This window comes from uncultured Microscilla sp., assembly GCF_947493425.1.
In the GTDB taxonomy this organism is placed as follows: domain Bacteria; phylum Bacteroidota; class Bacteroidia; order Cytophagales; family Microscillaceae; genus Microscilla.
Genome location: NZ_CANLRP010000004.1, coordinates 1 through 115,343 on the forward strand (window position 1 = coordinate 1; position 115,343 = coordinate 115,343).

A 115,343-nucleotide genomic window follows, 5' to 3' on the forward strand; every position below is an offset into this window, starting at 1 on the left:
GTGTAAAATAGCTATATTTACCTGTAGGTAGGGTTGTAAACCCTCCAAAAATGTTAGTTCTAACATAAGGGATTGTGCTTATTTTGTTTCTCCAAATTCAAAATAACAATCCCTTTTTTTTTACCAATAATTGTTGCCATTAATTATGGCGAACATGTTGAGGTAAAGAGGTTCTTAGAAATTCCTTTTGTTCATTAGATAGATTGGCTTTCTTTAAACTTAGGTACTTAAGTTGTTTAAGCAACCCAATGTTCATTGGAATGTTGGTGATAGGATTGTAGGCAAGGTTTAATTCTTTTAGCTTGGTTAGATTAACGATAGATGATGGGATGGATGTTATGTTATTTCTGATTAATCCAAGCTTTTCTAAATTAGAAGTCTGAGTAATCTCAATAGAGATTTCATCAATATTAGTATGATTGAGTTGTAATATTTTTAGTTGTTTTAATTCAGTTATTTTTGGATGAGGATTCTTAATAGTGCTGTGGGTAAATACCAGCTCTTCTAAACTTTTTAGCTTAACAATTACCTCAGGAAAATCACCGTCATAGACAATAGATAGAGTATGCAGTTTGTTTAGCTTTTGAAGTTCTTCGCTAATACTGTGTACCCTTCCATATATTACTAATGTGTTTAGGTTTATAAATTGACCTATTTCTGGTGGTATGTACCCTATTTCAGGCAAGTTAATTGCCATTTCTTGAGTGTTTTTAATGGTGTCTTTCATGTCAACAAGGTCATATTGCCAACAATGTAATGGATACCGATAGGCTAGGAATTCTTTTAACTCATCAGGGGTCCCATTTTTTTTCATGCCTTTAAATACCTTGTCAAAATCTTTCGTTATTTTTTTTATTTTCTTTTGGTCATACTCACGATGAATGTCTTCATGTTGTTTAATGGCTTCATGTATATACTCTACCCTGCTTTTTCTATTAAATAGTCTCATGAGGTGTGTTTTTTTAAGGATAAGTGTAGGCAAAAAAAAGGGGAAATCAAAAAAATGCTACCCAGCTCACTCTCAGGATGAAAAACACAGCAGGGCGCAGAACCATACAGTTCTTATATGGTGTAAGTGGAGTGCTGGCTACCTTACACTATTCGGCTCGTTTCAAACCGGGTAAACCCTTACCTTGGTGGGCAAACTACCTTAAGGAAAAAACAGAGTGGTTGATTAGTAATTGGGATATAGGATTGTACGAAGTTTTTAAAATCCTTGATATACAGGTATTTACATATAAATCAAGGTGTTAATTGTAGGGGCTACCCTTGTGGTCGCCCTAGCAAAGAGCAAAAATGAGCGTATAAAACACCTTTTAAAAGTGAAAACAACCTTGTTTTTGTTCGCTTTAACCTTGCCACTTATTATCAGATGATTACAAGACTTCGTACACTCCTAATTGGGATATCCTGCCTTGGTGATACTCAAGGGTAATCATAGCATTGTATTTATGATTTTAATTTAGGGACGAGAAAGTGGTAGCTTTTTGATATTATTTTCATTTTAGGACAAGGTAGTTTTGATTGGTTAGCTATAGGTGTTATAGAGTTTTTATAATGGATTTAGTCTGTGATTACATGGAGTTTGATTAAATTATGATTTCTGTGTTGGGTAGCCACTCTGAAAGCTGTGCTTTAAGAGTCTCTGGTAAATTAGTACCTCGTAAATATAATGATTTTAGGTTTTCTAACTGATTTATTTTGGGAGATATGCTTTGTATGGGATTTCCTGTTAGATTAAGTTTCGTTAATGCTTTTAAGTTGCTTATTGAGGGGGGGACTGTTTGTATTCCATTTCTCATAAGCCCTAATTCAGAGAGCTGAGGTAGTTGACAGACTTCCAAAGGAAAGGTGCCATAATGTAGATCGTTTAGTTCTAACTTTTTTAACTTTTTTAGTTTATCGATGTACTTTGGTATTTTGTCAATATTGCTTTGGGTAAGTATTAATTCTTGTAGGTTTGTCAAGCGAGAAATTACTTCTGGAAATTCGTTGTCAACAACAACACTTAAGGTTTTTAAGCTTTTAAGGTTTTCAAATTCTGGAGGAATTGTTTGTAACCTTCCTTGAATAAGATAGAAAACTTCTAAATTTTGACATTGGCCTATTTGTGTTGGAATAGAATGATTTTTGGGTGATTCTACGCTCATTTCTTTTGTGTTCAAAATGGTTTTCTCCATATCTTCCAACCCATACTCCCAACAGTGAAAAGGATACCTATGTGCTAGGAATTCTTTTAACTCATCGGGGGTCCCGTTTTTTTTCAGACCCTTAAATACCTTGTCCAAATCCTTTTGCCATTTCTTATTGGTTTTTTCTTCATAGTCATCGTATATGCTCGAATCTCGGTCAAGTACCAGGCTTATTTTTTCTACCCTGCTTTTTCTATTAAATAGTCTCATGAGGTGTGTTTTTTTAAGGATAAGTGTAGGCAAAAAAAAGGGGAAATCAAAAAAAAGGCTGCCTATGCATGAAGTATCTTGGTGGAACACCCAGCTCACCCTCAGGATAAAAAACATGGTAGGGCATAGCACCATACAGTTCTTATATGGTGCAAGTGGAGTATTGGCTACTTTACACTATTCGGCTCGTTTCAAACCAGGTAAACCTTTGCCTTGGTGGGCAAACTACCTTAAGGAAAAAACAGAGTGGTTGATTAGTAATTGGGATTTGTTGCCTTGGTAACATTTGATTGTATTTTTTACAATATTTTGCTTATTAGGGAGCGTTCATTGGGCTGTGCTTTTTGAAAAAAACAATGCTGATAATCAATTAGTTAAAAGTTATAAACATGATTTTGTGAAGGCTCCCACTTATTATTTCAATCTGAGACTCTTGTATAAAAGAATGATATGTTTAAATTATTCAATTGAAAGGCTTATGTTTATTTTTTTGGTATCAAAAGGTTATTATTGTATTGGGCAATAGTTTTTTAATATCACTTTTTGTTGTGTCGGATATTTTAGTGTCTTGCATAGAAAGCTTATTCAGTAATTTAAGGTTCGCTATTTCCACTGGAATTTTCTCAATGGGATTTCCAACTAGACTAAGTTTGACTAAATTAGTTAGTTTTTTAATTGTAGGAGGAATTTCTGTAATTTTATTCCCCATCAGGTTTAATTCTCGTAAGCCTACTAAGTTTATAACAGCATTCGGAAATGATTCGTATCTAACGTTGATTAAGTGTAGTGTTTTTAGGTTTTTGAGGTTTTTAATAGTTTCTGGTATCTCTTCCAAATGAAACCCTCCCATTAGCAACTTTTCTAGATTAGTTAACTTTGTAATACTGTCTGGGAAGTAATTAATAGGATTTCCCCCTAGAATTAGTGTTTTTAAGTTTTGTAGTTTACTTATTTCTTCTGGGACTGTATCAATGGATCTATATGCTAAATCTAATGCCTCTAAATTGATTAATTCACCTATTCTGGTGGGAATCTGACCACTTTTTGGTAAATATGGACTTATTCTTATCGTATTCTGAACAGTCTCCTCCATGTCTTCCAATCCATACTCCCAACAGTGAAAAGGATACCTATGTGCTAGGAATTCTTTTAACTCATCAGGGGTCCCATTTTTTTTCATGCCTTTAAATACCTTATCTAAATCCTTTTGCCATTTCTTATTGCTCTTTTCTTCATAGTCATTATATATGCTCGAATCTCGGTCAAGCACCAGGCTTATTTTTTCTATCCTGCTTTTTCTATTAAATAGTCCCATAATGTTTGACTTTTTAAAGGTAAGTGTAGGCAAAAAAAAGGGGAAATCAAAAAAAAGGCTGCCTATGCATGAAGTATCTTGGTGGAACACCCAGCTCACCCTCAAGATAAAAAACATGGTAGGGCATAGTACCATACGGTTCTTATATGGTGCAAGTGGAGTGCTGGCTACCTTACACTATTCGGCTCGTTTCAAACCGGGTAAACCCTTACCTTGGTGGGCAAACTACCTTAAGGAAAAAACAGAGTGGTTGATTAGTAATTGGGGTATATTGCCTTGGTGATGTTCGAAAGTGTTTGTGGTATGGTACAGTACATATCAAACCCCTTAATTTTTTTTGTTTTATGGCTTGTACCTCTAGTCTTAAAAGGTGGTGATTGCGTTGGGTAATAATTTTTTGATGTGACTTTTTACTGTGTCAGATAGATTAGTACCTTTCAAGTAAAGATGGTTTAATTCTTTAAGATGCTTTATTTCTGTTGGAACTCTTTTAATAGGGTTTCTAATTAAACTAAGTTCCCTTAATTTAATTAGTTTTTCAATTGTAGAAGGAATTTCTGTAATTTTATTTCCCATGAGGTCTAGTTCTCGTAAGTTTTCTAAACAGGTGATCGCATTTGGAAATGATTCATATCCAACATTAATTAAATGTAATGTTTTTAGGTTTTTGAGGTTTTTAATAGTTTCTGGTACCTCTTCCAAATGAAACCCTCCCATTAGCAACTCTTCTAGATTAGTTAACTTTGTAATACTGTCTGGGAAGTAATTAATAGGATTTCCCCCTAGAATTAATGTTTTTAAGTTTTGTAGTTTGCTTATTTCTTCTGGGACTGTATCAATGGATCGATATGCTAAATCTAATGCCTCTAAATTGATTAATTCACCTATTCTGGTGGGAATATGACCACTTTTCGTTAAGTATGGGGTTATCTCTTTTACATTCCAAATAATCTCCTTCATGTCTTCCAACCCATACTCCCAACAGTGAAAAGGATACCTATAGGCTAGGAATTCTTTTAACTCATCGGGGGTCCCGTTTTTTTTCATGCCTTTAAATACCTTGTCCAAATCCTTTTGCCATTTCTTATTGGTTTTTTCTTCATAGTCATCGTATATGCTCGAATCTCGGTCAAGTACCAGGCTTATTTTTTCTACCCTGCTTTTTCTATTAAATAGTCTCATGAGGTGTGTTTTTTTAAGGATAAGTGTAGGCAAAAAAAGGGAAACTAAAAAAATGCTTGCTAAAAAATGCGTGAGATAACACCCCGTCTGGGAAATAATTAATATGATCTGGCTCTTGTCAGAAGGTAATGTTTTTAGACTCTTTAGTTGAGCATTTTAGTATCTACATTTATATCTGTTATTAAAAAGTATCCCTACGTCCAAGCCTATGTTTTGCTATGTACCAAGTTAGCCTAGCTTTGTGTCCAAAAGATATGACAAAACAAGAGAAGATGTATGCGATTGTATCTGGTTATGATGAGCATACGATGGATCATAAAACTTATAGTGTTGAACAGGGTATTACTTTGAACATGTTTTGCTACTGGCGTGGTAAATGGTTGAAGGAGCAACCGAATATTCTCTACTGTTTTTCGGCGAACACCATAAGCCTCCGAAATCTGTTGATCTTTCCAGACCTTGCTCCCTTGGCGATCGGCTGCTAAAAGAATATAGGCGCGTTTTACTAGGCTGCTTGTACTCTTTCGGTTTTGAATTAAACGTGTCAGTATAGAGCGTTCTTCCGAGGTTAAATCTACGTGATATTTCTTTTGTGACATATCCTTTTGGATGCTAATATAAAAACTATACCCTAATAACCAAAGTTGAAGTAACACTAGGATTAAAGTGATTACCTGCGGTGAACTCGTCACAACAAGCTGTAGACTCGGTTTTAGGATTTACAGGATTAGCTTCGGTTGATTAATGTTGATATTCAGACAATTAGTCAAAATCCATCCTCAAAACCATTTTTGTTTAAGTATAAAAACCTGAAATAACACCATAGAAACTCTTCCCTGACCTCTACAATATTTGGTTTTACAAAGTAGTGTATATTAAATCCTTCTGATATGCCAATGTACACCGAATATTGTACACAGGCAATGATATTGAACTACCCCACCCAGCTTTTTTTCAAAAGTACCATCATCGCCTCAGCTCGTGTCTTCACGAGCTGATTGAAACCTTGAAAAACACTGTTCCCAAACGCTATGATGAGGCGATTTGTGAAGACACAAACCGAGGCGAAGATTATTTAGAAAACCCAATACCATAGAAGTCATGAGACACCTTTTATAGTATTATATCTTGTTTTAATATTAAAATGACGTAAAAATATTGAGCAATTTTGTGAAAAACGAGAGTAAATTAACATATTACAGCAAAACATTTGTTTTGTACAATAAATAAACGTTTTTGATGCCAAATTTTAAAAAAAACGTATGGGTGGTTTTTACGAAATTTTACCCAAAATGTACTGTTTTTACCTACTTCTTGGAAAAGTACAATAAAGAAGAGTTGATTATCAGCAAGTTACAAGACAAGGGTAGGAGTCTTATGCATTTATAGTAAGCATTGCGACTCATCAAAGAAATTCAGATTATTAAAGCCAGTCACTGTAGGAGTCTTATGCATTTATAGTAAGCATTGCGACTGTTCATAGTGTACGAGTTTTAAGTTTTTGTTTAACGTAGGAGTCTTATGCATTTATAGTAAGCATTGCGACTTTCAGATGATCTTCTTGACCAAATCTGCTGAATGTAGGAGTCTTATGCATTTATAGTAAGCATTGCGACAAGACAAGGAAAATTGAAGAAGAAGTAGCGTCAGTAGTAGGAGTCTTATGCATTTATAGTAAGCATTGCGACCTTTCTGTAAATTCTTAGACCAATACTCTTTATATGTAGGAGTCTTATGCATTTATAGTAAGCATTGCGACAATTCAGTTATGCTTTATAATGGCTTATGTATAAGGAGTAGGAGTCTTATGCATTTATAGTAAGCATTGCGACAGATCCTCACTCTCTATGTAGTCTGGGAGTGTAACCAGTAGAAGCCTTATGCATTTATAGTAAGCATTGCGACTAGAAGTTCCATCAGATGAATTCAATGTAATTGAAGTAGGAGTCTTATGCAGTTGTAGTAAGCATTGCGACAGTACTTGCTGACTAGAATTCCAATTTATTTGTACATGTAGGAGTCTTATGCAGTTGTAGTAAGCATTGTTGAGGGCTTGTCCCGAAATCCCGGTTTTTTACACCAGGGCGACTAAAACTTCCAGAACAATAGAAGCCTGATGCATTTATAGCGTGCATTACGACGGACGATTGCTTTTCCAATAATCTTCCCATTGATTAGCCAGTAGAAGTCTGATGCATTTATAGTAAGCAGTGCGACCAGCAAAGCTGTCCACCGAAAGGTTACAAAGAGGTAACTTGTCTCTGGCACGAGACACCCTCATAGAGACCGTGCGTACTGGGTAACTGGTGGGTGCGAAGCGTCTCTAAAAGCTCTACGATAGCGAACCAAACGCGACAATCGGGCAAGAGGAAATATGATATGGTTAAACAAATTAGTTGAATATCTGTTTGAAGCTTCGTTAATAATAAAATGTGAAAGTTGGTTGGTACACATTGACCAAAAGGTAAGGTATCAGGCTATGGTATTTGCTTATTACCATACGTTGCCCATAGCATACTCGGAGTAAAAGATAAACCTAAGTCATATACAAAGTAAGTGGACGGAACTGGGTAAGCCCGACGGGGTCTTGTATCTCACAAGTAAGTCAATCGTAAGAACGACCGAACTCCTCAGCGGGTAAAGGATACTATAGGAAGCGAATGCTGTTTTGTAATGAAACAGATAGGGGTTCAAACTTTGCCCTACTCCGACAGGAGGCAGACTTATAGTGCCTATTGGTAGGTGAATCGCTGGCGTTAAACCCTTTAATGATGGTAAGTACAGAAAAGAAGAATTCTTATTCACTTGATGAAAAAGAAAAGATTGCGACCATCACCGATTGGCACTCTATCAATTGGAAAAGAGCCGAAAGGCAGGTAGGGATACTACAAAAGAAGATCACCAATGCTTATGAACAAAAAGCTTATCGTAGAGTAAAGCGGTTACAATACGTATTAAGCCATTCTTTCTATGCTAAAGCACTCGCTGTTAGGCAAGTGACCAGCAATAAAGGAAAACGAACCGCTGGAGTTGATGGACGAACTTGGTCAACGGCAAAACAAAAGTTACGAGCAATATCAGGCTTAAATCAAGGCAGGTATCGAGCTCAACCTTTGCGTCGTATTTATATCCCTAAAGGAGATAAAAAAGACCAGAAAAGACCATTAAGTATACCCACTTTTTACGACCGATCGATGCAAAAGCTTTATGCTTACGGCTTCGAACCCATCTCTGAACTGCACGCAGATGATTATTCTTACGGATTCCGCAAATACCGATCAACACAAGACGCGATAGAGCGAATACACGGCTATTTGAGTAAAAGCAATAGCCCTCAGTATATTCTTGATGCTGATATTGCTGGATGTTTCGACAATATCAACCACCAATGGATAATGGCGAATATACCATTACCCAAGAATATCTTAAAGGAATGGTTGAAAAGTGGATACATTGAACAAGATGTATTCTACGAAACAAATCGAGGAGTGCCTCAAGGTGGGCTTATTTCTCCAATGATTACCAATTATGTTTTGGATGGTCTATTAGATCATATCCACAAGCGACTGAAATTAGGCTATAATGGAAGATATACCAAAGCAAGCCTTTACGATGCACAGGGAAATCATATCAGACCTTATGCAAAAAGTAAAGAAATTGCCAAGGTAAAACTAATTCGTTATGCTGATGATTTTATCTGTACGGCTAAATACCGTGAAGAAATCCCTTTTATTAAAGAAGCCATTCAGGAATTCCTACAAGATAGAGGTTTAGACCTTCATCCTATCAAAACTCAGGTTGTATCGATAGACGAAGGGTTTAATTTTCTAGGATGGAACATTCGGAAATATAACGGGAAGCTTCTTATTAAGCCTCAAGATAAAAGCATTCAAAAGCTCAAAAGAAACATAAAGGCAGTATTTAGGAAATATTGGTCACATAGACAAGAATTCTTAATCTATGAACTTAACCCTATTTTAAGAGGTTGGGCAAACTACTACAGAACTCACGTATCCAGTAAAACCTTTGTTTCCATAGATTCTTATATATGGAAATGTACCCAAGGATGGATCAGAAGAAGACACCCCAATAAATCACTCACGTGGGGAAACAACAAATACTTCTGTACAATAGGGAAAGACCGCTGGGTATTTGGTTCAAAACAAATATACCTGATGAAAATGAGGAAAACAAAAATCATCAGGCATCATTTGATAGCAGGAAGTCTCAACTACTTTAAGGAACCAGAAAAGTTTAAAAAGTATTCAATATCGTTTACCTTGCAGAATCAGCTAAACCACCCTAAAATACATTACCTTTATTATCGAGAGAAAGGCGTCTGTCCTTATTGCAAAACAAGAATAGAAGACCATCTCTTTGATATACACCACATTCGACCAAAGAATGAAAATGGGGGTAATCAATGGTCTAACCTGATTTTGATGCATCGGAATTGTCATAAGACAATCCACGCAAAACAAGAAAGAATTATTCAGCTGCCTAACGAACAATGGCTTGTTCAAGGGGCACAATAGGTGAGCGCAATGCCGTGAAAGCGGCTTGTTGCGTTCTTGGAGGGGAAAGGGTGAGCAATCACCCCGACCTACTCGACTTGCGACACTTTTGCAAAGACTTTTCTCAAGATACTTTCAGATGTAGAAGCCTTATGCATTTATAGTAAGCATTGCGACGCTCTTCCTTTTTTGTGACTGCCTCTAAGGGATGAACGTGGGAGTCTTATGCATTTATAGTAAGCATTGCGACGAATTTGAATTGAAGAGCCAAAGTTTTTTTGAAGGTAGAAGCCTGATGCATTTATAGTAAGCATTGCGACTTCTGTCTTCACCTCTTGAATAGACATTCTTTTAGGGTAGAAGCCTGATGCATTTAATAGTAAGCATTGCGACGCTGGTAAGCAACTACTTTAGAGAAGAAACTCTGAAGTAGAAGCCTTATGCATTCATTGTTGAGGGCTTGTCCCGAAATCCCGGTTTTTTACACCGGGGCGACTAAAACTTCCAGAACAATAGAAGCCTTATGCATTTATAGCGTGCATTGTTGAGGGCTTGTCCCGAAATCCCGGTTTTTTACGCCGGGGCGACTAAAACTTCCAGAACAGGTAGAAGCCTGATGCATTTATAGTAAGCATGTGGCTGCCCCTTTGTATTATGAGACATCCTCTCTGCTTTTGATGACTTAACTTTTGCAAGGTTGTTTCTTTATTATTTCTTGTGTTTTGTATAAAAAACGCATTAATTAATAGCCAAATACACTAACATCCACCTGACTTAATCCATGACCAAAATAAAATTCCTGAAAGTCCAGTTTACTGATACTATTCAGCCTTGGGAGATTCCTGCTTTTCGAGGGGCAATAATAGACAAGGTAGGACGGGCACACCATTGGTTTCATAACCACCTCGACGACAAGCAATACCTTTATCGTTACCCCAAAATTCAGTACAAATGCGCCGGACAGCACCCCATGCTACTTTGTTTGCATGAAGGAGTAGAAGAAGTTCACAAGCTTTTTGAGAATACTAACCGGAGCCTGTCGTTGCACAAACGCAACCTGCAGATGGGCATTCACCGCCTCGACTTGCATGAGTTTGAGATGAAGCTGCTCGATGCCCCCCAATGCTATCATTTGTACCGTTGGATAGCCCTCAATGAAAAAAACTACGACGAATACCAGCAAATTACCCGGCTTGCCGACAGAATTACCTTTTTGGAAAGCAAACTGGTGGCGAATATCATCAGTTTTGCCAAAAGCATTGCCTGGCACATTCCGCAACGTTTCGAGGTATATATCAACGAATTATCGTCTCCCCGTTGGGTGAAGGTAAAAGATACTCACATGATGAGCTTTGATGTAAGCTTCGAAACTAAAGTGTTTCTGCCCGACTATTTGGGGTTGGGGCGTAAAGTGAGTTTGGGGTATGGGGTGGTGAAGCGAATAAAAAGCAGTAATTATAACAAAACAGAGCAATGAGAAAAGAAGACTTAAGAAAAGAGTTTGACGAGTTTTATCAGGAAAAACATAAAACAGAACGCTCTGTTTTATGGAAAAGTCTGGGCAAAGGGTTAGAGATAGGTTTATTTGTGTTAAACCTGCTGGCTTTTATTTACCTTATCTTTTTTTTGGGTCCTCCTTCTGCCGATGTGAAACGGTTAAACCAAGACATAAAAGATTTAACAAAAACAATTCAGATCATTAATTCCAGAGTAACATCCCCGTTATCAGATAGCCTCAAAAATGAGAAAAATAAGGCTCTCATTCACAAAAATGCCGAGCTTGACAAACGAGTTGCTTCGCTAGAGCAAAGGGAAGTATTGCTAAAATACATAGACCAAAAAGCAAAGAAAATAGACGATAAGCTTAACATTTTTAAAAACTATGGTATTCCTTTGGGTGCCTTAAGCCTAATGATACTGGTATTTAGCTTTTATAAACAAATTAAGCCACTAGTAGCACAATCAGTAAAAGAACAATCTGCTGAAATTGTATCCAATCATACAAAATACATTGAAAATCAATTAAAGGATAACCAAAAAGCATTTAATAAAATTTTAGCGAACCAAAAGTTTCAAGACAAAATCGTAGAATTATCCAGAATACTTATTTTATATGACGATCCTGTTGCCTATAGCCAAACCAAAAAAATGCTATTTGGCATGGGGTTTCAGGAGACTCATGTACAAGGCTATGATGTAAAAGAAGCTGCTGAAGCTGAATCAAAGTTTAGAGATATCATCAACAGCGAAGTGGAAGAACGTAAAATTGGGCAAAAAACAAAGCCTGAGATATTAGATGAACTAAAAACACTTTTCCCTGGCTTAAGTAATTTGACAGAAAAAGATAAATCAGACCTTATCAAATTATTTAAAGAAAAGCTTCAAAAACAACTCACAGAACAAAAAGCTGAAAACGAACTCCTTCCTGAACTCAAGGAAAAGCTTTTAGAAGTGCGGGACTCATTACACAATTATAACCTGATTATATTTGATGAACACACTGAAAATTTAAGATACTTTGACATAAGCAAAAAAGATAAAGTATGGGAAACCTGCATTAAGCAAGAAATTGAAACAGTAAATTATTTATATTATGGAAAAGGTAAAAGCCAGACTAAAAATAAATATGCTGAAATAGTACATGCTGCCAACGCACCTATCACACTTCCTGCAAGAATCCAGGAGGTATTAATATATCAAAATGCTAAATAACTTAAAAATGTCACCTGAACACAACTACAAAAAATCACTACTTCAGTTATTTGGAAACTCAAGACAACCGATAAAAACACCGCACTACCTCCTCAAAGGAGACGTAGCAAGCGTGCAAAGTTTTATATTTAGTGTGCAAACCAAAAGTGCGGCAAAAACCCTCAAAGCCAAGTCGTTTTATATTCAGGCATTGACCGAGCTGTGTGTGCATTTTATTTTGAACAAATACCTGTTGCCTGTAAGCCAGGTAATATACAACGGCGGAGCGGTGTTTTATATCTTGATTCCCCAAAGCAAGGTAGATGATGGATGGTTCGAAAACCTGCAAAAAGACATAGCCCAGGCTTTGCTCCAGGTGCCCCACGACCCCAACATTCATCTGGGGCAGGTAGAACTCACCCCAAACGATGACATTGGCGAGAAATGGGAGGAGTTGAACCAGGCATTGCTTCTCAACGAGCTTAAACCTTATTTGGGTATGCATCAGGAGATATTCAAACCTTTTGGTTTTGAGGCAGACTATAATAAAGCTTGGAAGGCCTTTACGGAACATTTTGTAAAAAGTAAACCAGTTATTGATGGTTTTAATATAGTACAACAGGTTCAGCAGGGTAAGCTATTTGCAAAATTTGGTTATGAACTGGATCATAAAAGTGTAACAAATTCAGAAACGTTAGACATTGACGTAAAAAACACTGTATTGAACAAACTCCCCTTATGGAACACCCAAGTATTGGCAGAGTATGCCGATGTGGTAGGTAAAATCAAAACAAAACATACAGATGACCCTGAATATCATTTACCCAAAAACAACAACATCATAGATTTTGAGGCCATGAGCTTGTTTGCCGAAAGGCGTACGGGTACGGCAAAACTTGCTGTGTTAAAAATGGATATAGACAACCTGGGAACTTATTTCAGAAAACAAACCCAGCTGGAAAATGCCCAAAAACTTTCGTCTGCCTTTGGCTGGTTTTTTCAAACCCGGATATACGACTTTCTGGATGTAAATATTCCGGGCTCTGAGGACAGGTACCGCGAAAATATTTACATTATATTTTCCGGAGGAGACGATTGTTTTTTGGTGGGTGCCTGGGATGCTGTATTTGAGTTTGCCCCAATGGTACAGCAAGAATTTCAGAAGTTTCAGAAAGGCTTGAGAGATTTAATGAAAGGTTTGTCTGACAAATGTATTACGCTTTCGGCTGGCTTGTTAATGATTGATGAGCACTTTCCGGTAAGCCGTTTTGCTGAACTGGCAGAAGAAGCCATAGATGCCGCCAAAACCTACCAGACAACCAAAGAAACCAAGCCCTCTAAAAACAAGGTATGTGTATTTGGTGAAGTAATTTCGTGGAAAGACCTGACCACAGTAAAAGAGCTTACTGGTATACTCAAAAACCTGGTAGCAGAAGAAAAGTCGCGCAGCATACTCGAAAGGGTCAAAAGAAGTGCAACAGGCTACGAAAGCCTGCAAAAAAAGATAGAAAAAGGGCATTTGAGTTTCGATGCTGTATGGAGATTTAGCTATTACTTGCGTAATGTAAAAACCAAAAAGGGCAAGGAGATTATCAACGATGAGGTAGAATTGGGGGCAGGCAGAGAAACCCTGGTGCAGGCTTACCAAAGGTTGCTGATAAGCGCCATATCTAATCAACAATATACCAATGCGGCCATTTTTCCGGTGGCTGCACGCTGGACCGAATTTTTGACAAGAAAAAAACAATAAATACTATGGCAAAACAATATGACCGCCACAATAAACACAGGGGTGGCAAAGACAATAATAAGCCGGAAGACAACCCTTCTGTAAAGTTTTTGAGAGCCAACCTGGAAGACTTGCTGAACATGAAAGAAAGTAATCAACTGAATGTATTGATTAACCACATCAGCGATTATGTAAAGGTAATGGGTAAAGACATTACAGCTTCGCAATTAAGAAACATATTTGCAAAAGTGAAAAAACTAAAAAAACTTAATGAGTTGCACATGCTGCGCCCTCAACTGGCGTATATTTCAGGACGGCTTGGCAATCGGCAAGACAACGCTAAAGAGTTTTTGAAACTGCTGGATGAGGTAATCCAAAAAGCCGATGATGACCAACACGTCAGAGGGTTTAGCCAGTTTTTTGAGGCAATAGTGGCTTACCACAAATCTCACCATTCGTCTAACTAAAAAAATCTCTAATTATGACAACACAAACTTCTGCCCTTACGGGTAAGGTGATGATTAAAGGACAAATTGTTACCGAAACAGGTTTACATATAGGAGGCTCTAAATCAGCCCTCGATATCGGAGGTATTGACCTGAATGTGGTAAAAACTGCCAGAAAAGTTCCTTTTATTCCGGGCAGCTCACTCAAGGGTAAACTACGCTCGTTGCTTGCCAAAATTGAAGGCTCGCTGGATGTAGCAAAAGACTCTGATACCATTAAAACCATTTTTGGTGATAATGCTATAGACGGGCACACCCGGTTGTTGGTAAGAGATGCCTTTTTGAATGAAACCCGGTTTAAAGATGAGATTTATGATGAGTTTGGCGAAACCAACATGGAGCAGGAATACAGCGATGTAAAGTGGGAAAACACCATAGACCGCAAAACGGGTACTGCCCAACACCCCCGGCAACTGGAGCGGGTACCTATTGGGACTATTTTCAATTTTGAGATGATTTATGACGCGTATGACGACGGGCAAAAAGATGCACACCTGACCAAAATTATTACGGCCATGCGCTTGCTGCAAAACGATTACATAGGGGGCAATGGTTCGCGTGGTTACGGGCAAATCAGGTTTGAAGAAGTAACGTTTACCGAAAAAACCATCGAAAACTACGAAAAAGACCAACCTGGTACTCTCATAGCAAACCTGACTTTGTAAGCCTATGCAAGCTGTTATTTTAAAATGTACGCCCAATGCGCAGTTCCACTTTGGGCAACTAGCCATCGACGAAAACACTTCGCTGGATGACACCAGCGAATACCTGCATTCTGACACGCTTTTTTCGGCCATTATCAATATTGCTGCCAGGGTATATCCTCAGCAAACCGATGACCTGGTACAGCACTTTGAAACAGGAAACCTGGGTGTGTCTTCCGGGTTTTATTGCCTGGAAACTGCGCCGGGGCAATATGTTTATTTTTTACCCAAGCCCTTAAGCTGCCAGGCATTTAGGCTGGGTAACGAAAACCAGGATAAGTTTAAAAAGCTTAAAAAAGTAAAGTACGTGTCGAAAAAAGTATGGGAAGAAGGCATTACTCCTGACCGCTGGCAGACCGAATGTGTCTTTTTACAAAAAAAGTTTGTGCTGCACCCCAGCGAGCTGCCCGAAGATTTGAGAGCCGAAGCCCCGGAAATTCGCATATTTGATAAAGAATCGTTGCCCAAGGTAAAAGTGCATACTGCGGTGCAGGAAGACAACCTGTATATGCAAACCAATATACAAATACAAGACAACGAGCAGCTGAACCTGACACCTAAAGTACATTTTTACTTTTTACTAAAAACAGACAGCCCCGACGCTGATTACCACAAACAACTAAAAACCATTCTGCGTTTTTTGGCAGATGCAGGCATTGGTGGCGAAAGGTCTGCCGGACTGGGGCAATTGGAAAGCATCGAGTTTCAGGATTTTGCCTTGCAGGTAACCACACCCAATGCCTGGAGCAACCTGTCGCTTACCATTCCTCAATCTGAAAACGAGGCAGCCCGGCTAAAATATTATGAACTGGTAAGCAGAGGGGGCAGAGCCACTGGCAGAAAACTGAAAGACGGCACCCTGGAAAAACTACTGGGCGTAAGAATGGTAAAAGAAGGGGCAGTGTTGCAAGAGCCTATTGCCGGGCATACGGTATCTATAGCCCCCAAAAATACTCCTTACCCCTATTTGCGTTACGGGCAGTGTTTTGCCCTACAGCTTCACTCAAACTTTAGCCTGTAAACCCCATGAGCACAAAAACCCACAGCTTTCGGCTTCGGCTTACCACCCTTACTCCAGTGGCAATTGGCGACGGGCGCACTATTTCGCCCTTGTCAGACTATATTCTGGACAAAGCCAGCCAGCAGATATACCCCATTCACCACCAGAAATTTGAACGGGCTTTGCAAAAACGCACTGCCCAGGATGGCAGTATGAGGGTGATGAATGAGTACATAAGCAAGGTAAACCAAACCCAGGGAGTCAATAAAAATAATTTTCTGAAGGAGTTTATTGGCTCCAGTCTCGGCATAAGCGATTTTGCCGCCCTGTGCCACCCCCAACGCTTTGCCACGCACGGCATAGACAATGCCACCGAAGCCACTACTTGTCTCAAAAATGCCCGCCAGCCTTATATTTCGGGCAGCACCCTAAAGGGAGCCATCAAAGGAGCTTTGTTGTACGACTGGCTCATGAACGATTTTATGGGCAAAAAACAACTAAAAGAAATTGCAAAGCTGGCAAAAAGGTTTGCTGATAAAATGATACCACTGAATGATGAGTTGGAGGATTTGGCTGAGCAAATGGAGGTGTATCTGCCTCAAAATGAATACCGTAGAGTTAACCAACAAAAACGCACTATTGAGCAAAAATGTAAACGATTCAAACAAGAATTTGGGCGCGAAACAGACAAAGTACTTAATATTTTTTTGGAAAAAATAACCACCAGAAAGAGGATGGATTTTTCGCTGCTACAGATAGGTGATACTCAGTTATTTTCTGAAAGCGACCTTGCCTATTATGCCCTGGAGCGACTTTTTTTGAACGATGGCAAGCTGGTAAGCATAGGAGACATCAAAGAAGCAATTCCGGCAGGTAAAACCACTGCCTTTCGTTTGAACTTGATTCCTGAGCTGCAAAACTCCAGCCTACAATTTTTGAACCGGGCAGACATAGGGTTGATTTTCAAAAAGCTGAATAGTTTTAGTATAGCCAATGCCCGCTACGACAAAGAATGCCTGCTGGTAGCCAACGACCATATAAAAAACGAAACCCTGTACAATGCTTTGCTGGATTTTTATGAGCAAATTATCAACGATTATGCGCAAAGCCAGCAAGCAGCTGCGTTGCGCATTGGGGCAGGCAAAAGCTATTTTCACAACTCTATTGGGCTGGCGCTGTGGCAAGCCGACGACAAGCACAAGGTATTTGAAGATTTTCGCTATATATTTTACAACGAACTCAACTACGATAATGAGTTGTTTCCCAAAACCCGTACTTTGGTTTCTCAGCCTTATTGTCCGCTGGGGTGGGTAAGGTTGGCAAAAGATGAATAATTGATAAAGGGAATGGCTTTAGGTTAGTAAAACGGAAAAAATAAAGTAGTCCAAGAGGACAAAGTATTTTGTGGGTGGGCGATGATTTGAAACCGTACACTTTTTTATAGCATATAAGTCTTGATTTTTTTAATAGTTTTACAGCATAAAAATAGCTGCTAATCTGCTAAGTTGTAGAATAAAACCTGGTTTCGTTTCCCTCAGGCATCCGTTCATTTTTTTCTTTAGCTAAAAAAACGAACCAAAAAAAGCCACCGCTGTAGTTTGTCTGGCTAAAATTTGTTCCATTACGCCGAAACAGCTCAAACATTCCCTCGTTCCTCGGTCAGTGATCTGTTTTTACGGCTTCATTGCTCAAATTTCTTAACGCCCACAAACTAAGGCGGAAAGTAAAGACGCTGTTTTTCAAGCACTTTTGATGCTGATAAAATTAAACTCTACAAAAGTATTAGTAGTGAAAAATTAGTGTACGGTTTTGAAGGCGATGAAAAAAATCTTTGCATAGCCAAAGCTATGGAACTATTTTTTGAAGAAGCCCATCCGCCAAAGACACTGTTTTGTGGAGTAGGTTATTTTTGTAGTTTTACTTATTCCCTTTTATTGCGCAATATCATCCCGAAACCAATGCTTACGCTTCGGCCAAGCCCTATAAAACTGGGGGTTGGGACGGTGATGCCTGTGAAAACCTAGCCAACAAGGTACTTATAAATACAAAAGCCTGAAGAAACGGTGTGTTTCTTTAGGCTTTTTTTGTGCACACTATTATTGCACTTTTTTCGTCATTCAGAGCGCAGCGATGAACCGAACTTGCGAGCTCTGCAAAGCTGCTAATCTGTTGTAAATATCAAATCCTTGTAAGGCGCCTACCTATTCTGGAAACCTAGTCGCCCCGGTGTAAAAAACCAAGACTTCAGGACAAGCCCTCAACAATCCTTACTACAAATGAATAGCTCTCCTACGATTATAATGCTTCTAACTGTTCTGGAAACCTCGTCGACCCGGTGTAAAAAACCGGGATTTCGGGACAAGCCCTCAACAATCCTTACTACAAATGAATAGCTCTCCTACACGGCTGAGAATAGAAAAAGGGAAACAAGGCGGTCTCAATCCTTACTACAAATGAATAACTCTCCTATGGAGGCGTAATAGCCTCTATGACGAACACTATACAGTCGCAATCCTTACTACAAATGAATAGCTCTCCTACGGCGTAATCGCCTCCATGACCAACACGGTGCAAATCAGTCGCAATCCTTACTACAAATGAATAGCTCTCCTACGATGGCAAAATAGTTCAGGCTACGGTTGTAAAACACGTCGCAATCCTTACTACAAATGAATAACTCTCCTACTGAGTATCGAATTCAAGTTATCACTTTAAGTTCGTCGCAATCCTTACTACAAATGAATAACTCTCCTACATTTCAGACAGAAATCAATGGGTTGCAACAGCTTTGTCGTAATCCTTACTACAAATGAATAGCTCTCCTACACTCTATTGTCGCATTTTGCGACGTAACAGACTTCGTCGCAATCCTTACTACAAATGAATAGCTCTCCTACACGACTTTTTATAAAACAAACTTGGTTAAATGCGTTAGTCGCAATCCTTACTACAAATGAATAGCTCTCCTGCTGAAAGATCTGGAAATTATACATTGTCAATCAGTTAGTCGCAATCCTTACTACAAATGAATAGCTCTCCTGCTACAATCCTGCAGCTTTTGGAACAGCAGCAATAGTGTCGCAATCCTTACTACAAATGAATAGCTCTCCTACGCGTTTTTGGTAAACGAGTATATATATAGGAAGTCGCAATCCTTACTACAAATGAATAGCTCTTCTACCTCGCCGGAAAGCTTATTCGAGGATGAACAACATAGGTCGCAATCCTTACTACAAATGAATAGCTCTACTACAATAATAAAAAAATAGCTTTATAGGGCTAATCTTGTCGCAATCCTTACTACAAATGAATAGCTCTCCTACTCATATTGGTCAAAGTCTCTAAGTAAACGTTATTGTCGCAATCCTTACTACAAATGAATAGCTCTCCTACCGTATTGGCTTTACATTATCTTTTGTAAAGAACGGTCGCAATCCTTACTACAAATGAATAGCTCTCCTACTCGCCTGACCAGAAGAAAAAACTCTTCAAGAGGTGTCGCAATCCTTACTACAAATGAATAGCTCTCCTACTAGAAAAGTGCTAGGTATAATCACTAACGTCATTTCGTCGCAATCTTTACTACAAATGAATAGCTCTCCTACCCGTGTTTTGTAACTTACTGATAACCAAACACTCCAAATTGTACTTTTCCAAGAAGCAGGTAAAAACAGTACATTTTGGGTAAAATTTCGTAAAAATCATCTCTATGTTTTTTAGAAAATTTGGTTACAAAACCAGTGTTTTTGTGTACAAATCACATATTCCATGTCACTTTTTGAATATTTGTTTGTTTTTCACAAAATTGCTCAAAAACACTCCTGCATACTAATATCAAAACCTGAAATAACACCATAGAAACTCCTCCCTCACCTCTACAATATTTGGTTTTACAAAGTAGTGTATACTAAATCCTTCTGATATACCAATGTACATCGAATATTGTAAGTAGACAATAATATTGAACAATATAACCTTGCAAAGCCAGGCACAAGTGCCTGCCTGATTATTTACCTGCAAAAGTATTGCAAAGGCATTTTCTAAACTCACTTTTTGTAAAAACCACGGGCTTCAAACGGGCGGTAAAAACTAGAGGGAGGGCACAGGAGGTAGCCACAAGTAAACTTATTGCACAGTGTAGTTAGCTATATTTAATTATGGATGAAAGTATCAACGCTTTTATTAATTCTATTCAGCGGATTGTAACGGTCTTGCCTACGGATAACAAAAACCTCTGTTGAGCCCATCACAGCAAGCTGCTGTAGATTCAGTTCACAAGTAACTATAATTTTGTATTATACTGATTTTCAAAAACTTACAAAAGTTGTACTTAAAAGTGTAAAACCACTTAAATATAAAACCAGCAAACAATAGGGGCACAATGAAAATTTATGAAGGGAATTTTTAATTCTATGATTTATAGCAATACTCCGCAGTGATTTTAGCCAAAGTTGACTACTGATTAACTTCGTTGAGCTCGCCGTAGCAGAGCTACAGGTTCGGTTTACAAGGCTTAATAAGGTAAACATTTACCCGAATCAGCTATGGACTACGGACTAAATACTATGGACTATTGGTTATAGGTTATCACAAAAAAAACAGTTTTCACAGATTTTGTAAAATAAAAAACCCTGTAAACGCTTGGTTTACAGGGTTTTTGGGCTAATTAGTGGAGAATATCAGATTCGAACTGATGACCTCTACACTGCCAGTGTAGCGCTCTAGCCAACTGAGCTAATCCCCCATTGATTAAGGTTTGCAAATGTATGTACTACATGGGTAACTACCAAATTTACACCTGACATTTTTTTAAAAAACATAAATTTCTATTTACAACACAAAATACCTTTCCGAAATTACCATAAATCCTTAAATTCACCTCTTTGTATACCCTAAACTACTCTAAAACATGACAACGCTCAAAACCAAACCCAACGACCAAAGTGTAGAGGCTTATATAGAAAGTATAGCCGACGAAAAAAAACGTGCTGACTGCAAAACAATTGCTGAATTGATGGAGACCATTAGCGGGCAACCACCTGTAATGTGGAACGGGGGCATTGTAGGCTTTGGCAGCTATCATTACAAGTATGCCAGCGGACGAGAAGGCGATTGGTTCCTCACCGGATTTGCCTCTCGCAAACAAAGCCTCACCTTGTATATTATGGCAGGTTTTGACCAATACGATGAGCTCATGGAGCAATTGGGCAAATACAAAACAGGTAAGTCATGTTTATATATCAAAAAACTGGAAGATATAGACCAGGAAGTGCTTAAGAAGCTTATAAAGGCCTCTATTCTCTACCTGAAAAAACAATACGGAGAAAATTAAACCTGCATGAGTTTATCATCTATAATTATCCTTCTATCTTTGGTTTTTTAAGCAGTAAGCAATTAGCTTCAAGCAATCAATAGACTATTATTTGTTAGCCACTCATAACACAGGGGGCGCTTTAAACTTGTCGCTTGTACCTTGAAGCTACTACTAAGCGAAACCTACAAACTAAATAAGTACACATTTATGGATTTATTCAATGCCTTTACTATTCTCATAGTATTATCGGCAGCCTTTGGCTATATCAATCACCGCTACCTCAAACTGCCTACCACTATTGGTTTAATGATTATTTCGCTGGTGATGTCTTTGGGTATTGTAATACTGGGTACATTTTCTAAAAGCCTTTATACCCAATTGGTGGGGATGATCAAAAGCGTAGACTTTAACAAGGTATTGATGGAAATCATGCTTAGTTTCCTGCTTTTTGCCGGTGCACTGCATGTAGACGTAAAAACACTTGCCAAAGAGCGAAACCCAATTATGGTATTTGCTACGCTAGGAGTGCTTACTTCTACCTTTATAGTAGGCTCGCTTATGTATTATGTGTTTCAATTGCTGGGAACCCCCATCGACTACATCTATTGCCTGTTGTTTGGTTCTCTGATTTCGCCTACCGACCCAATAGCCGTATTAGCTATTCTCAAAAAAGCTACCGTACCCAAAAAACTAGAAGTAAAAATATCGGGCGAATCACTCTTTAACGATGGAGTAGCTGTGGTTATCTTTTTGAGTATCTTTGAAATGGCCGACAAAGGCATAGACAAGATAGGGGCAACAGATATTTTATTCCTTTTTGTAACCGAGGCGGCTGGGGGTGCCTTGTTTGGGCTGTTATTGGGCTATACAGGCTATGTTCTGCTCAAATCTATAGACTCTTACATCGAGGAAGTACTCATTACCCTTGCTTTGGTAATGGGAGGTTATGCTTTTTCTTCGTTTATCCACATATCGGGTCCTTTGGCAGTGGTAGTAGCCGGGCTTGTGATGAGCGATCGCGCCCGTATGTTTGCCATGTCAGACATTACCCGCCAATATGTAGACATGTTTTGGGAGATCTTAGACGAGGTGTTCAATGCAGTACTCTTTATCCTGATTGGCTTAGAGGTGTTGGTTATTTCGTTCAACCAAAGTTATATCATTGCCGGAGTCATTGCTATAGTGGTGGTACTGGTATCTCGGTTTATATCAGTGGGCATTCCTATTTCGTTAATGAAGCTCAAGCGCAGTTTTATTCCTCGTTCTATTCAAATACTTACCTGGGGAGGACTCAGAGGAGGTATTTCGGTAGCTTTGGCGCTCTCGCTTACCGACAAAATGCACCGCGAAGAGTTTGTAACCATTACTTATATAGTAGTGGTGTTTTCTATCATTGTACAAGGGCTTACCATTGGCAAGCTGGTGCAAGGGGTAAAAGAAGAAGATACTGAAGAAGTTCCTTCTGGTCATTAAACGCCCTGAAACATACATCATTGAATATGAAGGCATCAAGTCAGACTCAGCAAGTTCTCACAACTTGCCGGGTCTAAACAGGTCATCAAATATTTGCTATCACAACCTCCCAAAGTCAAGGAAGCCCTCACTAAAACGGCTTCCTTGACTTTTTTAAGGTGCGCTGTATATTTATACTTTAGTTGCTGGCACCTGGCGTTGGGCTATTTGCACTATATGCTCCAGCAGGTCTTCCAGGTCTTGCGCTGTAGTAGCTGGGTTCGCCAGTGTTACCCGCAAATAAGTTTCGCCGTTGAGCAAGGCTTGTACTATATAAAATTTACCCTCAGCCAATACTTGTTGCCTAATCAAACTATTTATTTTACTAAGGTCTTCTTGGGTAGCAGTGTACCTAAAACACACAATATTACAGGCGGGTGGCGTGGCAAGTTCAAACGATGGGTGTTGTTGCAGCAATTGAGCAAAGGTATCGCCCAAGTCATAAATAGTATCAATCATTTCTTCCAACAAAGCATCTCCATAATAACTCCAAACAGTAAAAATCTTAAAACCCATTGGAAACTTGGTAGTTTCGAAGGTACGCTTGGCAAAGTTGAACCACTCTTGCTCTTCGTCGTCGTTCCACAGGTAATGGGCGTTTTGGGCAAAAGTATTGTATGAATCGTTCACATCTTTGAACACCAACCCTGTAGCAAGGGCAGGTACCAACAGGGTTTTATGAAAATCCATCACCACCGAATCAGCCCGGTTGATTCCTTGTACTTTGTGGCGGTGTTTGTCAGAAAAAACTGCCGAAGCCCCATGAGCACCATCTACATGAAACCATACATTATGCTGCCCACAAAAATCGGCTATCGCCTCAAGGTTGTCATACGAACCAGTAGCCGTAGAGCAGGCACTCCCCACTACTGCTACTACTTCTTTGCCTTGGGCTATGGCTTGTTCATAATAGCTTTGCAGCAAATCGGTACGCAGGCAAAACTGCTCATCTACGGGTATTTTAATAATGCCTGCATCTCCCCACCCCATAATCTTCACGGCGCGTTCTACACAGTAATGCGCTTGCTCAGACACCATCAATGCCAATGGCTGTTGGTTGCCCTCTTGCCACACATTGGCTGTTGCTTGTTTGCGCCTGGCAGCAAGTAACGCTGTCAGGTTGGCAAGGGTACCTCCCGAAGTCAAAAAACCACCCGCTTTGTCATCAAAACCCATTTTTTGAGTCAAACGTTGCACCACCAGGTGCTCCATAGCTACCGATGATTGCCCCATTTCATAAATACCCATTCCATTGTTCAGGAAATCGCTCATCATAGCCGCCAAAGCTGCTATAGGGGCAGTAGTGCTTATTTGGTGCCCCATATACCGTGGATGGTGTATGTGTATCGAGTCACGCAAAAATTCTTTAAAGTACTCCGATAAACCATTGGCAAAATCATAGTTTTCCCATTTTTCCCGTTGCTTTTCGGGGGTTTGGTAGTCGTTCACCAATAATTTGTCAGGGTTTTGTTGGGTAGTAGCCAAATACTCCGACAAGGTGTCGATGAGCTCGTAACCAGTGGCTTTAAAATCTTCGGGATTGAATGCTTTTTCTATCATGGTTTATCATATTAATTCACTGCAAAATTACACATCCCAGTCTTTTTAACTAAGTAAATTTTAAAATGAAGAAAATATTCCTGTATAGTGTATATATCTCAGGATTTAGTTTGATATATTCCTACTTCATCATCATTTAAAGGAAAAATTACTATGCTCAATATAGACACCATAGACAAAGAGATACTTGGCTACCTGCAACAAGACGCCAAAATGAATATCAAAGAGTTAGCCGACAAGCTCAAAATGACCAAAACACCCGTATATGAACGCATCAAACGTTTGGAAAAAGAAGGGTACATTTCGGGTTATGTAGCACTGCTCAACAAGAAAAAACTCGATTTGCCACTCATTGTTTTTTGCGAAGTAACCCTCACCAGTCAGCAAATAGAATTTATTGAAGCTTTTAGCAATGCTATCAAAGAAATTCCCGAAATAGTAGAATGTTATTTATTAGGTGGGGTGTTTGACTATCTGATCAAGATTGTAGTACCAGACTTAGATAACTACTACAGCTTTGCGTCACGTCATTTGGCAAGTCTACCCAATGTAAGTAAAATACAAAGCTTGTTTGTTTTGAATGAAATAAAGTACTCTACTGCCCTTCCACTTAGCAACAATAAGTCTTAATTAGGCATAAAAGGTACTCAATCATAAAAAAGAATTAGGGTAAGGCAATGCTTGGCGAAACAGGAGGCACTACAGGATACAAATTAACTTTTCCTTCACTTTAGGGCAAAGAAAAATCCTATACCCTAAAATAGAGTAAGGATTCCAAAGGTTAATTGAAAAACTGATTAATTGTATTTTTGAGATTGTTATTACCCCATATAAGTACATTTGTATAGATAGGTATGGGGTAATGTATAAATATTTTTGATTGATTAGTAAAGTTTTTCTTACTTACGTAAGATGTTCAGAAAAAGTTTGACAATATTTCTTTTTTTTTCAACGTTTATTAAAAATTTTTGTCGCTATTGTACACCTTCACTACAAACACAAATTTTCGCAATTTATTTACTTGCTGAGGGCGTTGCAAATACTGTAAATAGTTTGCCGCAGGCTTGATCAGTGGCTTTCGTAGAGAATCGGTTACCTCAAGGTTGGTTGCCACCGAATCCATCATACTTGCCAGGTACCTTGCCTTGATAGCAAAGGTAGCCCCTTCCATCTTTTTGTCCTTTCCGGTAATAAGCCCCACCAGGTTACCACGGGCATCCATTACAGGAGCTCCACTGTTGCCAGGGTTTACAGGAATAGAAATTTGATAAGACGCCGGATTGCCCTGATACCCTGTTTGAGCACTTATAGTGCCCTCACCATAGACAATATCTTCGCGCGGATACGCCAATGTATATACTCTCTCGGCCAATTTGGCTTGTTCAGTACGTAAACTAAACGGCAACTGTCCAAACGTAGTAAAGTTAGTATCAATCACCCGCAAAATGGCCAAGTCCTTTGCTTCATCTCCATACACTGCCTTCACCTTCAGACGCATCAGGCTAGAATCTTTCCTGGTTTCTATGTAAATAGAATCTGCATCTTTTACTACATGGTAATTGGTCACCAAAAATCCAGTAGGTGATATCACCAATGCAGTAGCTCCGGTACTTTTTACCTTGCCAATAATGGCTTTTTTGCTGGCTATTTCCAACTTATTGGTTTTTGCCTCTATGTTTTTTTGCTTGCGTTTGACTACCTTTAGTTCACGATTGAGTTGCAAATAATTGGTAGACTGTTTTTCTTCTACAGAACGAACTTGCTTAAGGTTAAAAAAAGTGTTGCCCAGAAAAATAATGGTGACCGAAGCAGCTACCGCCACTATGCTTTGGTATTTATGCCACAAGCTCTTTATTCTGGCTTTGGTTTTGATTGCACGGCTTTTTTCTTCTACATCAAACAGTTCGCTATGAATGGCACTCATCTTTGCCTTCATTTCTTCTCGATATCGTACCTTTTCCAGGTTCTCTATCAAAATCCGGTGTTCTTCTACTTCCTGAGCCAAATTACTATCAGCTGCAATTTGTTGCTCAAAATCAATCAATTCATTTCCCTCGAGTTGTCCTTCAAGGTAACGTTCTATGGTGGTATACTTTTGCACTATATCCATGGCAGTTCTCTTTCTTTGTTAAAGCCAGCATTTATTTGGGTTTATGTTATTATACTATCATCAAGCTCACAATGCCAGGTGTTTATTCCTGTACATTGTATTCTTTAAAAAATATTTTCTTCAATCGCATCATGCACTTATACTTCTGGTTTTTGGCGTTGGCCGTATTGGTATACCCCATTTTAGAAGTAATTTGCTGCATTGACATTTTTTTGATATAAAAATCCTCCAGTATGGTTTTACAGGGCTCGCCCAACTGAATCATAGACTCGGTCATCATTTGGTATTGTTCCTCCTGTTCGTTCATTGCTTCTGCTTCGTCTTCAAACGGCAAAAACTCTTCATAATCATTGATTTTACCCCCATACTTATTTTTTTCAGCCAGCCTTTTTAGCCATAACCTTCGACAAACAGAATAGAGGAAAGTTTTGATCTTACAAGTGAGTTCAAAGTCAGCTTCTTTCAATCTTTCATACAATACAATCACGCCTTCCTGATAAATATCTTTTGCTTCTTGTTCGGTGCCGCTGTTGCTGGTCACAAAGTGAAGAATCATAGAATAATAAGCTTTGTAAATATATTTAAGCGCTTGGTGACTGTCTTGCTTGATTCCTGCAATTAAGCTTTCTTCGGAGTACTCTTTTTTCAACTTCATTGAGTGCTCTTTTTAAGTGTATATTGGGTAAGTTTATTAAATGAGGTTTTAAAACAAATGTACGTATTATAGTGTGGAAAAGTGCATTTTTTTTACAAAGTAGCATAATTAGCTATACGCATCCTATACAATTACTCCTCCTTATATACGCTCATGCTTTGTTGTATTGCCCTGGCTATATATACTGCCCACCCAAACACTTGTTGCTTTTACCGACAAGATTTGCTTTGTAGCATTAATAAAAAAAGCCTAGGTAAGTAACCCTGTTTTATTTTTTTTTTGCGCTTGGGTTACCTCTTTTATTTTGCGGTATAAAGGGACAAATCTAAAAACACTTTTAACATTAAATACAATGAAAAAAATCATCTTAATGAGCGCATTTTGCCTGGCAATCGGCTTGACTGCATGTGGCGGCGACAAAGGGGGTAAAACTAATGAAACAGATACTACCTCAGTAGAAACAAAAGATACAAGCAATACCAATACTGACACGTCGGTAGATACTGGTCAAAATACTACCTCTGGTGACACTACCAACACCACTGACAGTACTGCCACTGATACTACTAAAAAAGAAACTAAAAGTGGTGAATAACTTTTTTCACCAAATCTAAAACTACACATTGGAGCATGGTGTGTCGCTGACACACCATACTTTTTACTTATCTAAAACAAACAATATCTGCCCTACAACCACTACCAGCAAACATACTACTTAACTATATCAAATACTTCATCTAAGTTGGGGAGCTAATCGTTGCCCACATCACTTTACTCAATAAATACTATGAAAACCAACTACTTAACTCCCTTGCAATGGGGAAAACGGACACTTATGGCCTTTAGTTTGCTGCTCGCGCTTTATGCCTGTAACAGCAACCACGAAAAGACCAGCGAAACAAGTGACACTCCACCTCCTAACAACGTGGCAGCTACAAAAACAAATAAAAAACGAAATATAAGGGATTATAAAGACCAAAGAGGAGCAGCACCCCCTACTAGTAGTTTAGCCGAAGATGCCCCGCCGCCAAAAAATTTGGAGAAAAAACCTGTTAACGACAATACATTTCTATCAGTCAAAACGGCTCCTCTTTCTACCTTTTCTATAGATGTAGACAACGCTAGCTACAGTCGAGCGCGTAAATCTATCAACAATGGGCAATTGCCCAATGTTGGTAGTGTAAGGGTAGAAGAGTTTATTAACTACTTCAAGTATCAGTACAAACAACCCAAAGGAAAGCACCCATTTTCGGTCAATACAGAAGTAGCAAAATGCCCCTGGAATCCTAAAAACCACTTGGTACATATTGGTTTACAAGGCAAACGATTAGACAACAGAAAGTTGAAACCAAGCAACCTGGTATTTTTGATTGATGTGTCTGGTTCTATGAATGCTCCTGACAAACTACCACTCTTGCGTAAGGCTTTTAAAATGCTGGTAAATAACCTGGGCGAAGAAGATCGAGTAGCCATAGTAGCATACGCCGGCAACGCTGGCTTAGTGTTGCCTGCTACTCAAGGGACTGACAAACAAAAAATAATGGAGGCCTTAGACAGGCTTCAGCTTGGAGGTTCTACGGCTGGCGGAGCGGGCATCAAACTAGCGTATAAAATAGCTAAACAAAACTTCATCAAAGAAGGTAACAACCGGATTATTTTGGCAACTGACGGTGACTTTAACGTGGGGGCATCGTCAGACCAGGCAATGCAAAGCTTGATTGAGGAGAAAAGAAAAGAGGGGGTGTTTATTACTGTTTTGGGGCTGGGTATGGGCAATTACCGCGACTCTAAAATGGAAATTATTGCCGATAAAGGCAATGGCAACTACTATTACCTTGACAACCTCAATGAGGCTTACAAAGTATTTGGCAAAGACCTGAAAGGCACTTTGTTTACTATAGCTAAAGATGTAAAAATTCAAGTAGAGTTTAATCCCTCTATAGTCAAGTCATACCGTTTGATTGGTTATGAAAACCGCTTGCTTGCCAACCGAGACTTTAGAGATGACACCAAAGATGCCGGAGAAATAGGCGCAGGGCATACTGTCACTGCCTTGTATGAGGTGACACTGCACAGCAACCCACAAACTGTAGCGGTAGATCAAGATCAAATTCCGGCTAACTTTCAAGCTACCCAATTCAACAATCAACAATTAATGAATGTGCGACTAAGGTACAAAAAACCTGAAGGCAATACAGGCATAGAAACCAACCAAATCATCACTACTAATCATCAGTCGGTAGATGAAACCTCAAATAATTTTCGTTTTTCGGCTGCGGTGGCCTCATTTGGTATGCTGCTCAAAAACTCACAGCACAAGGGTTCAAGCACGTTTCAAACCGTGTTGACATTGGCAAAAGGGGCAAAAGGCAAAGATAAGAATCAGTATCGAGTTGAATTTATAGATTTGGTGCAAAAAGCTTCGCAAATAACTACTCAATAATACAACTACTAATATCTGACTAACTTGAAAGGCAGGGTGTATTTTTCATGCTGCCTTTTTTATTCAAAAAGACTTGAGACAGTTACATGTTCCTAATGAAATCTACCAGGCTATCGTTACGGCTCAGCTCTAGTTTTTTACGCAAACGATAACGGGCTACTTTTACACTGTCGGGAGAGATGCCCATAATGGCGGCTATTTCTTTAGAAGCAAAATTTAAGCGCAACAAAGAACATAAGCGTATTTCGCTGGGGCTAATATTGGGATAACGCTTTTGTAGTTTATCAAAAAAACCTTCGTGCACTTGTTCAAAAGCTATCTTAAAGTCTTGCCAGTCACGGTCAAGGTTAAAGCTATAATTAATCAAATGAATAAGTTTAGAAAGGCCTTTGCTTTCTTTGTCTGATATGTCGTCTACTGCCTCTTCGATAGAGTCTTTGAGCTCAGTCAAGATATTGTTCTTTTGAATAATGTGCAACGCATACGTAGTTAGCTCTCTATTTTTAAACTTAAGGTCTTGTTCAGCATTTTTCAACTCTGCCTGAATGAGTTCTTCTTTGGTTTTAAATATTTCTTTGTTTTTGCGGTTACGCAAACGCTGACGACTCACTATAAAAAAGGCCATAGTAAGTATCAACAATAAACCTATAAGTATAGAGCGTTGGCTACTTATTTCTTTGTCTTTTTGTACAATTTCGCTTTTTCTTAAAGCCAGTTCTTTTTCCTTCTTTTCAGTTTCGTATTTGGTTTCTATTTCGGCTATTTGACGACTTTTCTCAATGTTAAAAAGGCTGTCTTTAAGGGCATAATGTTTTTTATAATATTTCAGTGCTTTATCTGCCACCCCCTTGGCCTCATACAGTTGGGCGTATACCTCATACACTTCTTTTTCCTCTTCTTTGGCTGTTACCTTTTCTGCCATTGTCAAGGCTTCCTGAAGCACTTCTTCGGCTTTGTCATAGTTTTTCAGTTTTACATGTACCGACCCCACATTAGACAAAGTAGTGGCCATTCCTCTGGGGCTACCTTTGATCTCACGCTCTATAGCAAGCGACTTGTTATAAAACTCAAGGGCTTTTTTATAGTCTCCTTCCGACTCATAAGTATCGCCTATATTATTCAAGGCTTTTGATTCGCCAGAACGCTTCTTGAGCTCTTTGTAACCTTTCAAAGCTTTTTCGAACATACTACGAGCTTCGCCGTGTTTATTTTGCCAGGAGTAAGTCAGGCCTATGTTGTTTTGCAAGCGGTTGGCCAATGCTTTGTTGTTTAGCTTTTTCGATAATTGAAGTGCTTTGTTATAATAAGTTCTTGCTTTGTCGAAGTTTTTGATATTGAGCAAAAACACTGTGGCCAGTAGGTTAAATGATGATGCCAGTTGTACTTCATTGCCTAATTTCTCGTTTATTTTTACTGACTCAACCAGCGGTTTAATGGCTTCTTGCCCATTGCCATTTCTATAATAAGCCAACCCCATCACATGGTATGCTCTACCCACGCCTGCCGGGTATTTTACTTTCTTGGCAAGGTCAATAGATTGATTACAATAATTTCTTGCTTTTTGAGGGTCTACTCTTGTAAGCAGGTAGGCGATTCTATTCAATAAATCTACCTGGGCAGAATCTACAGAACCTTTATTTTTTTTAAGAACAATTAGCAAACTATCGACCTCCTTGTTTTGGGCTGATAAACTGTGGGAAGTGATAGCAAATAAAAAACATATTAAAGATATAGTATACTTCATAATTGGCTTTAATGAGGATCTCAAACTCATCAATTTATTATAAATCAATTGAAAATCACCTAGTATAGTTAGGCATAAATCGCACTGCCATTGTTTGAGAGTTACCTCTTAACGTATCGAATATTTTGTTTGGCAAATATAAAAATTTACCCAAGATAAAATTGGTTTTTATAAAAAAGCATCGTTCTAAGGCGTAATTATTTATGGTATTTGATTCATACACACCCATCAAATCCACAAAAATGAAGCGTTGTTTTTTATCAGGTTTTATTATTTCCAAACAAGCAGTCACAAGTTATGTAAAATCGCTATTTATCACAATAAAAAAGGCTAAAAATCCCAGTGGATTTTTAGCCTTAAATATTTAATTATGCATTAAAACCTGACAAGTTATTGCTTCATAATTTTCAAAGTTTTATTGCCATTTACTGTCCATACTTTGATGATATAAAGCCCTTTACTGAACTTAGAAATATCAAACTCTTCTTCTACAACACCAGTCTCAGAAGTACGATTTCGGCTGATTAGGCCTACCCCATTCACATCTGTCATCAACATTTTCACATTGGTTCCGATGGCAGCTTGTACTTTTACTGTAGTAAAGCGCGTGGCTGGGTTAGGGAATGAAGTAGCATACACTTGTTTTACCCCTTCAGGATTATAAGTAGTGTTTACTACTGTAGTAGCTGCTTTGCTATTGATGCCCGCCGCACTGCTTCCAGGTACAATGTTTACAATGTAGTCTTCAACCTCTCCGTCGCCTATGGTAGCACAAGGGTCGTTAGGCACATTGTTGTACTCCATAGACACCCTCATACGGGTAAGCCCAGCCTGAGCAGACGATGGAACAGTAATACTTCCAGAAATAAGAGAAGTAGTAGAAGCACTACTGGTAGTAAATACTCTTTCACCCGCATCAGCAAAGTCTCCATCACGGTTATAGTCAATCCATACCGTGAAACCTTCATTGTATTGAGTAGCCGCCCAGCCAGGAGTTAATGTAATATTTACACTGTTTCCGGTAACCAGATCAGTTGATTGAGCAGTATAGTCGCCGTATCCACCAGCATTGGCACCCGATTGGTTGTCAATTGTACCTATTTGTACCCTATCAATCCATTCATAGTTAACTCTTGTGCCAGAAGAAGCACAGTAACCAGTAGGAGCCCCACCACCACCAGTAGAAGTTGATCCCTGAAGGATGATGTTATCTATTGAAATATCACTGGTGTAGTTAGTACCAGTAGCACCCACAAATCTCACTTTTACATCACCACTACTATAAGCACTAAAGTCTACTGTAGCTGTAAGCCAAGTTGATCCTTGGTTTCCAGACTTGGTAAAGATGGTATTCCAGGTAGTACCTCCATCGGTACTTGCCTGGAGTTCCAGGCTACCCATTGCAGCACCATTCATATTGTAATCAAACCTAAACTCAGGGTTGGTCAAGGCAGCCACATTGAAACAAGGACCATTTAAGATGGCTATTTTTCCAGGGAAACCTGTACCGTTGCCAGTTGCCTCAGTAAACAAATAGAAAGTACCATCACTTGCACCAGAAGGACCAGTACTGCTTGAAGGTGTAGTGCCAGACTGACGTGTCCAGTTAATGTTGTCGCCAGTTGATTGTGACCAGTCACCCAAACCAGCTTCAAAGCTTTCAATATAAGGGAAGGTAGTAATAGATGACACACAGTTGCCACCACCAGTCGAGCCAGTTTCTACCTTGATATTATCAATGGCTATATCACTTTGCCATCCGTTGCTGGCATTGGCACCAGTAGTTACGGTAAACCTAAACGATACATTGGCACCCTTATAAGCATTTACATCAATTGACTCGTTGAACCAGTTATTGCCTTGATTGCCTGACTTAGTAAATATTTGAGTCCAACTTGCACCTCCATTAGTGCTTACCTCGGCTTTTAGGTTATTTATCTGAGTACCATACATGTGGTAGTCAAATGTAAACGTTGGATTATTGGTTGCCGAAAGGTCAAAGCAAGGGCTAATTAAGGTAGCTGTTTTGCTTGGAAAATTAGGGTTAGAGGCCTCTACATATACATAAAAAGAACCATCATTTGCACTGGTAGGTCCAGTATTGTTTGATCCGGTAGCCCCTGATAAACGAGTAAAGTCTGCGTCATCAGAAGAAGACTGGATCCAACCACCCAAACCAGTTTCAAAGCTTTCGCTGTAAGGGAAAGTAGTGATGCAAGTAGCAGGCGTAGCAGAGGTAGTAAAAGTAGTCGATCCTGAATAGTTGCTTGCTCCAGCGCTACAATTGGCTCTTACTTGTGCTTCATAGTTGGTGCTTCCGGTCAAGCCTGAAAGGTTGGTAGAAGTACCACTTACTCCATTTACATTTGTCCAGGTAGAAGTACCTTGTACACGGTAGCGAACATCATAATTATTGGCACCACTCACTGCGCTCCAGTTCAAGGCTGCTGTAGTTTGCGCTACATTAGAAGAAGCCAAGCTACCAGGAGTACCACAAGCAGGCGCAGCGGCAGTTACGGTAGCACTAAAAGCACCCACTCCGTGAGTTCCTACTGCTACCAGATTGTCTACACTACGACCTTCAATCATTACTACAGGTACATTACCAATGGTGTTAGGCCCTTCCTGAGTCCAGGTAGTAGCAGTACCATTTAGAGTTTCTGTAGAGTAAAGTCCAGTACTGGTACCTACCAAATATACAGTTCCTCCGTTAGAATCGCGGTGAATCTCTGCCCAGCGAACTGAAGGACCATTTCCTGAACCATCAGCGTTTTGTTCAAGATTACCACTAATGTCTGTCCAGCTAGAACCAGCATTGGTAGAGTAAAAAATACTTTTTACCTGATAGTTAGAGAAAACTACCACTACATTGTTAGAATTATTAGGGTCTACTGCAATACCGCTTACGTAAGCACCAGCTGGAAAGCCTTTACCAGTATAAATATCTACTTTAGAAGGGTTGCCAGTATGGGCATTGTCTAAACGAAATAGTTTACCTGTACTTGTTCCGTAATACAACACATGGGCAGCATTGTTCTTAGACACATCCAGTGCAGAAATAGCCTGCCTATTTTGAAGCTCAGTAGCCGTAAGCCCAGCATCAGAGCCAGCAAGGTTAGTCCATCCAGTATTGGTTCCACCAAAAGTATACCCACTATTGATAGCACTTAAATTAGTATTTCTCCAGATACGATTGCCCGCTGGGTAATACATAATGTTCTGATCGGCTTTGTCTAAAATAAATGGGTTTACAAACATTTGACCAGTAGCCGAAGAAGGCTGAATACCATCTGCATCACTTGGGTTTTCAATATTAGGTCCTTCAAAACGTAAAATGTTACCGTTTTGAGTACTGGTATAGCGAATGTCTTGACCCGCTACAATAGCCACATAACAACCATCGCCTCCAGCACGCTCTTCGCCCCAGTTAGACGTTCCCGAAAAAGAAGTGGCAGTCCACTTACCATTGTCTTGCAAACCAACCATTAGACGAGAATCGTTGGCAGTTTCAGGGTCAATGGCTATCCCATATATTTGAGTAGTATAATACCCATTGCTTAATAAAGTCCAGGCAACAGGGAATGTACCAGCACTGTTGGCAAGGTTGTTTTCTGTACGGCTAATTCCACCATCGTGTCCAGTAAGCATTCTTGCGGGGTTAGATGGATAAAAAACCAATGAGTGGTTGTCGGGGTGGTGGTTGTCGTAAGTAGACACATTGTTGGCCGGAGAATAGCCTCCAATCCAGGTGTTGCCTCCTGTACTGGTAAAACCATTGGTAGTACGGTAAAGGTTAGTGCTACCTATAAATACTACATTAGGATTGTCAGGCTTAATTTTGAGGTATTGGTTATAAGAACCTTGTGATAGGTTACCTACTTGCCCACCGTACGCAGGTAAGTTGCTTGAACGGTTTGTCCAGCTTGACCCGGCATTAGAAGAGTAAAATACCTGGTGGTCGTTGGTACCAGCTCCAGGAGTGTTGGCAAAAACATATACAATGTTTTCGTTGGAAGGCGCCACATCTAATACAATTCGTTGGTAGCCTGCTGCCAATGAAGGAGTAATGTTGCTCCAAGAAGTTCCATTGGTAGATTTGAATACCCCTTTGTTGGTACTGGTACTGTTGCTACCTATAGTGGCATAAATCACTCCGGTAGCACTAATTTCAAGGTCTGTATAACGTGCATCTGGAGCGCTCAATACATTGCTAAAACTAGTTCCTCCGTTGGTAGAACGGTAAATACCGTCAAAAGCAGCTACATATACATCACTGTTGGTAGGGTCTACCCTTACACGCAAGTTATACTGCAAACCACCTGTAAAAACAGTAGGATCAGCTGAGGTAGCCGCCAAACTTACCCAGGTAAGTCCACCATCGGTAGATTTAAACACACCGTTTCCACGGAAAGCAGCACCTCCACCCGAAGCAGAGTTGCCTACAATCTCGCCCGTTACATAATACCAGATGTTGGTGTTGTTGGGGTCTTGATAAACATCGGTTACGCTTTTCAACTGCGAAGCACCAGTAGTTTGTGTCCAACTAGCTCCACCATTGGTAGAACGCCACATACCACCTGAAACACCACCTGCTAAAATCACATTCTCGTTAGTACGATCAATAGCAAGTGCACGCGTACGCCCCCCTACATTATAAGGTCCGCGGCGGTTCCAATTGGCAGCGGTTGCTCTTTGATTTTTATCAGATTTTTTGAGTGATGGGGTAGACAGTACGTAGGTAAGCTCTTTTGTCCTGATGTTTTCCGGTATTTTTCCGGTTTTTGGGTCTTTCAAAAGGTTGAGTTCGTAGGCTGCTTTTGCAGCAGGGTTGCCTTCTCTTTTCACCTTTTTTTGTTGGGCATTTACGCCAGGTACAAGCACAAACATGCCAAGTACCAAAAGGGCATATACCCAATTAGAAGTAATAATACGATTCATGCAAAATGATTTAAATTGTGTAATAAAAATTGGAATTAAAAGGATAATTGCTGGGAATGAAAGTAGGGAAAAAGAATGAGTTTACGAAATTTGGATGGGTATACAAAAGGTATACAAGAGGAATTATCTAACAAAAAACAGGTATACAATTATGTAACACCAGATATAAATCATTTGCTTGTCGGTAAATACTAATTTTCATAAAAACCATTATACCAACTACTTACATAAAAAACACATTGACAAACAAACAGAACATAGTTCAAAAAAAAGGTAAACATTACAGAGCTATGAAAAAAAGAAAAAAAATACACCAAAAACCAAACAAATTATATAAAAGCACCGTAGCTACCAAATTTTAATAAAGTAATTGATTGCTAAAAACACGTTTTAAATCACATATTACACTGGCACAAAACAACCTTCTTTAGCACTGATTATACCAACTGTTTGAAGCAAATGAGATGTGGTTTTACTACTTTTATTTACCCAACACTCCTCTATTTGAATGGCTTCACAACAGATCAAAGCAACTCTAGTATTTTTTGCAAAGTGGGGTTGCGGTTTTTCTTATTCCAAACTACGGATAGTACTGCCCTGATGGGAATATCTTGTAACTCTATAAACTTTACATTCATGGCATAACCTTCTTTGAGCGAAGTAGGAATGATAGATACACCAAAGCGGTTTTCTACCAACCTGAAAATAGTATTGGCATGCACTGTATAATGTGATACTTTAGGAGAAAAACCTGCATACTCAAACAAGCTCATCACTCGCTCATAGTATACTGGACTGTATGCTTTCTCAAACAAAATAAACTCCTCTGCTTCTAGCTGATGTAAAGACTCAAAGTTGTAGGCACTTAATGGATGATTGGCGGGTAATACCAAAGTAAAGGTATCGTTGAGTACTGGGCGAAGCGCTAAGTCTTCGGGTACTTGATTGAGCCTGACAAAGCCCACGTCTATCTCTTTGTTGAGCAAAGCTTTGACCTGTCCTGTATTGTTCATTTCGTTTAGGCTAAAACGAATGGTGGGATGAGTTTCACGAAATTTAATAAGCAATTCAGGAATAATATTTTGCATAGCCGACCCCACATAACCTAGTGTAACACTTCCCTCTTTGCCCTCTTCCATTAGTTTGGCGTGCTGCAATACTTCATCCAGATTTTTGATCACCATAGACAATTCCTGCTTAAGGTACAAGCCAACAGGGGTCAGCCCTACTTTGCGATTGTTACGCTCAAACAACTGTACCCCTAGATCATCTTCCATTTGCTTGATTTGGCGACTCAACCCTGGCTGAGAAATATATAAGCGTTCGGCAGCTTTTCTAAAATGTAAGTCTTCGGCTACCGCCAAAAAGTACTTAAGGTGCCGTAGTTCTATTTGATTACCCATTGTTATCAATTATTGCCTAAAATAGTCTTGTTAAGCATCAAAAATATTAAGAAATTTGAATATTAGTCCATAGTTGATAGTCAATAGTCCATAGAAAACTATTAACTCACTGGTTATCAGTTATACACCACGATATTAAACATTAGAAAAATGCTCACAACCACCACTAATTTCAAACAACAAATACTACAGGGGCTTCCGGCTGAACTTCCAGCAAAACGAGAGTACCCTCAAAACGCTCACCGTGCCCCCAAACGTAAAGACATATTGTCGCCAGACGAGAAAAAACTGGCCATTCGCAATGCCTTGCGATACTTTCCGGAGGCTTGGCACCCAACACTTGCACCAGAGTTTGCCGAAGAACTCAACGACTACGGGCGTATCTATATGTACAGGTTTAAGCCCGCTTATGAGATGTACGCCCGTCCCATTGACGAGTACCCGGCAAAGTCGCGTCAGGCAGCCTCTATTATGCTTATGATTCACAACAACCTTGACCCCGCTGTAGCACAACACCCCGAAGAGTTGATTACTTATGGAGGCAACGGAGCCGTATTTCAAAACTGGGCGCAGTACCTGCTCACGATGCAATACCTGGCTACTATGACCAACGAACAAACCTTGCATATGTATTCGGGACACCCTATGGGGCTGTTTCCTTCGTCTACCGAAGCTCCTCGCGTAATAGTAACCAATGGAATGATGATTCCGAATTACTCGAAACCCGATGACTGGGAAAAATTCAACGCATTGGGCGTGACCCAATATGGGCAAATGACAGCAGGCTCTTATATGTACATTGGTCCTCAGGGTATTGTACACGGCACCACTATTACAGTAATGAATGCTTTTCGCAATACATTGCCCAAAGGTGAAACTTCGGAAGGTAAAATTTTTCTGACGGCAGGCCTGGGTGGAATGAGTGGAGCTCAACCCAAAGCAGGCAACATTGCCCGCTGTGTAACAGTGTGCGCTGAAGTAAACAAAGCCGCTGCCAAAAAACGTCACAGCCAGGGCTGGGTAGATGTATTGATCGACAATATAGACGAGCTGATAGCCAGGGTAAAAGAAGCTCAGGCAAACCAAGAAGTGGTGTCTATTGCTTACTGTGGCAATGTAGTAGAAGTATGGGAAAAGTTCTACGAAGCAGGTGTTTTTGTGCATGTAGGCTCTGATCAAACCTCTTTGCACAATCCTTTTTCGGGAGGATATTACCCGGCAGGCGTATCGTTTGAAGAGGCCAATGAGATGATCCGCAATGAACCTGAAGCTTTCAAGGAAAAAGTATACGAATCGTTGCGTCGCCACGTGGCCGCAGTAAATAAACACTGCGCCAAGGGTACTTACTTCTTTGACTATGGCAATGCATTTTTGCTGGAGTCGTCGCGTGCTGGTGCCGATGTATTGGCCGACAATGGCATAGACTTCCGTTACCCTTCGTATGTGCAAGACATCTTAGGTCCTATGTGTTTCGACTATGGTTTTGGTCCTTTTCGCTGGGTGTGTACATCGGGCAAGGCAGAAGACCTTGCCAAATCAGATGCTATAGCCACCCAAGTGTTGGAAGAAATCAAAGCGAGTTCGCCCGAAGAGATTCAACAACAGATGGAAGATAACATTCAATGGATTGCAGAGGCTGGCAAAAACAACATGGTAGTGGGTTCGCAAGCCCGTATTTTGTACTCCGATGCCGAAGGGCGTGCCAAAATCGCTGAGGCTTTTAATACCGCCATTGCCAAGGGAGAAATCTCGGCGCCTATAGTATTAGGGCGCGATCATCACGATGTAAGTGGCACCGATTCGCCTTACCGCGAAACCAGCAATATTTATGATGGCAGCAAGTTTACGGCTGACATGGCAATTCATAATGTGATTGGCGATAGTTTTAGAGGCGCTACTTGGGTATCTATTCATAACGGTGGCGGAGTTGGCTGGGGCGAAGTGATCAATGGTGGCTTTGGCATGCTGTTGGATGGTAGCACAGCCGCAGAAAACCGTTTGAAAAAAATGCTTTTTTATGATGTAAACAATGGCATTGCTCGTCGCTCATGGGCACGCAACCAAAACGCACGTTTTGCCATAGAACGCGAAATGGAACGCTCGCCTGAGTTGAAAGTAACCTTGCCTCACCTGGTAGATGATCAGTTGTTGGAAGGATTGTTTTAAGGTAGCACAAATGGCAAAAGCCCGCATGGTTGTCATCCATGTGGGCTTTTTTGTTATACCTTTATTCCAAACACCGCTCATCAATCTTGTATATAACAATTAGCATATTTCGTACTCTACCCAGCTTTTTTTCAAAAGTACCGTCATCGCCTCAGCTCATGTCTCCACGAGCTGATCGAAACCTTGAAAAACACTGTTCCCAGACGCTGTAATGAGGCGATTTGTGGAGACACAAACCAAGGCGAAAAAATAGTAGGGTAGAGTACATATTTCGTTGCTCATAAACATTTGTCTGATTTACTGTCCAACGTTTTTTATGAAAACATAATGCATTTAGTCCAATGGGTAACTATTTTTATTTGGGCAATTAAGTGCAAAGAGGTAACTTGCAAAGTAAAGCCATTTAAGCTTTAAACAATACACACAAATATTGGTGACAAACTTCATCTTTAAATCAAATGAAAAAAATCAGAATAACTCTATTAATCATTATTTTATGCACATTGGGAACACTTCGTACCTCATTTGGGCAGGTATCGTTTTCTCACTCTGCAGGCGCCTATTTTTTTATCTTCGAAGGGCATTATAACACACTTAGGAATGGTACCAAAATAAATTTACATTCTTAACCTCATCTTTCGCTGACAGAATTCGTTAAAAAAACTTGTCGTAGCGCTGCTATGCCGCGTTTTTTTGCCTCTCCTGCCAACAAAATATTTTGTTAAACTATAGAACTTTATTTTTACACCATTCCTTAGCAGTATTGGTCTTGATTATTCTCCAAGACTACATCTAATCAAGCTTGGCAACAGCAGCATATCGCTTGGTACTCAACTCAAAATAGCTTCAGGTGGACAAAGCTCTAATGACGAACATTTTTTTCTAATTGGAGTACCCATTATGTCAGAAATTCACTTTGGACGCCACGCAACCCCCAACAACCGTTCACGTTTAGGTGCTTTTATGGGAGCTGGCTATGGTATTTATAGTGGACTTTTTGCTTCGCCTGTAGCAGATGAAGAAAACCGAATTAGAGGGCTTGCACTTAGCAGCGGGCTACGAGCCAAGGTGGATAATACAGAATTTGAGCTGGTATTTTCGTATGCCAAAGACAGCTCCTCCCCTACCAGAATATTTACCCTGGGAGTTTCTGTCATTTTATAAAACTATATCATCACATATACTTGCTATGAGAACCAATCAGATGTAACCCTGAGTAAGAGCTTGTTGGGGCTGTAAGCTTTGGCGTTATTGCATGATTTTGACTACCAGCATAGCGCTACTATTCATTCAAAATTAGTTTAAACATTAATTTTCAAAGGTGAAACAGCTCTCGATAAAGCTCGGTTTAACGCATACTGATAGCAAATTCATCATAATTACTTTCAAAAATGCCCCTAACAAGCGCTTAAATGTACTTAAAGCTTTACCCCTATAAACAAAATATCATCGCGTTGGGTGGTACCCTCCATGTGGACTTTGAGGGCTTCTTCCAGGGCTTGCTTTTGTTTAGACAAAGGCTCATCCATATTGTCTAGCAAAAGTTTGTTGAGTCGCTTATTGCCAAAACTCCGCCTGCGCACATTGTTTTGATCTACAAAACCATCGCTTCCTACGTAAATCAAACTACCCTTGGGCAGGGTAATTTGTTGGTTATTAAACAAAATATCATCGTTTTGATACCCACCAATCGAGCGACGATCACCTTTGAGCACTTGTAACTCGGTGATGCCTTTTTCTATATAATACATAGAACTTTTGGCGCCGGCAAACATAATATTTACTTGATTTTCTAAATGTTCGAGGCGTAAAATCACCAAATCCATCCCGTTGTTATTCCCAGTTTCTTCTTGCCGCAACGCCATTTTTATTTCATCGTGCAGTTTATGTAATATTTCAGCAGGTTCAAGCAAATCTTTAATCAAAATCAACTTATCGATCAGAGCTTTGCCAATCATACTCATAAATGCTCCTGGCACTCCGTGTCCAGTACAATCAGCTGCAATTAGAAATACCTTGCCTTGTACTTTTTTTATCCAATAAAAATCGCCGCTCACCACATCTTTTGGGGCATACATAATAAAGTGTTCACCCAAAGCAGTCTCTACATTTTTATGGTAGGGCAATATAGCCTGTTGTATAGTTTGGGCTGCAGTGATACTTTTATGAATCTGGCTGTTTTTTTCCTTAATACTTTCTTCACTTTCTTTGAGTTGCTCGTAAGCCTTGCGTAATACGTGTTCACTCTGGCGTAATTTACTATTGGTAAATTCCATTTCCTTGTTTTTTTTCTCGATAAAATCACGTTGAGACATGATCTCCTCATGGTTTTGGTGTAGCTCTTCGTTTTGCGTTGCGATTTCCTCTTTTTGCAATTGAATTTCTGCATTTTGCTGTTTTAGTTTCCGTCGCCCCCTTTGTGAGGCGATAAAAGCAAACAACACAAAACCCAACAGCAAGGCACCCAATATAAGCAATATAGTGCCGTACTTTCTCAGTGTTTTCTCTTGCTTAAGCTGCTCTTGTTGCAACTCCTTTTCTTTTTGGGCTGCCTCAAGTGCCTTACTCTGTTGCATGCGCTCCGCTTTTTCTTTAGCTGCTACTAACTTTTGTTTTTCGGCTTCACGTCTTCGTTGCTCTGCTATAGCCTTCTGCTTTTCGGCAAGGCGCTTTTGCTTTTCAGTATTGGCCTTTTGTTCAGCCAGTGCGAGCAACTGCTCTACCCGCTCTTTTTCCAGTCGTTGGTTTTTAAACTGCTCTTGTTGTAATTCTTGATTACGCTTCAGCAAAGCCAGCTCTTGCTCTTTCAGCTTGAGCGCTTGTTGTTGTTGTTTTCTTTCCAGCTCCGATTGCTTCAACTCAGCCTCTTTGCGGTTTCTTTCGGCAATAAGTGCCTTTAGTTTACTTTCTTGTTTTTCTACATCCACCTGCTTTTGCAATAGCTTTTGCTGGGCTACACGCTGTTGGCGAGCCATTTTATCTTTTAGCTCCTGGTGTTTTTTAAAGTACTTTTGCGACTCCTCAAAGGCTTTCTCTTGTTGATACACCTCTGACAACAGCTTATAACTGCTTACCAATACCTTTTCAGCTTTTATGGGTTCTGCCAAGTCTATAGCTTTATTTGCTTGGGAGATTGCCTTGCTGTTGTTGCCACTCAAATAATAATATACCGCCAAATAGTTATAGGTATCGGCTATTTCGGCAGGGTTGCCTTGTTTCTCTCTAATATCAAGCGCTTTGATATAATAAGACCGGGCTTCGCGATACTTACCAATACTGGTATAGGCTACCCCTGTATTGATGTAGGCAATTGCCCGTGCATTTGCGTTCATCCCAGGGCTAACCCTTTGCCCAACGGTGAGTGCCTGGTTGTAGCTTTCGAGCGACTTTTGTTGATTGTCGGCTTTTTTATACAAATACCCCAGGTTGTTATAGGCATTGGCTACTTTGGGGATATCGTTGCTGTTTTGATGAATCGCTAATATTTGGCTGGTATACTCTATAGCCTTTGCATAGTTTTTTTCGTGCTTATGCAAAGTGGCCAGCTCTTCGAGTATGTCCAACCGTTCGTCTTTTTCAATATTTGTTTGTAGCACCTCTTCAAAGCGTTGGATAGCCTGTTTGTAGTTGCCTAATTGTTTAAAAGAATAACCCAGGCTTTTGAGCGTACGGGCAAGGGGTAGCTTGCTTTGCTTTTCAATCTGATGCGCAGTTTCAAAATATTCTATAGCTTTTTTATGGGCATTTTGTTGTTGGTATGCACTGCCTATTTGCTGCAATAGTGGCACCTTAGCCACTGGTTGTTGGGTTTTGTCGAGTTGGATCAATAACTGGTTCACGTTTTGGGCATGCAAACTCCCCGTTGCACAAAGGGTTCCAATAAACAGCCATAGCAGCAAGGTTTTTCTTAAATAGGCGATCGTTATACTTATCATAAGCTAAAGGTTTACCTGCAAGCCTCCCTGAATGCGTAAAGGTAATTGGGGGGCACCAAAAAATGCGTGAGAGGGGTTGTCTTTGTTGCCACTAAAATTGGATACTCGATATTTTTGATTCAAGGCATTGAACACATTGATGAAAATACCTGATTTTTTGTATAATTGGTAACGCAACGACACATTAAGCAATGCATACCCATCCAGGGTTTGTCTTTTGGTAGGGTTATCTGCCTGAAACGCGTTCATACGTTGCTCGCCTACCCATACCAAGCGAGGTGAAACAGAAAAGCTTTTATAACTAAAGTCTATGCCTGTTTTTATTTGCCAGGGAGCCACCAGTTCTATTTCTGCCTTGTTGCCATCACCTAGTACATCTACCCTACCGTCTACATAGCTTACAATAAAATAGGCATTTAGTTTAGTATTTTTCATTTCCTTGCGATAGTCTAACTGTAGACTCCCTCCATAGTTTTGTTGCTGCCCCTCGTTTACGGGTACTTCTATAAAGTCAACGTTCCAACCCAGAAATTGTCCATTATAAATATTGGTATGATCCGCATCCGACTTATCGTTAAACAAGTCGGTGAGCCAGGTATAGTAACTATTGATGCTCACCGAAAACGCATCGGTAATAAAATAACGTGCCCCAAAGTCCAGGTTTTTTGCCTGAATAGGTTTTAAGTCAGGGTTGGGCAAATGCCAAAAAAATGATTGATAGGTTTGTCCACCATCATTAGAGAAAAAAGAACCATAATGCTCGAAAGTACGCAAGGGGCTGGGCGCCAGAAAAGAAGAACCATACATTAGCCGTAAGGCGAGTTTTTTGGAAGCTTGCACCACTACGCCCATTCGGGGGTTAAGGGTGGTTCCAAACCTCGAATTGTTATCATAACGGCTACCTAACGTAAAACTAAATACTTGATTGGGGGCATACTGTATTTGGGCAAAGCCTCCTATATTTGAGTAATTGACCTGGAAAAACTCCGCAGGTAAATCAGTCCCTGTAATAGTTCCCTGAATACCCTGCCGAGGATTAATTGGATCCGACAAATCGGCCGTTTTGGGTATGGAGTTAAAAAACTCAAAAGTGAATCCTCCTACCACGTTTAGGTTACGGTTGATTTGCCAGTTGACGGTTTGGTTTAGCTTTATTTCGTTGCCCAAGGCATATTTATAGCCAGTAGCCATTCCTACAAATACATTGCGAAAATTGGTGCGGGGGTCCATCTCATAGATGCTCCCCATTAGCGAAGAGGATAAACGCAGATTTCTCAGTTTTTTTGTGTAATTAATACTACTCATCAACACTCCTTGCCCATAGAGTACATCTTTGTTGTAAATAGAATTGTTGGGAGTAACCTGTATCGACGACGAATGCTGCAAATAATTGTAAAACATATTGAACTGGAAATCTTCCATCTTGAGCGAACCAAATACAGCGTAAGCCTTTCGTGGAGCTTCCAGTGTAGGGGATACCGGAACAGTGGGTGTGATAGTACCAAAGACAGTATTAAAAGTACCCGTATTGTAACCACTCAAGTCAAACACAGGATCGTCAGTAGTTCTTTCGTTCAAGTCGGGAGTTTGCTCCTGGAAATACTTGCCTGCCAGGGTAAGCGAAGCCTTGCCTATTTTTTTATACAAAAATAAGTCTCCATTGTAGGTGTTATAATTGCCCATAGATGGCGCAAACTCCACCTCAAAGTTTTTGGCTGATGTTTTAGTAATGATATTGATCACTCCCGCCACGGCATCGGCTCCATACAAGGCAGAAGCAGAACCATATACTATTTCTATTTGTTTGGCAAAATATACGGGATAGTTTTCTGCAATGGGCATTCTTTCGTTGGTGGGCGATGAGATACGCACTCCATCAAGCAAAATAACAAACTTTTCTTGCCCCACAATGCCTCTTGTAATGAAGGTATTGAATGAGTTTTCATCGTTTATATCATCTACTTTAAAATCAGGCAAATCCATTAATACATCTCTCAACGACTGATAGTTGCGTAAACGTATTTGCTCAGCGGTGATTACCCTGGTCATAGCCAATGCCTTGCCTGACAATTCTTCGTTAAGACTTGCAGTGGTAATTTTCACATCAAATAAACTTTTGGCTACAGGTTGCTTCATTAACTCTTCCAACGACTCTTTAAACAAATTGTCTGGGTCTTGTGCCAGAAGCTGATCATTGCTTGCCAACAGGAGAAGTGAACATAGTAAAGCGCAGATTTGTCTCATAAACCGTTTAGTGCTTGATTAATGGTTGATTTTTAGCAGATTTTAGGTAGCTGTAAAGGTTTATAGGCAAATAATGGTGTGGTATATTACAATAGTCCATAGTATTTAGTCCGTAGTCCATAGCTGATTCGAGTAAATATTTACCTTATTAAGCCCTGTAAATCAGTAGTTTATACTAAATTTATTTACCTACTTTATTTTTAAAAGGGTTTCAGCTTTAGGTATAAACGTGCAATTAAATAGTTTTGCACTGATAACCGAGCCTGTAGCTCTGCTACGGTGAGCTCAACGAGTTAATCAGTAGTCAACTTTGGCTAAAATCACTGCGGAGTATTGATATTGGGTCTGCTATCATAAATATAGTCAAAAAATGTGCTGTTTTGTCACAGTTAACTTCAAAACATTATCTTATATAACTTGTTTACACCTTAAAAACTAAAACACCTGGCTGAGATGCTTAAAATCTTTTTAGAAAAAAAGCTATTTGCCAATTAATACACTATAGCCTCACTCCTAAAAATAAAATATCGTCTCTCTGGGTAGTATTTTGCATTTGATTCTCCAGGGTGTGTTCCATCAGCCTTTTTTGTTGATCGACCTCAAGTTGTGCACAAGCTTCCAGCAATTTATGCAGTTTTTTGGTACCAAAACTCTTACGCCGCTCATTGTTCTGGTCTACTAAACCATCGCTTCCCAGGTACAATAAACTTCCTTCTTCTAGCCATATTTCCTGATTGGTAAAGTGTACATTGCTCGCCTGTTTGCCTCCTATCGAGCGTCGATCGCCTTTCAACAATTGTACTTGATCGTTGCCTTTTTCAAAATAATATAAAGGATTTTTAGCCCCGCAAAAAGTTACTTTAGTTTGTCCTTGGTCATTTTTTTCCAGGCATAGCATCACCAAGTCCATGCCGTTTTCGTTGCCCGACTGCTCCTGACTTAGGGCAGTTTTTACTTCTTTATGCAGTTCATCCAATGCCTTGTTGGGCTCATATATTTTTTTAATCAATACTATTTTATCGAGCAATGCATAACCAATCATGCTCATCATGGCTCCTGGCACCCCGTGTCCGGTACAATCTGCCGCTACTAAAAACACCTTACTGCCTACCTGTTCTATCCAATAAAAATCACCACTCACCACGTCTTTAGGACGATAAAGAATGAAATGATCTCTCAATATCTTGTGCATTTTTTGGTCATGCGGCAATATAGCATTTTGAATAGATTGCGCTACATTGATACTATTATTAATCCTACTGTTTACTAGTTGCAGTTTTTTATTTTGATCTGTTACTTGTTGCTCGCTCTCTTGGAGTTTATCGTACGCTTTTCTGAGCACTTTTTCGCTTTGCAACAGCCTGTGGTGGGTCATTTTCAAATCATTATTCTTTACTTCTATAAAATCTCGCTGTGCCATAATCTCTTCCTGATTTTGTTGAAGTTCTTCATTCTGGCTCGCTATCTCTTCTGTTTTTTGCTGTAGATTTACGTGGGCAATACTAATCTCTTCTTTTTGCTTTTGTATTTCAAGATTTTGTTTTTTTAGTTTCTTACGTGCTTTTTGCGAAGCCACAAACGAAAATAAAACAAACACCAACAACAAACCCAATGAGATAAGCAACCCTATAGCATACCTTCTCAGTGTTTTTTCTTGCTTGAGCTGTTCTTCATGCAAACTCTTTTCTTTTTGGGCTGCCTCCAGCGCTTTGGCTTTTTGTAAATTTTCTATTTTTTGCTTTTCAGCCAATAATTTTTGCCGCTCAGTTTCTCTCTTTTGCTTTTCGGTCAATAGCTTTTGCTGTTCAGTACGGGCTTTTTGTTCGGCAAGCGCCAACAACTGCTCTACTTTTCCTTTTTCCAGTTGTTGGTTTTTAAGTTCAGCGCTTTGCAACTCTTGATTTCTTTTGAGCAGTTCCAATTCTTTTGCTTTCAAGGTCAAGTCTTTAGCCTTTTTCTCCGATTCAAGCTTAAGCTGTTGTAACGATAAGGCTTGTTTTTCCTTTTCGGAAAGCAACATTTTAAACTCGTTTTCTTTTTTCTCTATCGCCAATTGCTCTTTCAATATGCGTTGCTCCTCTGCATTTTGCGCTTTGTTCAGACTGTCTTTGATGCTTTGATGTAGTGCATAATATTTCTGGTAATTTTTAAGGTGATTGTTTTGCTGATAAATACCTGCCAACACCTGATAACTATTTTGCAACACCTGCTGCCCTGCCACACTAGTCGGCTGGTTTTTCACCAAACGAACTGCCTCTTTTGCATAACTCAAGGCATTGGTATTGTCACGGCTAACATAATAAGTAGCAGCCATATAGTTATATAGCTCCGCAGTTTTTAAGGGTGCTTGTTGCGCTTTGCTTATTTTCACCCCTTTTTGGTATTGATTGAGCGCATTGCCAAACTGCCTTTGTTGAGTATATATAGTACCAATATTGGTCAGCAAGTTTATTTTTTTACGCTGATACACCACACTACTTGGCAGCCGCTCGTACAAGGGCAATGCTTGGTTAAAAGCAGCAAGTGCCTTGGTTGGTTCCTCCAATTTTTGGTGCAATACACCTATATTATTATAAGTGTCTGCCAGTACTCCCAACTGGGCACTTTTTTGGTTCAACTGAAGTAACTGTTGATTGCTTGCCAATGCTTTTTGGTATTGTCCAGTGGTGGTATAAATGCTCGCCAGCATTGTAAGCGCTTGTCGGCTTTGTTCAACATCTTGTTTTGCTTGGTATATGCTCAATGCCTTTTGGTAGGTTTCAGTAGCTTTAGGGTAATTTTTTGCCAGGTAATATGATTTTCCCTGAGCCATTAACAATTGTGGGGCTGGTTTTAATTGATATGATTTTTGGTAGTACTCGATGGCTTTCTCGTGTGCTTGCCAGGTTTGGTATAAATCTCCTATGTCATGGTAAGTCACCGCCTGCAGTGTTTTATTTCGCAACACCTCAAACCCTACTGCTGCCTGCAAGTAATAATTGAGCGAGTTAGACAATTGTTTGTTTGCCTTGTAAGCTTTGCCCAGGTACAAAAGACTCAGCGACTTTCCGGCAGCATAGTTATGTTTGCTCGCCAAAGCAAGGGCTTGTTGAGCATATCCAGTAGCCTTATCTGCTTGCTGTAAGCTTAATTGTATACGGGCAATATTATTTAAAATATCAGTTTTTTCGGTAGCATTATTAGTTTTAGCCAAACTACTCAGCAGTGATTCTACACTTTGAGCAGTTGCCTGTAGGTGCAAAAAAACCACCAGCAACAGCGTTTTTATGAGTCTTATGAACATTGCAAATGTATGTTTATTTTGGTCGCGCTTAATAAGGTGTACTGGCAGCAAAGGAAAAGAGACAAGTGGTGTATTCAGACACTCGAATTGAACAAAGGGTCACTTAAACTTATAGGAACAACCTAACTGAAAGGTTCTGCCCCGGTTGGCAATGCCAGTAGAAAAAGCCGAGGTAACTGTATAATAAGTGGTATTTAAGGCATTTTTCACCTGTGCATGCACTTCTAGCAAACTGCTAAAATTGTACCTAATCGCTGCATTTAACAACGCATAATCATTTTGGCCAGATACCAAGTCCATTTGACTACGGTATATTCCATGTACGTTTACATTCCACTTATTTACATGAAAGTTACAAACCAGCGAAGCCGCATGGGGGCTGACTGGAAGGGTATCTTTGCTTGTAATAAAAGTATAAGAACCCGTAATTTGCAGGTATTTGGCAATGGTACTTTTCAGTTCAAGCTCTATGCCTTGGGTAGACAGCCCTCCACTGTTTTTAAAACCAGGGGCACCCAAGGGGTTATCAGGGTCGTTTATTGGGTCACCCAGCACAATCAAGTTTGCAATTTGGTTGTTAAAATAGGTGGCTGAGATACGGGTATGTTGTTGTATATTTTGCAAATATACCAACTCTATAGTCCTGATAGACTCAGCCTTCAGGTCAGGGTTACCAAAATCTACCGGGTTGTTTTTATCATACAACTCCAGGTAATTGGGTGCCCGGAAAGCCTGCCCATAAATGGCTTTCAACTTAGAGTTGAACGGGGTGGTATATACTACAGCTGCTCTGGGGTTGATAGAAGAACCAAAATCACTGTAATGGTCAAGCCTTACTCCCAGAGTTATTTGTAAAAAGTTACCTATTCTGTGTTTGTCTTGAATATAAGCACCAATAAAGTTACGGGGTATTTTTTCGTTAAAAGTCAGGCTATCCCTAAAGGCAACCATTCCTTGCTGGTATTCAAGCGTCACAGGGTGGTGGCTCATTAGGTTTGCCACATCGGTGATGGCAGTGTTCGAAAAGCTTACGCCTGCTTTCAAGTCATTATTTTTTAGTATTTTCCAGTCCAGGTCAGCCAAAGCATTAAAGTAGTAAGACCCAAGCAAAGGCCCGGCAATAAAGTTTTCGTTCAAGGCAAATCCTGGCGCTATCTCTAGCCCGGCAGGTATTGCCAAGCCTGACGCCACCCATTTATCAACAGAATAATCTGCCCTCAACTGCAGGCTCACCCGCTGGCTAAAATCTGCCTGATAGGTAGCAAATATAGATGACTGTTGAGTAAACTCCCGGTTTTGATAATTATTAATCACCCTAAATACAAAAAAATCACGCATAAGCCTTTCTGTATAACGCCCCCCTACACTAAAGTTTTTATACTTTAACATCACTGAGGCGTCTGCGCCTTGTTGTGGGTCTTGGGTTGCTTCACCATTACCAAAAATATCAGGAACATTGTCAAACCTATCGCCATCATCGGTAAACAACTTAACAAATGCATTGAAAGTAAAATCTTTGGTTTTTTTAGAAAAATTGCCCGCTATTCTTTTAGAGTTCAGGTTGCCCAATTCAAACAATATTTTATTACTTTCGTGGTCTGTCACAATGTTAATTACCCCCAAAAAAGCATTCGCTCCATACAAGGCAGACCCTGGCCCTCTGATCACCTCTACTTGCTTGATGTTTTCTACTGCAATCAATCGATTGACTACAGATACCCCTCCTGTATACAAGTCATTCAAACGCTGTCCATTTACCAACAACAACACTGATTCTGACAAAGCACTGCCTCTACCCCGTGAGGCTATTCTAATAGTTTTGCCTTGTTCTACATCGTATCCAGTCTGATAACCAGGCACATAGTTGAGCAACTCTTCCAGGTGTGTAATGCCCATATTTTGAATGTCTTGCTGGGTAAACACCGTTACTGAGGAGGGGGCATCAGAAAGCTTTTCTTTGACCTTAGATGCCACTTCTATGTTTACATCCATTGGCTTTTCTACTGGTAGGTTCAATACCTCCTCTATAGGTATTTTGAGCACACTATCAGGTTTTTGAGCGTAAAGTGGCATAGTTATACTAAGGCACAACACACACAAGTAAAAATAAGGAACTTTCATAATAACGATTAAAACAGTTCAACAAATTATTTTTATAGCTTGAAGTCACCTCAATTATTTAATCCTGGATTACAAACAACACCTACAGCCTTAACCCAATAAACAAAATATCGTCTCTTTGCGTAGTATTTTGCATTTGCTTATCAAGCACTTGTTCAATCATTGTTTTTTGTTGTTTAATGGGAAGCAAAGCGCAGGTTTCCAGCAGCTTATGCAACTTTTTTGTTCCAAAGCTTACCCTCTTCTCATTGTTTTGGTCAACAAAACCGTCACTGCCTATGTATAGCAAACTACCCTGGTCAAGCACGATGCGCTGGTTAGTAAAAGGCACAATATTGGGCTGACGCCCTCCTATCGAGCGCCTGTCACCCTTAAGTATTTCGAGTTGTTGGGTTCCCTGTACTACATAATACAAGGGGTTTTTGGCTCCACAAAACGTCACCTGGGTTGTATTCTTAGGGGGCTTGCTTTCGTGTACCTTATTTAAACGTACTACCACCATATCCATTCCGTTGTCATCGCCCGACTCCTCCTGATTGAGGGCTGTACGTATCTCTTTGTGCAATTCTTCAAGGATTTGGTTAGGTTCAAACACCCTCTTAATCAATATGATCTTATCAAGCAGTGTATTGCCAATCATACTCATCATAGCCCCTGGTACTCCGTGTCCGGTACAGTCAGCGGCAATCAAAAATATATGGTTTTCTACCTTTTCAGCCCAGTAAAAGTCTCCGCTTACTACATCCTTGGGACGATAAATAGCAAAATGTTCTTTGAGCAACTTCGCCATTTTTTGATCTCGGGGCAATATGGCGTTCTGAATGGTTTGGGCTACCGAAATACTATTATTTATCCTGTTATTACTCTCTTTCAACTCCTTATTTTTTTGCTTCACGCTCTGCTGACTTTCCTGAAGTTTAGTATAAGCTTTGCGTAATACTTGCTCGCCCTGCAATAACTTTTGATTGGTGATGCTCAATTCTTTGTTTTTCTGCTCTATAAAATCTCTTTGCTGCATAATCTCTTCTTGATTTTGCTGTAAAACGTCGTTTTGATTGGCGATCTCCTCTTTTTGTTTTTGTATTTTAGAATTTTTACGCTTTAATTTTTTGCGTGCCCTCTGCGATGCCAAAAAAGAAATGAGCATAAGCACAAATAGTAAAGCCCCTAACAATAGTATAGTAGTGGCATACCTGCGCAGGTTTTTCTCTTGTTTTAATTGCTCATTTTGTAATGCTTTCTCTTTTTTTGCGGCCTCCAGTGCCTTCGCTTTCTGCAGGTTTTCTGCTTTTTCTTTGGCAGCCAATAGCTTTTGGCGAGTTGCTTCTTGTTTTTCTTTAGCTGCCAATGCTTTTTGTTTTTCGGTGCGGGCTTTTTGTTTGGCAAGGGCAAGTAGTTGTACCACCCGATCTTTTTCCAGTTGCTGGTTTTTCATCTCCGCGTTTTGTAGTTCTTGATTCCTTTTCAACAGTTCTAGTTCTTTTGCTTTAAGGGCAAGGGCTTGTTCTTGCTTTTCGGCCTCTAGTTTGAGTTGTTTCACCGACAAAGCCTGTCTTTCTTTTTCGGCAAGCAATATTTTAAACTGGCTTTCTTTTTTATCGGCTTTGAGCTGGTTTTCCAGCATTTGTTTTTGCTTTATCCGATCACTTTCAGCTATTTTTTCTTTCAGCGCCAAATGTTTGGCGTAGTATTTTTTGTATGCCTTAAAATCGTTTTCTTTCTGGTAAATTTCAGCCAATAACCGATAACTTACCTGCAATACCTGGTTAGCCTGCGGGTGTTGTGGATTGGCTTCACCCAGGTCTATAGCCTTTTGAACTTCTGCCATTGCCTGGCTGTGTTTACTGTATATATACTCTTGAATAGCCATATAATTATACACTCGCGCTACCTCCAGCGGCTTGCCTTGAGCTTGCCTTACCTGCAAGGCTTTGGTATAGCTGCTTTGCGCATTTTTATACTCTTTCAAATAACTATAAGCAACTCCTGCATTGAGCAAAGTACGCGCATACATTTCTTTCCCTTGAACAGATTGATCGCTTTTGAGAAGGACAATTGCCTGTTTGAAAGCCTTAAGAGAACGCGGGGTATCCTTCATTTTTTGATGCAAAAAACCGATGTTATTCAATGCATTGGCTTGCCCGTAGGTATCGCCCAACTGCTGATAAGGAACAAGCGTTTGTTGGGTGTAGGTCAAGGCTTTACTGTAATTGCCACCAAGCTTATTTACAGTAGCCAATTGCTGTAATGTACCAATACGGCCTTTGGTGTTATTGTTTTGGGTGTATAATGCCAATACTTGTTTGTAGTAATTGCTGGCTACACTATAGTCGCGCAATGCTGTATAACAAGCCGCCATGCTATGTAAAACAACCAGCTTATCCTGTGGGTTAATCAGACTCTTTTGGTAATACTCCAGGGCTTTTTTATACACCTCCTTCTGGTGATACCGCGTGGCTATTTTATAATACAAAATGGCTTTTTCCTGTACTCCACTGGCTTGGGCTAACTGTTCTAGCAAATCATTTACATTTTGCGCCCGAAGCACTCCTCCACTCGCCAGACAAACCCCTATGACTATCCATAAAGACAATATGTTGCTTCTTACCATCATGCTTAAAAATTAACCTCCATTCCAAAACGACCATTAAATGTAGGCTGAGGAATTACATCAGTATAAATGCCTCCTTCAAAAATGCCTACGTGTTCGTTATTACCCCCAATCATGTGCTCCATTCTGGCAAAAAAACGGGTATAAGGGAGCAGTTTTGTGACCGACAGTGCCAAGCTTACCATAAGGTAGCCAGGTGCTTTTTCGTCACCAGGGTATATATTGCTTGCCTGTGGGGTGTTTATGTCACCTACCCAGCGCGTACGCGACGACAACGTAATGTATCTCAGCAAATTACGCAGGGTAAACCCTACTGATAGTTTGTGCGCGGCTACTCTGGGCAAAGGCGTAGAATCGCTGCTTTCGCTTACTTTTTGCTGGGCATCGGTGTAGGTATAAATCAATTGGGCATCAAAATTTTTGTGTAAGTTAAGTGATGCATTCAAAGAAACTCCAAGGGCTTCTACACTACCAATATTTTCGTTTCTGAGCCCAGCCGTATTGGTGTTAAAGTACTTATTAAAAATATTTTGTGTGTAAAGCCTCCGTTCTATCAGGTTAGAAGCTCGATTGTAAAACCCAGTAATGTTGATCCGACCAACTTTTTTTATTTTTTGGGTAAAGTCCAGTTCATAAGACTGAATACGCTGGTTTTGTAGCGTAAAGTTCTGCTGGCTGTTTGGAATCATCACTACTGTGGGCCCACCAAATTGCTCATAAGTATAAAACAACGAAGGCGCCTGAAAAGCAGTCCCATAAATGAACTTGATAATGCTATTTTTTACGGGCTTATAAATCACCGCTACCCTAGGATTGATCGTATTTTCAAATAGTTGTGAGTAATCATACCTTGCTCCTGCTGTAATGTTGAGCTGCTCAAAAGGCGTATAGGCTATTTGAGTAAACGCCCCTATTTTTTGTTCTTTTACCGTCAGGGCATCATTAATTTGTGCCACCACCGACCCTTGGTACTTCAACGGGCGCCCCAATACTTCGTCATTGGCATACGCCGGAATACTATGGGTGTTTTCGTACTGTATACCTATAATAAAGTCCAGGCGTTTTTTAAATTTTTGGTTGTAAGTAAAAAAGCCCTTCACTGTTTCATCTTTTCCGGTTACAAACTGGTTTTGGGTTTGGCTGGGGTCGTTAGGTGCTATAAACCTAAAAAAGCGGGTGTCTTTGTCTTGTTGATGTTGTGTATATGATAAATCTGTGGTAAGCACCCCTCCATTAGAAAGGGTGGTTTGATAATTCGCCCAGTAAATATTCTTGTGTACTATCCAACGGTTTTCTTCACTATATAAATAAATAGAAGGTTGGATGCCACGGGCGTTGCCCTCGTCGAAATATTGTCTAAACAAACCTACTTTTAAGTCTTTGTAACGAGCTTCTATAAATGCATTATGATCGTTGATAGGTTGTGCAAACTCATTGGCTATTGGCTGTTGATAATCTTTGACTATCTCGTAGCCATTTTTAGGCTCATTGTCAAATCCATCCGACTTAAACAGCCTGCCATAAAAAACTAATGACAAATCAGCGTTTACCTTGATGTGGGCGTTGCTGGACACATCTAGCGTATTGAAACTACCATAGCTTGCCGAAAAAGAATAATTGGTTTTGGGTGGTGTTTTTTGAGAAATAATATTAATCACTCCTGAAAAAGCATCAGAACCATAAATAATAGAAGAAGACCCATAAACGATTTCTACCCTATCGGCAAACCCCAACGAAATAGAGTTTCCTACCGACAAAAAAGTACCACTCATGGCATTTAGTTTTCGTCCATCAATCAATACCAAAAAACGATCATTTCCATTGATTCCCCTTATGGTGTAGTACTCGCCAAACCTACCCGCATTTTCTATTACATCAACACCTGGTAAATCTTTGAGCAAGTCAGACAAGTCGTGGTAACCATTTTCTTTCATTTGCTTTTGGTTTACCACAATCACACTGGCAGGTACATTCTCAAGTTTTTGGGCATATTGACTGGCACCTAATATTTCAGTTTCAGCATTTACTTGTTCTAAGCGAATAAGTTCTTCTGCCTTTAAGCGAAACCATTCTGCATTATTCAATGAGTCTATTTGCCCTCTTGCCCCCAGACCCAGACACAATAGCAACATCATTACAGTGTATTTCATAGGTCGTATTTAAAGTAGTTTTAATAAGTAGAGTATATAGTTGTATAGCACTATGTATATATCACCAGCTTGTGGTAATTGGCTGATGATTGATGTAAAGAACCAGATACAAAGGAATAAATCGATTAAAAGTATAAGTTTAGAATTTACTTAGTTATCTCTAGTAATGGTGTTTAGATAAAATACAGTGGTTGTATTGATAGATAGATATTTTGAAGAGTAAGAGGAGCTAACAATTCCTCTTTGGTTATTACGTGTAGCGGGCTGTCTGTGTTTTTTGATATTATAAGATAGGGGATAACTAGTTAAAAATCAAAGAAAAAATATCATTTTTAAACTCACTCATCTAAACACAATAGTCCATGGTATTTAGTGATAGTCCATAGCTGATCAGAGTAAACACTCACCTTGTTAAATACTGTAAACCAGTATCTTATATTAATATTGCGTACTCACTTTATTCTTAAAAGTGTTTCGGTTTTACGCCTAAACACCCAATTAAATAGTTTTTAAATTCATCAATAACTGGTCACCAGCAAACAACTTTGACTAAAATCACTGCGGAGTATTGAAACATTAAAGATGAGTAAATAAGGTTCCAAATCTTTTGATTAAGAAAAACCCAACTTGCTAAAATCAAGTTGGGTTGTGGGTTTATAATTCCTCAAGCAAAAAGAGGCAAACAATCATTACTCGGTTACGGTAATTTCGGACGAACTGACTGCTGAAGCATAAAAGAAACCAACTGCTTTTTTAGCAGAGGCCGGATTGATATTTTGTATATTAGTGGGCACATTAGCTATAGGGCTGGCAAAAAGTCCTCCATTGGTCGTTTGTGTTTCCAGTTCTTCAAAAAACTGAAAGGCTTCTTTGCTGATAGACAATAATTCTACTTTAATCTTATCCCCCAAAGCATAGCCTTTGCCATCTTCAGAGATAGGGTTGATACTCAGTCTTACTGGCAATATAAAAGGCAAGCCGTCTACATTGGTATCTTCAAAAACTGAGATGTTACCAGGCTTGTTCAACAATACATCATTGCGGTAAGTCTTGATACGGTAATAATCTCCTGCACCAGGTATTTCATTGGCAAAAAACTCAGCACGGTATCCACTACTCACGTTCACTGGTCCGGGGCTCACATCATCAGCATTTTCTACCCGAATAGAATCAATAGGTGGTACCCTTGTAAGTTGGGTAGTGGCTTGGTACTCTTCACCTTGATACTGAATATACAAAGTATAAGTACGACCTATGGCTCCCGTAAAGTTGCTCAAATAGTCGCCCGACTTCAAATCCGATTCCACAAAATTATATACATTGCCTTGGTCGTCATTTACTCTTACTGTAGCACCACTGGCTCCAGCCGCAGCTGCATTATTAAAATAGTCCTGGCTAATGGTAAGCCTAATCGTTTGTAATGGAGTTTGGTTTGATACCCACCCCTCTACTGTAAGCTGAGGCGTGCTCTCGCCCAATGTTACATTTATTTCGTCTTCGCACGCTGTCATGGTGGCCACTGCTACCATACACATGATATATAAGTATATTCTTGATTTCATTTTTGCCGCTTTGTTTTAAAACTTGAAATTATAAGTAACCGATGGAATAACAGAGCCTATGATAGAATATCGATAAGCACGGGTAATGGTTGGGTTATCAGCGTCTGCCTGAAAAAATATAGAGAAAGGGTTTCGGTTAGCATACAGGTTATAAATAGAAAACACCCAGAATCCCTGCCAACGCTTTTTGGTGTTTTTGGGTAATAGGGTCAAGGCGATGTCTAAACGATGGGCTGCCGGAATACGAAAGTTATTACGGCTGTTTTCAGCATTGTGGGGTGCCACTATCCCTTCAAACTCAAAACGATTGGAAGGAAAAGTAGTGGGTGTACCTGAAGCAAACATAAAGTTTGCCGATAACTCTACCCGCTTGCTCACCTTATACATGCCTACTACATACAAGTTGTGCGTACGGTCAAAACGGGTGGGATACCAACTGTTGTTATTAATCCCATTGACTTGACGCTCAGTGCGTGCCAGGGTGTAGCTTAACCATCCGGTAAATTTGCCGTTGTTTTTCTTCAAGTAAAGTTCTAAACCATAAGCTTTGCCCTCGCCAGTGAGTAAGTCGCCTTCCAGGTTTTCGTTGAGTAGTAAGTCGGCACCATCTATATAGTCTATTTGATTTTGGTAAAGCTTATAGTAAGTTTCTGCCGAAAATTCGTAGTCATTGTTTTCACCAAAGTTTTTAAAGTACCCCAAAGCTACCTGGTCGGCAAGCTGAGGTTGAATGTTGTTGGTGCTGGGTGTCCAGGTATCTAAAGGAATAGAGGCAGTAGAGTTAGACACCAGGTGAATATATTGTGCCATTCGGTGGTAACTTAGCTTGAGCGAAGATGTACGATTAAGCATATATTTTGCCGAGAAACGAGGCTCAAAATTGCCATACTCCTGAATACTCTCCCACATTCCGTATTCTTTACTACTCACAGGTTCGCGACGCTCGCCAGCAGGTGCATCGCCAAAAGTAATGGCTTTGCCAGCGCCAAGGTAGTTAAACCAAGAATAACGCAAACCATACTCCAGGGTCACGTTATCGCCAATGCTTTGCTCATTGCTCAGGTATACGGCGGTTTCCAGGCCAAACTGATCGTCTAGAGAAATATCGCGGCTATTGCCCCCACTGGTAAAAGTAGCTGTACCAGGCACAAATTGGTATAGAATGGCTTGACCACCAAAGTTGATGGTGTTGCTGGCATTGGCAAAGTAGGTAAACTCTGGTTTGAAACTATAGTTTACAATGTTGGCTTTCCAGTCAAAACCATCGGTGTCGTTGGGCACTCCCAACTGATAATCGTAATTGCTATAAAACGCAGTAGTATTCAAAAACAACTGGTCGTTGAAGAGGTGGTTCCAACGTATGGTGGCAGTAGCATTGCCCCAATTAAAACCAAAAACATCTAACCCTATCTTGTCTCGTCCAAAGTAGCCTGATACAAATATTTTATTCTTATCGTTGAGCGTAAAGTTTAATTTAGCCGTTAAATCATAAAAATACACGCTACTGTTGCTCAAGGCACCACCCAATAAAGGAAAAAACAAGTCGATGTAAGAACGGCGCCCGGCAATAATAAAAGACGATTTGCCCTTTTGAATGGGTGCCTGTACACTAAACCGACTAAACAACAAACCAACTCCCCCGTTCATCTCAAACTTCTTATTGTTCCCCTCACGCAAGCGTACATCCAACAATGACGACAAACGACCGCCGTATTGGGCAGGAATTCCTCCTTTTACCAGTTTTACATTTTTTACCGCATCAGGGTTAAACACCGAAAAGAAACCCAAGGCGTGTGAAGAATTATACACAGGAGCTTCGTCTATCAGAATCAGGTTTTGGTCTATGTTACCCCCACGCACATTAAACCCACTGGCACCCTCTCCTACTGTAGTTACTCCAGGCAACAATTGAATACTTCGGATGATGTCGGCTTCGCCAAAAAAGGCAGGCATTTTCTGAATTGTCTTGATTTCCAGTTTGTTTACACTCATTTGAGTGCTACGTATGTTCGCATCTTGTTTTTCACTGGTTACCACCACAGTTTCGAGGGCTTGCCCTTCTTCTGGGAGCTCTACATTTAGCTTTTGGTCATTGGTAAGGTTTACTTGTTTAGTCACGGTTTTGTAACCAATATAGCTCACTTTTACTGTGTACTGACCATTGGGAATTTTGATTGAGAAAAATCCGTACTCATTGGTAACTGCTCCATTTTGCAGTTCTGTCAGGTAAACAGATGCTCCCAATAACACTTCGCCGTTACTGGCATCTTTTACGTATCCGCTTAAGGTAGATTTTTGCGCATACGCGAAGCTGGCACCTAACAATATCAGAAGGCATAACCCCACTGATTGCATCATTCGTTTGTAATTTATCATTGGTATGGTATGGAATTGGTTTTTTTGACTATTCAACCAGTCAAAATTGAAAATGTTCTCCCAAGTAATAAAAATTAATCAATGAAAATCACCTAAAACTCATCAAAGTATTATATAATTTTTAACAAGCCACCTTTTAGATTATTATAGTACCAGTAAATCATCGATAGTTTATAACATGCCTCACTGTAGGTACAATCCCCAAGCCCCACGGTAAACTTTAACCATGCACAACCAAGCAACCACTTCTCTACTTAATTTTATTATTTATTCATAAAATACTATCAAACCCACCTTGTAGTGTCTTTGTAGTAGGGCATCCCAAGCCAGTAGTGCCGTTGTATACCCCTTAAAATTGTTCTTGCTACACTTCCCTACCAACTTTGCCCCATCAATAATTTATTTCAAAATAACCTAAATACCATGTACAAACATTTTTATACCACAAGGGCTGAACAATCAACATCAGCCCAACAATTTTTGACTCTACACCACTTTAAACCAATGAAAACAAAACTAAAGGGCTTGCTTGTATTAGTCTTTGCGTTTTTACTACTATCAAGCCAGAACACACTTGCACAATTAAACGCTGACATTAGTGTATCTCAATCTTCGGTTCCATCTACAATCGAGAAGGGTAAAAAAGCAGCGGTACGCATCAGGGTATACAATACTGGAAACCATACTTGGTCGGCAGGGCAATCTTTTAGGCTGGGCGCCGGATCGGGTACCAACGGTGCCACTGCCAACCAAATGCAATGGGCTGACTTTGCCGCAGGTGGCTATATGAGCTCTACCACTGACGCCAGGGTATACTTACCTCATAACGTATCGCCAGGAAACTATGTAGACTTCCGTTTCAACATATCAAGCAATCACGCTGGCAGTCGAAAATTATCGCTAAGAATGGTACAAGACGGGGTAGCTTGGTTTGGGGAAGCTTATGCCTGGAATATCAATGTAAACAATCCTACTGTTGCCTCCAACAACGCCGACATTAGTGTATCTCAATCTTCGGTTCCATCTACAATCGAGAAGGGTAAAAAAGCAGCAGTACGTATAAGGGTATACAATACAGGAAACAATACTTGGTCGGCTGGGCAATCTTTTAGGCTGGGCGCCGGATCGGGCACCAACGGTGCCACTGCCAACCAAATGCAATGGGCTGACTTTGCCGCAGGTGGCTACATGAGTTCTGCTACTAACGCCAGGGTATACTTACCTCACAATGTATCGCCGGGTGGTTATGTTGATTTCCGTTTCAACATATCAAGCAATCAATCAGGTAGACGCAAGCTCTCGCTAAGAATGGTACAAGACGGGGTAGCTTGGTTTGGGGAAGCTTATGCCTGGAATATCAACGTAAACAATCCTCCACCAAGCAGCAACAACAATGGCGAAGTAAGAGAGACACAGTCATCAGTTATCACCTCTATGAAGACCAACGAAAAAAAACAAGTGCGTATTAGGGTATACAACACTGGTAATACTACCTGGTCGGCAGGGCAAAATTATCGTTTGGGGGCTACAGCAAACAATCAAGTTACTTGGTCAGATTTTGCTAATGGCAACGGTTATGCCACTTCACCTACCAATGCCCGTGTTTTTTTACCTCATAATGTATCGCCAGGCGGTTATGCAGATTTTAGATTCAATGTTTCATCTACGACATTAGGCAGTCGTCGCCTTTCGTTGCGCATGGTACGCGATGGAGTCGAGTGGTTTGGCGAAACTCAAACCTGGAATATTAATGTGAGCAATGTAGCTCCACCTCCCAATACTTGCGAAACTTTATTTGGTATTCATTGGTGGGCTCCTGGCGCCAGTAACCTAATGAACGGTAAGAAAGGTTGGTCGGTAGAAATTATCAATGCTGAAGACATCAATCATCCGGGAGCCCTAAACAACATCAAATCACATATGCGTAGTATCATCAATGACGGCTTTACCCCGGTAGTCAGGCTCAACTGGAACTGGTTTGCTACTATTCCTAACCCTAGCGATGTATCTTACCATACATTTGCCAGCCGTTGCGCCACCATTATAAACGAGCTTTACAACAACCTCGGAAACGGTCAAAGAGTGAAATGGTTTCAAATAGGCAATGAATATAACCTTGACTATGAATATAAACCATCGGGCGATGGTCGTGGAGCTCCCGCCAGTACTTATGTGGCTTATTACAATGCAGTGTATAGCAGAGTGAAAAACAATGTAAACAACGGAAACAAGATCAAAGTACTGGTAGGACCAGTTGCTAACTGGGCACCTACCGCAGTAGACGGTACTTTAGGTCCAGGCTATTACGATGCCTACTACAAGGCGGTAGTTCAGGGCATTGGCAACAACTGTGATGGGTACGCCATTCATACTTATGGTGCACACAACAATGGCAACCGTTCTTATGCAGGGGGTATCACTATCAATTGGGGGGCAGACAACAACCTGGGCAGGGCTGGTAATGTATTGCCTGCTGGTTTTAACAAAGCCAACACCAAGGGGTTCAAGTCTTATAAGGTGTTGATGCAAATCATTGACTCTTATGGAAAAGCTGGAGTTCCAGCCATTATTACCGAAACCAACACAAGTGCTCATTTTACTATTACCAAAAACAGCGCTTGTAGCAATCCTACTCCTTGTACATCAGGCGACTGTAAACTGATTCCTCCTTCGGTTACTTATTATCAGGGCTGGATGCAGCAAGCGTATCAAGAGATCAATAGTTGGAACAATGCACATTCACGCAAAATACTAGGCTTGTGCTGGTTTGTGTACAAATCGGAAGGTGAATGGACAGAATTTGCCTTACAAAATAGCAATTGTATGTTGGGGCAGGCAAGAACCGATTTCGACAATACTACCCGTGCTCATAGTTATAGTGGACAAAGCTGCCTGAGTACCAGTGCAGTGCAAAAAGAAAAGCAACACGGTACTGTCCGCAAACTTATAAGCAATGTATACCCAGTACCTGCCGCTCAGGGTATGACAGTTGAGTTTGTGGCACCCACACACAAAACAAGCAATTCGACAGTATACCAATTAGAAGTAAAAGATATGTATGGGCAACTCGTTCTTTCTGAAAAGGTAGCTCCACAACAAACCAAACACTACTTAAAGCTAGAGAAGCTGAAGTCGGGCATTTATACACTCCTTATTTACCACTCAAAAGGCGTGGAAACCCGCAGATTTAACATTAAAAGGTAGGTATGGTGCAAATTTCAAGCACCCTCTTGTAATTGTAAGACAAGCTATTAAAATTAAAGCACTTATATAGCAAAAAAGGTTGCCCTCAGATTAGAGAGCAACCTTTTTAATAAAAATATATACACTTATTCAACTCAACACTATTTGATGATCACTACCCGCTTTACATACTGTGCACCATTGGCGTTGATCTTCATCAGGTACAAGCCTGCGGGATATTTACTTACGTTAAATGTTTGATTGATTGTTCCGCCTTGTTCCTTAGCCGATTGCGTTTGCAAAGCGGCTCCATTTCTGCTCATCAAGGTAAAAGTAGCGGAGCCTTCGGCTAAAACCGTGATGTTAAGCGCCGAAGTAGCAGGATTGGGCGACAATGCAATGTCGGTAGTAGGTACCTCTACTTTTTGAATAGTTTGAGCTATTGCAGCATTATTGCCGTTGGCATTGCTAATATTTACAATATAATCTTCTACTTCTCCCCATTGGAAGTTACCACAAGCACTTGGTATTTGATCGTAACGCATTGCCACTCTCATACGAGTTTGTCCCAATGCAGCACCTACTGGAATATTAATATTGCCTGAAACTGAAGCGGCTGTAGTAGCACTACGAGTATACACTTGCTCTCCGGCATCATTGAAATCTCCATCCCGATTAAAATCTATCCACACACTATAGCCTTCTTGGTAAGTCTGTCCCTTCCAGGCAGGTGTAATAGTAATGGTAGTAGTGCTGCCTCTGCCCAAGGTAACCGATTGTGCCGTGAAATCGCCATACCCTCCATTATCGCCTGATGCGTTGTTGATTGTGCCAAACTGTACTCGCTGGATGTACTCATCGGCTGTCCCTCCTTGTGCATCACAGTACCCTGTAGGTGCACCAGTAGTAGCAAAACTCACAATACCAGCGTAAGCACTGCTGCCACCTGCACAATTGGTTCTTACCTGAAACTCATAAGTAGTGGCTTGGGTCAAACCGCTTGCATTAGTAGACGTTCCATTTGCTGCATTTACATTGGTCCAGTTGGCAGTTCCTTGTACCCGGTAGCGAATATCATAAGACGTAGCTCCAGCCACAGCTCCCCAGTTCAACACAGCCGAAGTATTGGCAACATTGCTTGTATTCAAGGCAGCAGGTACTGCACAAGCCACATTGTTATTGTTTACATTGATACCCGTCACAATCATTGAAAATGCCTGACTGTTATTATCACGCAAGTTGCCTTTATGTGTAACTGTAATGGTATAAGTACCTGCTACCGGATTGGCAATAAAGATTTTTTCTACATTGTCGCGGTCGTTGTCTCCTCTTGTAGCTGCATTGGCTGGGTTGGCTGGGTCAAGTATCCAAGGTTGATGGGTAGTTACAGCTCCAGTCACTGCGTTCCGGTGCGTAATACGAATGTCCAAATCATTTACCAACATCCGATTGGCAGGGTCTAGAGCAGGTGCTACAGGAGTACCCGCAAGGTCTGTCCATACAATGGTAGCCACCAAAGGTTCGTTGCCTGTAGCCGTTACATCTATAGTATAGTTACCATTGTTATTAAGGGTTTGCTCCTCTATACGTGAGGTATTATTACGGTTGGTAATTACATCAGCCGCTGACTTGGTATTCATCAAGCCCCAACCATTTTGGTAGTCAGGCCCATCAGCCGCTCCAGCTTCATCGGCAGTGTGAATAGCCAATGCCTTAAGGGTAGCCGAACGCATATAAGTATTGTTGTTGCGTCCATGGTAATATTGCTGTAACAAACCCAACGATCCTGTGACACTTGGGGTAGCCATAGAGGTACCACTAATGCTACTATAAGCATCGTCAGCTGTATGCCAGGTAGAGTTCAGGGTTACTCCGTTGGCAACAATGTCTGGTTTGATACGCCCATCATCGGTAGGTCCCCAGCTGCTAAAATCAGATTGTACTACATCAGCAGCACGTGTATAGCCTCCAGCAATATCATTTACTGCCCCTACAGTCAAAATATTTTTGGCAGTAGCTGCCCCCCCAATGCAATCATAGTTACCATCAGGATTGCGGCGAGCAAATGAACGAACTGCATTACCTGCGTTATTAAAATAAAAATGCTCACCTACATGGTTATTGTTACGATCGTTTCCAGCTGCCTTACATATCAGGTAATTAGGTGCATTCAAAGCTATATTATCCAAATCGCGTGCTTCTTCGTCATAAAAACCAAACTTATAGTCTTCTACTGCACTAATATTTACGTCTCCGAACCATATCCAAACCCGGTGTTCGCTGTTCCACTCCCAGCCAGTACCCTTGCCATACGAATGGTTAGACAATAGCAAACCATTGGCAGCTGCAGCAGTCATTTCGGCAAGGTCATCGTTCCAGTCATAAGCATCTAAACTTGCCTCATAAGCCATCCCTTTAGCGTTGGCAGTTACTCCAGCCGCTACCATTGTACCTGCTACGTGGGTTGCATGAAAGTTAAGCTCTGGTGCAGCATCTCGTTGGGTTACCCGACTATTGCCATTACTCATAAATTCGCGGTGAGTAGTTCTCACGGCTCCACCGTCCCAAATGCCCAGTGTCATCCCATTGCCAGTAATGCCCAAATCGGTATGTACCCTATCGGTCGAAATGGTTTGGGCAGCTGTAGCATTGTAGGTAATATTGTACAAAGGAATACCATTGGCAGTAAAGCGCTGCAACTCCATGATCTTTCCTTCAGAAATAATGCGGGTGGCAATGCCTAAGTTTTTGGCACGTTGGTAGGCTTGTGCTCTTTGGGTTTGAGACTTTTTTAAATAAGTTCGACTCAATGTCTGTAATTTCTGGGTTTGGCGTTGTGTATAACGCTGTTGGGCACGTGCCGACATAGCAGATACTCCCAGCAATACTACCAGCCAGGTAAATCCTTTTCTTAAATTTAACATATAAGTGTAATTTAGCGGAGAAGCAAGACAGGAATGAACAAAGAGTCTTTGTTAGCAGGCGACTATTTTCATTTCAAACCAGTTAACCAGCTATTATCTGAAACTTATCAACATAAGGTAAGAATATAGGAGTAGTGGATTTTGTTTTTTATTTGAGAAAAAAACAATGGGGTGACAATCATATAATCAGATAAGCTATTTTGCAATATAAGATGAGTATAAACAAACTATATAGCTGAACCGTCATTATAACTTGAATGACAAACCTCTGTAATGATTTGCTTCCCTGGCAAAACAGAAGTTAATTTTGATTAAAGATGTCTTACAATCGTATTCAGTGGGTTAGCAGGCGCACTATTACAATTGTTTTGAAGGCTAGTGAATAACTACTTTAAACTATTCTGTTGAGTTAATAAACTGTTTTTTTAATAATAGCATAGTTAATTTTTTCTTACTTCTCATTGAGTAATATAATTGAATTAACTTGACGCAAAAGTCAAAATATTTTATTGCATTTCCAAAAAAAACCAAATAAGCTAACTCACTAAAGACTGCTCTTAAAATATTTCTTTTGTACTATTTAAACACATATCAATGTTTTTTTAGCCCACAAATCAGCTAAAAACTTTGACCGCCTCACCCACAAAGGTGCGTACAAAAAGTATATCTGTACTCTTTTAACTTTTGCCTGATAGTAATCAATATTTTAGGTCCTCTTTTTACAAACATGCCTTTACTTTTAAGCTCCGCCCAAATGGTATGTTCTAATCAGGTAAATCTACGTTTTGACATTTATAATCAAATTTTTAAAGGTTCTATACCGTTCCAAACAAAACATTCACTGATTGGTTTATTACATCTTTTTACCTAAATTTTTACTTACTCTTTGTAACGATTATAGGGTGTAAAACAAAAATACTGTATGATTATTTTTCTATGACTTCTCCACCTGTTTTTTATTATACCTATGACCAATCTACAGGTTTTGTGATAGATTGTACTTTCTCGTATTTTATATTTTTTGCATTTTTTTCGCCTTCTACTATTTATCTTCTGTTTACATGCGCACTTATTAAAGTCTACAGTCCTGAAAGGGTTCTAAGGATTAGTCCCCTATTCTATACATAACTAATCAATCACCTTTGTTGAGAGTTAAGGCATTGGTATATAAGGACCCACAAGCATAACTTGTAACACACCCATTTTCAGATGCTTAAAATTTTATCAATCAGAAATAATGCTGCTCATAATACCTGATAGCTCAACCCTAAACTTCTTCCACTAAAACGGTTTGCTTGTTAATTTTTCTTACAGGCTTTACTTATATTTTAAAAAACTTCAGTATATTTGTCACAAATTAGAGACAAAAAACACTTTTAAATGACAAAAAACAAGCTAAATATCATCCAGGCGTCTATCACAGTGCTCAACAAAGATCCTTCGGCACGGATAGAAACCATTGCCGAAACTGCCGGAGTGAGTAGACGTACCTTACACCGACATTTTAGTACCAGAGATGATTTACTAGCTGCCTGTGCTGAGTGGATCATGGCTGAGGTGCTCAATGATGTAACCAATGCCACTCAAACCTACAAGCAACCACTGGAGCAGCTCAAGCAAATATTTAAAGATGACATTAGCAAAGGGCAATATTTTGAATTTTGCCAGAAGTTTGTCGCCCACTTTGAGGACAAAACCATTCAGGCAAAATTTAATCAAATGACCCAACTCTTTCAGGGCGCGTTAGACCAGGCTAAGACGCAGGGAATCATTGATAAAGCCCTAAGTAATGAATGGATAGAATACATGTGGATGGGCATAGTACATGGAGCTACCCGTGCTTTGGCAGAAGGAGTCGTGGCACCCAAAGCAGTACACGAGCTTGCCTGGAATACGTTTGCGCATGGATTAATAAATCAAACAGACAAATAATATATACAATGGATCATACAAGTATTTTAGAAGTAGCAGTCGTGGGTGGAGGACCCGCCGGAATGAGCGCAGCCTTGGTTTTTGGCCGGGCAATGATTAGTACAGTCATTATCAACGAAGAGCAAGCCCGCAACATGGTTACTCAAGGTTCGCACGGTTTTCTAACTCGTGATGGGGCACACCCCGCTGATCTTTTGCAGATAGCCAAAGAACAACTGGTTCAATATGAACAAGTAACTTATGTAAAAGGGCGGGTAAACCAGGTAGAAAAACAAGATGCTTTATTTGTTATAAATACCAACAAAGGCGATACATTCAAAGCCAAACATGTGGTATTTGCCACCGGCTATCAAGATGATATTAGTCAGGTAAACCTACCAGGCATAGACGCTGTATATGGCAAAACTGTGTACCCTTGCCCTTTTTGTGATGGCTGGGAACGACGCAATCAGCCACTGGCCTTGTTTGGTGAAGAAGCCTTTGTATTCGAGTTTGCTAAAACCATCAGCCACTGGACTCACGATTTGGTTGTATTCACTAATGGTAAAAAAGTAGTATCTGAGGAACAAAAGCAGGCATTTGAGCAGAAGAAGGTAGTACTTGTAGAAGATAAAATAGAAAAACTGATTTCAATCAATGGGCAACTACAAGGGGTGCAACTTACACACGGGCAAACCATTTCCCGTCAAGGAGGTTTTTTATTGAGCACCGGCGAAAAACAGGCGTGTGAGATTCCAGCACAACTAGGAGTAGAAACCAATGATGATGGCACTTATAAATCCAATGAGTGGGGTAAGTCTGAAATAGAAGGCATATATATAATAGGCGACGCTAAAAATGGCTTTGGGGGCATTGCAGCTTCAGTCGCTGAGGGTGCCAGGGTTGCCGCAATGATGATTCACGAAATCATTCATCAGAAGTGGGCAATTGCTTAAAATAACAATTGCGTAAAGTATCACTACTTTACGCAATTCATCTCACTTAAGAATATTTATTTTTTAGAATGTATTGTTGAGGGCTACGCCCGAAATCCCGTGTACGGGGCAATCACATTCCTTAAAGGCTCAAATCTACTTGTAGCTTGTCGCTAACTGCACCGATATTCATCGGTATCTAAGGACTTGCGACTACTTATACCTTAAATCCCATCACCAAAACATCATCAAGTTGCTCAAAGTCAGTGCCTAACCAATCAGAAAAAGCTTTTTCCATGTGTTCTTTTTGAGTATGCATAGGCAAATGATGGATAGATAACAGCAAATCTCTGAACTGGCTCACCATATATTTTTTGCCTTGGCTACCACCAAATTGGTCTTGAAAACCATCAGAAAATAAGTAAAAACTTGTAGGTTCGTCAGTATCTATGCTTACCTGATGGTTGGTAAAGCTTCGTTTACCTTCGCGTTGTTCTCCTCCTATAGAGTACTTATCACCTTTAATCAAGTGAAGTTTGCCGTTTTGTATGTATAATAATGGGTTTTTAGCACCAGCAAAGTTTACTGTTTTTTGTGCATGATCAATTGTCACAAGCGATATGTCCATGCCATCGCGATTACCAGTGGTTTCTTGTTTCAGCGACTGGCGAATGTTTTTATGCAGTTTAAACAAAACTTCGTCGGGCTTGGTTACTCCTTGTTGTTTTACAATCTGATTTAGGTAAGCATCTCCTGCCATGCTCATAAAAGCCCCTGGTACTCCATGTCCAGTACAATCTACTGCGGCAAGTACTGTTTTTTGTGCCTCAATTTCTCCGGTTTGGGCAAACCAGTAAAAATCCCCACTTACTTTATCTCTTGGTTTAAGCATAACCATAGATTCAGGCAAAGCCTTATGAATGGCTTCCTGCGAAGGCAACAAGGCTTCTTGAATACGTTGTGCATACTCTATACTATCGGTAATGTTTTGGTAGGCAAACTCTAATTTTTCGCTTTTTTCAGCAATTTGGTCGCGTTGTGCACTTATTTCGTGGTTTTGTGCCGTTATCTCGTGGTTTTGTTCTGCCAATACATTATGCGACTTGCGCTTGTCATCATATCTTTTGTACATCAACCCAGCAAGACTCAACATCAAAAACAAACCTCCTCCCAAGGCAGTATTAATTGCACGATTGCGTTGTTTGGTAATGTCAGCCTCTCGTCGGAGTGCGGCTAGTTCCTTTTCTTTTTTTTCGGCAGTATGTATAGACACTACTTTGTTCAAACGACGCTCATAGTTTTGTGAGTTGAGGCTATCACGCGCCCCTATGTATAGTTTATAGTATTTAAAAGCAAGGTCAGTTTTGTTTAATCCTTCATGTGCTTGAGACAAGGTATTATATACCTTCTGAAACTGATAAAAGACGCGTTTACCAGGCATCATCTTCAAACCTTTATTACTATATTCAATTGATTTGTTATATGCTTTTTTGTTTTTGTATACCGTGCCAATATTGATATAAGTATTGCCCACCCCAAAGTCAAAGCCTTTCTCAAAACGCTCTTTAGATACTTTGCGAGCCATTAATATTTTTCGCCTTTTATCTTTTAGCTTATGTGCTGTTTCTATCGATTTAAATAAATACTCAAGGGCTTGATCATATTTACCCAAGCCGTTTTGTGTCATTCCTATATTATTCAACAAGGTAGCCAGCATGAACTGTTTTTCACCTGCTTTTTCGAGCTTTAATGCCTCCATATAATACTGCATTGATTGCTCGTATTGTTTTGAATCTGACGCCAATAAGCCTTTACTATTCAGAAACACTACAATCGCCGATGTATCTTTCAGTTCACGGGCAAGTTTTAATCCTTCGATGGAATACTTTTCATGCTTACTTGTGTTTTTTATATCAAAGAATATCCCACAAAGCTGCCGTATCGCCTTTACCAAAGCTTTTTTATTGTTTGTTTTTCTATAGTGTTGGTAGGCTTCTGTTATATACTTTACTCCTTTTTGGGTAATGCCCTTTCTAACATAAAAACGCCCAATGTATTGGTGAGTAGTAGCTAGACGATCAGGATCATTGAGTTTTTTTGCCAGGTTCAATGCCTGCAGACTATGTTCAAGTGCTATATCAAGAGAATCGGCGTTTTCGTGTACTAGTTGCAACAATGCTTTGATACGGGAAGAGTCATGAGGGGCATTTTTTACCACATTCTCCAGGCTGTCTACACGTTTTTGTCGTGAGCTTTCCAGTGCCTGAGTTTGATGTGTGTAAAAAAATAATATGCTTATAAGAATAACTATTTTTTTCATGGTTACCTAATTATCTTTGGTCTTGCCTTAGATTAGTTAAAAAGCGTCAGTCAATGTATTGATTAGGTGTATTTTTGTATTGTAAATATACTGAAGAAGGAAATTGTATTTGGATATTTTTTACTGAAGTGATCTTTTATATGGTTTGTATCCCACAAAGATACGAATATTTATAGACGAATGTTAACAAAAATTGTTAATGAAACTGTTAAATATTCAATCACCAGGTTTTGATTGACAGGTTTTTATTCACCCCAACACTGAAACCATCACAAAGCTAAAAGGAGTGGTAGCAAGGCACTAAAGCAAAAAAACTACCCATTGGGTAGTTTCTTATTAAGACTCTTTGTTCTCGGTTTTCTTTTCGGTAGTCTTGTAAGTGTTTGGCTTTTTGCGAGGTCTTACTTTACCATAGCTACCTAAAAAAATCTTTCCTTTGCGGGTTCTTTTGTCTCCTCTTCCCATGATGTTATATTGAGTTTAAGAATTTATAATTTAAACCTGTCAATCGTCAATCAAACCAATACAGTTTTTAGCGATCATACACAGGTTTGCAAAGCTAGTTAAATAAAAGAAAAAGCTAAAGCTTATTTACTAAACAGTCGAGCAGTTTTTAGACAAACAGCTTTAAAAACTTCTTAAGTAACCAGTTTTTCTCAGCCATAGACAAACGGTTCAATACTTTGTCGGCACTGGTAGTAAGGTTTTTCATGTCTTCTATCAGTGTTACAAACTCTTTGTATTCTTCGTCTTTTTTATCACCTTCTACTACCGACAAATGATCCACTGTTCGTTTGATCTGATCGAGTTCACGTTTCTTTCGTTCCCTAATAATACACTTCGACACCTCCCACATATCTTTTTCGGCAACAAAATACTCGCGGCGTTCGCCTGGTTTTATTTCTTTGCGTACCAAACCCCAGGTAATCAATTCACGCAGATTCATGTTAGAGTTGCCCCTCGATATATTGAGTTTATTCATTACATCTTCGGTACTCAGTGCCTTATTTGATACCAATAACAAGGCGTGGATTTGCGCCATAGTTCGGTTAATCCCCCAATTAGTACCTAATGTGCCCCAGGTTTGTATAAAATGATCTTTCGCTTCTTGTAGCTCCATGTTTACAACTAAATAATTTATGATAATGGTTACAGCAGTTAACTATGTAACTATTTGCACCTTCTTAAGCGATGTTGTTTCAATTAACTAAGAGCTTGTTTAAATTTTCGCGTTTAGTGTGATTTTCGATGAGTTTTGTGCTCAGATGCGTTAAATTTTGAAGTAATAGCAGCGCTATTGCTGATAAATTTAGCAATATATGAGTGCAAAAATCGCGTAAAACGCCTTTTAGGTGAATTTTAAACAAGCTCTAATTCGTATAGTATATGTTTTTTGTAAATTGGGCAGAAATCCCCATTGGTTCAAGCATTTATAACTCTCGACCTATGAGCCACCAGCTCCAGAACGAAGCCACTGCCAGGTTCATCAAATGGTATTTGATATAGTCGTTTTTGGTAAGTTTCAAATCGCGCCAATAATATTGGCTAATCATTCCCATCAACACTGGAAGTAGCACAATACCTAACCACACAATATTATGATTTTGTGACATTGTAAAAGACATCGAGCTAATAATAACAATTGCCAGACAATTAGGGATGACAATGCCAAGCATTAGTTTGATTTCCTTCTGATCCATATTAAAGGGTAAAAAGGTTGTTTGACAGATTGGATAAATTATCGTGCACAAGGTACTAATAAAATAACCAACCTCAAAAGCGACTCGCCACTCAAGGTCCACATTTAGAGTTACCCTACATTGTCACGATAGGTATTGTAGAGTCTATAGTCCCAAATAGTAAGCCCATAATAAGCAAAACCTATCAGCTGAGGAATACCAATTAACCAGAGAATAAAGTAATAATCTCGATTAGTCATCATAGTCATAGCTATAGCAAAAGCAAGGTACACCACAGAACCTATGATATGAATTTGCCTCCATTTCTTGATGGGTTCTGGTGTATAACGCAACCCTGTAATATGTATCATAGCACTTATAGCCCATTGGTATACTCCTAAAAAGAAAGTAATGACAGGTACCCAAAGCATTACCCCTCCACCCGAAGTAAACGCCAACAAAGCCACTAATAACTGAATAGACAACATTACTGTTTGTACATTCATATCGGCTTTTAAAAATCGTCTTGAAAGGTTCATAGTATGTATTGTTTAGTTGACTACTTTTCTTAGGTAACGTAAGTTGCGTTTGTAACAAAAAACACTCTGGCTATCAGGTACTTGTATATTTTTAGCTCTTTAAAAACAGCTACTTGTAGCTTGCAACTTGAATTAGGTATTATATCAAACTATACGCTCAAAGATACTCAAAGTTTTAGTATTTTCAATAAATTTTGAAAGTTTATAAGTTTAGAGAGTGAGCTAATTGGGTACTAACGCTCGAAAAATCATAGAATCTCAAACGAAATTTTTAGCTTCACCATTAACAACACTAAAATAAAGATAAAGGAAAACGCAAACCATATCTTAAGTCGAAGGTTCATTCTTTTTATTGAGTAAAGCTGTTCCTGTAGTAAATTGAGCTTGCTTTGGGCAGGTTCCATGTCCTTCACCTGGCGGGTTAAATCTTTGTTTTCTTTACGTAATTTTTTATTTACTGTGCTGGCACGCTTAAGGTTTGCCTGAAGCTTTTTAAAATCTTTTTCTTGATTTTCATTAATTATCAAATCTGAGCCACCGTTTTCTTTCAAAATATCTTTTACTTCATCAATAGAAAAATACCGCTCATAGCCGCATACTTCGCACATACTCCCTTCATGGCTATTCACAGATTCACAATTAAGGCAAGTCCAACGCATAATAATGGTTCATTGTTTAAATTATAGAGTAATTTCAAATTTAAGAAATTTAATCTTTTTTCTTTCTAATACTTAAGCCTTTCCCCCGCAAGCCTCCCACAGTTTTTTCGCCTGTAGCACCTGGTTTTTTACGTAGCAACGGAGTAGGTGCCTCCTTCCCTCCTGTTCCTTTTTTAGCCAATAAATTTCCTTTTAAGCTCAGCCCACTGCTCTTTTTTGTTGTTTTATCGGTTGCAACAGTTTCTTTGCCCAAATCCATCGTTTTGAGTGTATTAAAAACCTCTCCTATGCCAGGGCGTTTATGGTAGTTGGTTTGTAGCATGCTGGTAACCAAACCGTTGAGTTTATCTGGCAAATCGGTTGCTGTCAAAACAATTTGTTTGTCAGCAATAGCTGCTATTCCTGCATAAGTATACGCCTCGTGGTCAAATTCAGGCATTTTTCCGGTGAGATACAACGCATACAAAAGCCCCAAAGCAAAAATATCAGACTTGGTAGTCAAGTCGTCAGGGGTTACGGCAGGGTCTTCTTTGATGTATAAAGCCAGTTCGGGTGAATAAAACGCCATGTCGCCTACTACATCTTCGGTAATTTCGGGGGGATGTTCAGAAAAATAACTATTATCAAAGTCAATCAATTTTGCCGTATAGCTCCCGGTTTTGCTCCTCTTAATCAAAATGTTGTCAGGCTTCAGATCGCCATGCACTATTTGGGCATTGTGCAATACATTGAGGCTATGGGCAATGGTTTTCAGTATTAGTATACGTTTTGCCAAAGGTAATGAAGCTATTTCGGCAACAGACAACGAAGCTACATCTATCTTTTCAGTCACCTTGTAATACTTGGTTTTATGCCTGAAAAAATCAACCGTAAATACCAGGTTCCCTCCTATACCGCATTTCTCGTTTACCTCCTGGATTAAACCCTGGTGATGCTTTTCAAACTTTTGACACTCTTTCAGTTTTCGCTGCTTCGACTTTTCACTCCCTGGCGCATCGGGTGTGGGATACTTGGGCGATAAAAATTCTTTTAAAAAATATACCTTGCCACCCTTTTGGGCAAAAGTCCACTTGCTCAACCCACCACCCGCAGTAGTAAAGTTTTGCAGTACAACATATCCATTAATATTCTCACCTTTGAGCATTTTTATTCTATTAAATTGAATTTGGCACAAAATACAACCAAACCTAGTAAATTTCATTGGTCTACCTGATAATTGTCATTCCTTGATCAAAATAAATACATTAACTTTACTTGCGAAAAATTTCAAAAAGACTTCAATCTTTATTTGCTTTGAGTATGTTTAAAAACTATATTTTCTTGTAAATTAAATACATCTAATGAATAGGTATAACTATCATACTATGAATAAGTTACACCTACTTGTGGCTTATAGCTTATTACTTGCTGCTACTTAATTAGACAAACTCTTATTTATCTACACACTTAACGTTAATAATTATGAATCGTAAAAAGCTTAAAAATATCGAGCAGTTGCTTGAAAGTTTATCCATGGAGCTACACGGTCAGTATACCGAGTATTCTGAAGATATGGTTATCATAACTGTGCCCGTTAATGATGATGAAAGTAAGTTTCAGAGTGTAAGAGGCTATGTTGCTGACCGCCAAACGGCTCAAAACGAAACCGCTCAAATGGTAATGTTAAGCAGTACTGTTTGCACTTTGCACGATCACCCAGAGCTTGACTTCAAAGAGTTGCTCAAGAAAAATTACTATATGATCTACTCTAAACTTACTATTACCGACGAAGATTACCTGGAGGTAGAGGCAGCCACTCGCTATGAATATGCCACTGCCCAAGAGGTAGAAGCAATGATAGAAGAAGTAGCCAGAAAAACGGAGGAACTAAAACAAGAATTATTGGGAGCAAAGGCAAATTGATATACTAAGGAATGGTACCAAAATAAATTTACATTCTTAACCTCATCTTTTGAGGCTATACTTTGTTAAAAAATAGCCGAATAGCGATGCTATTAGCCGATTTTTTGCCTCGTCTAGCAACAAAATATTTTAGCGTTACTATAGAAATTTATTTTTACACCATTCCTAAGATTAAAGTGATTACCTGCGGTGAGCTCGTCACAGCAAGCTGCCCCGATGAATCGGGATTTATAAATAGACTCGGTTTTAGGATTTACAGGATTAGCTGAAGCTGAGCTCAGCACAGCAAAGCTGTAGCTTCGGTTGATTAATGTTGGTATTCAGGCAATTGATCAAAACCTGTCCCCAAAACCATTTTTGTTTAAGTATAACACTACAAATATATTTTTATATAAAAAAGAGCTTTTGGAGAAACCAGGAGCTTTTTTTATTCTACCACCACAAAATCCAGAAACAATAAGTCATCTTCGCTAAGCTCATAGCGTGCCTCAAAATCAATGTTTGCCGGAGGTGCCAGCAAATACACCACTTGATTACGCCCCGAACGCAAAGAAGAGTGCTCGTCCTGCAGCTGTATCACCAAATGGCTGCTCATAATATTACGCCCCTCCAGTTTTATCTGCCTTGTCAACTCAAGCAAAAACATATTCAGGCGATCATTATCTAGTTTGACATAAGCTTTTACTACTGCTTTTTGAGGTAGGCTTGTTGCCAGGATGCTATTTGAGCGATAGTTTTTGAGTAAAACAGTTTCCCCTATAATATTCATCAAATAAGGGTTTTTGTTGTTATACTCTGCATAAAACGATTCTCTGGTAATAGCATAAGTACCCGCCAAAAGGTCGTGTAAAGTTTGTCGCCCCGGCACTACAAAAGCAAGACAGTAGTCTAATAACAAAATGCCTCCTACAATGATTGCCAAGGGATGAGTAAAGTATTGCTTGCCCCAAAATATTACCGTTCGGAAAGCGTCAGGAACAGAGGTAGGGTATTGCACAGCAGGTAAGTTGTCTAACACATAATGAAGAAAAGCAATGAGATAAATACTGGCAATTATATAAGGAAAAGTACGTATCAATGCCTGCCCCAGGCTTACATATTCTTTTTCCTGAGTGACAACCTTAATGTCTAAAGTAAGTTTACCCACCGAACCCCCCAGGCGAAATGTAAGGTATACCTGAAAAAACCCAATTAGAAACAACAAGTACAGGCAAAAATATAGAATGGTTTTTTGTTCAAAAGAAATGAGCAGCAAGGCTATAGTCACTGGCACAAAAAAGATAATATATAAAAATAAGTCCAGTAAAAATGCCCAAAACCTACGCAATCTGTTTACATATTGTACATTAAAAGCACTTTTGATCATTTTTAGTCTAAATTTTCTATCCTCAAATATTTAATGAACTTCTCTGGCTTTCAAGATTAAGGAATTGTTCAAAAATAAATTTACACTCTGAGGGGTGATTTTTCGCCTTGATACTTCGTTATTTTTATTGCCCGTAGCGCTGCTATGGGCGCAAAAAATAGCCTCGTCTCAAAACAAAACCTCTACCTCAAGAATGATAATTTAATTTCTCACCATTCCTAAGGGAGCATACAAAAAATAAGCTACCCATTTCTGGCGATTTTTTTGTCCAAATACTTCGTTGCATGTTGCGGCCGTAGCGCTGCTATGCCCTTAAAATGCGCCTGGTCTTTGATCAAAACCATTCACCAAAACCTGGGAGACTATTTATTGCAAACTCCCTAACCCCTCAAGCAAGTTCCGTGATTATATCACCACAAGGCAAGAGTTTACCCATAATAACTCTCTTTGTATGCTTGCCAAAGCTGTTCCAAAAGCAATCGTTTTTGCTCATAGAGTTTTTCTGGTTCTACGGGCAAAAACCCTTCTTGTTTTTGCAAAAACTGCATACTAGCTTCGGCTTCTTCTACAGGACGCACAAACCGTGCTTGCACATACTTAAACCTTTCATAAAAATAAACTTTCCAGTCTTCCAAAGTTTTCCTGCCCAATGCCAGTACACTCATACTCAGGTCATCACCAGCAATTGCTACCATTGCCTCTTCCAGGCATTCTTTCCAGGCTTCTGCATCATATTGGCTATTCATAAGTGCTTGCAACAACAAATACTCAAAATGTGCTGGAGATTTCACAAAACCAAAACAACCATCGGTAGCAGTAATGAATATGACTGGTTCTTTGACCAAAACAGTGCTTTGGTTAATTGAATACTTACCATCGGCATGTATACAATTAGAAATGGTGGCATCCATCAGTAGATTCTCAAACGCATCAGGTGTTCCGTTCAAATCATCATTTGACAATTGACACAACCCATTGGCAGTAAGTGCATAACAACGTGAATCGCCTGCCCAAAATGAAGTCACCTTTAACTGCTGGTGGGTATCAAAAGTATAATAAAGCCCTGCAAGTGTAGTAGGCAACCGCTTGATTAGTTTACTCCTCAACTTAGAAGGATTTTGGTCAATTTGGTTCACTTTATCAGTAAACCCTTTCAACAAGTCAGTTTTCAATCCTTCAACAAAATCTATCTCTACTTCTTCTCCAGTAGATATTGTAGCAAAAAGACGTTCAGTAATTTGTTTGGCTAAACGAGACGCTAAGTAAGCCCCAGTATGCGCTACTGTTTTGCCTTGGTTATCTTGGTAAGTATACAGTTTACTTCCAGCTCCCCCCAGACCATCATACACTGCCAACACCCCTTGCGTATAGTCATCGTTAACAAGCAATGTAGGTACAGCATCTTCCCCTTTACCGGGTCTTTTTTCTGTCCAAATAGTAAAATGCATAAACTCTATAAAAATAATAGCAAAACAGCTTTAGCCATAAAATACGGCTGTAAAACAACCTTTTCTTGTAATTCAATTTTGATAAGGAATGGTGTAAAAATAAATTTCTATAGTAACGCTAAAATATTTTGTTGCTAGACAAGGTAAAAAATCGGCTAATAGCAGCGCTATTCGGCTATTTTTTAACAAAGTATAGCCTCAAAAGATGAGGTTAAGAATGTAAATTTATTTTGGTACCATTCCTAAGGCATTAACAGGTAAATAAAGAAACAATTTGCCAATTAATCAAGGAAGAAAAGCGAAATCAAAGATGATTATCGCTCACGATAGTCTACCGAGGTAATATTGCCCAATTCATCTACAATATTGGTTTCTTTGCCGGGTACTATGTCAGTGTTATGCGCCGATACAGCCACCCAACCCAACGATTGACGATGTACCACAAAACTAATTACATTTTGGCGGCTTTTGGGTTGAGCAATGCCCGCATGGGCAGTTTGTCCGGTCAATTTCATACGTGCTTGTACCAAAGCTACCTCTGGCGTCACAAGCTTTACTTTTACTTTTCGCAACTCTACAGTAGAATGGTTAAAAATAGTTTTAAAGCCATAATCATGGGCTTTCCAAATAGCTTGACGGTTGTGCCACCAAAGCCCTACTACATTTACAAATTCGGCATCCTCGACAAACAAATTGGCAAGCGCCACTGCATCACGATCGTTAAATGCTTGCACAAATAAAACCACAATGTCTTCAGGATTAGAGGTATAAGTTTGTTGAAACATAGTATTAGAATTCATCTTGTTTTTTATGATTTAAATAAAAACTCAGGACACTAAAAGGGAAAAACAGATTATCCGGAAGAAAAGCAATACTAATTAAGAAGAACAGAAATTTTTTAATACTTTTACCATAAAAAATACAAATTCACTTATACTTCATTGCATTAAGTTCTCCTACCAAAATAGATTCTAATATTTATTTTTTTAAATTAGGACTCTTTATATTCTCAAAATAGTCTAAAATGTTGATAAGAAAAGCTACTCAAGAAGACCAGGATGCCATCTGGGAAATCATACGCCAGGTAATAGCTAAAGGAGATACCTATGTTTTTGCCCCCAACTCTCATAAAGAAAAAATGCTCAATTATTGGTGTGATCCCAACAAATATACTTATGTAGCAGTAGTCGACGAAAAAATTGCAGGCACTTTTATGATTGCCGATAATTTTCCGGATTTGGGAGCACACGTGGCCAATGCTGGCTATATGACCTTGCCTGGCATGACAGGTAAGGGTTTGGGGACTGCTATGGGCAAGTTTTCGTTAGAGGAAGCAAAAAAACTAGGGTATAAAGCAATGCAGTTTAATTTAGTAGTAAAAAGCAATGAGCGGGCAGTAAAGTTATGGCAAAAGTTGGGGTTTAAAATCATAGGAGAAATCCCGAAAGCCTTCCAACATCAAACAGATGGACTTACCAATGCTTATATCATGTGGCAAGCACTTTAAATACACAAGAGTAAGGCTAAAACTAAAGTTGAGTGCCTCAGTCAATTTTAAGCCCTACTACCAAAATATCATCAGTTTGGCGAATGCCCCCTTTCCAATTGTCTAACTCTATTTGTAAGTTTTCCTCTTGTTCTTCCACCGTTAACGGGCTTATTTTTAGCAATAAATTGCGGAAGTTTTTCTTAAGGAACTTCCCACCCATTTCTTTGCTAAACTGGTCTTGAAAACCGTCTGAAGACAAGTATAAAGTATCACCAGGCTGAAGTTGCAAATCAAAATCTTCAAACTGCTTAGCGGTTTTATATTGATGCGAACCTCCAATAGGAAAAATAGATCCTTTTACCTGATGGAACTCTCCATCTCTTACATAATATAGTGGAGTTTTGGCACCCGCAAACTGTAGTGACTTATCTCTTTCGTTGATTACCAGAATGGCCATATCCATTCCATCGTTTACTTTTGAACCACTTTGCGACTGTAGGGTTTCATTAAGCTTCCCGTCTAAAGTATACAAAATATCTTTAGGGCTTACGTAATCTTTATACTTGATAATCTCATGAATAATGCTGCTCGCCAAAATAGTCATAAATGCTCCAGGCACTCCATGTCCGGTACAATCGGCCACCATCAATACTTGATAATCTTCGCCTTTGAAATGTTTTTTGCCAAACCAGTAAAAGTCTCCACTTACTATGTCGCGAGGGCGAAAGAATATAAAGTGCTTGGGAAAATCCTGCGTCACATAAGTATCGTGGGGTAACATTGCCGATTGAATACGTTTGGCATAATTGATACTTTCGGTAATGTCTGAGTTTTTCTTTTCCAACTCAATATTCATTTTGTTGAGTTGTTCATTGGTCAAGTCCAGCTCCTCTATGGTTTGGTTAAGCTCTTCGTTGGTTTCTACCAGCTTTGCGGTGCGTTCTTTGACTTTTCTGTCTAGCTTTTCGTTTTCTTTCTCTTTCATTTGTAGCATTTCTGCTGACAACTTTTCGCGTTCAGCTTTAAATATATTGTATTTGTCACCCAATGCCATAGAGAGCAATACAATTTCTATTACTGCCGATACTTCGGTAGAGTGCCAAACAACCGCACTTTCGGGCAACAGCCCAAAGTCTTTGAAAGCATGCAACAAGATACCAAACGTGTACACTACCCAGGCTATAGTAAAATAACGCGAAGACAAATTACCTTTGCGCCAAGCTACTACCCCTGACGAGATCAATAAAATAGAGTTTAGCAAAATAGTGTACCCAATGAACTCAATAGAGGTGCGGAAAGGCAAAACAAACACCAATATCATCAACACTACCCCTAATACAATGGTTGCTTGCATTGCTTTGTATAGTCCGCGGGAATATTCTCTGATATTGAGAAAAAATATAGCAAATAGCACAGAGCCTGTAGTCATCAATGCCATACCAAATGGAATTACCTGATTTGCCCAATAAATGCTGTTTGGCCATATATATTGATAGGTGTGTCCACTGTCGGAAGGGTAAAATAGTAGCGACCCTATCACAAACATGATATAAAATAAGTAGCTTAAATCATTGAGAGAGATGTATAGGAAAAAGCTGTGCGCTAAAATCAAAATTAAAACTCCATAGAGCAAGCCATATACAACATCTGACCAGGACGACTCTTTATAAAACTGAGACCTCGCATGTATTTTAAGAGGAATCTGAATGGTACCTGTTCCCCACACCCTTAGATAAATTCGTTGTTTTTTGACCTTACTAAAATCAAGTGGAAACACGAAGTTGCGATTAAATATAGGACGCGAGTCAAAAGCTCTTCGATCTCCGGTATTAATCACTTTCCATTTTTTAGTTTGTTGGTCAAACGAGTAAAAATCAATATAGTCAAGGGTTGGATAAGCATACTCCAGCAACCAATCAGGGCTTTTAGACCAGTTTTTTATCTCGATCATTACCCAAAAATAAGCGTCAGAATGCCCTTTGATAATATTTTGGTGATGAGATAAAGTAAAATGTTGATCAAACTTACCACTAGCCACTTGATTTATATCAATAGTAGCATCAGTAGTTTTAAAAATAAAAGTTTGGGTTCCTATAGAGTAAGAGTGTACATTATCTTTCAATACTACCTGCCTGTTGCCTTGAGCAATGGCGGTAGACTGTATCAAAGTGTTACAGAGGAAAGCAAACAAAATAAAAAACAAACAGTTTCTTAAACACATGCCAACGGTTTTAAAACTTTTTTGAATTAATCACAATTTTTGTGCTGATATGAATTGAATGTTCCCTCTTTATGAATATGCCTGTTGTAAATTATCATATACGGGTATCTAAACAATATTGCCTGTAGTTTTTAGACAATATTACTTAAAAAATATTACGAAGTAAATAAAGTTTATCTGCACTTTCAAATATTGGCCAAATTTCAAAAATATTTGGCTCTATTTCTAAAGAACAAATGCGGTATTTTACCCTAACCCAAACATTCAACTACACTTTTGATGTTTTCGCTGGTTAGTAGCCTGCTTTTCACCAAAACATTACACGCCATTGCTTTTTTTACTTCACACAAACCCACAGTTTACCGTTTCATGAATTATATATTGTATAGATTAGTGTAAATATTGGGTGAAGCGGTCACCAAACAATGTTGGTACTATTTCACCTAAAAAACCTTTTCAAGACATTGCCCACAATAACAAATACATTTTTTACAACCCAAAAGATAGCCTGTGTATGGGTGTTTTTGGTAAGTTTTGGTTTGCCCTGCCTTACTCAAGCCCAAACTGTTCCTTTGTTATTCAAAATTGATCAGTTTAAACAAAGTTATTTACTTGATAGCACTACACAAATATTGGAAGATTCACTGAACCTTTTCACTATTGAACAAACAAGTAACATAGATTTTCAAACAAAATTCAAACCCTTATCCAGTGCTCCTGCTACCAACGCCCGTAGTGTCTATTGGCTTAGGGTTTCGTTACACAATAACTTGCCCAGAGATACAGAATGGATATTACATATTGGCTATACCAACAGAGCCACATTGTATGTATCAAGCCCAGAAAAGAAAAACAACCAATGGCAGCCTCAATACAGCGGTAAATTTGTTACCCAAAACCAAAAACAAATCAAAGAAGGAAGACATAGTCAGTTTGGTATATTTTTGCCTAAAGGAGCTACTCGCATTTGCTATATAAAAATACACAGTATAGACGCTCGTATGCCTAAAATAGCCCCTAAACTTTATAGCTACTACCACTGGCACCAGCATATTGCCCACCGCAACCTTATCCAAGGTTTTTTTCAAGGGTTTTTATGGCTACTGGCCATTTATTACACCTTTGTATACTTTGTAATGAAAGACAAGCTCTACCTTTATTACTCTGGATATATTATAGGCATCGCCATCTATTTTCTTGCTATTTCAGGGTTATTGATAGAAAACATTTTCAGTAAAGCCCCTATACTCAATGAGTTTGCCTGGTATTTTTCGGCTCAACTCACGATGATTATATACCTTCAGTTATTTCGTAAGTTTTTACTCACCCAAACGTTTACCCCTTGGTGGGATCAAATACTTGTATGGTGGATAAAAGCCCGCCTGATATTGTTGCCTGCTGGATGTATTATTATGTTAGTATCATTTAACCTTACTCGCACCAACTGGCTCATTATCAGCAGTGTACTAACAGATATTTTACTTACAGTCCTTGTATTGGGTCAGCTTTACAAATACAGGACTCGATTTACCAACTTTTTTGTAGCAGGCATGCTATTTTTTATGATGGGCACAGGCATTACCATAGGGTGGTTTATTCAAGACACCTCGTCTCCGGTACAACCACACTTTATTCAATTAGGGATATGTCTGCAGCTGTTTTCTTATGCTATAGGCTTAGGAGTGCGCTTTCGCCATAATGAAATACAAAAACGTTATCATCAAAAAATTCTTATTGCAGAGCTACAAACCCACCAAGAGATTGCAAGGCAAATAAACACAGAACTGGAAACCAAGGTTGAAAAACGTACCAAGGAAGTGGCAAGTAAAAATACCCGCCTAGAGGCACAAAACAAAGTACTGGTAACCCAAAAAGACCGACTGGAAGCACTTAATAGCATCAAAGCCAAGTTGTTTTCTATCATCTCACACGATTTACGCAGCCCTATTAATTCTATTCAAGGAGTATTACACCTTATGAACTCTGACGACCTATCCTCGCAAGAGGTAAAGTCGTTGTCAAACAAGCTCAACAGCCAGGTACAGATCACCCAAAACCTGCTAGATAACTTATTGTATTGGTCAAAGTTACAAATGCAAGGAATCAATGTAAATTATACTAAAGTGAACTTGTTCCAACTGGCAGAAAACACCTTGCACTTGTTTGATACATCTAACAGTAAAAAACTAAAACTGCATAATGTAGTTCAAGAAGATGCTTATGCCTGGGCTGACGCCAACATGGTGGCATTGATTATAAGAAACTTGATAGCCAATGCTGTCAAATTTACTCCCTATGGTGGAAGTATTACAGTAAAAGTATGTAGCAACGACCAAGACTACCTCAAGGTATCGGTCAATGATACTGGAGTAGGCATTGCCGCTGACAATATTCCATTAATATTTGACCAGGCAGCTCATTTTAGTACGCCTGGTACCGCCCAGGAAAAAGGAACAGGTTTGGGTTTAATGCTTTGCCAGGAGTTTGTAGAAAAAAACCACGGCAAGATATGGGTAGAAAGTACCTTAGGAGAAGGCAGTAGTTTTATATTTACTTTACCCAAACGTCCCCTTAATATATAAAGTCAAGTTTGACTACTCCTCAAACCAACCCAACTGGCTTATTGCATAAAAATAGTCCTCCACGAAACCTTTTCTATTGAGCCTCGTAACTACCTACATATTCTTACTAAAAAGAAGATTTATAAAAAAAATACAAAATCATTTGGAAGTTAAAAAGCTCCATCGTACATTTGTAACATAATGAAAACAATGACAACGACATATTGCCAACTCTCACTCTTACAATCACTGAGTTATTTCTTTTTAGGAAATAGCAGGGGATTTCTTTGGGAATGATTGAAAAGCAATATTCAATAATATACCGAAGCCCCTGACAAAATCAGGGGCTTTTTTTATGCTTTACAAATCACTAAAAAATAAGTTATATAGCTATTAATCAGATATTTAGCAATAAAACATTACTTAATTACAGTTGTAATATACCTAAAGTACAGTTTAAACTATTACCAGGTGCGATGGCTGAGCGGTTGAAAGCACAGGTCTGCAAAACTTGTTTATCGTCGTGGGTTCGAATCCCACTCGCACCTCAAAACAAATACTATAGAACACTAAATAATTGTTTTAGCTAATCGATAATAGCACTGAAACAAAATAGGCAGACTATGTTACTATATTAAAATAATACAATTTCAAGCAAAGCCAATGTGGTGGAATTGGCAGACACGGCAGTCTCAGACTCTGTCGCCTTTTGGCATTGGGGGTTCGAATCCCTCCATTGGCACTACAATTACAATGGTAACGTGATGGAACTGGTATACATGACAGACTTAAAATCTGTTGCTAAAATCAGCATGAGGGTTCGAATCCCTCCGTTACTACTCAATACGCTTCATTCTGTTTTAAGGTTTGGAGCAATAAATACCCGTGTAGCCCAATTGGCAGAGGCACTTGATTTAGGATCAGGGTAGTGAAGGTTCGAGTCCTTTCATGGGTACTGAGTTGGAAGTGTCAAGCAGGCATGCCTGCGAGCACAAAGGGTTTGTATGGTTTGTTGGTTACAAACCCTTTATATATATCAACACAAAATACCAATGTGGCGGAACTGGTTTACGCAGCGGTCTTAGAAACCGTAGCCCTAGGGCTTGGGGGTTCGAATCCCTCCATTGGTACCAAATATTGACAAATGCCCGTGTAGCCCAATAGGCAGAGGCGCCTGATTCAAAATCAGGTCAGTGAAGGTTCGAGTCCTTCCATGGGTACAAGTTTATTTTAAACAAATACATTTTTAAAACAACATGAAACAATACACTTACATATCATTTTATCAATCATCACAACAAATGTTTGGTTATTATTCATTTAGTAGTAACGATCCGGGAGGCATCTGTACGTATTAACACACACATACCAATGTGTAAGTAAAACACGCACTAAGCCTCTCGGATGTAAAATCTGAGAGGCTTTTTTTTATTGCCCTGCAGAGGCGTTCAATGCTTGACAGGGTAGCCCAATTACAGAGAGTAAAGAAGTCAGGCGGCTTCCGCTGTTTGCTAAACAGTTGATTCTGCATAATAGAAGATGGTTCGAGTCCATTGCTCTCTGCTATTTTTTTGGAGGTGCGCCAACGCTGGAGAGTTGGATTGCTCTATAAAAGCACTGCTTCGGCTGAGTAGGTTCGAATCCTACCACCTCCACTTTTTTGGAGATAATCCGGTTGGATGAGGGAACTGGTTGGAAGCCAGTCGTACTCCTACGTGGGGTATTGGGGGTTCGAATCCCTCTGTCTCCGCTTTTTGTGAATGTAGCTTAATGGCAAAGCACCTGTTTGAAAACCAGGAGATACGTTTGGTTCAACTCCCGTCATTCACACAATTTCAACGACCTGTCGTCCAATGGGTTAGGATACCTGACTTTGACTCAGGTGATAAAGGTTCAAGTCCTTTCAGGTCGTTTTTTTGCGGATATAACTTAAAGGTAAAGTGTCAGGTTGAAGCCCTGAAGATGGAGGTTCGATTCCTTCTATTCGCACCAATATTCAGAGAGTTACCCAAGTGGTGAAGGGGACAGGTTGCTACCTTGTTAGGTCAGGTTTGACGCGGGGGTTCGAATCCCTCACTCTCTGCTTTTTTTGACACAGTTGAGCAATTGGTTGGCTCGCCTGACTGTAAATCAGGTCTTATTGCAAGCTTGCAGGTTCGAGTCCTGCCTGTGTCACTTTTGCTACGGAGATAACCCGGTTGGATCAGGAGCTTGTCTTGAAAACAAGTAATACCATCACAAGGTATTGGGGGTTCGAATCCCTCTGTCTCCGCTTTTTGTGAATGTAGCTTAGTAACGTGCTCAAAATAAGTTTTCGGTTTTTAGGGCAAATACGCACAACTGACTGAGGCATTTTTTGCGCTCAAGGCAACATCCGGGGGATGTTGAGCCAGACCGTGGGACGGTACTACGGGCAATAAAAACTTACAGTCCCGGCGGAACTGCCGGGGTAACGAAAGGCAGTAAAGCGGATTTATTCTAAATCGGACAGCTTCAAAGTCCCGATTTCTTATCGCATGCGTCAAAGCTTAATTTTACGAACACTTAAAATACCGTCAAAATCATCAAAAACGACTCTTTTAGGCGCAACTCCTACGGAGCCGTGTCCCGTTTCGTTTATTTTTTCTACCAAGGTTTCTCCCCACTGGGGCTAATATTCGTAATAAGTGGCATAAAAACGAGCAAAGAGTTTTGAACGATTCCATAAAAATTGTGATTCAACACAACTTGAAGCTGGTTTTTACAGGCGGAATTTTAAGCCCTGACCAATGCGATTTCTTATCGGGGTTATTGTTGAGGGCTACGCCCGAAATCCCGTTTACGGGGCGAACACGTTACTTAATGGCAAAGCGCCTGCCTGAAAACCAGGAGATACGTTTGGTTCAACTCCCGTCGTTCACACAATCTCTACGACCTGTCGTCCAATGGGTTAGGATACCTGACTTTGACTCAGGTGATAAAGGTTCAAGTCCTTTCAGGTCGTTTTTTGCGGATGTGACTCGAGAGCTTGTTTAAAATTCATTGATTAGGTCTTTTACGCGACTTTTATGATTATATTTTGTCAAATTTATTAGCAATAGCGCTGCTATTACTTCAAAATTTGACGCATCTAATCCAAAAATTCATCATAAAATCTCCTATAAACAAAAGTTTAAACAAGCTCTAAAGGTAAAGTGTCAGGTTGAAGCCCTGAAGATGGAGGTTCGATTCCTTCTATTCGCACCAATATTCAGAGAGTTACCCAAGTGGTGAAGGGGACAGGTTGCTACCTTGTTAGGTCAGGTTTGACGCGGGGGTTCGAATCCCTCACTCTCTGCTTTTTTTGACACAGTTGAGCAATTGGTTGGCTCGCCTGACTGTAAATCAGGTCTTATTGCAAGCTTGCAGGTTCGAGTCCTGCCTGTGTCACTTTTGCTACGGAGATAACCCGGTTGGATCAGGAGCTTGTCTTGAAAACAAGTAATACCATCACAAGGTATTGGGGGTTCGAATCCCTCTGTCTCCGCTTTTTGTAAACTTGCTTATGATTGAGATAGCGACCTATGCTTCACTATTAAAAAATCACCCTCAACAATCAGAAAATATTTATAATTTACATTCTTTCAGGTAATTATTGCGTAACTTACTATTAACAACATATCTTTCTTTAACTTTTAATGAAACTGCATTATTTTTAAAATAAGGGAAAGTAAATGCAAAAAATCTGGCAATATCTTGTAGTAATCATCATAAACACCCACACCCTTTGGGCACAAACTCCTCCACAGATTACACTCCAACGAATAGACAGTTTAACGAAGCAACTTAACAAGCCTAAAAACCACCATTACCAATTTATAAGAATTATAGAAAAAGCCATTAAAGGTTTAGACTCTACCAGCATATTAAAAACAGGTACTAAAATAGCTTCGCTTCTACAACAACACCCTCGCCCCATATTTCACGTCATGTCTCCGGCATTGATGGCTTATTTGTATGATGCTACTCAAAATCGTACACTGGCTATAGAAAAGATGCGAGAAGCAATAGCATTGGCTCAAACAAAATCTACAAAAACGGTATTAGCAGAGCTCTATCGCGATTTTGGGCATTTGCAAAATGCCGCCAATGACGGAAACTCGATTAACAGTTTTTTTGCCTCTTACGAACTTTTTCTTGCACTTGGGCAAAAGGCAAAGGCAGTAAAATCGCTTTACAATGTAGCAACTACTCAGTATGGTGCTAATGTACCCATAAACAAAAAAATAGAAAGTTTTCGGGAGGTAATCAAACAAGAGAAATACTGCCAGGATAGTTTACCTCACCGTATGCTCATCAACTCATACAATGCCATTGGCATGTTGTATTTTAGGCAACAAAAGTATAAAAAGGCTGAAAAGGAACTTCAGATTGCACTCAAAATATCTGAAGCCAAAAAAGATTCGGCTTGGATTGGCATTCTAAGCGGGAATTTTTCCCAGCTTTATCGGACAAACAAAGAATATGATAAAGCCCTAAAATACCTTAAGAAAGACCTAAATCTCAGCAAAAAAAACAAAGAACGTCTGAGCTTGGCCTATGTATACATTAGTTTTGGCGATATTTATCGGATATTACAAAAGTACACCCAAGCAAAAGCTTACTACGACAGTGCCAGAGTGGAGAGCATTCACAACCGATTTACCCACAACAAATCTGGTGTGCTACGAGCGCCTTTACAAATGAGCTACTATGGATTAGCGCGCTTATTTGCTGCTCAACATAGCTATAAACAAGCCTACCGATACCGAGACCTTGCAGCCAAGCTCAGCGATACCATTACTCAAAGAAAACTACAAAATAAAGTAAATCAAGTGCAAGCCGCCTATAATATAGAGAAAAAACAAAAGGAGGTATTACTGCTTACTAAGAAAAATGACCTAAAAGAGGCCACTATCCAGCGGCAAAACCTAATTAACCTGGCAATAGGTATAGTCTTGTTTTTTACCTTAGTGCTTGCTATAGTGTTGTACATCAGCAACAAGGAAAGAACAAAGAATAATAAGATACTTAGACAGCAGCAAGATGAAATTGTCACTCAAAACAAAGAACTGGTACAACAAAGAGAAGAGATACTTGCTCAACAAAGCTTTGTTACCAGCCAAAACCAAGAGCTTTCCTTCAAAAATCAACAAATCAAAAGTAGTATTAACTCAGCGTTACATATTCAAAAAGCAATTTTGCCTTACCAACAAAAACTGCATAATTTATTGTCTGACTACTTTGTGATATACCGCCCAAAAGATGTAGTATCAGGCGATTTTTATTGGATCAACAAAGTAAAAGGCAAGACTATTTTAATAGCCGCTGATTGTACCGGACATGGAATACCAGGAGCCTTTATGTCGTTGATTTGCCACACCTTATTTGACAAAATTATTCGCACCTGCCATATTACCGACTCGGCAGAAATACTAGAAAAAGCTCAAAACGAAATACGAGAGTTACTCAGGCAACAAGAGTTGGGTTATGCCAATGGAATGGATGTTTGCCTGGTTGTATTAGAAAGCCTCAAAGATAGTGTTAAAATACAGTTTACGGGTGCCAGACGTCCTTTGTATGTAATAAAACACGGGTGCCAAACAATAGAAGAGTTACGTGGTGACCGCCTGTCTATTGGGGGTAGGGAACGACGTAACCAAGTAAAGTTTAGTAGTCAACAACTCATACTTAAAACGGGTAGTTTGCTGTATCTTAGCTCTGATGGCTACGCCGACCAAAACAATCTAAACAGGAGACCCTATACAACCAATCAACTGAAAACAACCCTGGAAAAACTCAAAGACTATTCTATGGAAAAGCAAAAGGAAATACTTGAAACAAAACTGCAAACCCACATGCAAGGCACAGAACAACGTGACGACATTATGCTGATAGGGGTAAAACTGTAATAAGGGACTTGTTTATAGCAACATTTTTTATTATTATAGCGTATGCATTTTAACTCAAGCTTTGTGTAAATGGTCTGATTTATGCCTCTAGCTATATAAACTTAAAATATTGATATACAGCAGTTTGTTAAGTTAACTATTTACTAAATCATTCCCTGTAAATGTCTATGAAAAAAGTAACAACGTGTGTCTTTTTTTTATTCACAATCTCCCTTGCTGTTTTTGCTCAAAAATCACCTCCTGACAACATTATACAACGCATAGAAGAGTTTGCAAAAAAGCCAACCTCTACAAAAGCACCTAAAACATCACTTGGCGACCTATTGGCAAAATTGAAAGATGCTCAAAAAAAAGGAGACTCTGCTGTAGCCTTTTCTAATGCAAAAGCCATTGTTCAGCTTGCAAATAAACATAAATCGTTTGAATTAGACGCAGTGAGTAATGCATCACTCGCTTATGCTTATGCTTTTGGAGGCAAAAATTCTATAAAAGCCTTTGAGTTAATGAATCAGGCAATTGCCAAGGCAGGTAAACGCCAAAGAAAAGATATACAAGGCTATTTATACCATGAATTGGCACACTTACAAAATGATTTTAAAAACGATGACGCTATCAAAAGTTTTCTCAAGGCGCACGAGCTATTTCTGGAGATAAACAAAAATACAGCAGCAGCTCGATCATTATACCAGGCAGGAATCCTGCAATACGGCAGCGACCTAGGGCTGGACATTAAAATAAAAACTTTCCGTGAGGTAATTAAACTGGGGGGTGACTCTCTACACCACCGTAATATTATCAACTCACACACGGCTATAGCCATGATGCGCATTGGAGAAAAAAAATATAACGAAGCCGAAAAAGAGCTCAGCAAGGCAATGGAAATATCTGTGGAGAAAAAAGACTCTGCCTGGATCGGGATTTTAAGTGGTAACTTTGCCCAAATATACGAAGTAAAAAAAGAGTATGACAAAGCTTTGAAGTATTTGAAGGTAGATTTACATTTAAGTAAAAAACACAAGGAACGAGGCAGTGTAATATTGGTATATACTAGTATAGGCGATATATATTTTGCCAAGAAGAAATATAAGCTCTCACAGGCTTACTATGATAGCAGTGTGGTACACAGCAAAGTAGATTATTATAGAAATATAGGCAAAAAAGACATTTTTTACCCTGGCTTACTAAGGGCTTACAGAGGACTGGCAAAATTAAACGCAGCAAAAAAGAAGTTTGAACAGGCCTATGAGTACCGAACCTTGGCTGGTGTTATGCGCGACACCCTCAACCGTCGCAGGTTACGCAGTAAAGTTAATCAAATACAATCAGCTTATAATTTAGACAAAAAGCAAAAAGAGGTACTGCTTCTTACCAAAGAAAATGACCTTAAAGAAGCCACTATCCAACGTCAAAACCTTTTTAACATTGCAGTAGGTATTGGGCTGTTCTTAGTGCTGGCACTTGCCATCGTACTTTATAGAAGTGTTCAAATACGAAAAAAGAAAAACAGCTTGCTCAAAGAACAGCAAAACGAAATTATGACTCAAAACGAGGAGTTGTTTCAACAGCAAGAAGAGATTTTAGCTCAGCAGGAGTTTGTTGAAAACCAAAATAAAGAATTGTCGCGTAAAAATCTCATGATTAATCAAAGCATCAATTCTGCCCAACTCATCCAAGAAGCAATTCTACCTTATGAATCTAAACTTAATAGCCTCCTTAAAGACTATTTTATTTTTTATCGCCCCAAAGACATTGTATCAGGTGATTTTTACTGGCTTAACAAAATAGAGCATAAAACTATCTTAATTGCTGCTGATTGTACCGGTCACGGAGTTCCAGGAGCTTTTATGTCGCTTATATCCAACACATTGTTTGATAAAATTGTGCGCGTATGGGGGATTACAGAAGCCAGTGAGATTTTAAAAAAGGCGCAAAGCGAAATTAGAATATTACTCAGACAACAAGAACTAGGCTATGCCAACGGAATGGATGTGTGCCTGGTAGTGATGGAGGATACTCCTCAGGGCCAGGTAAAGGTACAATTTGCAGGAGCAAAACGCCCCTTGTATTATATAAAAAATGGCGAAAGTACACTGCAGGAAGTAAAAGGCACCCGAATGTCTATAGGGGGGCGTGAGCGCAAAGACAGACCATCGTTTACACAAACAGAACTATTGCTTGACAAAGGCAGTATTTTATACTTAGGGTCGGACGGCTACGCCGATCAAAACAATCAGAAACGTAAAGCTTTTGCGGTCAAAAATCTAAAGTTATTGCTGGAAAAAATATCAGCCCAACCAATGTCAGAACAAAAACAACTATTGAATGAAACTTTAGATGCCCACATGAAGGGCACAGAACAACGCGATGATATTATGCTGATAGGTGTAAAGCTGTCATAATATATATACTTTCTACACTTTCATTCTTTTTTAAACTATAAAGTCTTCATATTGAAGGATAAAGCATCAAAATTATCTTGATAGTATAGTCCATCTTCCATCATACTACTATCGTTGGGTTTTGCGTACCAATTTACCTGCACGTCTACATTTCCATCTTCGGCATACTCTTCCAGCATTTCAAGTATATGAAATATGGCTTGTGATGAACTTGTATTGAAATATAATAAGCGAAAATTTAACGTAATAGGACGCTGGTTAACTTTTAAATAATCGCTGAGCCACTTTAGTAAAGCTTGGTAAAACACAAAAGCATCTTCACTGTAGGACTCTCCGGCAATATCAAATATGTTGGTATTTGTATTAAACGAAATATAAGGGGTATATTTTTCTTGCGTGATGATCAAACTTTTCACTGTGTGTAAATATATAAATTAGTAGTTTAATAATATATTTTCAGACCTCTATCCCTCTCAAGCCAAAGATGATAGTTGCATGGTTTGGATAAAACCCTTTTTCTAACTTAAAAAAAAATGATTAAAAGTATGCTTTAAACTGCTTTTTTTTCTGTTTTTCTTTCCTGCAAAAACCTGTATGCCCCTTTCCAAATGCCCTCCACTTGCTTCAGTCATCTATTGTCAATAACTTTACTGAAGGGGTACCTCAATATTTTGAATTTTAGAGATTCACATAATAAATTAATTGCAATTTCCCCAAAACGAAGAAGGTATTTACAGGTAAGCCACACTTATGTAAGTTAAGTTGGTGTATGTCAAGGAGGCATTATACATGAAGGTCTGAACGTAATCAAGTGTTCACAAACGGTACTGCAGGTGTCTAATAAATGAAAAGGAGATTTAAAAAAAGATAAGCACGCACCTGTGATGCGTGCTGGTTTGTATAAGAGTGTTGCTGTAAGAATAGAGCATACTTGATGAAACAAGCTTATATAAGTTGTTCTACCAATATATTAAAACTCAAAGCCCCAAAATCATCCTGAAAATCTTCTCCGTCTTCTACCATGTCCATGTCGTGGGCACTGGCATGCCAGTTTATCACAATAGGTATATTGTAATTACTGGCATGGTTATTTAACATTTCCAGCATTTCAAAAATTAGTTGAGAAGAGCTGGTGTTAAAATAACTTAGGCGGAAGTCAAGACTTAGGGGTGTTGGGTTGGCCTTCACATATTTATCGAGCCATTCTATAATTGGCTGATAAAAATGAGCGGTTTCTTCACTGAATGATTCTCCAACAATTTCCAGATTATTGGTTGCTTTGTCAAAGAATACTCTGGGAGTGGAATCTCCCTTTTCAATCAATAAATCATTCATGATGTCACTTTGCTATTCTGGTTATGTAATATCATAAAGATACATGCAAAAGTTCAATTCATCAACTTTGATTTAAACAAAACAAGTAAAATCCTCGATAAAAAGTGATTATTTTAAGTTAGATATAGTGATAGAAAAGGGTGATGTCCTTTTTTAGACCAAATGCTGTGATAGAATATTGAACGATAAATGATCAAAACTATCTTTATAATTCTCTCCATCCTCTATGATGTCTACATCCTTGGCGTTGGTGTACCAATTGACTATCACTTTGGTGTTTTTATGAATCACGTGCTCTTCTAATAACTCCAAAATTTCAAAAAATGCCCGTGATGACCTTGTATTAAAGTATTTTAGTTTAAAATTGAGTGTAACGCTTTTTTTGTTAGTAGCAAGATAGCTTTTGAGCCATTTAATAATAGGTTGGTAAAACGTGTCAGAGTCATCGCTGTAAGATTCTCCTTCAATGTTAAAAACTCTGGTGTTTACATCAAATGATACGTAAGGTGTGTATTTTTCCCTCTTTATTAATAAACTTTCCATTTTAATATAGTGAAGTTAGTTAAGCATAAATACATCTAAATTGGAATGTTCTGAATTTTGTATTCAAGCCAATAATCTTGAGCTGCTTCACAGTCTGCATTTCTGGTATAGTATGTTGTGTATCCCTCAATACCTTAGAGTAATGAAGCTTAAATTAATATTGTTAATTATTGATTGATCATTCCAGCATCAAATTTAGCATATATAATGCTACATTTGAATTTAACTAGTATAAATAGCGAGGAAAGTTGATATAAAATTGATATTAAAAGTTTTTATTGCATTATCCAAATAATATTTTGAATACTATCCTATTTTTTGGTTAATATCTTCGCTAGATTTTGGTTAAACTCATCGTACCGCCACAGATCGGCATGCTTGCCATCAGGCACACTAAACAGTAGGTCATCCTTCTTAAAAAAGCGGGTCAGTTTCTGGCTCGATTCGTAGTAGATCAGTTCGTCGAGCTGCCCATGAAACAAATATACAGGCGACTTGACCTGGGGTAAATATAAATCGGTACGCAGATGATACTTAAGTACAATAGTATAAGGAAACCAAGGGATATTGTATTGTTTGCCCAAGTGTTGTACCAAATCAATAAAACTATAATAAGGTGTTTCTAATATCAACATTTTGGGCATATTGCGTGCTGCCACAAACGCAGCCAAACCACTCCCAAGCGAACGTCCATATATGACCACTTTGTTTTCGGGATATTCTTTTAGCAACTGTTGGTACACATACTCTGCGTCTTTTAGTAAAGTTTGTTCGTTTACTTCTCCCCTACTTTTACCATATATTCTATAATCAAACACTAGCACATCGTAGCCATATTGGGTAAATCGGCGAGCTATTCTACCCCAGTTGCGCAAACTTCCCGTGTTGCCGTGTAAATAATAGATAAGCCCTCTGGCGGTTTGTTGCTTGCTCTTAAACAATAGCGCATTTAAACGGGCTCCATGCTCAGGAGTGTAAAAGCGTTCTTCATCATAAGCAAATTTAAATTTGTGGTCAAGAGGCAACCTTTCGGCAAGAAAAATAACCTTGTCTTGATTGAGGTACACAAAAACACATATTACGGTAACCACACCTACCATTACCAGCAATAAATAAAGCACCACTCGAGTAAACCACTTAAATACACGCCACATTCTTTCAAAGCTTTTAATTTTTTAGATTAGTTTTGTGATAAATCACATGTAAGTAAAACGGAAAAAATAAAATGAGCCAAATATGGTGCAATATTTTAGTTTCAGGCGATTGAAAAAATATGTCCATAGCTTTGGCTATGCAAATATTTTTTCAAGAAGTCTGGGGCTATAAGATTAGTCAAATGGCTCAGGTTATTTTAGTAGTTTTACTAACAATTATTTTAATTTAATTAACGTACACAATGAATTGGAAATATGCCTTTTACCTGGTTTTTTTAACCAGTTTCATTACCTTTCGCACAAACGCTCAATACAAATTTACTATAGAGAAAAAAGTAGAAGCCACACCAGTAAAAAACCAACAACGTACTGGTACTTGCTGGAGCTTTTCTACAGCTTCGTTTATTGAGTCAGAACTTATTCGTTTGGGCAAAGGGCAACACGATTTGTCAGAAATGTATGTAGTACGTCGCATTTACCGCGAAAAAGCCCTAAACTACATGCGCCGCCAAGGTAAAGCCCAGTTTAGTCAAGGAAGCCTGGCTCACGACCTTATCAACACCATTGGCAAGTACGGTATTGTACCCGAACAAGTGTACAGTGGTAAAGTAAACGGTGAAACCAGACACGACCATGCAGAACTTGCCGCGGTGCTTACCAGTATTATGAAAACGGTAATAAAACGCAAGCGCCCTACTCAAAAATGGTTGCCCGCTTTTGAAGGAGTGCTGGATGCTTACCTGGGCAAAGTACCAGAGAAGTTTACCTACCAGAACAAAGAATATACACCTAAAAGCTTTGCGCAATGGTTAGGCATCAATCCGGCAGACTATGTAGAACTGACCTCTTATACTCACCAACCTTATTACAAGACATTTGTGCTGGAGATTCCTGACAATTTTTCTAATGGTGCCTATTATAACCTACCTATAGACGAATTGGAAGCAGTAGCAAAAAATGCTATTCAAAGTGGATACTCGATGGTGTGGGATGGTGATGTCAGCGAAAAAGGTTTTTCGCAAAGAAATGATGTTGCTATTGTGCCTAAAAAACAGTGGACACAAATGGCTTCGGCAGAGCGAAAAAAAGCCTTAAAAACCCCTGTGGAAGAACGCAAGGTAACGCAAAAAATGCGTCAGGAAACGTTTGAAAACTACAGTACTACTGATGATCACTTGATGCACCTCGTTGGTACTGCCAAAGATCAAAACGGCAACAAATACTACCTGATTAAAAACTCTTGGGGTGTAAATGCGGGATCTTCTGGGGGGTATGTACATGCTTCTCAGGCTTATTTTCGCCTCAAGACAGTCTCGTTATTGGTGCATAAAGATGCCATACCAAAGCAAATTCGCAAAAAATTGGCGCTCTAAACATACCAATAGTCCATAGCTGATTCGAGTAAATGTTCACCTTGTTAAATACTGTAAACCAGTATTTTATTTAAAAGTTTTTCGGTTTTATGCCTAAACATCCAATTAAATAGTTTTTAAATTCATAAATAACTGATCACCAGCAAACAACTTTGACTAAAATCACTGTGGAGTATTGAACAACCAAGCAAAAAAGCCCTGCAATGTCAGGGCTTTTTTGCTTGATATTGCATTCATCAAATAAACACTAAGAAACCTCTACCAAACGATGATTTTTCACCAATGCTTCGGTAGTCGCCTCTAAAATAGAGAAAGCATTTTCTGCCATTAAGTTAACTTTATCGTCCAAAGTAGGATTGATTTCCACCATTTCCCAACATATTGTTTTTGAACTACGGGCAAAAGCTATATTCAAGTCACAGGCTTCGGCTACAGTCAAACCATTGGGTACAGGGGTGCCTGTGCCTGCCGAAATCGCAGAATCCATGCTGTCTACATCAAACGATACATACACCATATCACAATCGCTCAGAATATCAAGGGCTTGCTTAGCTATAGCCTCTGCTCCCTGAGTGTGTACCTCTTCTGCAGTAAAATTTCTCATGCCGTATTTATCCATCAAAGCTTGTTCTTGAGCTTCTATGTCTCTACCTGCAATCAATACAATGTCTTCACCTTTGAGCTTAGCTCCTTTGATACCTACATTCTTAAGTTGTTCCCAGTACTCATTAGTAGCCGCATCTAAGGTGTTTATTTGGTGTGCTTCGTTGTTTTCGTTCAAAGCTATTGCCAAAGGCATGCCATGCATATTGCCCGAAGGAGTAGTATAAGGTGAATGCAAATCGGCGTGGGCATCTATCCATATCACTCCCAATCGCTTATGAGGATACGCCTGCTTGATACCTGCTATAGTGCCTGCTGCCGACCCATGATCTCCAGCAAGCACCAAGGGAAACAACCCTTGCTTGAGTGTGTCATTCACTGCCTGGCAAGTAGCCGTTTGAACTTTCAACAAACCATCAATGTGTTTGGCAAACGGGTATTTATTGTCTTGGAAAAGTATCTCATTGACAGTAGGCACTGTCAGGCACTGGTTATAAGTGGCAAAAAATGTTTTGCTCACTGGTGTATTGTTTTTACTGGCTTTATTCAAACAAGCTGTTTTCAAAGCATCTACTCCCAAACTTGCCCCCCTTGTTCCTGCTGCAATTTCTGATTTTACTTCAATAACTTTTATCTTACTAACCATACTTTAATCCTGTTTTTTCTGATATTAAACCCACCTCCCCTTTGGTCATCAAACAACCAAAGAACAAGGTGGGCTATTATAATAAAGTTTTGTTTGTTGCTATATTTTGCACAAAATTATAAAAATATGTGGTTATGTCTTGAGTTAAATCAATAAAGAATGAGCAACAGATAGGCAAATATCCATCACAGAGTTTAAACACAGTTTATGGGTAGAAAGAAGGTATAAAAAAAACAAGTGAACAATAAAAGGTAGTAGGGATGGATTGTTTCTGTAGGGTGCTTGTACTTAGTCAATATAACCTTACTTTATTTTATGTTGTTGTCAAAAAAAGAGTTTTTATTCACTTTTTTTGTAAAAAATATCGAAACTCTATTACATTTAACCTTCAAATACGTTGTAAATTTATGATATCAAGGCTTGGTATAATAAATGTCTATTAATATTCGTAGTTTTGTAGATCAATATAATAAAGAGTTAAACATTAAATTGTAAAATTAATGAAAAGAGTATTAGTTGTAGTTGCGCTTGTCTCTATGGTCGGTTTCACGTCTTGTGCAAAAAAAAGACATACTTGCCCAACTTATATGAAAAACGTGCACGAGCAAAAGGATGTCAAAGTAAAAAATACCTTAGACCCCAAAGACAACTCAACCAAGGCAAAAAACGCCAGAGGATAGTTGCAAAAAATCTTAAACTGTTTGGTTTTGCGAAAGTACAAGTCGAGCAGCCGCATACAAGTCTTTAGCAGTAAAATCGGCAAGCGCCGATATAGGTTTATTTTCCGCAATAACCTGTACTGTATTGACTTGTATTTTTTTTGCCGCCTCTACATCACGGGCACTGTCCCCTATCATCCACGACCTTTCTCTGTCTATTACATGCTTGGCAATGGCTTTTTCTAACATAAAAGACTCAGGCTTACGCGAAAGTGATTCGCTATGCTGAGGGTGGTAAGGCGAGTAAAACAAATCATCAAGCAGGTAACCACATTGCTGTTGCAAATACTGGTGACAGGCTTTCACATCTTCTTTAGTATATAAACCTTTAGCTATGCCTCCCTGGTTGGTAACCACCACCAATAAATATCCTGCTTGCTTTAATTCTTGCAATGCTTCAATTACTCCTGTGGGTATCTCAAAATCGGCAATGGTATACGTATAAGTACCCCGCTCACGATTGAGCACCCCGTCTCTGTCTAAAAAAATACATCTGTTCATGTTGATTTTTAGTAATTCCCCCTGTTTTTTCCCTCAGTTGGTCGACCATTATGTTAGTCAACAAAGCCCGCTATTTTTACTCACAATTAAATCCTCGCTGCCATCAACAAACCCAAGTCTTTATAGGGCATGTCCAGTTTGTCGGCAATAAAACGGTTGGTAAGACTCCCTTTATAAGCATACACACCTTCCATAAACCACTTACTGGTAAAAATCATCTCATCCATTCCGCCTGCCTTGGAAATTTTCATCAAATAGGGAGTAAAAATGTTGCTCAAAGCAGTGCTTGAGGTTCTACTTACCCGCGAAGCGATATTGGGCACACAGTAATGAATGACATCATATTTTTTAAAAATAGGGTTTTCGTGTGTGGTCACCTCTGAAGTAGAAAAAACTCCGCCCTGGTCAATACTCACATCTATAATGATAGAGTTGGGTTTCATTTGCTGCACCATTTCTTCGGTTACTACACAGGGAGTTAGCCCTTTCTCAGCACGCATGGCGCCTATCACAACGTCAGCGCGTGAAATGGCTTCTTCTAATATACCTGTGTCTATAGTAGAGGTATACATTTGGTGCCCTACAGCATATTTAATCCGGCGCAACTTATAAATGTCTTTGTCAAAAATTTGGGTTTCGGCACCCAACCCAATGGCTGTACGTGCGGCATACTCGCCTACTGTACCTGCCCCAATAATGACTACACGAGTAGGGGGTACACCAGTGATTCCTCCTAAAATAATACCTCGGCCATTGTGGGCACTGCTGAGGTACTCAGAGGCAATAAGCATTACCGTGCTCCCAGCTATTTCGCTCATAGAACGAATCAAGGGCATTTCGCCAATGCGGTTTTGAATAAACTGGTAAGCAATACCGATGCATTTTTTTTGCATCAAAGCTTTAAAGTAGGCAGTATCCATACGTGCCATAGGCAACGATGATACTACTGTGCGCCCAAACCTCATATACTCTATTTCTTCGTGAGTAGGGGGCTCTATTTTTAAGATCAGGTCTGCCTCGAACACTTCTTTGGCAGAATAACACACCTCTGCCCCAGCTTCGCTGTACTGCTGGTCGGTAAACTTGGCACCAAGCCCAGCTCCGGCTTCTACCCTTATCTCATGCCCATTGCGTACCAATATTTCTACTGCTTCGGGGCGCAACGATACCCGCTTTTCAGATTTACTTTTTTCTTTGGGTATACCAATAAACAGTTTTTCTGCCTTTTTTTTGATAGGAGCCAACTGCTCACTTGGATAAAGTACCAATTGTTCTTTGGTAAGGGCTGTGCCTTCTGTGTACGATTGCTTACTCATATTGGGTCAATTCAATGATTCGGTAATCAGATTGTAGTATAATAGCAATTTTTAGATAATTTTCGGGCATCAGGCTGGGGATTTTTGAAGCCCATTCTATAAAACAATAACTATTGTCATAAAAATATTCTTCGTAGCCCATGTCTAGCGCCTCAGTTTCGTTTTTGAGCCGATAAAAATCAAAATGATAGAAAGCCTCTCCAGAGACATTTTGGTATTCGTTTACAATAGAATAAGTAGGGCTCTGAATGGTGTCGACAATACCCATTTGTCTTCCTATTTCTTTGATCAAGGTGGTTTTTCCTGCCCCCATTTCTCCATCAAACACCCAAATTTTTGCGGGTTTGGGTTGTTCATTGGCAAATTGGACAATTTGTTTGGCAACATTTGCCAGCTCGCTCAGCTCACGATAAGTTATTTGCATAAATTAATTACAGGTGTTCAATAAACATTACAAACGTGGTCCTCTGCTCCATACGCCCCTTCGTTCACGCTTGGCTTCTGCTTCTATTTTCATAAACTTCTTTATAAGCCTTTTATTATATCTGTCCTTTTGCACTACTCCATACCCCTTTCTCAGTAAGTCTTCGTTGAGGCACCTACCTGTTTTGCGCACATACAAGTAAGCAAGTAGTCGACCATATTGGTCAAATTTCTTTTTATCATAATCAAGGTAAATCGGGGTACCAGGTTTGAGCCTTCTCCTTACAAACTTATCGGCGTGTCGGGCATACGCAGGGTTAAACTTAAAAATATTGTTTGACGCTTCGGGGCTATCTACTCCAATTAACCTCATTTTCTTCTTTTTGTAGCGTTTGGTTCTCACAATGATTGTGTCGGCATCCAATACTTGAATAACTTCGCCATTGTCATAGTTTTGGGTAAAGAAAAAATAGAGTAACAATATACCTACTGTTACTACCCCCATGATAATCATTATAGTTTGGTTCTCCATAAGTGCTTGATTAGTTTTATCTCCTCAAGATGTGCCAACAATGCCCCTACATTTAAGTAAAGTAGTTTTTTTGATGTGTTGACAGGTCATTCTCAGGAGTGATCATCCATTGATTTGATGAAAATACACACTTTTTTTTACTTGATACTTATTCACAAGTAATTTATTTGTTGAGGCTTGCTTCGCGCCTAAAAAACACAAAGCCGTTCTTTTCGCCAATTTTTTTTATTGGATGCCCCGCCTTGATGAGTTCATCTAAACGCTGAGTACGATCAATACGCGAGACCAAATAAACGGTTTTATCTGACTTACCCGTTAAATACCACTCTTCGGTATTTTGCTTGGGACTTTTTTGTGGGGTACGTGCTGTGTAAAAATACTGTGCGTAGCTTTTGTAGCCAATAGTGCCTACATAACAATCTTCGTTTTGTTTCGATTTCATAAACTCTATAGCCGCCGCTTGGGTATACTTTTCTACCTTGGGAATGAACACATAAATGATTACTTGTACAGTAAGCAAAGTAGTGACAAACAAGGCTTTTGCCCCCAACACAGGATTTTTTCGATTCCAGTATACCAAAGTAGTAATGACTACTCCCAGCAACAAAAAGCCAATGGCAGACTCCAGCCCCGACCAATGCACTACGGCATCGAGATTTGCCACGGCAAATTTATCTTTAATCAAAGGGATAAATTTTTCTTTATAATTGATGAGAATAGGCAAAGCCGCCAGCAATAAGGCTACTACAGTACCTATCAATCCGATAAAAATACCCAACCAACGGGCAAAACGAAAGCGTTGTTGCTCGATATGGAAAATATAAGTAGCCGCCATAAAAGTAAGTGGAAAATAGCACATAGAGGAGTAGTGCATAATTTTGGTAGTGATGAGCGAAAACACTGTTAAAACTACCCAAAATAAGGTTTTCATCCACAATTTAAAGCGTCGTTGCTCTTCGGTGTCTTCATTGTTGCGTTGAAACGAGCGCAAAAAGTAAATACTTGCCGGAAAACAGCCCAATAATAAAACTACAGGGTGATAAAAAATGGGTTGTTCGTGCCCGGTAGAGGTAGAACTTGCCAGGTCGAGTTGGTATTTTACAAATTCAGAAATAAACCAAAAGCCATTGTGGAGGGTTTCGGGCAAAAACCAGGCAAATGAGACCACAAGCGCCACCAAGCCAAAAACCAATAATTCAGGGATTTTAAAAGTACTCCACTTACGGCTAAGCACCCAATAAGTAATAAGGGTAAGCCCCGAAAGCAGCATTGCCACTGGTCCTTTGGTAAGAATACCTAACCCAATAAAAATACCTGCCAGGGCTGCTTTCTGATAGCGTTTGCTTGCGTTTTTGCGCAAGCTTAGTAAGTAAAGCTGATATACTCCCAAAAATATAAATAAGTTGAAAAGTGGGTCGATGATGCCTGACTTGAAATAAAAATGAGGCAACAATGACCCTGCATATACCAATACCCACCACAACCCAAAACGGGAATTATAGATGTTGGTTCCTATGTGGTAAATAAGTGCAAGAGTAATGATACCTATCAGGGCATTGGGAAAGCGTGCCGCAAATTCATTGACACCAAATATTTTCATAGAAAGTGCCTGAATCCAGAAAAACAGGGGAGGTTTTTCCCAAAAAGGCTTAAAGTCTACCTGCACCTGGGCATAGTTGCCAGTAACGAGCATTTCGCGGGCACTTTCGGCAAAATTGATCTCATCCCAATCAAACAAATGGGTTACCCCCAACATAGGGATAAACAAAAGGGCGGCTCCTACGGCTATCAGCCAACTAATAGTTTTGCTATTCATCTGCACAATGTCATTTTAGAGCTTCAAAATAGAGTGATTTTAAAGCGTTTTGCAAAAGATTACGCAGGTTTTTGTTCTTAGGAACGGTGTCAAAATAAATACGCATTCTTAACCTCCTCTTTTTTGGACATGCTTCGTTAAAAAAACTTGCTATGGCTATGCCGCGTTTTTTGACCTCGCCTGACCAAAAAATATTTCCTTAAACTATAGAACTTTATTTTTGCATCGTTCCTTAGGAATGGTACCAAAATAAATTTACATTCTTAACCTCATCTTTTGAGGCTATACTTTGTTAAAAAATAGCCGAATAGCGCTGCTATTAGCCGATTTTTTACCGCGTCTAGCAACAAAATATTTTAGCGTTACTATAGAAATTTATTTTTACACCATTCCTTACTTTTGTTTGGCTTCCATTGCTGTAATCTCTATTTCGCCCTTAGAGGCTACACAGTCAGACGCTACTGCCTTGTATTTAACCTTGACATACATCGGAAACTTAGAGGAATGGCTTACGCCAAAAGTTTCTTGTCCCTGCTTGGGTCGCCACTGGTAATGGTCAGCTTTATAAGGTGTGGGGTCGTTGCTAAAGGTGACCATAAAGCCTCCACAGCATTGGCAACGGCGCGCGTCGAATCCTATAATAATGGCATCTACAGTGTCGGTTTTGTTTTCCATAGTAGTATTTTTTCCGTTAGTATTTTTTTGGTTTACACAAGCACTTAGGCATAGCATACCAATTATCATAATGGTGGTTAGTTTTAAATACACAGGCGTAAATTTATATTGTTCAATTGTTTATTTAAATAGTTCGCAACGAAGCTAAAAACTCTGGTCTACGGGTTTCATAAACCCATAAAAACTGATAGTGCAAGGTGTGAAGACCCAGTACCTAGAACCCAGTTCCCAGCACCTTACAGGCACTCCTTACTCTGAGCTAAATCTAACCACTATCAAGTATCACAAGTTACCTCGTCCCAAGGCTGGTTGCGGTAATTAATCAACCAATTGAGGGCATAATGGCGCTCGTACACCACTCCGGGGTGTACTGCTTTCATTGCTTGTTTGGTAATATGAGCATCTACACAAGCCCAGTTCATACGATAATACAAATCATTGGCATTCAGCACTTCACTTTTACCGCGCAAGGTAGTCATACTTTCTATAAAATCACGGGGATTTTTATTTTCTCCTACTGGATATTGCTCCACCGGAATATCGTTCAGATTGGCTAATGTATCAGGAAAAGGTAACTCATCTACTATCCCTAATGCCCACATGAGCGTCCAAATACCTTCGCATTTCCAGGTTTCCTGACCTTTAAGCTCCTGAGTAGGGTTTTGCAAAAAAGCCCGTTCACGGGGAGTTACTGCCTCCTGTAACTTATATTGAGCAAGGTAACTCAAGGCTCCTTCGCCGCTAGAACCACCAAAAGCCACCGATGTGGTAATGGCAAGTACTACTACCCTTTCGGCTACTTCGTGAGGGGCGCGTAACTCCACTTCATCTTCGGCAACAATGACAGGAAGCTGGGCATTTATCTTTACTTCATGTGCTTTCAATATTTTTTCACTGTTTACCTTACGGGCAAGTTGGGCTTCGTTGGCGTTTTCGGGTGGGGTATCAAAGTACTGGGAGTTAATGTGCACACTAAGGTCATCTATTCCACATTTGCCGTTAAGGTCTAAGATCAGGTCAAGATTTTTGTCTAAAAACTGTTGTACTTTAGACTTACCAATGATCACTTTGGGCTGAGCAAACACTATAGCATCTAATTGTTGAATGACTTGTTCTATAAAACCAGTGAGCATAGTACGCACCAGCGGCGAACACAACACCCCACACTCAAAGTTCAACGTTTTTATTTTTTGCATCAGCAAGCCTTTTACCTCTTCGTTGGTACTTTGCAAGTCTCCTACAAAATTGAGCATTCCGGCAAGATTCTGCGTAAGTGGGCTGTCCAGTTCACTGATTTGGTACGATGGTTTGGCACGTTCACGGTACGACAACTGAAACTTTTTCTCAGTACCGAGCAAACCTTTTCTTACCGCTACATTTACCAATTTGCGGTCTTCTTCCTCAGTAACATTGATATTGGCTTGAGGGAAAAACTCTTTAAGAGTAGCCATGATGGTGTCAAAACCCAGCTCGTGGGCATAAATTGTACAATAGTTTTGCATGGGGTTAATTCAGGCTTTTTTTAGGTAGGCAAATATACATAATAGTTTACATCGCCTACAGGCTTTTGCTCATTCGTCTTAAACCTGTGGGGTAAGTTTCTGCCTGTATGAAGTGTTGAACACAAATTGGAAAAATATTTTTACTTTTTTTTAACTACTATTTGCAAACAATCAAAAAGTACTTACCTTTGTAACCTCAAAACAAACAAGGACCGGTAGCTTAGCTGAATAGAGCACCAGATTACGGCTCTGGAGGTCGTAGGTTTGAATCCTACCCGGTTCACTAATTTAAAAATTAAACCTCTGCAAAACACAGAGGTTTTTTTATGCCCTTTCTTTTGTTTTCACTAACACTGCCTCAACAAATACTTAAGAATAACTCATCTCACAGTCAGGTAACCACTCTTGCACTTTTTCTATCTCTGATTTGGGCAAGGGGTTATTAATTACCTCAAGCTGCTTTAGGTGGGTAAGTTGCTTCAACTCTTCTGGAAAACTGGTGATTTTATTATCGTTTAGGTCGAGCGATATCAACCGGGCAAGGTTGCCAATGACGGATGGTAAAGAAGAAATTTCGTTGCCTTCGAGCCTTAAGGTATACAAATTGGTGAGTTGCCCCAACACTACTGGAAACGTTTTCAATAGATTTGCCCCCAAATCGAGGTTAACCAAAGTCTTAAGGCACCCTAGTTCGTCGGGGAGCACACTCAAACTATTATCGCTCAAAATAAGGGTTCTCAAATGCTTTACTTTGCCTATTTGGGGAGGTAATGTGGATAGTTGTTTACCTTCAAAGTTGAGTTTGTCATAGCCATCGAGCAAAAAAGGCAAATGCTGTAGACAAAGTAGCGGAAACATGGAGCACTCCATAGCAAAATGTTGACTTACGGCATCTTTATCCCAGTTGGTAAGCATCTTAAATGCTAACTCAGGGGTGTCAGAAAAGAGGAGTTGTTTGATGTGACTTACATCTTCGAGTCTGTTGTCTTTCATAATATAAGTAGTTTAAGTTAGGTTCATATTTTTTGTATTAGCGTATGTTTAAATTTTGCCTTCGGAGTTAAATCTGTTTCACCATTGACAATAAACAAGAAAACTAATTTTTAAACATACTCTTAATCTTTCCTTTTAAACAATTCTTTGAGTTCAAGGGTGACCGTTTCGGGTTGATAGTCAAACTTTAGTACCCAAAAATACTTGTCTATCCAAACCTCCCAATGTTGATTGGCGAGTTTTCGGGCAATCATTCGCGGGTGGGCAAGGTTGTCATACAAGCTTTGCGAACCAAACTCAGTAGCACTCAGTTGGTGCGCCAGTATCTTGGTGCTCATAATCTCCAGATGACGCAAAGGATTTACTGTAAAAATGTGATTCCAGGCGCTTATCTTAGAGGGGTTCAAATTAATGTCTTTGTTTTTTACTTCTACCTCTTTGTATTCGCTTATTTTAATGGGGGTGTTTGTCGCGTGCAAACGTAGCTGATACAAGCGGTAATTTCTGATTGTCTTGGCGTGGTCATTATAAAATTTTTGCAGCTTTTGGTTCAACTCTTTGGGCATTTCTTGCGGGTCTTTGCCAAACCAACTATACAAGGTCTTGCTTTTTAGCTGAGCCAAATCTTGATAAAGGCTATAGCGAAAGGTGGCAAGTTTTTGCTCAAATTTACGCATTTTGTTGTCTTGGCTTTGCCCTTGTGACAACATCGCCAACGTCAACAGAGAAGTCAATATAGTTTTCATACATGGTGTTTGTTTGCTTAATTGCAAGATATGGGCTTTGGGCAATAAGACAAAGTTTTTTTGTTTCGCCATCGGTTATAAAGCTGTAGTTTTGGGCATTATTGAATCACAAGCTTTTAGCAACAAGCAAAAATTCATATCAAAACCAAAACTTTAACTTCCACGTTTACAGCATTTTCAGGCAATGATAGTTTTGTATATTTCATGAATACGCTCACCAACCAAAGAAATCGAATTTTTCGCCCTGCCAATGCCAACGATTTGGCAAAATTAAGAAGAGGTAAGTGGTCAAACTATGATGAAAAACCACAAGAAGGGGTGCACCTTCGTAGAAAACCCTACAAACTCAGGCGTGGGCTTACTTTTACCCCATTTGCCAACCCTACCCCCTGCAACGCCCATTGTGGTTTTTGTTCGGAAGAGCTTCAGCGTAAGCATCAGCAAAATTTGACTTCTAAAAATATTATCAAAGATCATGATCAGTATTTTCAGGCACTTGCTGCGGTGTTTGACGACTTAAGGGCAGTAGAAAATATTGGGCTCAGTTTGTCGGGGCTTGAGGCTACCAGCGATCCAGGGTGGCTACTCAAACTATTGGGTATGCTACAACAAGACAATGTGCCTCAATTTAACGAAAAGGTGCTCTATACCAATGCCACGGGGTTGCACAATCACCCTGCCCTGATTGATGCCTTGCAAGCAACCCAGTTTGACCGCTTGGAGGTATCGCGTTGCCATTATAATGACGAAATAAACCAACGAGTAATGTATTTTAACCGCAATGAGCCTGTACACAAAAACGAGGTATACGAGCCTTTGATTCAACGACTCAACCCAAAAGTAACGGTAAAAAACTCGTGCATTCTTACCCAAACGGGGGTAAATAGTGTAGCAGAGATAGAGTGTTACCTGGAATGGATCATAGGCTTGGGAGTTACTGAGGTAGTATTCAGAGAGTTGAGTATTTTGGATGACACTTATGTAAATAACCGTACCCGACAATGGACAGAACAAAACCGGGTAGCCTTAGATAGTTTGCTCACAGAGATTATGCCTCAACTCGACCAACTCCGCCAACATTGGGCATATCAATACACCCAGGCAGGCTATTATTATTACAATGAGTGTTTTATATACAGAGATAAGGTAAAAGTGATTTTGGAGACTTCGTCGTATAATGCCTTGATGAATCGTAATGCGCAAGCAATGGTGCAAAAGCTGGTGTTTCATTCCAATGGTAACTTGTGCGGTGATTGGGACCCTGATAGTAAGGTGCTTGCCAATTATTTTGAATGAAACAAGCATTCAGACATCAATCACTTTTTGCTTTTTGGTGTAGTTTTATTTGCAGCTCAATAACAATGTGTTTATGCTTATTTTTAGGAATATAATACGTTGCTTTCTCGGTTTCGTAGCATACACCCAGAAGTTTTACCTGTACTTGATAACCTTGATACTTGGGCACAAGTCGGGCTTGGTAGATGCTATGCCGGGTTGAATCAATATTTACTACTTTATTCAGCATCAAAGTATAATAACCTTCCTTTAGTTTTTTCAACCTACGTAAAGTATTGTCAGGATCGGCATAAAAAAACAGGCTGGTGTCTCTGGTGTCTTTGGTACCAAGTAAATCATACACTGCCTGATTTTTTGTTGACAAATTGTAAGGCGCTTTTTTAAAATTTATTCCTCCAGCATTTTGCAGATAAGCGTCAATATTAGTTTTGTTTAAATTTAGTCCTTCCGTCTGACAATAGGCATACAAAGTATCAAGTGTTGGACGATCTTGAGGGCTATAGTCTTTAAACAAAGAATCTTTTATTTTCTGGGCTTGTTTTTTCTGTTTCAGAAATGGGGCATAAGCAAGCTTGAAAGCTCTTCGGAGACTATCTAATTTTTGCTGGGTACCTTTGAGCACAGGCGTCAACACTTTTTTCAACTCTTTTCTGCTTTCTTTGTGTTTTTGTGGTTTTTCGGCATCTCTGAATATATCAAATAACCTTTTTTCTTGCTTTTCCAACTGTGTCATTTTGACTTTCAGCTCCAACAGCTCTTTAGTGTCAAACAAAGCATACGCCTCTCTATGCGTAGCATCGGTAGTGTAGCCTTTCCAAGTATTAGGTACCCTATAAGCATCAGCAAACGAATATAATGCATACCCTAACAATCCACACAGCCCTGTAACAAACAAAAAAACTGCGATTTGACGCAAAACCCACATCACAGAAGGAGTAGTTGGTTTTTTATGGGGCAAAGGGGCAGTTGATTGCCTTTGGGTGGGCTGTATCAAGGGCACTCTGCTCGCTTTAGCTTTTTGTGCCAAATCAGTGTATACTGCCCAAAAGTCTTCGGTTTCGGTTTGATAAAAAGCCTGCCACAATTGATCGGCTTGTTGTTCTAGTGGGGTGTATTTGATGGGGTATTTTGCCATTACTTTATGATCACTTTTTATAAAATAGCAACGAGGGCAAGTAATGGAAGGTTGCAGGATTTGGAAAGTAGTTGGGAGCCCTGACAGGGGTTTTGAAACCGTACACTTTTTTATATCAAGCGTTTCTTGTCTTTTTCGCTGGTTTTAGTTTTACAACATAAAAATGGACATTGATCTGCTAATTTGCAGGGTAAATCCGAGTTTCATATACCTCAGGCATCCGTTCATTTTTCCGTACAACCACTAATCATCCACCTTGAAAAATGAACGCTTTCTCATTAGCACTCAGCTCCAATGAAGCTATTTTTCTCTGTAAAGAACGTATGTTTTTTTTCCTGTGATTAGTCTTCTCAATAGCATAATAATTTGGATCAAAGTCTACTTTTTTAGTAAGCATATGATAAATAATGGTAGCAAGTTTTCGGGCAGTTGCAGTGATTGCTGCCCCTCTGCCTTTTCGGTAAGCTATTCTGCTGAAAAAACTACCCAGAGGATGATCCTTCATATTACCAATTACATTAGCGGCCTGTCGCAATGCTAAACTTAATTTGTTTTTCCCTTTGGGCGTACGACTACTTAGAACTTTACCACCACTAATTTTATTATTCGGAGCAAGGTTCAACCAACTTACAAGATGTTTAGCACTAGGAAAACGATCAACTCCATCTCCTAGCAAGCAAAGCATACATAAAATGGTGCCATCACTGATGCCGTCTATCTGATATAAATCTACTCCAAAAAAATGGTAAGCAATGGGACGAAGCTCAAATGTAGGCGTGTTTTTATGTCGTTTTTTACGCTTAATTTCAGGAAGCTCAGCTAAGGAAGGTTTACCAATTAAGGTGGTCTTTAAAAGGGCTTCTATTTTTTTATCACTCTCCGTTATTTTGGTCCTATAATGACAATAAAATTGATAGCACTCTTCTAAAATAAAGAGCTGATCTTCTTTCCAGTCACCTTGTAAAGCTAAGGCGATTTCAGACTTACTTTTTTTAACACGATGGTGAGCCAAATTAGCTAAATTAATTGGATTGCGCTCCCCTCCTAAAATCGATTCTATGATAGCTGTACCACTCAAGCCCGTAATATCACTCAGAACTACATCCAACCGTAAATTCATCAGACGCAAAGCTTGTTGGATTTTCTGCATATATGAGGCACTTTGACGAATCAAATATTGACGATGATGATAATAACTTTGTAATGCACGAGCCTGTTCATCAGGCAAAAAACTTCCACTCAATAGACCCAAGCTGTGAAGCTTTTGTATCCACATACAGTCTAACACATCCGTTTTCCTTCCTTTTACATTTTTAGTATACTTACCGTTCACCAACAAAACATCAAAACCAGCATTTTGCAAAGAACTAAACAAAGTTTGCCAATAACTTCCAGTACTTTCCATGGCTACTGTAACAATATTTGACGATTTGAGCCATTGAATTACCTCTTGATGATTCTTGGTATAAACACCAAACTCACGTACCTGATCTTCCTGCTGACCAATACTTACAAAATAACTGGTGGAGCCAACATCTATACCAGCGGCGCAAACATTGACAACCTCCATTGATAAGCTTTTTTCCATAACAACTCATTTGTTTAACAAATAAATGCTTTTGGGAAAAGTAGCTTTGCTATAAAAATTTTCCGTTCGGGATCCCTTGAAGAAGAGTCACCAATTAAATCAACAAATGTCCAACAATAGTAGACTTTCTACTTTTCAACCAGATTTTTCTAGGAACTAGAGTGTATCATTAAATGAATAGGTTTCTTCCAAAAGCGTAGTATTGGTATATACGTTGTCTACCCTAATCAAAGAGTAAGCTTCGCTGGATTTTTCTTTAGCTAAAAAAACGAACCAAAAAAAGCCACCGCTGTAGTTTGATCGCTAAAATTTAATCCATTGCGCCTAAAATGCTCAAACATTCGCTCGTGCCTCGCTCAGTGATCATTTTTTAACGGCTTCATTGCTTAAATTTCTTCACGCTAACAAACTAAGGCGGAAGGAAAAACCTTGTTATTCAAGCACTTTTGATATTGACTAAAAATGTTCTAATGCAAAGCATCAAAAACAATAATTAGTGTACGGTTTTAATGACAGGGATAAACTTTAAGTGACAAGTCGCATGATATTCATCGGTATCTAAGGGCTTGAGGCTGTAGAAGCTTCTATCTCCTAATCTTATAAATTATCAAGTTGCTTGTAGAGTAGCCTCAAACTTGAAGCTTGTTGCTAAAAGCTTGAGGCTATAGAAACGCCCAACTAACTAACCGTACCGCTCAGGGCTAAAAGCCTGCACCTCAATGCTGTTTTTTTGTCCAGCAATACTTTCGGCAATGAGCTTGCCCGTGGCAGGTGCCAGGCTTACGCCCATCATAGCATGACCCGCCGCAATGTTGACATTGTTAAGATGCCCTACTCTACCAATGTAAGGCAAACCATCGGGCGAACAAGGACGCAACCCCCGCCAAACTTGTGATTTTTCGGGCAAGTCTACCTTATAAGAAGGCAAATACTGAGGAATGGCTTTGGCAATGCCTCCTACCCTACGCAAATTGATGCTTTCGTCAAATCCAGTGATTTCCATGGTTCCACCAAAACGAACCTGTCCTTGCATAGGAGTCACCGATACTTTGGCTTCGCAAAGAATAGAAGGAGTCTTTATTTTTTGGGTGGGATGGTCTTTTACCATGAAGCTGTAGCCTTTGCCTGCTTGCATGGGCAGGTTTAAGTTCATTTTTTTTGCCAACATAGTAGACCACACTCCAGAAGCTATTACATACTCGTCTCCTTTGACTACTCCTTTTTTAGTCTCCACTCCCAGCACGCTTTCACCATTGAGTTGAATACCTTCTACTAGGGTATTTTCCAAAATAGTGACCTTGTTGTCTTGCAAATACTTGTGCAAGCTTTCTAACAATACTTGAGGCAACAAGTAGGCATCACCTGGATAAAACACCCCACCCAACACATCGGGCAGGGCTTCTGACTCTAGCTCATGCAAGGCTTTGCGGTCGAGTATTTGAGTTTCTATGCCTAGTGCGTTTGCCTTATGAGCAATCTCTATTTCTTCTTCGCCTACTTTTTCGGTTTTGTACAACATCATCAATCCCGAAGACTCCAACCCAAAATCAGTCAATGCCTGGTCTTGCTTAAGGTCTTGGTAGAGTTGTCGGCTCAGCAAACCAATATTGCGTAAGTGAGGCATTGCTTCTTCTACCTTTTTGGCAGTAGCCGCTTTGTAAAATTTCAGTCCCCAATTAATCAGACTTTTGTTGAGGCGTGGGCGAATATAAAAAGGACTCTCTGCATTGAGCATCCAACGAACGCCTTGTCCTATAATACCAGGGGTTGCCAATGGCACAAAATGGCTGGGTACAATCATTCCGGCATTACCAAACGAACAACCATCTAAAATGGCGTCGCGTTCAATCACTGTTACTTCGTGCCCATCTTTTACCAGATAATATGCCGTGCAGAGTCCTATTACTCCACCTCCCACGATGATTACTTTCTTTTTGTCCATAATATTTGGTTCTGGGTATTGGGGACTTGGTTCTAGGCGAGTTTTACCCAACTTATTTAGCCTTGCAAACCTAACACCTAGTGCCCAGTCCCTAATACCAAATTTAAATCACCTGAAACCCAAACGCATAAGGGTCATCCTCATCGTCAATGGTAATGGTATTGTGTCCATAAATACGCGCCCAACCTTCAATGCTAGGAATAATAGCCTGATGGTCACCTAACTTTACCACGTCTTCTACCCTGCCAATAAATTGACTTCCAATGATACTTTCGTGGATAAATTTGTCGCCTTTTTTGAGCTTGCCCTTTGCAAACCATTGCGCCATTCGTGCCGATGTACCCGTGCCACAAGGTGAGCGGTCAATTGCCTTATCGCCATAAAAAACAGCGTTGCGAGCAGTGGCTTCCGCCGATTTAGTGTCACCCGTCCACAACATGTGGCTCAAGCCATTGATGGTGGAGTTTTCGGGATGAACAAATTCATATTTTTCATTCAAACGATCACGCACCACCCTGCTCCAGGCAATCAAGTCTCCGGCAGTGTAAGTATCAATGCCCTTGAAATTGGGTTGAGGGTCTACTATAGCATAAAAGTTGCCCCCGTAAGATACATCTACCGTAAGCTCGCCCAAGTCGGGACATTCTACAGTCAGGTTTTCGGCGGCAAGGTATGAAGGAATATTGGTCAGTTTTACCGATTTCACTTTATTGCCTTCTTGTTGGTATTGCACTAATACCAGCCCAGCGGGGGTTTCCATGCGTACTTCGCCAGTTTTTTTGGGGCTTACCAAACCCTCTTCTATGGCTATAGTAATGGTGCCAATGGTGCCGTGCCCACACATAGGCAAACAACCACTGGTTTCGATAAATAAAACGGCTACATCGTTG

Annotated in this window: 77 protein-coding genes, 20 tRNA genes and 2 CRISPR repeat arrays (1 of these 99 running past the window's edge); of the genes, 48 read left to right on the forward strand and 49 right to left on the reverse strand. The window is 39.5% G+C overall.

From position 1 onward, the window contains the following. Nucleotides 1-139: 139 nt before the first annotated feature. Nucleotides 140-949 carry a leucine-rich repeat domain-containing protein gene (locus Q0954_RS02160; protein WP_299453009.1) on the reverse strand — a complete coding sequence of 270 codons (810 nt, stop codon included), beginning with the start codon at nt 947-949 and terminating at the stop codon, nt 140-142. A 77-nt stretch (nt 950-1,026) separates the two neighbouring features. Here Q0954_RS02160 and Q0954_RS02165 point away from each other — a divergent pair, with 77 nt between their 5' ends. Beyond that, on the forward strand, nt 1,027-1,254 hold the full coding sequence (locus Q0954_RS02165) for a hypothetical protein (protein WP_299453010.1): 228 nt from the start codon (nt 1,027-1,029) through the stop codon (nt 1,252-1,254). Between the two features lie 335 nt (nt 1,255-1,589). On the opposite strand, the gene Q0954_RS02170 is transcribed toward Q0954_RS02165, so the two are convergent. Next, the gene (locus tag Q0954_RS02170; RefSeq protein ID WP_299453011.1) at nt 1,590-2,402 is read right to left on the reverse strand and encodes a leucine-rich repeat domain-containing protein; all 813 of its coding nucleotides are present in this window, start codon (nt 2,400-2,402) and stop codon (nt 1,590-1,592) included. Nucleotides 2,403-2,466: 64 nt separating this feature from the next. Between Q0954_RS02170 and Q0954_RS02175 the strand changes: the two genes are divergently transcribed. Then, a complete protein-coding gene (locus tag Q0954_RS02175) occupies nt 2,467-2,685 on the forward strand; it encodes a hypothetical protein (RefSeq protein WP_299453019.1) in 219 nt (72 codons plus the stop codon). A gap of 213 nt (nt 2,686-2,898) precedes the next feature. Here Q0954_RS02175 and Q0954_RS02180 read toward each other — a convergent pair whose 3' ends face one another. Then, nucleotides 2,899-3,717, reverse strand: a complete 819-nt coding sequence (locus Q0954_RS02180) for a leucine-rich repeat domain-containing protein (RefSeq protein ID WP_299453021.1) — start codon at nt 3,715-3,717, stop codon at nt 2,899-2,901. A 64-nt stretch (nt 3,718-3,781) separates the two neighbouring features. Between Q0954_RS02180 and Q0954_RS02185 the strand changes: the two genes are divergently transcribed. Continuing rightward, the gene (locus tag Q0954_RS02185; RefSeq protein WP_299453023.1) at nt 3,782-4,000 is read left to right on the forward strand and encodes a hypothetical protein; all 219 of its coding nucleotides are present in this window, start codon (nt 3,782-3,784) and stop codon (nt 3,998-4,000) included. Between the two features lie 80 nt (nt 4,001-4,080). Here the strand turns inward: Q0954_RS02185 and Q0954_RS02190 are convergent, their stop codons facing one another. Then, complete coding sequence (locus tag Q0954_RS02190) at nt 4,081-4,899, reverse strand: leucine-rich repeat domain-containing protein (RefSeq protein ID WP_299453024.1); 819 nt, start codon at nt 4,897-4,899, stop codon at nt 4,081-4,083. Nucleotides 4,900-5,153: 254 nt separating this feature from the next. On the opposite strand from Q0954_RS02190, the gene Q0954_RS02195 reads away from it, so the two are divergent. The 9 genes from Q0954_RS02195 (at nt 5,154) to csm5 (ending at nt 17,377) form a co-directional block, all read left to right on the forward strand. Then, complete coding sequence (locus tag Q0954_RS02195; RefSeq protein WP_299453027.1) at nt 5,154-5,384, forward strand: hypothetical protein; 231 nt, start codon at nt 5,154-5,156, stop codon at nt 5,382-5,384. A gap of 881 nt (nt 5,385-6,265) precedes the next feature. Then, a CRISPR array of direct repeats spans nt 6,266-6,948; the repeat unit is 36 nt; unit sequence GTAGGAGTCTTATGCATTTATAGTAAGCATTGCGAC. A 719-nt stretch (nt 6,949-7,667) separates the two neighbouring features. Continuing rightward, nucleotides 7,668-9,434 carry a group II intron reverse transcriptase/maturase gene (gene ltrA / locus Q0954_RS02200; protein WP_299453029.1) on the forward strand — a complete coding sequence of 589 codons (1,767 nt, stop codon included), beginning with the start codon at nt 7,668-7,670 and terminating at the stop codon, nt 9,432-9,434. A gap of 760 nt (nt 9,435-10,194) precedes the next feature. After that, a complete protein-coding gene (locus Q0954_RS02205) occupies nt 10,195-10,890 on the forward strand; it encodes a CRISPR-associated endonuclease Cas6 (RefSeq protein WP_299453032.1) in 696 nt (231 codons plus the stop codon). Further along, nucleotides 10,887-12,125 carry a hypothetical protein gene (locus tag Q0954_RS02210; protein ID WP_299453033.1) on the forward strand — a complete coding sequence of 413 codons (1,239 nt, stop codon included), beginning with the start codon at nt 10,887-10,889 and terminating at the stop codon, nt 12,123-12,125. The genes Q0954_RS02205 and Q0954_RS02210 overlap by 4 nt, the downstream gene beginning before the upstream one ends. A gap of 7 nt (nt 12,126-12,132) precedes the next feature. Beyond that, complete coding sequence (locus tag Q0954_RS02215; protein ID WP_299453035.1) at nt 12,133-13,854, forward strand: hypothetical protein; 1,722 nt, start codon at nt 12,133-12,135, stop codon at nt 13,852-13,854. 5 nt (nt 13,855-13,859) lie between these two features. Further along, nucleotides 13,860-14,300 carry a type III-A CRISPR-associated protein Csm2 gene (gene csm2, locus Q0954_RS02220; protein ID WP_299453037.1) on the forward strand — a complete coding sequence of 147 codons (441 nt, stop codon included), beginning with the start codon at nt 13,860-13,862 and terminating at the stop codon, nt 14,298-14,300. Between the two features lie 14 nt (nt 14,301-14,314). Continuing rightward, nucleotides 14,315-15,004 (forward strand): type III-A CRISPR-associated RAMP protein Csm3, encoded by a 690-nt coding sequence (csm3, locus tag Q0954_RS02225; protein ID WP_299453039.1) that lies wholly within the window; start codon nt 14,315-14,317, stop codon nt 15,002-15,004. Nucleotides 15,005-15,008: 4 nt separating this feature from the next. Further along, complete coding sequence (gene csm4 / locus Q0954_RS02230; protein WP_299453041.1) at nt 15,009-16,064, forward strand: type III-A CRISPR-associated RAMP protein Csm4; 1,056 nt, start codon at nt 15,009-15,011, stop codon at nt 16,062-16,064. Nucleotides 16,065-16,069: 5 nt separating this feature from the next. Beyond that, a complete protein-coding gene (gene csm5 / locus Q0954_RS02235) occupies nt 16,070-17,377 on the forward strand; it encodes a type III-A CRISPR-associated RAMP protein Csm5 (protein ID WP_299453043.1) in 1,308 nt (435 codons plus the stop codon). 1,032 nt (nt 17,378-18,409) lie between these two features. After that, nucleotides 18,410-19,648: a CRISPR direct-repeat array (repeat unit 26 nt; unit sequence GTCGCAATCCTTACTACAAATGAATA). 1,065 nt (nt 19,649-20,713) lie between these two features. Here the strand turns inward: csm5 and Q0954_RS02240 are convergent. Next, a tRNA-Ala gene (locus Q0954_RS02240) sits at nt 20,714-20,787 on the reverse strand. 165 nt (nt 20,788-20,952) lie between these two features. Between Q0954_RS02240 and Q0954_RS02245 the strand changes: the two genes are divergently transcribed. Both Q0954_RS02245 and Q0954_RS02250 read left to right on the forward strand, forming a co-directional pair. Continuing rightward, nucleotides 20,953-21,375, forward strand: coding sequence for a DUF1801 domain-containing protein (locus Q0954_RS02245; protein WP_299453044.1), 423 nt, complete (start codon nt 20,953-20,955; stop codon nt 21,373-21,375). Nucleotides 21,376-21,564: 189 nt separating this feature from the next. Next, nucleotides 21,565-22,830 (forward strand): sodium:proton antiporter, encoded by a 1,266-nt coding sequence (locus tag Q0954_RS02250; protein WP_299453046.1) that lies wholly within the window; start codon nt 21,565-21,567, stop codon nt 22,828-22,830. Between the two features lie 171 nt (nt 22,831-23,001). On the opposite strand, the gene Q0954_RS02255 is transcribed toward Q0954_RS02250, so the two are convergent. Next, nucleotides 23,002-24,429, reverse strand: a complete 1,428-nt coding sequence (locus tag Q0954_RS02255; protein ID WP_299453048.1) for a pyridoxal-dependent decarboxylase — start codon at nt 24,427-24,429, stop codon at nt 23,002-23,004. Nucleotides 24,430-24,582: 153 nt separating this feature from the next. Here Q0954_RS02255 and Q0954_RS02260 point away from each other — a divergent pair, with 153 nt between their 5' ends. Next, nucleotides 24,583-25,059, forward strand: coding sequence for an Lrp/AsnC family transcriptional regulator (locus Q0954_RS02260; protein WP_299453050.1), 477 nt, complete (start codon nt 24,583-24,585; stop codon nt 25,057-25,059). Between the two features lie 328 nt (nt 25,060-25,387). Here the strand turns inward: Q0954_RS02260 and Q0954_RS02265 are convergent, their stop codons facing one another. Both Q0954_RS02265 and Q0954_RS02270 read right to left on the reverse strand, forming a co-directional pair. Then, nucleotides 25,388-26,539 carry a serine protease gene (locus Q0954_RS02265; RefSeq protein WP_299453052.1) on the reverse strand — a complete coding sequence of 384 codons (1,152 nt, stop codon included), beginning with the start codon at nt 26,537-26,539 and terminating at the stop codon, nt 25,388-25,390. A gap of 82 nt (nt 26,540-26,621) precedes the next feature. Beyond that, nucleotides 26,622-27,194 carry a sigma-70 family RNA polymerase sigma factor gene (locus Q0954_RS02270; RefSeq protein ID WP_299453054.1) on the reverse strand — a complete coding sequence of 191 codons (573 nt, stop codon included), beginning with the start codon at nt 27,192-27,194 and terminating at the stop codon, nt 26,622-26,624. Nucleotides 27,195-27,546: 352 nt separating this feature from the next. Here Q0954_RS02270 and Q0954_RS02275 point away from each other — a divergent pair, with 352 nt between their 5' ends. Both Q0954_RS02275 and Q0954_RS02280 read left to right on the forward strand, forming a co-directional pair. After that, the gene (locus tag Q0954_RS02275; protein WP_299453055.1) at nt 27,547-27,789 is read left to right on the forward strand and encodes a hypothetical protein; all 243 of its coding nucleotides are present in this window, start codon (nt 27,547-27,549) and stop codon (nt 27,787-27,789) included. A gap of 192 nt (nt 27,790-27,981) precedes the next feature. After that, nucleotides 27,982-29,637, forward strand: a complete 1,656-nt coding sequence (locus Q0954_RS02280; RefSeq protein ID WP_299453057.1) for a VWA domain-containing protein — start codon at nt 27,982-27,984, stop codon at nt 29,635-29,637. A gap of 82 nt (nt 29,638-29,719) precedes the next feature. Here Q0954_RS02280 and Q0954_RS02285 read toward each other — a convergent pair whose 3' ends face one another. The 3 genes from Q0954_RS02285 to Q0954_RS02295 all read right to left on the reverse strand — a co-directional run bounded on the left by Q0954_RS02285 (nt 29,720) and on the right by Q0954_RS02295 (nt 37,722). Further along, nucleotides 29,720-31,297, reverse strand: a complete 1,578-nt coding sequence (locus Q0954_RS02285; RefSeq protein WP_299453059.1) for a tetratricopeptide repeat protein — start codon at nt 31,295-31,297, stop codon at nt 29,720-29,722. A 474-nt stretch (nt 31,298-31,771) separates the two neighbouring features. Next, nucleotides 31,772-36,319: a GEVED domain-containing protein gene (locus tag Q0954_RS02290; RefSeq protein WP_299453062.1), complete on the reverse strand. Its 4,548-nt coding sequence runs from the start codon at nt 36,317-36,319 to the stop codon at nt 31,772-31,774. 524 nt (nt 36,320-36,843) lie between these two features. Beyond that, nucleotides 36,844-37,722: a LysR family transcriptional regulator gene (locus Q0954_RS02295; RefSeq protein ID WP_299453064.1), complete on the reverse strand. Its 879-nt coding sequence runs from the start codon at nt 37,720-37,722 to the stop codon at nt 36,844-36,846. Between the two features lie 150 nt (nt 37,723-37,872). On the opposite strand from Q0954_RS02295, the gene Q0954_RS02300 reads away from it, so the two are divergent. Together Q0954_RS02300 and Q0954_RS02305 are read left to right on the forward strand one after the other, a co-directional pair. Continuing rightward, nucleotides 37,873-39,888: a urocanate hydratase gene (locus Q0954_RS02300; protein WP_299453067.1), complete on the forward strand. Its 2,016-nt coding sequence runs from the start codon at nt 37,873-37,875 to the stop codon at nt 39,886-39,888. Nucleotides 39,889-40,788: 900 nt separating this feature from the next. Next, the gene (locus tag Q0954_RS02305) at nt 40,789-41,052 is read left to right on the forward strand and encodes a hypothetical protein (RefSeq protein ID WP_299453069.1); all 264 of its coding nucleotides are present in this window, start codon (nt 40,789-40,791) and stop codon (nt 41,050-41,052) included. A gap of 254 nt (nt 41,053-41,306) precedes the next feature. Here the strand turns inward: Q0954_RS02305 and Q0954_RS02310 are convergent, their stop codons facing one another. The 8 genes from Q0954_RS02310 to Q0954_RS02345 all read right to left on the reverse strand — a co-directional run bounded on the left by Q0954_RS02310 (nt 41,307) and on the right by Q0954_RS02345 (nt 60,170). Further along, entirely contained in the window at nt 41,307-43,823 is a 2,517-nt protein-coding gene (locus Q0954_RS02310; RefSeq protein WP_299453071.1) for a tetratricopeptide repeat protein, read from the reverse strand. A gap of 3 nt (nt 43,824-43,826) precedes the next feature. Next, nucleotides 43,827-46,067, reverse strand: a complete 2,241-nt coding sequence (locus tag Q0954_RS02315) for a TonB-dependent siderophore receptor (RefSeq protein WP_299453073.1) — start codon at nt 46,065-46,067, stop codon at nt 43,827-43,829. Nucleotides 46,068-46,566: 499 nt separating this feature from the next. Further along, a complete protein-coding gene (locus Q0954_RS02320) occupies nt 46,567-49,350 on the reverse strand; it encodes a tetratricopeptide repeat protein (RefSeq protein WP_299453075.1) in 2,784 nt (927 codons plus the stop codon). A 99-nt stretch (nt 49,351-49,449) separates the two neighbouring features. Then, nucleotides 49,450-51,423 carry a TonB-dependent receptor gene (locus tag Q0954_RS02325; RefSeq protein ID WP_299453078.1) on the reverse strand — a complete coding sequence of 658 codons (1,974 nt, stop codon included), beginning with the start codon at nt 51,421-51,423 and terminating at the stop codon, nt 49,450-49,452. A gap of 130 nt (nt 51,424-51,553) precedes the next feature. Beyond that, nucleotides 51,554-54,085 carry a SpoIIE family protein phosphatase gene (locus Q0954_RS02330; RefSeq protein WP_299453080.1) on the reverse strand — a complete coding sequence of 844 codons (2,532 nt, stop codon included), beginning with the start codon at nt 54,083-54,085 and terminating at the stop codon, nt 51,554-51,556. A 2-nt stretch (nt 54,086-54,087) separates the two neighbouring features. Continuing rightward, the gene (locus Q0954_RS02335) at nt 54,088-56,232 is read right to left on the reverse strand and encodes a TonB-dependent siderophore receptor (protein WP_299453083.1); all 2,145 of its coding nucleotides are present in this window, start codon (nt 56,230-56,232) and stop codon (nt 54,088-54,090) included. Nucleotides 56,233-56,921: 689 nt separating this feature from the next. Beyond that, nucleotides 56,922-57,794 carry a DUF4249 domain-containing protein gene (locus Q0954_RS02340; RefSeq protein ID WP_299453086.1) on the reverse strand — a complete coding sequence of 291 codons (873 nt, stop codon included), beginning with the start codon at nt 57,792-57,794 and terminating at the stop codon, nt 56,922-56,924. A gap of 15 nt (nt 57,795-57,809) precedes the next feature. Further along, nucleotides 57,810-60,170: a TonB-dependent receptor gene (locus Q0954_RS02345; protein ID WP_299453089.1), complete on the reverse strand. Its 2,361-nt coding sequence runs from the start codon at nt 60,168-60,170 to the stop codon at nt 57,810-57,812. Between the two features lie 504 nt (nt 60,171-60,674). Here Q0954_RS02345 and Q0954_RS02350 point away from each other — a divergent pair. Then, on the forward strand, nt 60,675-63,374 hold the full coding sequence (locus Q0954_RS02350; protein WP_299453090.1) for a T9SS type A sorting domain-containing protein: 2,700 nt from the start codon (nt 60,675-60,677) through the stop codon (nt 63,372-63,374). Between the two features lie 140 nt (nt 63,375-63,514). Here the strand turns inward: Q0954_RS02350 and Q0954_RS02355 are convergent, their stop codons facing one another. Further along, on the reverse strand, nt 63,515-66,277 hold the full coding sequence (locus tag Q0954_RS02355) for a S8 family serine peptidase (protein WP_299453092.1): 2,763 nt from the start codon (nt 66,275-66,277) through the stop codon (nt 63,515-63,517). Between the two features lie 1,380 nt (nt 66,278-67,657). Here Q0954_RS02355 and Q0954_RS02360 point away from each other — a divergent pair. Further along, complete coding sequence (locus tag Q0954_RS02360; protein WP_299453094.1) at nt 67,658-68,209, forward strand: TetR/AcrR family transcriptional regulator; 552 nt, start codon at nt 67,658-67,660, stop codon at nt 68,207-68,209. A gap of 8 nt (nt 68,210-68,217) precedes the next feature. After that, on the forward strand, nt 68,218-69,144 hold the full coding sequence (locus Q0954_RS02365; RefSeq protein WP_299453097.1) for an NAD(P)/FAD-dependent oxidoreductase: 927 nt from the start codon (nt 68,218-68,220) through the stop codon (nt 69,142-69,144). A 196-nt stretch (nt 69,145-69,340) separates the two neighbouring features. Here Q0954_RS02365 and Q0954_RS02370 read toward each other — a convergent pair whose 3' ends face one another. From Q0954_RS02370 to Q0954_RS02400, 7 genes are all read right to left on the reverse strand, one after another. After that, on the reverse strand, nt 69,341-71,443 hold the full coding sequence (locus Q0954_RS02370) for a SpoIIE family protein phosphatase (protein ID WP_299453100.1): 2,103 nt from the start codon (nt 71,441-71,443) through the stop codon (nt 69,341-69,343). Nucleotides 71,444-71,779: 336 nt separating this feature from the next. Beyond that, nucleotides 71,780-71,908, reverse strand: coding sequence for a 30S ribosomal protein THX (locus Q0954_RS02375; protein WP_002706408.1), 129 nt, complete (start codon nt 71,906-71,908; stop codon nt 71,780-71,782). 148 nt (nt 71,909-72,056) lie between these two features. Next, complete coding sequence (locus Q0954_RS02380) at nt 72,057-72,563, reverse strand: hypothetical protein (RefSeq protein ID WP_299453118.1); 507 nt, start codon at nt 72,561-72,563, stop codon at nt 72,057-72,059. Nucleotides 72,564-72,873: 310 nt separating this feature from the next. Beyond that, nucleotides 72,874-73,143, reverse strand: coding sequence for a hypothetical protein (locus Q0954_RS02385; protein WP_299453120.1), 270 nt, complete (start codon nt 73,141-73,143; stop codon nt 72,874-72,876). Nucleotides 73,144-73,253: 110 nt separating this feature from the next. After that, complete coding sequence (locus tag Q0954_RS02390) at nt 73,254-73,661, reverse strand: hypothetical protein (protein ID WP_299453122.1); 408 nt, start codon at nt 73,659-73,661, stop codon at nt 73,254-73,256. Between the two features lie 248 nt (nt 73,662-73,909). Continuing rightward, nucleotides 73,910-74,269 carry a hypothetical protein gene (locus Q0954_RS02395; RefSeq protein WP_299453124.1) on the reverse strand — a complete coding sequence of 120 codons (360 nt, stop codon included), beginning with the start codon at nt 74,267-74,269 and terminating at the stop codon, nt 73,910-73,912. A gap of 100 nt (nt 74,270-74,369) precedes the next feature. Further along, nucleotides 74,370-75,464, reverse strand: a complete 1,095-nt coding sequence (locus Q0954_RS02400) for a protein kinase (protein ID WP_299453126.1) — start codon at nt 75,462-75,464, stop codon at nt 74,370-74,372. A gap of 317 nt (nt 75,465-75,781) precedes the next feature. Here Q0954_RS02400 and Q0954_RS02405 point away from each other — a divergent pair, with 317 nt between their 5' ends. Beyond that, a complete protein-coding gene (locus Q0954_RS02405) occupies nt 75,782-76,222 on the forward strand; it encodes a hypothetical protein (RefSeq protein WP_299453128.1) in 441 nt (146 codons plus the stop codon). Between the two features lie 427 nt (nt 76,223-76,649). On the opposite strand, the gene Q0954_RS02410 is transcribed toward Q0954_RS02405, so the two are convergent. The 3 genes from Q0954_RS02410 to Q0954_RS02420 form a co-directional block, all read right to left on the reverse strand. Beyond that, nucleotides 76,650-77,588 (reverse strand): RDD family protein, encoded by a 939-nt coding sequence (locus Q0954_RS02410; protein ID WP_299453130.1) that lies wholly within the window; start codon nt 77,586-77,588, stop codon nt 76,650-76,652. Between the two features lie 428 nt (nt 77,589-78,016). After that, nucleotides 78,017-79,036 (reverse strand): hypothetical protein, encoded by a 1,020-nt coding sequence (locus tag Q0954_RS02415; RefSeq protein ID WP_299453132.1) that lies wholly within the window; start codon nt 79,034-79,036, stop codon nt 78,017-78,019. A gap of 314 nt (nt 79,037-79,350) precedes the next feature. After that, nucleotides 79,351-79,836, reverse strand: coding sequence for an SgcJ/EcaC family oxidoreductase (locus Q0954_RS02420; protein WP_299453135.1), 486 nt, complete (start codon nt 79,834-79,836; stop codon nt 79,351-79,353). A 224-nt stretch (nt 79,837-80,060) separates the two neighbouring features. On the opposite strand from Q0954_RS02420, the gene Q0954_RS02425 reads away from it, so the two are divergent. After that, nucleotides 80,061-80,543, forward strand: coding sequence for a GNAT family N-acetyltransferase (locus tag Q0954_RS02425; protein WP_299453137.1), 483 nt, complete (start codon nt 80,061-80,063; stop codon nt 80,541-80,543). Nucleotides 80,544-80,580: 37 nt separating this feature from the next. Here Q0954_RS02425 and Q0954_RS02430 read toward each other — a convergent pair whose 3' ends face one another. Continuing rightward, the gene (locus tag Q0954_RS02430) at nt 80,581-82,692 is read right to left on the reverse strand and encodes a 7TM diverse intracellular signaling domain-containing protein (protein ID WP_299453139.1); all 2,112 of its coding nucleotides are present in this window, start codon (nt 82,690-82,692) and stop codon (nt 80,581-80,583) included. 479 nt (nt 82,693-83,171) lie between these two features. Here Q0954_RS02430 and Q0954_RS02435 point away from each other — a divergent pair, with 479 nt between their 5' ends. The 21 genes from Q0954_RS02435 (at nt 83,172) to Q0954_RS02535 (ending at nt 93,615) form a co-directional block, all read left to right on the forward strand. Continuing rightward, nucleotides 83,172-85,328 carry a sensor histidine kinase gene (locus tag Q0954_RS02435; protein ID WP_299453141.1) on the forward strand — a complete coding sequence of 719 codons (2,157 nt, stop codon included), beginning with the start codon at nt 83,172-83,174 and terminating at the stop codon, nt 85,326-85,328. 449 nt (nt 85,329-85,777) lie between these two features. Next, nucleotides 85,778-85,855, forward strand: a tRNA-Cys gene (locus Q0954_RS02440). A gap of 111 nt (nt 85,856-85,966) precedes the next feature. Continuing rightward, nucleotides 85,967-86,049: transfer RNA gene (locus Q0954_RS02445), tRNA-Leu, on the forward strand. A gap of 13 nt (nt 86,050-86,062) precedes the next feature. Continuing rightward, a tRNA-Leu gene (locus Q0954_RS02450) sits at nt 86,063-86,146 on the forward strand. Between the two features lie 42 nt (nt 86,147-86,188). Further along, nucleotides 86,189-86,262 (forward strand) — tRNA-Leu (locus tag Q0954_RS02455). 93 nt (nt 86,263-86,355) lie between these two features. After that, nucleotides 86,356-86,440 (forward strand) — tRNA-Leu (locus Q0954_RS02460). Between the two features lie 13 nt (nt 86,441-86,453). Then, a tRNA-Leu gene (locus Q0954_RS02465) sits at nt 86,454-86,527 on the forward strand. Between the two features lie 353 nt (nt 86,528-86,880). Then, nucleotides 86,881-86,962: transfer RNA gene (locus Q0954_RS02470), tRNA-Tyr, on the forward strand. Nucleotides 86,963-86,969: 7 nt separating this feature from the next. Next, nucleotides 86,970-87,057: transfer RNA gene (locus Q0954_RS02475), tRNA-Ser, on the forward strand. Between the two features lie 6 nt (nt 87,058-87,063). Beyond that, a tRNA-Phe gene (locus tag Q0954_RS02480) sits at nt 87,064-87,137 on the forward strand. A gap of 9 nt (nt 87,138-87,146) precedes the next feature. Next, nucleotides 87,147-87,219 (forward strand) — tRNA-Gln (locus tag Q0954_RS02485). A gap of 6 nt (nt 87,220-87,225) precedes the next feature. After that, a tRNA-Phe gene (locus tag Q0954_RS02490) sits at nt 87,226-87,299 on the forward strand. A 6-nt stretch (nt 87,300-87,305) separates the two neighbouring features. Beyond that, nucleotides 87,306-87,390, forward strand: a tRNA-Ser gene (locus tag Q0954_RS02495). Between the two features lie 8 nt (nt 87,391-87,398). Next, nucleotides 87,399-87,482, forward strand: a tRNA-Tyr gene (locus Q0954_RS02500). A gap of 10 nt (nt 87,483-87,492) precedes the next feature. After that, nucleotides 87,493-87,579: transfer RNA gene (locus Q0954_RS02505), tRNA-Ser, on the forward strand. Between the two features lie 638 nt (nt 87,580-88,217). After that, a tRNA-Gln gene (locus tag Q0954_RS02510) sits at nt 88,218-88,290 on the forward strand. A 248-nt stretch (nt 88,291-88,538) separates the two neighbouring features. After that, a tRNA-Ser gene (locus Q0954_RS02515) sits at nt 88,539-88,623 on the forward strand. Between the two features lie 8 nt (nt 88,624-88,631). Beyond that, a tRNA-Tyr gene (locus Q0954_RS02520) sits at nt 88,632-88,715 on the forward strand. Nucleotides 88,716-88,725: 10 nt separating this feature from the next. Further along, a tRNA-Ser gene (locus tag Q0954_RS02525) sits at nt 88,726-88,812 on the forward strand. A gap of 187 nt (nt 88,813-88,999) precedes the next feature. Next, complete coding sequence (locus Q0954_RS02530; RefSeq protein WP_299453143.1) at nt 89,000-91,216, forward strand: SpoIIE family protein phosphatase; 2,217 nt, start codon at nt 89,000-89,002, stop codon at nt 91,214-91,216. 167 nt (nt 91,217-91,383) lie between these two features. Beyond that, nucleotides 91,384-93,615, forward strand: coding sequence for a SpoIIE family protein phosphatase (locus tag Q0954_RS02535; RefSeq protein WP_299453145.1), 2,232 nt, complete (start codon nt 91,384-91,386; stop codon nt 93,613-93,615). A 35-nt stretch (nt 93,616-93,650) separates the two neighbouring features. Here Q0954_RS02535 and Q0954_RS02540 read toward each other — a convergent pair whose 3' ends face one another. The 4 genes from Q0954_RS02540 to Q0954_RS02555 all read right to left on the reverse strand — a co-directional run bounded on the left by Q0954_RS02540 (nt 93,651) and on the right by Q0954_RS02555 (nt 96,647). Continuing rightward, complete coding sequence (locus tag Q0954_RS02540; RefSeq protein WP_299453147.1) at nt 93,651-94,031, reverse strand: DUF1987 domain-containing protein; 381 nt, start codon at nt 94,029-94,031, stop codon at nt 93,651-93,653. 529 nt (nt 94,032-94,560) lie between these two features. After that, nucleotides 94,561-94,950: a DUF1987 domain-containing protein gene (locus tag Q0954_RS02545; protein ID WP_299453149.1), complete on the reverse strand. Its 390-nt coding sequence runs from the start codon at nt 94,948-94,950 to the stop codon at nt 94,561-94,563. Nucleotides 94,951-95,103: 153 nt separating this feature from the next. After that, a complete protein-coding gene (locus Q0954_RS02550; RefSeq protein WP_299453152.1) occupies nt 95,104-95,493 on the reverse strand; it encodes a DUF1987 domain-containing protein in 390 nt (129 codons plus the stop codon). A gap of 311 nt (nt 95,494-95,804) precedes the next feature. Beyond that, nucleotides 95,805-96,647 carry an alpha/beta fold hydrolase gene (locus Q0954_RS02555; protein WP_299453155.1) on the reverse strand — a complete coding sequence of 281 codons (843 nt, stop codon included), beginning with the start codon at nt 96,645-96,647 and terminating at the stop codon, nt 95,805-95,807. Between the two features lie 242 nt (nt 96,648-96,889). Between Q0954_RS02555 and Q0954_RS02560 the strand changes: the two genes are divergently transcribed. Next, the gene (locus Q0954_RS02560) at nt 96,890-98,020 is read left to right on the forward strand and encodes a C1 family peptidase (protein ID WP_299453156.1); all 1,131 of its coding nucleotides are present in this window, start codon (nt 96,890-96,892) and stop codon (nt 98,018-98,020) included. A gap of 247 nt (nt 98,021-98,267) precedes the next feature. Here the strand turns inward: Q0954_RS02560 and Q0954_RS02565 are convergent, their stop codons facing one another. The 8 genes from Q0954_RS02565 to Q0954_RS02600 form a co-directional block, all read right to left on the reverse strand. Beyond that, the gene (locus Q0954_RS02565) at nt 98,268-99,269 is read right to left on the reverse strand and encodes an arginase (RefSeq protein ID WP_299453158.1); all 1,002 of its coding nucleotides are present in this window, start codon (nt 99,267-99,269) and stop codon (nt 98,268-98,270) included. Between the two features lie 692 nt (nt 99,270-99,961). Further along, complete coding sequence (locus Q0954_RS02570) at nt 99,962-100,489, reverse strand: HAD family hydrolase (RefSeq protein ID WP_299453159.1); 528 nt, start codon at nt 100,487-100,489, stop codon at nt 99,962-99,964. An 86-nt stretch (nt 100,490-100,575) separates the two neighbouring features. Further along, nucleotides 100,576-101,805, reverse strand: coding sequence for an alanine dehydrogenase (locus tag Q0954_RS02575; protein WP_299453161.1), 1,230 nt, complete (start codon nt 101,803-101,805; stop codon nt 100,576-100,578). Continuing rightward, nucleotides 101,798-102,229 carry a tRNA (adenosine(37)-N6)-threonylcarbamoyltransferase complex ATPase subunit type 1 TsaE gene (tsaE, locus tag Q0954_RS02580; protein WP_299453162.1) on the reverse strand — a complete coding sequence of 144 codons (432 nt, stop codon included), beginning with the start codon at nt 102,227-102,229 and terminating at the stop codon, nt 101,798-101,800. The genes Q0954_RS02575 and tsaE overlap by 8 nt, the downstream gene beginning before the upstream one ends. A gap of 27 nt (nt 102,230-102,256) precedes the next feature. Beyond that, entirely contained in the window at nt 102,257-102,760 is a 504-nt protein-coding gene (locus Q0954_RS02585; RefSeq protein ID WP_299453163.1) for a thermonuclease family protein, read from the reverse strand. 163 nt (nt 102,761-102,923) lie between these two features. Beyond that, the gene (locus Q0954_RS02590) at nt 102,924-104,576 is read right to left on the reverse strand and encodes a glycosyltransferase family 39 protein (protein ID WP_299453165.1); all 1,653 of its coding nucleotides are present in this window, start codon (nt 104,574-104,576) and stop codon (nt 102,924-102,926) included. Between the two features lie 393 nt (nt 104,577-104,969). Next, nucleotides 104,970-105,251, reverse strand: coding sequence for a hypothetical protein (locus tag Q0954_RS02595; RefSeq protein ID WP_299453167.1), 282 nt, complete (start codon nt 105,249-105,251; stop codon nt 104,970-104,972). A gap of 275 nt (nt 105,252-105,526) precedes the next feature. Beyond that, nucleotides 105,527-106,753: a DUF4272 domain-containing protein gene (locus Q0954_RS02600; protein ID WP_299453169.1), complete on the reverse strand. Its 1,227-nt coding sequence runs from the start codon at nt 106,751-106,753 to the stop codon at nt 105,527-105,529. Nucleotides 106,754-106,962: 209 nt separating this feature from the next. On the opposite strand from Q0954_RS02600, the gene Q0954_RS02605 reads away from it, so the two are divergent. Next, nucleotides 106,963-107,036 (forward strand) — tRNA-Arg (locus Q0954_RS02605). An 86-nt stretch (nt 107,037-107,122) separates the two neighbouring features. Here Q0954_RS02605 and Q0954_RS02610 read toward each other — a convergent pair. Both Q0954_RS02610 and Q0954_RS02615 read right to left on the reverse strand, forming a co-directional pair. Next, nucleotides 107,123-107,746 carry a leucine-rich repeat domain-containing protein gene (locus Q0954_RS02610; RefSeq protein WP_299453171.1) on the reverse strand — a complete coding sequence of 208 codons (624 nt, stop codon included), beginning with the start codon at nt 107,744-107,746 and terminating at the stop codon, nt 107,123-107,125. 122 nt (nt 107,747-107,868) lie between these two features. Continuing rightward, nucleotides 107,869-108,492 carry a hypothetical protein gene (locus tag Q0954_RS02615; RefSeq protein ID WP_299453173.1) on the reverse strand — a complete coding sequence of 208 codons (624 nt, stop codon included), beginning with the start codon at nt 108,490-108,492 and terminating at the stop codon, nt 107,869-107,871. Between the two features lie 204 nt (nt 108,493-108,696). Here Q0954_RS02615 and Q0954_RS02620 point away from each other — a divergent pair, with 204 nt between their 5' ends. After that, a complete protein-coding gene (locus Q0954_RS02620; RefSeq protein ID WP_299453175.1) occupies nt 108,697-109,788 on the forward strand; it encodes a hypothetical protein in 1,092 nt (363 codons plus the stop codon). 16 nt (nt 109,789-109,804) lie between these two features. Here the strand turns inward: Q0954_RS02620 and Q0954_RS02625 are convergent, their stop codons facing one another. The 4 genes from Q0954_RS02625 to Q0954_RS02640 all read right to left on the reverse strand — a co-directional run. Beyond that, nucleotides 109,805-110,923 (reverse strand): hypothetical protein, encoded by a 1,119-nt coding sequence (locus Q0954_RS02625; protein ID WP_299453178.1) that lies wholly within the window; start codon nt 110,921-110,923, stop codon nt 109,805-109,807. Between the two features lie 247 nt (nt 110,924-111,170). Further along, a complete protein-coding gene (locus Q0954_RS02630; RefSeq protein WP_299453181.1) occupies nt 111,171-112,511 on the reverse strand; it encodes an IS110 family transposase in 1,341 nt (446 codons plus the stop codon). 682 nt (nt 112,512-113,193) lie between these two features. Next, nucleotides 113,194-114,453, reverse strand: a complete 1,260-nt coding sequence (locus tag Q0954_RS02635; RefSeq protein ID WP_299453184.1) for an FAD-binding oxidoreductase — start codon at nt 114,451-114,453, stop codon at nt 113,194-113,196. A 103-nt stretch (nt 114,454-114,556) separates the two neighbouring features. Beyond that, nucleotides 114,557-115,343 carry the 3' portion of a 4-hydroxyproline epimerase gene (locus Q0954_RS02640; protein ID WP_299453187.1) on the reverse strand. Its footprint extends 215 nt past the window's final position, so 787 of the gene's 1,002 nt are visible here — the last part of the coding sequence; the start codon falls outside the window, past its right edge — the gene reads right to left on this strand; it ends in the stop codon at nt 114,557-114,559.

What these genes read in the sequence shown, in the direction of transcription:
- Q0954_RS02160 (WP_299453009.1), bottom strand. Translation starts at nt 949, where the DNA reads ATGAGACTATTTAATAGAAAAAGCAGGGTAGAGTATATACATGAAGCC.
- Q0954_RS02165 (WP_299453010.1), top strand. Translation starts at nt 1,027, where the DNA reads ATGAAAAACACAGCAGGGCGCAGAACCATACAGTTCTTATATGGTGTA.
- Q0954_RS02170 (WP_299453011.1), bottom strand. Translation starts at nt 2,402, where the DNA reads ATGAGACTATTTAATAGAAAAAGCAGGGTAGAAAAAATAAGCCTGGTA.
- Q0954_RS02175 (WP_299453019.1), top strand. Translation starts at nt 2,467, where the DNA reads ATGCATGAAGTATCTTGGTGGAACACCCAGCTCACCCTCAGGATAAAA.
- Q0954_RS02180 (WP_299453021.1), bottom strand. Translation starts at nt 3,717, where the DNA reads ATGGGACTATTTAATAGAAAAAGCAGGATAGAAAAAATAAGCCTGGTG.
- Q0954_RS02185 (WP_299453023.1), top strand. Translation starts at nt 3,782, where the DNA reads ATGCATGAAGTATCTTGGTGGAACACCCAGCTCACCCTCAAGATAAAA.
- Q0954_RS02190 (WP_299453024.1), bottom strand. Translation starts at nt 4,899, where the DNA reads ATGAGACTATTTAATAGAAAAAGCAGGGTAGAAAAAATAAGCCTGGTA.
- Q0954_RS02195 (WP_299453027.1), top strand. Translation starts at nt 5,154, where the DNA reads ATGACAAAACAAGAGAAGATGTATGCGATTGTATCTGGTTATGATGAG.
- ltrA (WP_299453029.1), top strand. Translation starts at nt 7,668, where the DNA reads ATGATGGTAAGTACAGAAAAGAAGAATTCTTATTCACTTGATGAAAAA.
- Q0954_RS02205 (WP_299453032.1), top strand. Translation starts at nt 10,195, where the DNA reads ATGACCAAAATAAAATTCCTGAAAGTCCAGTTTACTGATACTATTCAG.
- Q0954_RS02210 (WP_299453033.1), top strand. Translation starts at nt 10,887, where the DNA reads ATGAGAAAAGAAGACTTAAGAAAAGAGTTTGACGAGTTTTATCAGGAA.
- Q0954_RS02215 (WP_299453035.1), top strand. Translation starts at nt 12,133, where the DNA reads ATGTCACCTGAACACAACTACAAAAAATCACTACTTCAGTTATTTGGA.
- csm2 (WP_299453037.1), top strand. Translation starts at nt 13,860, where the DNA reads ATGGCAAAACAATATGACCGCCACAATAAACACAGGGGTGGCAAAGAC.
- csm3 (WP_299453039.1), top strand. Translation starts at nt 14,315, where the DNA reads ATGACAACACAAACTTCTGCCCTTACGGGTAAGGTGATGATTAAAGGA.
- csm4 (WP_299453041.1), top strand. Translation starts at nt 15,009, where the DNA reads ATGCAAGCTGTTATTTTAAAATGTACGCCCAATGCGCAGTTCCACTTT.
- csm5 (WP_299453043.1), top strand. Translation starts at nt 16,070, where the DNA reads ATGAGCACAAAAACCCACAGCTTTCGGCTTCGGCTTACCACCCTTACT.
- Q0954_RS02245 (WP_299453044.1), top strand. Translation starts at nt 20,953, where the DNA reads ATGACAACGCTCAAAACCAAACCCAACGACCAAAGTGTAGAGGCTTAT.
- Q0954_RS02250 (WP_299453046.1), top strand. Translation starts at nt 21,565, where the DNA reads ATGGATTTATTCAATGCCTTTACTATTCTCATAGTATTATCGGCAGCC.
- Q0954_RS02255 (WP_299453048.1), bottom strand. Translation starts at nt 24,429, where the DNA reads ATGATAGAAAAAGCATTCAATCCCGAAGATTTTAAAGCCACTGGTTAC.
- Q0954_RS02260 (WP_299453050.1), top strand. Translation starts at nt 24,583, where the DNA reads ATGCTCAATATAGACACCATAGACAAAGAGATACTTGGCTACCTGCAA.
- Q0954_RS02265 (WP_299453052.1), bottom strand. Translation starts at nt 26,539, where the DNA reads ATGGATATAGTGCAAAAGTATACCACCATAGAACGTTACCTTGAAGGA.
- Q0954_RS02270 (WP_299453054.1), bottom strand. Translation starts at nt 27,194, where the DNA reads ATGAAGTTGAAAAAAGAGTACTCCGAAGAAAGCTTAATTGCAGGAATC.
- Q0954_RS02275 (WP_299453055.1), top strand. Translation starts at nt 27,547, where the DNA reads ATGAAAAAAATCATCTTAATGAGCGCATTTTGCCTGGCAATCGGCTTG.
- Q0954_RS02280 (WP_299453057.1), top strand. Translation starts at nt 27,982, where the DNA reads ATGAAAACCAACTACTTAACTCCCTTGCAATGGGGAAAACGGACACTT.
- Q0954_RS02290 (WP_299453062.1), bottom strand. Translation starts at nt 36,319, where the DNA reads ATGAATCGTATTATTACTTCTAATTGGGTATATGCCCTTTTGGTACTT.
- Q0954_RS02295 (WP_299453064.1), bottom strand. Translation starts at nt 37,722, where the DNA reads ATGGGTAATCAAATAGAACTACGGCACCTTAAGTACTTTTTGGCGGTA.
- Q0954_RS02300 (WP_299453067.1), top strand. Translation starts at nt 37,873, where the DNA reads ATGCTCACAACCACCACTAATTTCAAACAACAAATACTACAGGGGCTT.
- Q0954_RS02305 (WP_299453069.1), top strand. Translation starts at nt 40,789, where the DNA reads ATGTCAGAAATTCACTTTGGACGCCACGCAACCCCCAACAACCGTTCA.
- Q0954_RS02310 (WP_299453071.1), bottom strand. Translation starts at nt 43,823, where the DNA reads ATGATAAGTATAACGATCGCCTATTTAAGAAAAACCTTGCTGCTATGG.
- Q0954_RS02315 (WP_299453073.1), bottom strand. Translation starts at nt 46,067, where the DNA reads ATGAGACAAATCTGCGCTTTACTATGTTCACTTCTCCTGTTGGCAAGC.
- Q0954_RS02320 (WP_299453075.1), bottom strand. Translation starts at nt 49,350, where the DNA reads ATGTTCATAAGACTCATAAAAACGCTGTTGCTGGTGGTTTTTTTGCAC.
- Q0954_RS02325 (WP_299453078.1), bottom strand. Translation starts at nt 51,423, where the DNA reads ATGCCACTTTACGCTCAAAAACCTGATAGTGTGCTCAAAATACCTATA.
- Q0954_RS02330 (WP_299453080.1), bottom strand. Translation starts at nt 54,085, where the DNA reads ATGATGGTAAGAAGCAACATATTGTCTTTATGGATAGTCATAGGGGTT.
- Q0954_RS02335 (WP_299453083.1), bottom strand. Translation starts at nt 56,232, where the DNA reads ATGAAATACACTGTAATGATGTTGCTATTGTGTCTGGGTCTGGGGGCA.
- Q0954_RS02340 (WP_299453086.1), bottom strand. Translation starts at nt 57,794, where the DNA reads ATGAAATCAAGAATATACTTATATATCATGTGTATGGTAGCAGTGGCC.
- Q0954_RS02345 (WP_299453089.1), bottom strand. Translation starts at nt 60,170, where the DNA reads ATGATAAATTACAAACGAATGATGCAATCAGTGGGGTTATGCCTTCTG.
- Q0954_RS02350 (WP_299453090.1), top strand. Translation starts at nt 60,675, where the DNA reads ATGAAAACAAAACTAAAGGGCTTGCTTGTATTAGTCTTTGCGTTTTTA.
- Q0954_RS02355 (WP_299453092.1), bottom strand. Translation starts at nt 66,277, where the DNA reads ATGTTAAATTTAAGAAAAGGATTTACCTGGCTGGTAGTATTGCTGGGA.
- Q0954_RS02360 (WP_299453094.1), top strand. Translation starts at nt 67,658, where the DNA reads ATGACAAAAAACAAGCTAAATATCATCCAGGCGTCTATCACAGTGCTC.
- Q0954_RS02365 (WP_299453097.1), top strand. Translation starts at nt 68,218, where the DNA reads ATGGATCATACAAGTATTTTAGAAGTAGCAGTCGTGGGTGGAGGACCC.
- Q0954_RS02370 (WP_299453100.1), bottom strand. Translation starts at nt 71,443, where the DNA reads ATGAAAAAAATAGTTATTCTTATAAGCATATTATTTTTTTACACACAT.
- Q0954_RS02375 (WP_002706408.1), bottom strand. Translation starts at nt 71,908, where the DNA reads ATGGGAAGAGGAGACAAAAGAACCCGCAAAGGAAAGATTTTTTTAGGT.
- Q0954_RS02380 (WP_299453118.1), bottom strand. Translation starts at nt 72,563, where the DNA reads ATGGAGCTACAAGAAGCGAAAGATCATTTTATACAAACCTGGGGCACA.
- Q0954_RS02385 (WP_299453120.1), bottom strand. Translation starts at nt 73,143, where the DNA reads ATGGATCAGAAGGAAATCAAACTAATGCTTGGCATTGTCATCCCTAAT.
- Q0954_RS02390 (WP_299453122.1), bottom strand. Translation starts at nt 73,661, where the DNA reads ATGAACCTTTCAAGACGATTTTTAAAAGCCGATATGAATGTACAAACA.
- Q0954_RS02395 (WP_299453124.1), bottom strand. Translation starts at nt 74,269, where the DNA reads ATGTGCGAAGTATGCGGCTATGAGCGGTATTTTTCTATTGATGAAGTA.
- Q0954_RS02400 (WP_299453126.1), bottom strand. Translation starts at nt 75,464, where the DNA reads ATGCTCAAAGGTGAGAATATTAATGGATATGTTGTACTGCAAAACTTT.
- Q0954_RS02405 (WP_299453128.1), top strand. Translation starts at nt 75,782, where the DNA reads ATGAATCGTAAAAAGCTTAAAAATATCGAGCAGTTGCTTGAAAGTTTA.
- Q0954_RS02410 (WP_299453130.1), bottom strand. Translation starts at nt 77,588, where the DNA reads ATGATCAAAAGTGCTTTTAATGTACAATATGTAAACAGATTGCGTAGG.
- Q0954_RS02415 (WP_299453132.1), bottom strand. Translation starts at nt 79,036, where the DNA reads ATGCATTTTACTATTTGGACAGAAAAAAGACCCGGTAAAGGGGAAGAT.
- Q0954_RS02420 (WP_299453135.1), bottom strand. Translation starts at nt 79,836, where the DNA reads ATGAATTCTAATACTATGTTTCAACAAACTTATACCTCTAATCCTGAA.
- Q0954_RS02425 (WP_299453137.1), top strand. Translation starts at nt 80,061, where the DNA reads ATGTTGATAAGAAAAGCTACTCAAGAAGACCAGGATGCCATCTGGGAA.
- Q0954_RS02435 (WP_299453141.1), top strand. Translation starts at nt 83,172, where the DNA reads ATGTTGGTACTATTTCACCTAAAAAACCTTTTCAAGACATTGCCCACA.
- Q0954_RS02530 (WP_299453143.1), top strand. Translation starts at nt 89,000, where the DNA reads ATGCAAAAAATCTGGCAATATCTTGTAGTAATCATCATAAACACCCAC.
- Q0954_RS02535 (WP_299453145.1), top strand. Translation starts at nt 91,384, where the DNA reads ATGAAAAAAGTAACAACGTGTGTCTTTTTTTTATTCACAATCTCCCTT.
- Q0954_RS02545 (WP_299453149.1), bottom strand. Translation starts at nt 94,950, where the DNA reads ATGAATGATTTATTGATTGAAAAGGGAGATTCCACTCCCAGAGTATTC.
- Q0954_RS02550 (WP_299453152.1), bottom strand. Translation starts at nt 95,493, where the DNA reads ATGGAAAGTTTATTAATAAAGAGGGAAAAATACACACCTTACGTATCA.
- Q0954_RS02555 (WP_299453155.1), bottom strand. Translation starts at nt 96,647, where the DNA reads ATGTGGCGTGTATTTAAGTGGTTTACTCGAGTGGTGCTTTATTTATTG.
- Q0954_RS02560 (WP_299453156.1), top strand. Translation starts at nt 96,890, where the DNA reads ATGAATTGGAAATATGCCTTTTACCTGGTTTTTTTAACCAGTTTCATT.
- Q0954_RS02565 (WP_299453158.1), bottom strand. Translation starts at nt 99,269, where the DNA reads ATGGTTAGTAAGATAAAAGTTATTGAAGTAAAATCAGAAATTGCAGCA.
- Q0954_RS02570 (WP_299453159.1), bottom strand. Translation starts at nt 100,489, where the DNA reads ATGAACAGATGTATTTTTTTAGACAGAGACGGGGTGCTCAATCGTGAG.
- Q0954_RS02575 (WP_299453161.1), bottom strand. Translation starts at nt 101,805, where the DNA reads ATGAGTAAGCAATCGTACACAGAAGGCACAGCCCTTACCAAAGAACAA.
- tsaE (WP_299453162.1), bottom strand. Translation starts at nt 102,229, where the DNA reads ATGCAAATAACTTATCGTGAGCTGAGCGAGCTGGCAAATGTTGCCAAA.
- Q0954_RS02585 (WP_299453163.1), bottom strand. Translation starts at nt 102,760, where the DNA reads ATGGAGAACCAAACTATAATGATTATCATGGGGGTAGTAACAGTAGGT.
- Q0954_RS02590 (WP_299453165.1), bottom strand. Translation starts at nt 104,576, where the DNA reads ATGAATAGCAAAACTATTAGTTGGCTGATAGCCGTAGGAGCCGCCCTT.
- Q0954_RS02595 (WP_299453167.1), bottom strand. Translation starts at nt 105,251, where the DNA reads ATGGAAAACAAAACCGACACTGTAGATGCCATTATTATAGGATTCGAC.
- Q0954_RS02600 (WP_299453169.1), bottom strand. Translation starts at nt 106,753, where the DNA reads ATGCAAAACTATTGTACAATTTATGCCCACGAGCTGGGTTTTGACACC.
- Q0954_RS02610 (WP_299453171.1), bottom strand. Translation starts at nt 107,746, where the DNA reads ATGAAAGACAACAGACTCGAAGATGTAAGTCACATCAAACAACTCCTC.
- Q0954_RS02615 (WP_299453173.1), bottom strand. Translation starts at nt 108,492, where the DNA reads ATGAAAACTATATTGACTTCTCTGTTGACGTTGGCGATGTTGTCACAA.
- Q0954_RS02620 (WP_299453175.1), top strand. Translation starts at nt 108,697, where the DNA reads ATGAATACGCTCACCAACCAAAGAAATCGAATTTTTCGCCCTGCCAAT.
- Q0954_RS02625 (WP_299453178.1), bottom strand. Translation starts at nt 110,923, where the DNA reads ATGGCAAAATACCCCATCAAATACACCCCACTAGAACAACAAGCCGAT.
- Q0954_RS02630 (WP_299453181.1), bottom strand. Translation starts at nt 112,511, where the DNA reads ATGGAAAAAAGCTTATCAATGGAGGTTGTCAATGTTTGCGCCGCTGGT.
- Q0954_RS02635 (WP_299453184.1), bottom strand. Translation starts at nt 114,453, where the DNA reads ATGGACAAAAAGAAAGTAATCATCGTGGGAGGTGGAGTAATAGGACTC.